A 115343-nucleotide genomic window follows, 5' to 3' on the forward strand; every position below is an offset into this window, starting at 1 on the left:
GGCTGAAAGCTGGGAAAATACACCTGACTTCAAAACCTGGACATTCCATTTACGTAAAGATGCTAAATGGTCAAACGGAGATCCTGTTACTGCACACGATTTCGTGTTTGCGTGGCGTCGTTTAGTGGATCCTGCAACTGCTGCACCTTATGCGAGTTACTTAAGTTATTTACAAGTTGAAAATGCGCAAGACATTATTGACGGTAAGAAAAAACCGGCTGAATTAGGCGTGGAAGCAAAAGATGATTACACCTTTGTGGTTCATGCAACCAATCCTGTGCCTTATGCAGTCAGTTTAACGACTCACCAATCCTTATTGCCATTACCACAAAAAGTAGTCGAAAAATTGGGTGATGCATGGGTGAAAAAAGAAAACTACGTGGGTAACGGTGCGTATAAGCTGGCTAACCACATCATTAACGAAAAAATCGAATTTGAACGTAACCCACTTTATTGGAACGATAAAGAAACCGTAATCAATAGTGCGACATTCCTCGCCATTGAAAACCCAAGTACCGATGTAGCACGTTATCGTGCGGGCGATTTAGACATGACCAGTTATGGTTTACCGCCAGAACAATTCGCTAAATTAAAAAAAGAATTGCTAGGCGAAGTATACGTTACTCGTACCCTAGGAACTTATTCTTATGAATTAAACAATAAGAAAGCACCTTTTGATAACGTGAATATTCGTAAAGCCTTGAACTTATCCCTTGATCGTAATGTGATCACCGATAAAGTATTGGGCCAAGGTCAAACACCAACCTATGTGTTTACCCCAACTTACATCGAAGAAGGTCATCTCATTCAACAACCTGCTTATTCAAAAGAACCGATGGCACAACGTAATGAAGAAGCCATTAAACTCTTAGAAGAAGCTGGTTACAGTAAAGCGAATCCGTTGAAATTCAGCATTCTTTATAATACCAATGAAAACCACAAAAAAGTGGCTATTGCTGCAGCTTCTATGTGGAAAGCTAACACCAAAGGTTTGATTGATGTGAAATTAGAAAACCAAGAGTGGAAAACTTACATTGATAGCCGTCGTGCAGGTCGTTACGATGTGGCGCGTGCTGGATGGCATGCGGATTACAACCAAGCAACAACATTCGGCAACTATTTCTTATCTAATTCTAGTAACAATACCGCGAAATATGCGAATCCAGAATATGATAAAGCGATGGCAGAATCTTACGCAGCAACTGATGCAGAAGGTCGTGCAAAAGCTTATGCGAAAGCCGAAGAAATTCTTGGAAAAGATTACGGTATCGTACCAATCTTTAACTATGTGAATCCACGCTTAGTGAAACCTTACGTAAAAGGTTATTCAGGCAAAGATCCACAAGATCATATTTACTTACGCAATCTTTATATTATTAAACATTAATTCGTTGCTCGTATTTAAGTGCGGTTAAAAATCGTCGTATTTTTTGACCGCACTTTTCGCCCATTTTGGTTGGAGTTGTTATGCTCAAGTTTATTTTTAAACGGCTGTTGGAAGCCTTACCGACGCTGTTTATTTTGATTACTTTTTCTTTCTTTTTGATGCGTCTTGCCCCTGGCAGCCCCTTCACTTCTGAACGCGCTTATCCGCCAGAAGTCATGGCTAATATCGAAGCGAAGTATCATTTAAATGAACCATTATATAAACAATATTTCCTTTATTTAGAAAATCTTTCCAAAGGAGATTTTGGTCCCTCTTTTAAATATAAAGACCAATCAGTCAATGATTTAATCGCGTCAGCTTTCCCTGTTTCCATAAAATTGGGAATGGTGGCCTTCGCCTTTGCAGTCGTGCTAGGAGTAACAGCAGGTACGCTCGCCGCTCTCAATCAAAATAGCCGTTGGGATTATATTTTGATGAGTTTCTCGATGCTTGGGGTCATTATGCCAAGCTTCGTATTTGCACCTGTTTTAGTGCTAATTTTCGCCATTTATCTAGGATGGCTGCCAGCTGGCGGTTGGAACGGCGGTACCGCCATGTACATGATCTTACCTGTAGCCTCCTTAACTATCGCTTATGTTGCAGGGATTGCGCGTATCATGCGTGGTTCGATGATTGAAGTGTTACATTCCAACTTTATTCGAACCGCCAAAGCTAAAGGACTTTCCATGTCGAGAATCATTTTAAAACATGCTTTGCGTCCCGCACTTTTACCCGTGATAACCTATTTAGGACCTGCTTTCGTAGGGATTATTACTGGCTCAATGGTCATCGAAAGCGTATTTGGTTTACCTGGCATGGGGTTATTATTTGTAAACGGCGCATTGAACCGCGATTACTCTTTAGTTTTGAGCCTCACCATTTTAGTGGGGGCATTAACCATTTTATTTAATGCGATTGTGGATATTTTATACGCCATCATCGATCCAAAAATTCGTTATTAAGGATAAGTTATGACAGATTATCGTACTCAGCCGATTAATCAGAAAAATGCGGATTTTGTGGAACAAGTGGCTGACCGTATTGAAGAAATGCAACTGGAAGGCCGCAGCCTATGGCAAGATGCGAAACGCCGTTTTTTCCGCAACAAAGCGGCCGTTGTCAGTCTGATTATTTTGGCGTTTATTATTATATTTATCACCGTAGCGCCTTGGTTCTTCCCATTTACCTATGAAGATACCGATTGGAATATGATGAGCGCCGCACCAACAATGGAAGGCTATCACTTCTTCGGTACCGATGCCTCAGGTCGAGACTTGTTGGTACGTACTGCTATCGGTGGACGTATTTCATTATTGGTCGGTATTGCTGGTGCTTTCATTTCCGTGACTATCGGCACAATTTATGGGGCTATTTCCGGTTATGTAGGCGGTAAAACAGATATGCTGATGATGCGCTTTTTGGAAATTCTTAGCTCATTTCCATTTATGTTTTTCGTGATTTTGTTGGTGACCCTTTTTGGCCAAAACATTTTCTTAATTTTTATCGCTATCGGGGCCATTGCCTGGCTTGGTCTTGCACGTATTGTACGCGGACAAACCCTCAGCCTAAAAAATAAAGAATTCGTCGAAGCCGCCATCGTTTGTGGCGTACCTCGTCGCCAAATCATTTTGAAACACATTATTCCGAATGTATTAGGCTTAGTGGCAGTTTATGCCTCGCTTGAAGTGCCTGGGCTCATTCTATTTGAATCATTCTTAAGCTTCTTAGGATTAGGTACACAAGAGCCGATGAGTAGTTGGGGCGCACTCTTAAGTGATGGTGCTGCACAAATGGAAGTGTCGCCTTGGTTATTAATTTTCCCGGCATTTTTCCTTTGCCTTACCCTATTTTGTTTTAACTTTATCGGTGACGGGTTGCGTGATGCGCTCGATCCGAAAGATAGATAGGAGCGAATAATGAATCCTTTATTAGATGTAAAAAATCTCTACGTTCGCTTCAAAACACCAGATGGCGTCGTTACAGCAGTGAATGACTTAAACTTCACGCTGAATGCAGGAAGCACGCTGGGCATTGTAGGCGAAAGTGGATCAGGCAAGTCACAAACAGCCTTTGCTTTAATGGGTTTATTGGCAGCCAACGGTGAAGTGGAAGGCTCTGCCATTTTTGAAGGGAAAGAATTAGTTAATTTACCGAATGCTGAATTGAATAAAATCCGCGCCGAGCAAATTTCCATGATTTTCCAAGATCCAATGACGTCACTCAACCCATACATGAAAATCGGTGAACAACTCATGGAAGTGCTGCAATTGCACAAGGGCTATGATAAACAAACTGCCTTTGCCGAATCCGTGAAAATGTTAGACGCAGTTAAAATGCCAGAAGCTAAAAAACGCATGGGCATGTATCCGCACGAGTTTTCTGGCGGTATGCGTCAACGGGTGATGATTGCGATGGCCCTATTATGCCGTCCCAAACTACTCATTGCAGATGAACCAACAACCGCTTTGGATGTGACCGTTCAAGCACAAATCATGACCTTGTTAAATGAGTTAAAACACGAATTTAATACTGCGATTATTATGATTACCCATGATCTTGGGGTAGTGGCTGGTATCTGCGATCAAGTCATGGTGATGTATGCTGGACGAACCATGGAATACGGCACAGCGGAACAAATTTTCTATCATCCAACCCATCCCTATTCCATAGGCTTAATGGATGCGATTCCTCGCTTAGACGGCAATGAAGAACACTTGGTCACCATTCCTGGCAATCCACCGAATTTATTGCATTTGCCAAAAGGTTGTCCATTCTCACCTCGTTGCCAATTTGCTACCGAACAATGCCAAATTGCGCCAAAACTGACTACATTTAATCACGGTCAATTACGTAATTGTTGGTTATCAGCGGAGAAATTTAACCTATGACAGTCTCAAACAACAAAGAATTACTCCTTGAAGTCAATCACTTAGGCGTCAGTTTTAAAATTAAAAATGATAAATCCCTTTTCTTCGCCAAACCGCAAACCTTAAAAGCGGTGAAGGATGTGTCTTTTAAACTTTACGCAGGTGAAACTCTCGGCGTAGTAGGTGAATCTGGTTGTGGTAAATCCACACTTGCACGCGCTATTATCGGTTTAGTCGAAGCGAGTGAAGGGGAAATCTTGTGGCTTGGTAAACATTTACGAAAACAATCAGCGAAACAATGGAAAGAAACGCGTAAAGATATTCAAATGATTTTCCAAGATCCGCTCGCCTCTCTCAATCCGCGAATGAATATTGGCGAAATCATTGCTGAGCCATTAAAGATCTACCAACCGCACTTAAGTGCCGCCGAAGTGAAAGAAAAAGTGCAAGCTATGATGTTGAAAGTTGGGCTTTTACCGAACTTGATTAACCGCTACCCACATGAATTTTCTGGTGGTCAATGTCAGCGTATCGGTATTGCTCGTGCGTTAATCATTGAGCCCAAAATGATCATTTGTGATGAGCCCGTTTCAGCGTTAGATGTGTCGATTCAGGCTCAAGTGGTGAATTTATTGAAATCCCTGCAAAAAGAAATGGGGCTTTCCTTAATTTTTATCGCCCATGATTTAGCGGTGGTAAAACATATTTCTGACCGCGTATTAGTGATGTATTTAGGCAATGCAATGGAATTAGGCAGCGATGTGGAAGTATATAACGATACCAAACATCCTTATACCAAAGCCTTAATGTCTGCTGTTCCGATCCCCGATCCAAAATTGGAACGCAATAAATCCATCGAATTACTTGAAGGTGATTTGCCTTCGCCAATTAATCCACCGTCTGGTTGCGTATTTCGTACTCGCTGTCTAAAGGCTGATGAGAATTGTGCGAAACAAAAACCACCTTTCACCAGCCAAAACAACAGCCATTTTGTGGCTTGCTTGAAAGTCTTATAAAACAAAAAGTGCGGTTAAAATTCACCGCACTTTTTACTTTTACAATCCTAACTTTTCTTCAATTACCTTAGCCAAATCATCTAGCATCGCATAACGTTTACGATACATGGAACGTTTTTTACTTGGAATATCATCCAGATTTCTATCCATTTCTAAAGGCAATTCCCAGTAATCTTTTAATTCTCCGCCTGATTCGCCAAAAATTGCATCATAGTCCACTGTGTATTGTTTACTTTGAATGAAGCGAGATTTATTTTGGTATTTTTGCGGAATGCCAAGCAATTTATCGTAGTCTAGTATTTTTGTGAGTGATTTCATGGTTTCAACCATTAAATAGGCAGGGCGTAAACCGTGGCATAATTTGGTTAGTTGTTTCACCATTTCCTTTGAGCCTTCAAAATTTGGCCCTTGTACAACAGCAATAAGCAACGCATCGCCTAATTTGGCAAAAGTAAGCAAATAAACTAATTCATTTCTTGGTTTATGCCATAGCTCCAATACCCAATACCCCTCCATCGGTTGATGGGTTGTCATGCTTAATGTCATTTCAAAATCAGGAATGACTTCGCCAAAACTTAGAGGTTTTTCCCATAACGGCGTAGAAAGTGCGGTAAGTTTTTCGGGTAAAAATAAAAGATTCTCACAAACGGCATGAAAACGTTGTGATGCGTTAAAACGCTTATCTAAAAAACGACAAGCAACAGGATAACTATAATCCAAGTGCGTATTAAAAATATCGACGAGAAAAGGATGTTGATTGATAAATTGTTCAAAGCGACGAATTGAACCACGATTTAAAAAGCTACGTAAGTTATAACGCCAATGTTTTGGTGCATCAAAACGCCCTGGTCGATATGGATAAATATCCTTAGATTGAGGCCATTGGTAAGTTGTTTTTGTTGTCATCTGGATTGCCATTAATTGATTATAATTTCAGAGAGAATTTTGACATAATTTCAGGAAATTTTCCATTTATGCTATTCTAAACACAATTTTTAAAAGGAATACTTATGTCTGAAATTAAACTTAATTACCACAAAACCCACTTTTTAACGAGCGCGCCGAATATTCGTTCCATTCCTGAAGATACGGGCATTGAAATTGCGTTTGCGGGTCGTTCAAATGCAGGAAAATCGACCGCACTTAATGCACTAACCAATCAAAAAAATTTAGCGCGCACCTCAAAAACACCGGGGCGCACGCAATTGATTAACTTATTTGAAGTGGAACCAAATTATAAATTGGTGGATTTACCAGGCTATGGTTATGCTGCCGTGCCAGAGCAAATGAAAATCCAATGGCAAAAATCCTTGGGCGAATATTTGCAAAAACGAGAATGTTTGTCGGGATTGGTTGTGTTGATGGATATTCGCCATCCGCTTAAGGATCTTGACCAACAAATGATTGAATGGGCGGTTTCAGCAGATTTACCGATACTTTTATTGCTTACTAAAGCCGATAAATTGAGCCAAAGTGCACGTAGTAAACAAGTAAAAATGGTGCGTGAAGCAATTCTTCCATTTCAAGGCGATATACAAGTTGAGGCTTTTTCTGCACAAAATAAAATTGGTATTGATAAATTGGCGGCGAAATTAGATTTTTGGTTTTCGCCACTTTTTGCGAAATAAAATATGAATTTTGCGATCTAGATCGCAAAAAAAGCACGGAATGAATGATTTCATTACGTGCTTTTTTTATAGTGCAAAAACTATCTTCATTTTTACCGCACTTTAAGGATTATCATGTCCCTTGCTATTGTTTACAGCCGTGCTTCTATGGGTGTGCAAGCACCGCTAGTCACCATTGAGGTGCATTTAAGCAACGGAAAACCAGGATTTACACTTGTTGGTTTGCCAGAAAAAACCGTGAAAGAGGCACAAGATCGGGTGCGTAGTGCGTTGATGAATGCACAATTTAAATACCCAGCCAAGCGTATCACAGTGAATCTCGCCCCTGCGGATTTACCGAAAGAAGGCGGAAGATTTGATTTGCCTATTGCTATCGGGATTTTAGCTGCATCAGATCAGCTTGATGCAAGCCGTTTAAAGCAATTTGAATTTGTGGCAGAGCTTGCGCTGACGGGCCAATTGCGTGGCGTACATGGTGTGATTCCCGCTATTCTTGCAGCGCAAAAGTCAAAGCGAGAGTTAATTATCGCGAAACAAAATGCTAATGAAGCCTCGCTCGTGTCTGATCAAAATACTTATTTTGCTCAAACGCTTTTAGATGTAGTGCAATTTCTCAATGGTCAGGAAAAATTACCCCTCGCCACTGAAATTGTGAAAGAAAGTGCGGTAAATTTTTCAGGTAAAAATACGTTAGATTTAACGGATATTATCGGACAACAGCACGCTAAACGAGCATTGACCATTGCCGCAGCGGGGCAGCATAATTTGCTCTTTCTTGGCCCACCGGGTACAGGGAAAACCATGTTAGCCAGCCGTTTGACAGGGCTTTTACCTGAAATGACAGATTTAGAAGCGATAGAAACAGCATCTGTAACGAGTTTAGTTCAAAACGAGTTAAATTTTCATAATTGGAAGCAACGTCCTTTTCGCGCACCACACCATAGTGCATCAATGCCGGCTTTAGTTGGTGGCGGAACGATCCCTAAACCTGGCGAAATATCCTTAGCAACAAATGGGGTGCTTTTTCTTGATGAACTTCCAGAATTTGAGCGAAAAGTGTTAGATGCACTACGCCAGCCTTTGGAAAGTGGTGAGATTATTATTTCTCGTGCCAATGCAAAAATTCAATTCCCAGCTCGTTTTCAATTAGTGGCAGCGATGAATCCAAGCCCTACAGGCCATTATACTGGGACACATAACCGCACTTCACCACAGCAAATTATGCGTTATTTGAATCGACTTTCAGGGCCATTTTTAGATCGTTTTGATTTATCTATTGAAGTGCCTTTACTGCCACAAGGTAGCTTGCAAAATACGGGCGATCGTGGCGAAACCAGCGTGCAAGTTCGTGAAAAAGTGTTAAAAGTACGTGAGATTCAAATGGAAAGAGCGGGGAAAATCAACGCTTATTTGAACAGTAAAGAGATTGAGCGTGATTGCAAGTTAAATGATAAAGATGCCTTTTTCCTTGAAAAAGCACTGAATAAACTTGGGCTTTCTGTACGGGCTTATCATCGTATTTTGAAAGTTTCTCGAACCATTGCCGATCTACAAGGAGAACAACAAATTTCTCAACCGCACTTGGCGGAGGCCTTGGGCTATCGAGCAATGGATCGTTTGCTGCAGAAATTGTCGAATATGTAAAAACGCGTGGAAAGAATACCACGCGTGAAAGGATTAGTAAGTGCTTTGAGTGTCTTGCGTACCGCTAATAATTGCAATGCCAGCGCTTGCACCAATGCGAGTCGCACCCGCCTTAATCATTGCAAGTGCAGTTTCAGTATCACGCACACCACCTGATGCTTTAACACCAATATTGCCGACCGTTTGTTTCATCAATGCAACATCTTCTACAGTTGCGCCGCCTTTATTGAAACCCGTTGATGTTTTAACAAAAGCTACACCGATTTCTTTACAAATTTCGCAGGCTTTCACTATTTCATCTTTAGTGAGCAAACAAGTTTCTAAAATTACTTTTAATGGCGTGCCATTACAAGCATTAAATACAGCTTGAATATCTTGTTTTACTGCATCCCATTTTTGCGATTTTATCCAACCTACATTAATTACCATATCAATCTCATTTGCACCCGCTTTAATAGCTTCTTGCGTTTCAAATGCTTTGACAGAGGTTAAATTCGCCCCCAAAGGGAAGCCAACTACGGTACAAATTTTTACATTTGAGCCAGCAAGTTTTTCTTTAGCGAGTGGAATATAACCAGAATTGATACATACAGAATAAAATCCATGTTCAATCGCTTCATTACAGAGTGTCGAAATATCTTGTTCATTTTTTTCTGCGGTAAGTGCGGTGTGGTCGATATATTGAGCAAGTTGATTTGATGTCATTATTTTCCTCCTTTATTTATGTTTTACCTATTGTAGCAAAAATTCTTTATTTTTGACTATGGTTGTACGCTCAATTACAATCATCTCAACAAGATAAGGAATAAATAAAATGAAGATTAAAAAATTACTCAAGAATGGATTATCCCTCTTTTTAACTTTTATTGTGATAACTAGCATACTGGATTTTGTTCGTCGCCCTGTAGTGCCAAAGGAAATAAATAAAATCACGTTACAAGATCTTCAAGGGAGTACGTTCTCTCTTGATAGTCTTGATCAAAACAAACCCACATTACTTTATTTTTGGGGAACTTGGTGTGGTTATTGTCGTTATACTTCGCCAGCAATTAATTCTTTAGCAAACGAAGGCTATCAAGTTGTATCGGTGGCATTACGCTCAGGCAATGAGGCGGACGTAAATGATTATTTAAGTAAGCATGACTACCACTTCACTACGGTTAATGATCCTAAAGGGGAATTTGCAGAACGATGGCAAATTAATGTGACACCCACAATTGTGTTGTTGAGTAAAGGCAAAATGGATCTTGTTACGACAGGCCTTACGAGTTATTGGGGATTAAAAGTGCGGTTGTTTTTCGCAGAGTTTTTTGGCTAAGCGGTAGAAAATCTATTACAATACGCAAACTTATTTTAAAGAGGACAGAATTATGATTATTGTAACAGGCGGCGCTGGTTTTATTGGCAGTAATATTGTCAAAGCATTGAATGATTTAGGGCGCAAAGATATTTTAGTGGTGGATAACTTAAAAGATGGCACGAAATTTGCAAATTTAGTTGATTTAGACATCGCAGATTATTGCGATAAAGAAGATTTCATTGCTTCTATTATTGCGGGCGATGAATTTGGCGATATTGATGCGGTATTCCACGAGGGGGCATGTTCTGCGACTACGGAATGGGATGGTAAATACATTATGCACAACAACTACGAATATTCTAAAGAGTTGTTGCATTATTGCCTTGACCGTGAAATTCCTTTTTTCTATGCCTCAAGCGCAGCAACTTATGGAGACACCAAAGTATTCCGTGAAGAACGTGAATTTGAAGGCCCATTAAATGTGTATGGCTATTCTAAATTCTTGTTCGATCAATATGTGCGTAACATTTTGCCAGAAGCAAAATCGCCAGTATGTGGTTTCCGTTATTTCAATGTTTACGGGCCGCGTGAAAATCATAAAGGTTCAATGGCGAGTGTGGCATTCCACTTGAATAACCAAATCTTAAAAGGCGAAAATCCAAAATTATTTGCAGGCAGCGAAGGATTCCGCCGTGATTTTGTTTATGTAGGCGATGTGGCTGCAGTGAATATTTGGTGTTGGCAAAATGGTATTTCGGGTATTTACAACCTTGGTACAGGAAATGCAGAAAGTTTCCGTGCGGTGGCTGATGCGGTAGTGAAATTCCACGGAAAAGGCGAGATTGAAACCATTCCATTCCCAGAGCATTTGAAATCTCGTTATCAAGAATATACTCAAGCAGATTTAACTAAACTTCGCTCAACAGGCTACGATAAACCATTCAAAACAGTCGCGGAAGGCGTGACTGAATATATGGCGTGGTTGAATAGAAAATAAATTATTAATGTAGTAAATCCCCTATAGCTTATCGGCATAGGGGATTTTATTTAATATAATTGTGATAAATGTATTAAATAACGCTCATAAGCACTTTGATAATTTTTCACCTGTGATAAGTTGGGATAAGCTTTTGAGTTTTCATCTAAGTGAATGAAGGTTTCGCATAAAAATTCCAGTTCTCCTTCTCCATTTGCCCACATAGCTTGAATTGCTCCTCCTAATGCAGCAGCTTCTTCTTCCTGCAAACATACCACTTCAGAATTCATCACATCAGCAATCATTTGCCGCCAAAATGAGCTTTTCGCGCCACCTCCAATTAGGCGAATTTGTGAGGTTTCGAGGCCAGCTTGACGAAATAAATCTAAGCCATAGCGAAGCGTAAAAGTAGCACTTTCCATCATTGCTCGACAAAGATTTTCTCGTGTGAAATTACTTGAATCTAATCCTAAAATGCTCGCTTTTGCATTGGGTAAAGGTGGAACTCTTTCACCATTAAAGAATGGCAAAATAGTGATGCCATTCGCGCCAATAGGTGCTTGTTGAGCAAGTTGATTTAATTCTTCAATATCAATATTGAGCAAATTCATTAGCTGTTTATTTGAGGAGGTTATATTCATTACACAAACCAGTGGTAACCAGCCATTATTACTTGAACAAAAATTTGCGATCATTGGTGGTAAATTAAGCAATGGCTTTTGCGTATAAGCATACAAGGTACCAGAAGTACCGAGACTCATCGTAGCAATCCCTTCTCGAATATTTCCTGTACCAATTGCTCCCATCATATTATCGCCTCCACCTGTGGAGACGATGACATTCTCATTAAAACCAAATAAAGTCGCAATTTCAGGTTTAATCACACCGATTTTTTGTTCAGCAGAAAGTAATTTTGGTAACACTTCATCCATATTTAATTCTGGTGCAAGATATTTGAAGACTTCTCTTTTCCATTCTCTTTTCACAACATCGAAATAACCACTACCAGAAGCATCACCAAATTCAGTGCAGAATTTTCCTGTTAGCCAATAATTTAGATAATCGTGTGGCAGCATGATTTTGCGAATATTGGCAAATTTGTCAGGATAATTTTGACGAAACCAACTTAGTTTTGAAGCTGTGTAACCAGTTTGGCAAATGATGCCTAATTTTTCAAATACGGCTGTTTGTCCGCCTAATTTTTCGATCAGTATATCATTTTCCGTAGCGGTTTCTGTATCACACCAAAGCTTAGCCTTATATAGAGGACGATCGTTTTTATCTAACATTACCAGTCCATGTTGTTGTCCTGAAATGCCTATTCCCTTCACTAAATTAGGTGAAAAGTGCGGTGAATTTTTTGCTTGTTTCAATGCAATTTGTAATGCTTGTTGTAATGCCTCAATCCACCAATTTGGTTGTTGTTCACGTCTTCCATTGGATTGTGTAATTAATTCATGTTTTGCGTAACCAACTCCAATCACTTTTTTTTGGACAGAATCAAGCACTATTGCCTTTGTTCCTTGTGTGCCACAATCAATTCCTATATACATAATGTCTCCTAAAATAAAAAAGTGCGGTGAAATACAACCGCACTTTTGCTTCATTTTTAGCTATAAATAACTTGGTTTACCAAATTTTCCAAATATTCTTGCTGACCTGAAACTGGTTTTGGTGCTAAATCTTTTTGTTGGACAAGTTGCGCAAGTGTTTCAAGTGAAGTTTTACCTTGCAAAATATGCTGACCAAGTTCACTATTCCAACCTGCATAGCGTGCATTAACAATTTTTTGTAAGGTTTTCTCTTGTAACATTTTTGCTGCACGTTTTAAGGATAATGCCAATACATCAATTGCACCGATATGAGCGTAAAATAAATCATAAGGATCAATACTTTGTCGGCGAATTTTCGCATCAAAATTAAAGCCTCCAGTAGTAAAACCGCCATGTTTTAAAATTTCATACATAACTAACGTATTTTCTTCAACACTATTTGGGAATTGGTCGGTATCCCAGCCTAATTGTGGATCGCCACGATTAGCATCAATTGAGCCAAAAATATCTAATGCACAAGCTGTTGCAATTTCATGTTGAAAGGTATGGCCAGCAAGCGTCGCGTGGTTAGCTTCAATATTAACTTTAATTTCTTTTTCTAAACCAAATTGTTTTAGGAAACCATACACTGTTGCCACATCATAATCATATTGATGTTTAGTTGGTTCTTGCGGTTTTGGCTCAATTAATAATGTACCTTTAAACCCAATTTTATGCTTATGTTCTACCACCATTTGCATAAAACGACCAATTTGTTCACGTTCACGTTTCAAATCGGTATTCAATAAAGTTTCATACCCCTCACGTCCACCCCATAATACGTAATTTTCTCCACCTAAACGTTGAGTGGCATTCATCGCATTAAACACTTGTGTTGCAGCCCAAGCAAAAACCTCAGGATTAGGATTGGTTGCTGCACCAGACATATAACGAGGATTAGTAAAACAATTTGCAGTTCCCCATAAGAGTTTTACACCCGTTTCTACTTGTTTGCGTTCTAAAATATCAACAATATGATGAAAATTTTGTACATATTCCCGCACTGAATTACCTTCAGGTGCAATATCAACATCATGAAAACAATAATAAGGCACGCCTAACTTATTCAAAAACTCAAAAGCAATATCGGCTTTTTGTTCTGCGCCAGCAAGCACATTTGGATTTTTCTGCCAACTTCGCTCCAAAGAACCTAGCCCAAACATATCATTCCCATTCCAGCAAAAGGTATGCCAATAACACACAGCTAAGCGTAAATGTTCAGCCATAGTTTTACCTAAAATTACTTGATTAGCATCATAATGTTTGAAAGCAAAAGGATTTGTGGATTTTTCTCCCTCAAAGGAGATTTTTTCAATTTTATCGAAATAGGTTGTCATAACATTTTCCTCTCTAGATGATGAAGTTTTTCCTATTTTTGTGAAAAACTAGCTTTTCATCAATTATGTTATTTAATTTTTCTATGTTGATTATTTACAACTGTGGAGTGGATCACAGTTGTGAAAAAACGTAATAATGGAGAAAGATTTTATAATTGAAAGCCTTTTTTAAAGTGTGAAAACTAACAACTGGAGCAATAACTAGTCCTTCACTTAACTATTGAGGTATCAATATGAAAATCAAATCAGCTTTACTTACCCTTGTTGGTGCATTAACTGTATTTAGTAGTTCTGCCCATTCCAAAGATCTTAAAATCGGTTTATCCATTGATGATTTACGTTTAGAAAGATGGCAAAAAGATCGAGATATTTTCGTAAACAAAGCAGAATCAATGGGTGCAAAAGTATTTGTCCAATCTGCGAATGGTGATGATTCAGCACAAATTTCTCAAATCGAAAATATGATCAATAAAAATATTGATGTATTAGTAATTATTCCTCATAACGGTGAAGTATTAAGTAACGTTATTTCTGAAGCTAAAAAGGAAGGAATAAAAGTATTAGCGTATGACCGTTTAATCAATAATGCAGATTTAGATTTTTATGTTTCCTTTGATAATGAAAAAGTGGGTGAACTACAAGCTAAAAGTATTGTGGCTGTAAAACCAGAAGGTAATTATTTTTTAATGGGGGGATCTCCTGTAGATAATAATGCAAAATTATTTAGAAAAGGGCAAATGAAAGTATTAGATCCTTTAATTGCCAGTGGGAAAATTAAGGTTGTAGGAGATCAATGGGTTGATTCTTGGTTAGCTGAAAAAGCGTTACAAATTATGGAAAACGCATTAACAGCTAATAAAAATAATGTGGATGCTGTTGTTGCATCTAACGATGCTACTGCTGGAGGTGCGATTCAAGCCCTTAGCGCACAAGGCTTATCTGGGAAAGTCGCAATTTCTGGGCAAGATGCAGATTTAGCTGCAATTAAACGTATTGTCAATGGCTCGCAAACTATGACTGTTTATAAACCAATTACGAAACTTGCAGATAAAGCGGCAGAAATTGCGGTTAAATTAAGTAAGAATGAAAAAGTAGAAGCTAATGCAGAACTGAATAATGGCTTAAAAAATGTTCCTGCGTATTTACTTGATCCTATCGCTGTTGATAAACGTAATATTAATGAAACTGTAATTAAAGATGGTTTTCATACTAAGGAAAGTATTTATCACTAACTTTAAGAGGGAAGAGAAAACTCTTCCCTTACCTCTTAGGGAGTTACGATATGGCATTGTTGGAAATGAAACATATCACAAAAAAATTTGGTGATGTGACCGCACTTCATAATATATCTATTGAATTAGAAGCAGGGGAAATTTTATCTTTATGTGGTGAAAATGGATCTGGAAAATCTACATTAATGAAAATACTTTGCGGTATTTATCCTTGTGGAGATTACAGCGGTGATATTTACTTTTCTGAAAGTGAACTAAAAGCAAGGAATATTAGAGATACTGAAGAAAAAGGCATTTCAATTATTCATCAAGAACTTACTCTCGTAAAGAATATGTCTGTATTGGAGAATATTTTTTTGGGTAACGAAATAACTCATAAAGGTTTGACAGCAGATAATGAAATGTACTTACGTTGCAAAAATTTATTACAGCAGGTGCAATTAGATGTCGATCCCAATACACGAGTAGGAGAATTAGGTTTAGGGCAACAGCAATTAGTTGAAATAGCTAAGGCCTTAAATAAACAAGTAAGACTTCTTGTCTTAGATGAACCAACGGCTTCACTTACCGAAAAAGAAACGGAAATTTTATTAAATCTTATTAAGGATCTTAAAGCACACAATATCGCTTGTATCTATATTTCCCATAAACTCAATGAAGTTAAGGCGATATCTGACAAAATTTGCGTCATTCGTGATGGTGAACATGTTGGAACGAAAGACGCTTCAACAATGACAGAAGATGACATTATCACCATGATGGTAGGTCGGGAAATTACCTCACTTTATCCACATGAACCTCATGAAATCAAAGATGAAATTTTACGAGTAGAAAATCTTTCTGCTTGGCATCCAATCAATACACATATTAAGCGTGTTGATAACGTAAGTTTTAGTCTTCATGAGGGGGAAATTTTAGGTGTTGCAGGTTTAGTTGGTTCAGGTCGTACAGACATGGTGCAATGCTTATTTGGGTCTTATGAAGGTAAGTTTGAAGGAAATATTTTTATCAATCAAAAACAAGTAAATATCAAAAATTGTGCCCAAGCGATTGAACATAAAATTGTGATGGTTCCTGAAGATCGGAAGAAACACGGCATTGTTTCTATTATGGGAGTTGGCAAAAACATTACGCTTTCTTCTTTAAAATCTTATTGCTTCGGAAAAATGGTAGTTAATGAAGCAAAAGAAGAACAAATAATTGGCTCAGCCATCAAACGACTAAAGGTGAAAACTTTTTCACCAGATTTGCCAATAGGACAACTTAGTGGCGGTAATCAACAGAAAGCGATCCTAGCAAAATATTTATTGTTAAATCCTAAAATACTGATTTTAGATGAACCAACAAGAGGAATTGATGTTGGTGCGAAATATGAAATTTATAAGTTAATTAACCAATTAGCACAAGAAGGGATTGCGATTATTGTCATTTCATCAGAACTACCAGAAGTTTTAGGCATTAGTGATAGAGTTCTTGTTATGCACCAAGGTAAACTTAAAGCTAGTCTTATCAATACTGCTCTTACTCAAGAACAAGTTATGGAAACAGCACTTAAGGAGTAATCTATGTTTAAGTTAAAATCCGTAAATTTACAAGTTTACATTATGTTAATAGCTATTGCCGTCATTATGGCATTCTTTAGTGTTGCTACTGATGGCGCTTATTTAAGTGCAAGAAATATTTCTAACTTGTTACGCCAAACTTCAATTACTGGCATTCTTGCAATTGGAATGGTTTTTGTCATTATTTCTGCTGAAATTGACTTATCTGTTGGTTCACTTATGGGCCTACTGGGCGGATTTGCAGCTATTGCCGATGTTTGGTGGGGCTTCCCATTACCTGTAACTATTATTGCAACAATTGCTCTTGGTTTAATTTTTGGTATTTGGAATGGTTGGTGGGTGGCTTATCGCAAAGTGCCATCCTTTATTGTTACACTTGCAGGTTATCTCGCATTCCGTGGAATTTTGATTGGTTTGACTAATGGCACAACTGTATCTCCTATTAGTGGAACTATGATAGTTATTGGGCAAGGTTATTTATCAGATATTGCAGGGTTTATCTTAGGTGGTATTGCAGTTATTGGATTTGTTCTTTGGGGAAATTATCAACGTAGAAGTCGCCAGCAGCTTCAGCTGGAAGTGTCTGCATTATCAAAAGATTTTACGAAATATGCTTTGTTTGCAGTAATTGTATTAGGAGCAATTTATTTACTTAATGATTATCGTGGCATTCCATTTCCTGTTTTAGTACTGGCAGTTCTTGCAATCTTAGGGTTATTCCTCTCTCGTAAAACTTCATTCGGCCGCCACGTTTATGCGATTGGTGGCAATATTGATGCGGCAAAATTATCTGGTATCGATGTAGAGAAAACAAAACTGATTATCTTTGCAATGAATGGTGTGTTAGTTGCAATAGCAGGGTTGATTTTAAGTGCTCGTTTAGGTGCAGGCTCACCATCGGCAGGGCAAAATGCAGAACTAGATGCGATTGCAGCTTGTGTAATTGGAGGGGCAAGCTTAGCGGGTGGTGTAGGAAGTGTGTTTGGGGTTGTTATTGGCGCACTTATCATCGCATCGCTTGATAATGGTATGAGTATGCTTGATGTGCCAACTTTTTGGCAATATATTGTCAAAGGTGCCATTTTGTTACTTGCTGTATGGATAGATACTAGTAATAAGAAAAAGATGTAATTATTAATTTTAAACCGTCATTTATAAAATGGCGGTTTTTTAATTTTATAGAAATGGTTACCTAACATACTGCTTTCTAGATGATGAAGTTTTTCATCTTCTTATGAAAAAACAAGTTCTTATCCGTTACATTATTTAATTTTTTATAGTGATTATTTACAATTGTGGACTAGATCACAGTTGTGAAAAAACGTAATAGATAAAGTAGTTTTAGTAATTTTAATTCTTTTCTTCTTTGACTAAAGTAAATTTGCTTTATACATCAGGAGGAATAATGAATAATTTTTATAATTTTGATGTGATTATTGATCGCCTAAATACATTTAGTGCTAAATGGAATGTAGATAATGATATTATTCCAATGTCTGTTGCGGATATGGATATTCCAGCCCCTCAGATAATGATAGATGAATTAGAAAAATTTAATCGTTTAGGAATTTATGGTTATACTGAATTACCAGCCGACTATTACAAGATAATCAGTGATTATATTTTCGAACAATATCATTATTCTGTTCTCTCTGAAAAAATTGTATTTTGCCCAAAAATAATCCAAGCCGTATCTATTTATATACGAGCATTTACAAAAGAAACTGATGGGATATGTATTCTATCACCTTCATATGGTCCAATATTAAACACGATAAAATTAAATGACAGAAAATTATATAAATGTCCTTTGGTTTATGAGAATAGAAAGTATCGTATTGATTTTAATTTATTAGAGGAATGTTTTGAACATTCTAAAGTATTTGTTTTAATTTCTCCTCATAACCCAACTGGAACGATTTGGAATAAAGAAGTCCTTATTAAAATTATAAACTTAGCTAAAAAACATAATGTATTTATCATTTCCGATGATGTCCACGCAGACTTTACACTAACAAATGACTCCCATTATTTAATATCATCATTAGATGAATGGGTAGCAAATCACTCAATGATCTGTTTATCCCCAGCAAAAACTTTTAATATTCCTGGATTAGAAATAGCTAACCTAATTATTGAGAATAAAGATATTCGAGAAAAATTTATAAAAGAAATGATGGCATTAGGTATACATAATCCAAATTATTTCTCTATACCAGCTATTATTTCGTTATATAAATATTGTACTGACTGGGTAATCTATCTAAAAGAATACATAAAGAATAATAAGAAGATAGTAAAAGAATTTTTCAATGAGTATATTCCATTATTAGATATTACTGAAAGTGATGGAACTTATTTACTTTGGATAAACTATAAAAAGCTAAGTATAAATGAAAATGAATTAGCTTATTGGATTAATAATTTATCAAGAGTAAAAGTATCTTTGGGGAGTGAGTTTAGCAAAGAGGGAGACGGTTTCTTTCGTATGAATGTCGCTATGCCTAGAGAAAAATTATTAGAAGCATTGAATCGAATCAAAAATGGGTTTTGTTTATTAAACAATAGGGAGATTTAATATGAAAACCACTCATCGCACAAGAATGCCAACAACATTAGAAGCTTTTTCACCAATCATTGTGATGCTATTACTGTTAGGACTTGGGTATGCTTTATTTGATTTGCCAGCAGAGCCATTAATGATTATTTCAACGGTATTTGCTGGTTTTTTAGTTATTAAATTAGGTCATTGCTATTTAGATATTTTAGACGCCATTTCAGAAAAAATAGCTAAAACAATGCCTGCGCTATTAATTTTAATTACTGTAGGATTATTAATTGGAACTTGGATTAGTGGAGGAACAATTCCTATGATGATCTACTACGGACTAAAAGCGATATCACCAGAATATCTTTATGTGACAGCCTTATTCCTTACTGCTATTGTTTCCATTTGTACTGGAACCTCTTGGGGGGCAGCAGGGACTGTTGGTGTGGCATTTATGGGAGTTGCGATTGGATTAGACGCCAATTTGGCTGCTACGGCAGGTGCTGTGGTCGCTGGTGCGTATTTTGGAGATAAATTATCGCCATTATCTGATACAACCAATATTGCATCCGCAGCTGCTGGCGTAGATTTATATGAGCATATCGCTCACTTACTTTATACAACATTACCATCCTTTATTCTTTCGGCTACTGTCTATGTGGTATATGGTTTAAACTACGATTTTTCTAATGTGGCGACTCCAGAAAAAGTAAATACAATGATTCATGAGTTAGAGCAAGTTTATCATTTTAACTTTCTATTACTTATTCCAGTCGCTATTGTATTATGGGGATCTATTACTAAGAAACCGACTATTCCAGTAATGTTATTATCAGCATTTATCTCAATTATTAATGCTATCTTAATTCAAAAATTCTCTCTATCTGATGTGATTAATAGCGCAGTTAATGGATTTGATACCTCAATGATTCACCATACTTCAGTTAGCTCTGATTTAAGTCGTTTGTTGAATCGTGGTGGAATGAACTCAATGATGGGAACACTATTAATTTGTTTCTGTGCATTATCATTTGCAGGTGTATTACAATTGAGCGGTGCATTAACCGTGATTATTCAAAAATTACTCACCTTTGTTCATTCAACTCTTTCTTTGATTATTACAACGATTCTTTGCGGTTTAACAATGATTGGGGTTACTTGTAATGGGCAAATTTCTATTCTAATTCCAGGAGAAATGCTTAAAGATGCGTATGTAGAAAAAGGATTACATCCAAAAAATCTAAGTCGAACAGCAGAAGATTCCGCAACAATTATTGAACCTATTTTGCCATGGACTGCCGCAGGTGCATATATGGCAGGCACATTAGGTGTTGCAACATTGTCTTATTTACCTTGGGCAATTTTATGTTGGAGCGGTATTATCTTTGCTATTATTTATGGTGCAAGTGGAATAGGTATTGCGAAGCTAAAAAAATAAATGTGGTATTGATATAAAAATGGCCAGTTATTCTGGCTATTTTTATCTTGAAGCTAAATATCTTTTCTATTATAACTTAAATAGCAATTTCCCATAGATAAGGATATAAAATGACGGAACAATACTACAAAATTGCCCTCTTATTTAATGCAAACAAAGTATATGATCGGCAGGTGGTGGAGGGTATTGGACAATATATTCAGGCATCGCAATGTATGTGGGATATTTTTGTAGAAGATGAATTTATCTATCATACTGATACCATTAATCAACTTTCTATTGATGGCATTATTGCAGACTTTGATGATCCAAAAACTGTTGAATTATTGCAACACACCCTTATTCCTACTATAGCAGTTGGTGGATCTTATAAACAAGCTGATTTTTATCCGCACTTTCCTTATGTAGCAACAGATAATATGGCATTGGTTGAAATGGCTTTATCTCATTTACAGGAGAAAGGACTGTCACAGTTTGCATTTTATGGTTTGCAAGTAAATACTCATAAGCATTGGTCTATAGAACGAAGAGATGCTTTTGTGGAGTTGATGGAGAAAAATCATTACCCTATTTACCTATATGAGGGTGTGCAGGTTCATGCTCAAAATTGGTTGGAAGAGCAACAAAAGCTAATTGTCTGGTTAAAATCTCTTCCTTCTCATACTGGTATTATTGCTGTTACGGATGCGCGTGCTCGTCATTTATTGCAGGCTTGTGAGTACAGTAAAATTGCTGTACCTGAAGAGCTTTGTGTGGTTGGTATTGATAATGAAGAATTGATCCAATATTTATCGCGTGTGTCCCTTTCCTCCGTAGAACAAGGCACGAGAGAGATTGGTTATCAAGCTGCGAAATTATTACACAAATTACTCAATGGTCAAAAAGTTTCACATACCCCTATTTTAATTCCACCGATTACCGTTCACTCTCGAAATTCTACAGATTATCGATCATTAACAGATCCGCTTGTCATTCAAGCAATGCATTATATTCGTCATCGTGCCTGTCATCGAATTAAAGTAGAACAAGTTTTAGATCATCTTGAAACCTCACGTTCTAATCTTGAACAACGTTTTAAGAATGAAATGAATAAAACAATTCACCAAGTCATCCACGAAGAAAAAATTTCCCGAGCAAAGAATTTATTACAACAAACAGATATTTCTATTCAAGAAATTGCTGAGATTTGCGGCTATCCATCAATTCAATATTTTTACTCTGTTTTTAAGAAAGAATTTGAAATGACTCCTAAAGAGTTTCGACTAAATTGTTAAAGGAGCATATTTTTATTCAACTCTGTGCCATAATAACAAGTATTTTTGACCGCACTTTTATCTGAAAGACAGAAAATGAATATTCTAATTATTGGCCCATCTTGGGTTGGCGATATGATGATGTCGCACAGTTTGTACCAGCAACTGAAAATTCAATATCCAAACTGCAATATTGATGTGATGGCACCGAATTGGTGTAAGCCTTTGCTTGCGCGTATGCCAGAAGTGCGTAAGGCGATTGAAATGCCATTAGGGCACGGAGCCTTTGAATTGGGAACGCGTTATCGTTTAGGTAAGGCATTGCGCAATCAATATGATATGGCGATCGTATTACCAAACTCCTTGAAGTCAGCTTTTATTCCCGCTTTTGCAAAAATTGCGGTGCGTCGTGGCTGGAAAGGGGAAAGCCGTTATTTCTTGCTTAACGATTTACGCAATAATAAACGTGATTATCCTATGATGGTGCAACGTTATGTCGCGTTAGCTTTTGAGCAAAATGCGGTACCGAAAGCGGCTGATATTCCTGTTCTAAAACCTTATTTAACCGTTGATCCCACTCAACAAGCTGAAACCTTAAAAAACTTTAAAAAACAAACCGCACTTTTAGGCGAGCGTCCAATTATTGGTTTTTGTCCTGGTGCGGAATTTGGCCCGGCAAAACGTTGGCCACATTATCATTATGCAAAATTAGCAGAAATGTTAATTACCCAAGGCTATGCTGTGGCGCTATTTGGTTCAGCTAAAGATGAACCAGTGGGAGAAGAAATTCGTCAAGCACTGCCAGAAGCGTTGCGTGAGTTTTGTGTCAATTTAGCAGGAAAAACCAACTTAAATGAAGCAGTGGATTTAATTGCAAATTGTACGGCGGTCGTGACCAATGACAGTGGTTTAATGCATATTGCGGCAGCAGTAAATCGTCCATTGATTGCACTTTATGGACCAACTAGCCCACAATATACGCCGCCGCTTTCAGATAAAGCAACGATTATTCGTTTAATTGAAGGTGGATTGATTAAAGTCCGTAAAGGCGACAAAGAGGGGGGGTATCATCAAAGTTTGATTGATATTACGCCAGAAATGGCATTAGAAAAATTGAACGAACTGTTGGCAAAATAATGAAAGTTTGCTTAGTGAAAAGAAAACTTATAAAGATATTACTTATAAGATGACTTGTTTCATAAAAAATGCTCGCACTTGGCGAGCATTTTTATCTTTTATATTTTCTTAGTCTAAGGCTTTACCTTTTAATTCAGGGATTAAGAAAATTGTCGCTAACATATCAATTACGTAGATAATCGCAAGTAGAGCGATGGCCGTTTGGAAAGAGTAAGCAAGTACAACTGCGCCCACAACTACAGGTCCAAATCCCCCTACGGCACGACCAATATTGAAAAGTACGTTTTGTGCCGTTGCTCGAGCTTCTGTTGGGTAGGCTTCCGCCATCAATGCACCGTAACCGCCCAGCATTCCGTTCACAAACATACCTAAAAATGCCCCAGCAAGAAGCATGATGTCAGGATCGGTAAGTTGTGAGTAAACCACGATACTTATCACTGCGCCTAATTGGAAAAGTAAGAAACTTGGTTTGCGTCCGATTCGGTCGGCGAGTTGTCCGAAAATCCAAATGCCAGCCATCATGCCGCAGACGGTAACGGCGGTCCAAAGCCCAGATTTAGTTAAACTGAATCCAAGTTGTTTTGATAAGAAATTAGGTAACCAAATCATAATGCCGTAATAACCGAAGTTTTGTACAGAAGTGAGTACGACGATACCAAGACTAATTTTGCTCGTGGCTTTGTCTTTAATCAGAAGCTGGAATGAACGTAATTTATCAGTAAAGCTGGATTGCGTTGAAAGTGCGGTTTGTTTTTGAGTGAAAATTTCAGGTTCGTGCAGATGAGAACGTAAGAACCAAGCGACAAATGCAGGGAAGATACCCACTAAGAACATTCCACGCCAGCCAATATGCGGGAGCAATAATGGTGTAAGCAACGCAGCACCTAACACACCAACTTGCCAACCCAATGCAACATAAGATGCTGCTTTCGCTCGGTGGCGTGCAGGCCATGCTTCTGCTGCTAGAGCCATCCCAATTCCAAATTCACCGCCTAAGCCAATACCAGCAATTGTGCGATAAATCAGTAAATCCCAATAACCTTGTGCAATCGCACATAAACCAGTAAACACCGCAAAAAGAAGAATAGTCCAAGTCAGTACGCGTACACGACCGTATTTATCGCTTAATGCACCAAATAAAATGCCGCCAAATACGGCACCAATCAGAGTCCAAGTTACGAGAGATCCACCTTGGGCAGGTGTTAGATTTAAGTCTGCGGAAATTGCACTAAGCATGAAACCTAAAATGAGAAGATCGAAACCGTCCATTGCATAGCCGACGGCAGAGCCAATTAAGGCTTTCCAGCCATAACTGTTTACTTTGTTTGTCATGATGTGTCCTTTTGTTACTCGCGGGTAACATTTAAAGTGAAAAGAAAGATGATTAAAAATCGGTGGCTAGTTTACTGCATTAATAAAAAAATTCAATGAACAGAATATGAAAAGAAGAAAAAATTGATTTTGAATAAGAAGGAAAGGATAAAATAAGGGGATTAAACAATCTGATGTCATTCAGATTGAACTACTCTAGTCTTAATAAAAGTGCGGTAAAAATTCACCGCACTTTATTCTTTTTTGTTTATCCCTCAATCCCTTCAAACAGTGCTGTGCTTAAGTAGCGTTCAGAAGCTGAAGGCAAAATAACAACAATGAGTTTATCGGCAAATTCTGGTAATTTAGCTAAGCGATCTGCAGCCGCGACAGCTGCACCAGATGAAATACCTGCAAGAATGCCTTCTTCCGCCATTAAGCGACGAGCTGTGGCAAGTGCGGTATCACTATCAACAGTTTCTACGCGATCAATAATAGATAAATCTAAATTTTTGGGAATGAAACCCGCACCGATACCTTGAATTTTGTGTGGACCTGGTTTTACTTCTTCACCCGCTAAAGTTTGACTAATGACCGGAGATTCCACTGGCTCAACGGCAACAGAAGTGATTTGTTTACCAAAATCTAATTTAATCGCGCGAGAAATACCCGTAATCGAACCACCTGTTCCTACGCCAGCAACAACAACATCGACTTTGCCATCCGTATCTTTCCAAATTTCAGGCCCTGTTGTTTCTCGATGAATTTGTGGGTTGGCTGGATTTTCAAATTGTTTAAGCATGACATAGCGGCTTGGATCAGAAGCAACAATTTCTTCTGCTTTCGCAATAGCACCTTTCATTCCTTTTGCACCTTCGGTAAGCACTAAATTTACACCCAATCCGCACAATAAGCGTTTTCTTTCAAGACTCATTGTTTCTGGCATAGTGAGCGTGATTTTATAACCTCTAGCCGCCGCAACATAAGCCAAAGCAATGCCCGTGTTACCACTCGTTGCATCTACAATCTCTTTCCCTTTTGTGAGCGTGCCATCTTTTTCTGCTTGCCACACCATATTCGCCCCAATACGGCATTTTACGCTGTAGCTTGGGTTACGACCTTCAATTTTTACCACCACATTGCCGTTATGGCCAAAGTGTTTTAAACGCACAAGCGGCGTATTTCCGATAGAATAAGAATTGTCTGCATAAATTGTCATAATATTTCCCTTTCGTTGGACTTCGTTAATGTTGGTTTATTTATAGTACCGCACTTTTGATTAAAAAAATAGTTATTTGATCTATTTATAACTGTAGGCTATTTAACAATCCCTGTATTTTCTGAACGAACATCAAGCCCCGTTTGAGAGGAAAAAGATCTATTCATATTAAAACCTAAGTCATTACGATAATTTTCCACCCACATCAGCGTCGCACCACATACTGCAACAGGCATAATTAATAAATTAATCACTGGCACAAATGTGCAACAAGTAACCAATCCACCAAAAGTTAAACTTTGAGTTCGTTGATTGCCAAGTGCATTTTTCATGATATCAAAAGAGACTTTGTGATTATCAAAAGGATAATCACAATATTGAATTGCCATCATCCAACAAGTGAACAAGAAAGTAAGTACTGGCACGATGGTTTGCCCAACCAGAGGAATAAAACTCAGTAAAAATAAGGCGATAATTTTGGGTAGGCTATAACGTAATTTTTGCCACTCTCGAGCAAGCATACGAGGCACATCCCTCATTATATCCACGAGACTATCATCATTAATATTTTCCTCCGTCAGCATTTTTTCTACTTTTTCCGCCAACAAACCATTAAAGGGGGCTGCGATAAAGCCAGAAAACGTGGTAAAAGTAAAATAAAAGAGCAATAAAATCGTTAAAATCGAAAGTGTCAGTAAAATGACACTGAGAAAACTAAGCCAATCTGGAATAAAATTCATCACCCAATCAATAGCACTGCTGATTTGGCTAATAAAAAGCCAAAATAAACCACAAAGCAAAATGGTATTGAGCAAAATTGGAATAATAACAAACCGACGCAAACCTTTTTGTGTGATGAAATGCCAGCCCATCACAAAATAGTGGAAACCAGATTTTAATTCATTAAGATTTAACATTTTTCTTTCCTTTCAATAAAAATATGCTTAAAACAGACCGCACTTTTCCTTTAAAATTCCACACTTTGAAGTATTTTTTCACCTACTGAAATATGGTAGCATTAGCACCATTTATAGCACTCTCGCCGAACTATCGCGCGTAAGGAATAAAAATGGATTTAAATACAATTTTGATTATTGTGGGTATCGTAGCACTTGTCGCCTTAATCGTACACGGATTATGGTCAAATCGTCGTGAGAAATCAAAATATTTTGATAAAGCCAATAAATTTGACCGCACTTCTCCAACATCTAGATCCCATACGCAAGAAGAAATGGTACAGCCAAACAATATTTCGCCGAATACCTATGTGGAAAATGGGCATACACCAATTTCTCAACCGACCACAGAAAAATTACCATCAGAAGCTGAATTGATCGATTATCGCCAAAGCGATAAAAGTGTGGATGACATCAAAATTTCTATTCCTAACACGCAACCTATTTATGATATGGGGAATCATCGTTCCGAGCCAATACAACCAACGCAACCTCAATACGATATGCCAACCGCAAATAATGTCGCAAGTATGACCTTAGAACAACTTGAAGCACAAAGTCAAAATGTTGGTTTTAATGGCATTAATTCATCATCGCCAGAATTAAGAGTGCAGCTTGCAGAATTATCTCACGAAGAACATCAAGTAGACTACAACCTCTCGTTCAATGAACCAAAAGCAGAAACGACAGCTCAGCCAAAACAAACAACTGGCTATATTCAACTTTATCTTATTCCAAAATCTAGCGAAGAATTTAATGGTGCTAAATTGGTGCAGGCTCTTGAAAACTTGGGTTTTATCTTGGGTAAAGATGAAATGTATCATCGTCACTTAGATTTAAGTGTGGCAAGTCCCGTGCTTTTTAGTGTGGCAAATTTAGAACAACCCGGCACATTCAATGCTTATAACTTAGCGGAATTTAACACCATAGGAATTGTATTATTTATGCAATTGCCCTCTCCAGGTAATAATCTTGCTAATTTACGTATGATGATGCGTGCTGCCCATACATTAGCCGAAGATTTACAAGGTGTTATACTGACTGAAGAACAAGAAATTTTTGATGCAAATGCAGAGCAAGCCTATCTTGCTCGAGTGTAAATTCATACCTTAAATTTACCGCACTTTTATATTCATTTAGACAGGCTTTGTACCTGTCTATTTTCACGCTAAATACATAGAAAAGTGCGGTCATTTTTCTCCGAGAATTTTATGACAAATATTCAAACTCAACTAGACAATCTACGCAAAACCTTGCGCCAATATGAATACGAATACCACGTTTTAGATAATCCGAGCGTGCCTGATAGCGAATACGATCGTTTATTTCATCAGCTCAAAGCCCTAGAATTAGAGCATCCTGAATTTCTGACGTCAGATTCGCCCACTCAACGTGTTGGTGCAAAACCACTTTCTGGGTTTAGCCAAATTCGTCACGAAATTCCTATGCTCTCTTTGGATAATGCTTTTTCCGATGCAGAATTTAATGCTTTTGTAAAACGCATTGAAGATCGTTTAATCCTATTACCGAAACCACTTACTTTCTGTTGCGAACCTAAACTTGATGGCTTGGCTGTGAGTATTTTGTATGTTAATGGTGAACTTACACAAGCCGCCACTCGTGGTGATGGCACCACAGGCGAAGATATTACAGCCAATATCCGCACGATTCGTAATGTTCCATTACAACTTTTAACAGATAATCCTCCAGCACGTTTAGAAGTGCGGGGCGAAGTTTTTATGCCGCACGCAGGCTTTGAGCGTTTAAATAAATATGCGTTAGAACATAATGAAAAAACCTTTGCTAATCCTCGCAATGCAGCGGCAGGCTCTTTACGCCAGCTTGATCCTAATATTACCAGCAAACGTCCGCTGGTATTAAATGCTTATGGTATTGGAATTGCTGAGGGGATTGATCTGCCGACTACGCATTATGATCGTTTGCAATGGCTAAAATCTATCGGGATTCCAGTAAATCCTGAAATTCGTTTATGCAATGGTGCAGATGAAGTTTTAGGTTTTTATCGAGATATTCAAAACAAACGTAGCTCGTTAGGTTATGATATTGACGGAACGGTATTAAAAATCAATGATATAGCCTTACAAAATGAACTAGGATTTATTTCTAAAGCACCTCGCTGGGCGATTGCTTATAAATTCCCCGCCCAAGAAGAATTAACCCTGTTGAATGATGTTGAATTCCAAGTGGGTCGAACTGGCGCAATCACACCAGTTGCCAAATTAGAGCCAGTGTTTGTTGCAGGCGTTACAGTAAGTAATGCCACCTTACATAATGGCGATGAAATTGAACGTTTAAATATCGCTATTGGCGATACTGTTGTTATTCGTCGAGCAGGCGATGTAATTCCACAAATTATTGGCGTATTACACGAACGTCGCCCTGATAATGCTAAACCAATCATTTTCCCAACAAATTGCCCTGTGTGCGATTCTCAAATTATTCGTATTGAAGGCGAAGCAGTAGCACGTTGCACGGGAGGATTATTCTGTGCGGCACAGCGTAAAGAGGCGTTAAAACATTTCGTCTCTCGTAAAGCAATGGATATTGATGGTGTAGGCGGAAAATTAATAGAGCAATTAGTCGATCGAGAGCTAATTCATACACCTGCGGACTTATTTAAACTTGATTTAACCACGCTCACACGCTTAGAAAGAATGGGTGCAAAATCTGCAGAAAACGCACTCAATAGTCTTGAAAATGCAAAAAGCACGACGCTTGATCGCTTTATTTTTGCTTTAGGCATTCGTGAAGTGGGCGAAGCCACTGCATTAAATCTTGCTAATCATTTCAAAACTTTAGATGCGCTTAAAGACGCAAATCTTGAAGAACTTCAACAAGTGCCTGATGTAGGGGAAGTTGTAGCGAACCGAATTTTTATATTTTGGCGTGAAGCGCATAATGTTGCAGTCGTGGAGGATTTAATCGCACAAGGTGTGCATTGGGAAACTGTAGAAGTGAAAGAAGCGAGTGAAAACTTGTTCAAAGATAAAACTGTAGTACTGACAGGCACTCTTACACAAATGGGGCGTAATGAAGCAAAAGCCTTATTACAACAGCTTGGTGCAAAAGTAAGTGGTTCGGTATCCAGTAAAACAGATTTCGTTATCGCAGGTGATGGGGCAGGCTCTAAACTTGCAAAAGCTCAAGAACTAAATATTACAGTATTAACAGAAGAAGAATTTTTAGCACAGATAACAAGATAATTTTTTATCTAAAATAGTGATAATTATAATGATACCCGACGCTTGGTGTAACTGGAAGAACAGGCAATACACGTCTTGTTCTCGTTTTAACTTTATTGTCACTTTGGTTTAATTTTAAACTTGTATCAATTTGTTGCGTTATTTTATCCTTTTGAGTTTGTGTAACAGTATTACCACTAATAACTCGAGCATTATATTCTTGCACAGTTTTCATATCGTAAACACCGCCACCAATTTGTTCTGGTTGAGATGAACATGCTGCTAAACCTAAAATTACACAACTAACAAAAACTATTTTTCTCATTAAATACATCCTATTTACAAATTACGTCAGTTAATACAGCCCTACCTTCTGATACATAATTCGCTGCTTTTTCCTTTAATTTTTTATTTTCTTGTGCCTGAATACACTTAGACAAATCTTTGTCTGTAATTGAATAAACAGGCACATAACTTAAATTTTGAGGATCTTTTTGGTTATAAATAGTTGCACCAACCACACTGCCATAGAATTCTCCTCTATTGTCTGGATAAAGATAATGGTAAGTCGAATTTGTGTAATCTACACCTCTTGTAATCTTAAATCCCTGACAAATTCCAGCTGGAGATTCATAAATACTTTCTGATGAAGTGGTTTCATCTATTTTATAAACTTTAAATTCAATACTTTGAGCTAGTTTTTGAGCATCATTATTTGAAACATCGGAATTAAATGCTTTTTTATCTTCAGAATCAACTGCACTAGAATCATTTTCTGCAATCGAAAATTGTGAAGTAAATAAACTTCCAATAATGACGCAGAACAAAGAAAAAAGTGCAATTTTTATTATTCATTTCTCGTTCCTTTAGTACTTTATTAAATGCTAATCTGTTCGACTACGAATAATTTTTTCGCACTATATCAAAAAGTCTTATAACGTACTAGGTTATTTTTCGGGAGTGATACTTTTTGATTTTTCTTCATTTTGCGCTTCTAAAGCATCACGCGCGGTACGAATACTTTTTTCAATTAATGGAACTCGCTCATCATCTTTCGGCATTAAGCGTAGCATCATCGCCCAAGTCACTGCCGCCATTTTATAATCTTCTGTTTCAAAATAACGGAATGCGAGTAAACTCAATGCTTCAATGTTAGTGTGTTCTTGACGAATCACTTCACGCAATAAATTGCCACCTTTAAGTTTATCAGTCGCATCTTCAGAAAACATCAATATACGAGCATAGCCTAATTTATATTGCACATTATCTGGTTCAAGTTTATTAGCCTTTTGATAGCTATCGAATGCCAAACGTGCATCACCTAAATTCATCCCAATTTGACCGAGCATCCACCATTTTTTAGCATCAGTTGGATTTTTTTGCAAATCGATTCGAAGTGCGGTAGAAAATTGCTGCATTTCTGCATCAGAAAATGGATTTTTATCTTCATCTTTCATTCGGTCAAAGAAATAGGGCAATTTCGCATAAGTTTGCTCTAACATTGATTCGGCTTGCCAAGATCCCACCATAAAATAAGAAGAACCTGCGATAATTCCTAACGCTAATACACCAGAGACAAACCAAATTTTTCCATAAGATTTGCCAGAATAATCCACATTCTCTTGAACCTTGCTCGGTACATCATCAAGCAAGGTTTTCTGTAATTCTTGTTTGAGTTGCTCAACATTTTCAACTAAACCTTGGGAATTATCTTGCTCAATTTCTTCCAAGCGTGAGAAATATAACGCCTTATTTAAATCATCACGTTTTTGCCCATGTTTCGCTTTAAATTGACGTAATAAAGGATAAAAACAAATTAACGCCACAACTAAAGTGGTTAAGATAAAAATTAATGTAAAATTCATCTATTTATCCTTGTTTAATAATTCTGCCAAACGCGCATTATCTTCATCCGTTAAAACCTCTTGGGATTTCACCGCACTTTGGGTTTTAGGTTTGCGTCTTAATAAAAACACCACGCCTAACAACACAAGCAATAATGGCGCAATCCATAGCACTAATGTACTCGCTGTTATAGGAGGATCATAGGTTACAAAATTGCCGTAACGTGCCACCATATAATCCACTACGTCATTTTTCGATTTGCCTTCTTGTAAAAGCTCAAATACTTTGCCACGCATATCCACAGCGATAGTCGCATTGGAATCCGCAATATTGTTATTTTGACATTGAGGACAACGCAAAGATTGTGTTAATTGGTGGTAATCACTCTCTTGCTGTGGAGAACTAAAATTTAATGCGTCAATAGCTGAAAACGCCACTGAGCTAAACAAAAATGCGGTCAAAAATAACCATGTTTTTTTCATTATTGTTGCTCCGAAAGTTTGTCATAAATTGGTTTTAAAGTCTGAGTCCAAACTTTTTCGTTTACATCTCCAGCATAACGATAATGAATCACGCCTTTTCCATCTACAATGAACGTTTCTGGCGCACCATATACCCCTAAATCCAAACCGAAAGAACCTTTTTCATCTTTTAAAACAACTTGATAAGGATTGCCAAGATCTTTTAACCACTTCATTGCTTTAGGTGATTCATCTTTATAATCTAAACCGATAATTCTCACACCCTCTTTAGCAAGTTTGTTTAAATATTGATGTTCGGCATAACAAGTTGGACACCAAGTCGCCCATACGTTAAGCAAAACTGGCTCACCTTGTTGAAACAATTCATTCGTGTAAGTTTTATTTTCAAACAACTCCGTCAAATTTTTTGCTGGCACAGGCTTTCCAACCAAAGCAGACTCTAATGCTTTAATATCTTCACCTTGCGCATTGCGTTTTAATTGCACCAAAAATGCTATTGTTATCGATAAAAAGAGAATAAGAGGAACGAGTAATTTTTTTTTCATTTTTTACCGCACTTTTTCATTAACTTTGCTCCACCCATTTATGGGGGAAGCTGTCGCGAAGTGACTGAGGGGGGATATCGTAATCCCCCTTCCGCCCTTCGGGCACCTTCCCCCGCAAGCAGGGGAAGGCAAGAATAAAATTATTTCTTCAACAACACATTAAACCGATAGCGTCGATCGAACATGCACAACAATCCACCTAACGCCATAAATAAGCCACCAATCCAAATCCAGCGAATAAATGGCTTGTAATATAAGCGTAACGCCCAAGAATTGTCCTCAAGTTTTTCACCGAGAGCCACATAGAGGTCACGAGTTAAACCACCAGCAATTGCGGCTTCTGTCATAGACATCCGACTTACTGTGTAAAAACGTTTTTCTGCGAATAAACTTGCCTCTGGTTGCCCATCTTTCGAAATATCAATTTGAGCTTTTCCACCAATATAGTTTGGACCATTTTCATCCGTCACACCAGCGAATTTAAAATCGTAACGACCAATTTGTGCGTTCTCGCCAACTTTCATTCTCACATCACGTTCTACGCTAAAGTTTTGGCTAAATGCGATCCCCCAAACAGTCATAGCTACGCCTAAGTGAGCTAACATCATTCCCCAATGAGAACGAGATAGTTTGCGTACGCCAACAAAGAATGATTCACGATGCGTCGCACGTTGTTGCAATTCATAAAGCACAAGTAACACAATAATCACAGTCATCATTGAACCAAGCACTGAACTCACGGTAATTTTATCTTGCAAGAAATAAGGTAACGCAAAACCTGCAATCAGCATAACAAATACGCAGATAACAACAGGCGTACGAATTGCAGAAAATTGGTCTCTACGCCATTTCACTAAAGGTCCAATACCAAGCAATAATGCAAATGGTGTCATAATAATTAAGAACATTTGATCAAAGAACGGCGCACCAATAGAAATAGAGCCTAAACCAAGTTGTTTGTGAACGAGTGGTAACAACGTTCCTAAGAATACAACGCAAAGTGCGGTCATTAATAAGATATTATTTAATAACAACATACTTTCACGTGAATAGCGTTCTGCATTATCACGAGAACGAATTTGACTGCCTTTATACGCATAGAGCGCAAGCGAACCGCCAATTACCACAACGAGGTAAGCCAAAATATACAAACCACGAGTTGGATCCGATGCAAATGCGTGAACTGAAACTAAGATACCAGAACGAACTAAGAACGTGCCGAGTAAACAAAGTGAAAAGGCTAAAATCGCAAGTAATACCGTCCAAGCTTTAAAAGAACCACGTTTTTCTGTCACAGAAAGAGAGTGAATCAATGCAGTACCAGCAAGCCACGGCATAAACGATGAGTTTTCTACTGGATCCCAGAACCACCAGCCCCCCCAGCCAAGCTCATAATAAGCCCACCAAGAACCGAGTACGATACCTAAAGTTAAAAACACCCAAGCAGCAAGCGTCCAAGGACGTGACCAACGTGCCCAAGCTGAATCTAATTTTCCAGTCATTAAGGATGCTATCGCAAACGCAAATGCCACAGAAAAACCCACATAGCCCATATAAAGTAATGGAGGGTGGAAAATTAAGCCCACATCTTGCAACATTGGGTTAAGTTCTTTTCCATCCACTGGGAAATCAGGGAAAGTACGCGTGAAAGGATTTGAGGTAAACAAGACGAACAATACAAAACCGACGCTAATAATCCCCATAATACCAAGCACGCGAGCAACCGCTTCTTGGGGTAAATGTTTACTCAATAAAGCAACGGCAAATGACCAAACCGCCAGTAACCAAATCCACAGTAACAAAGAGCCTTCATGGGAACCCCATACCGCAGATAAACGATAATAAATGGGTAAAGTAGTATTAGAATTATTTACAATATATTGCACGCTAAAATCATTGACTGCGAATAAATAAAATAGCGCAGCAAAAGCAATGCTTAGACTTGCAAATAAACCATAAGTCATTGGGCGAGCTAATGCCATTAATTGTGCATTGCCCTTTTCCGCCCCCCACAAAGGGAAAATCGCCAACATAAGCGATACAGCTAAACTTAAAGCCAGCGCATAATTTCCTAATTCAGCAATCATTTTGCGCCTTCTTTTTCTTGACGATCACGCGCACTTTCGCCTTTTAAATCTGCTGCCTTAATCCCCATTGGTTTATGTACTTTTTGCATTTTTTCGCCTAATTCTGGCGGCACATAATTTTCATCGTGTTTAGCCAATACTTCTGTCGCGCTTAAAACCGCTGACTGAGTTAATACGCCTTGAGCCACAATCCCCTGCCCTTCACGGAAAAGATCTGGCAAAATGCCTTCATATTCAACAGTAATCGCAGGACCAATATCATTTAAATCAAACCGCACTTTTAAGCTTTTTGGATCACGCACTACCGTGCCTTCAACCACCATACCGCCAACACGAATACGCTGTCCCACTTCAGGTTTTTGATTCGGATTATTATCCTTACCTTGAATCACTTCAGATGGCGTATAAAACAAGTCGATATTTTGACGTAATGCATACAGCATCAATCCACTTGCAATAGAAATGCCGAGCACAACAAAAATGACTAATTTAAATCTGGATTTACGTCTTGGATTCATAGTGTGTTCCCCTTATTTGCTTGTTGTAAACGTTCTTCGCGTTGTTGCTCACGCAATACATTTTGTAACACTGTCTTGCGTTGTTTTACACTTTGAACAATTAAGGCAATAACTGCCACTAAACTTACTGCATAGGATAACCATACGTAAAAACCGTAGCCACCCATATTAAAAAAATCACTCCAAGTTTGGAAAAACATAAAATATTCCTTATAAAAAATCGCTAAAAACTAACCGCACTTTATTTCAGTGTTTGAGCTAATGCTTTAACCCAGGGACGTTTTGCATCTTCTTTCAATAATTCCATGCGATAACGAACTAAAGTAAGCCAAATATACAAGGTTAAAAAACCGAAGATACACAAAATTAATGGAACCAACATTGGAATTGCAATGGATGGTTTTTCCAGTTTAGTGATACTCGCACCTTGATGTAACGTGTTCCACCATTCCACCGAAAAATGAATAATCGGTAAAATCACGACCGTTGTAATACATAAAATCCCTGCCGCTTTTGCCCCTATGTTACGATCTGAAAAAGCAGAATAAAGGGCTAAGATACCAAGATAAAGAAAGAATAAAATCAATTCTGCAGTTAAGCGAGCATCCCACACCCACCAAGTACCCCACATTGGTTTCCCCCAAATTGCCCCCGTAACAAGCGATAAGAAAGTAAACAATGCACCAATTGGTGCCATTGCAATCATTGCGAGATGAGCTTGCTTAATTTGCCACACTAGGGCAACCACAGCGGCAATCGCCATTGAACCGTACACACCCATTGACCAAATCGCTGTCGGCACATGTACATACATAATTCGGAAACTATTACCTTGTTGGTAATCTGCTGGGGCGAATGCTAAACCCCATACAATGCCAACACCGAGTAAGATAAGCGTTAAAAATGCAAATAGCGGACTCAATTTACCGCAAATACGATATTGAGTTTCGGGTTTTGCATAAGGATGTAGCCACTTCCACATAAAAAATCCTTAAAAATTAAAGAGAAAAACCACCGCACTTTTATACGATGAATAAAATTAATTATCTAAACTAATTCGCAACGCTGCCGCGATGGCAAAAGGCGAAAGCGTTACAGCGCCAACCATCATGGCACCTAAAATCGCCAGTTGCCCCCCATAAGGCACATTTAATCCTGCTGCCTCCAATACCGATGAAGCAAAAATTAAAACAGGAATAAACAACGGAACAACAAGCAGACTCAACAACACGCCACCTTTTCGCAACCCCACCGTTAAAGCCACACCAATAGCACCGATACAGCTCAATACAGGGGTGCCCAGTAACAATGTCAAGACTAATGCCCACCAAATATTCACTTCAAGAGAAAGTAACAAAGCCGCAATAGGCGATAATAAAATAAGCGGTAAACCTGTGAGCAACCAATGTGCAACCACTTTAGCTAAAGCTATCATTGGCAAAGGCTGTGCAGTTAGCATTAATTGTTCAAGAGAACCATCAATAAAATCATCACGAAACAAACGTTCAAAAGAAAGCAATGCTGAAAGTAATGCGGCTACCCATGCGATACCCGGTGCGATACGGGAAAGTAATTTAGGCTCTGGCCCAATAACAAGCGGAAACAAAGTAATCACAAGCAAAAAGAACCATAGCGGATTTAAAATTTCCGCATTTTTACGCATCGCAATTTGAAGTTCGCGTTTAATTATTTCTAAAAAAATCATTAAGTTATTCCGCTTTATAAGCCGCTAAATTCAATTTTTGCAGATGAGAACTTGGCACTTCTTGGTGGCTGGTTAACAACACAATACCACCTCGTTGAGCATGCTCATCAAAAAGTGCGGTTAAAATTTCCACGCCTTTTTTATCAATCGCAGTAAAGGGCTCATCTAAAATCCATAAGGGCGTTTGAGACAGCCATAAGCGACCTAACGCGATACGTTTTTGTTGCCCAGCAGAAAGTTGTGCGGCAGGCAAATCTTCACGACCTAGCAATCCCACTTTCTCAAGCAAATCCCACAACATATCGGTGTTTTGTTCAGCTTGACTAATTCGTTGATAAAACTGCAAATTTTCCCACGCGGTTAATTCTGGTTTAACACCTGAAAGATGTCCTAAATAAAGCAAATTCTGATGATATTGTTCACGTTGTTTGGAAATCGCTTCAGAATCCCACCGCACTTCGCCTTCCAAAGGTTGCGCTAAACCCGCAAGAATACGTAACAAACTTGTTTTACCTATGCCGTTATGCCCTTCAATTTGTACAAAATCACCGCTATTAAAATCGCAAGTCAAAGCACGAAAAAGTACGCGCTCACCACGTTGGCAGGATAAATTTTGCAGAGATAACTTGTGTTGCTCAAACATAATTACAGAGGGAAAATAGAAAGTGGCAGTATTCTAATATTTGATGAAATTTTCGCAACTCAAACACATAACTCTTTAGAAGTAGATCGATAGGTTTATTGATTTAAAACAAAATTTAATAAATTCACTTTTTAAAAAAGGAAAAACATTTAATGATCTAAATCAATTTTTTTGCTATTATTTGCTCAATTTTGGTTATAGACCAAAACCTCAACGAAATCTGTTTTTAACAATAGAAGGAATACATTATGTCTTACACTCTCCCTGAATTAGGCTATGCCTACAATGCGTTAGAACCACATTTTGATGCGCAAACAATGGAAATCCATCATAGTAAACACCACCAAGCTTACGTAAACAATGCAAATGCTGCATTAGAAGGTTTACCCGCTGAATTAGTAGAAATGTGTCCGGATCATTTAATTTCTAACCTTGATAAAATTCCTGCAGAAAAACGTAGTGCATTACGTAATAATGCGGGTGGCCACACAAACCACAGTTTATTTTGGAAAAGTTTGAAAAAAGGCACTACTTTACAAGGCGCATTAAAAGATGCGATTGAACGCGATATCGGTTCTGTAGATGCATTTAAAGCAGAATTTGAAAAAGCAGCAGCAACTCGTTTTGGTTCTGGCTGGGCATGGTTAGTATTAACCGCTGAAGGTAAATTAGCCGTAGTATCAACAGCAAACCAAGATAACCCATTAATGGGTAAAGAAGTGGCTGGTTGTGAGGGTTTCCCACTTTTAGGTTTAGATGTTTGGGAACACGCTTACTACTTAAAATTCCAAAACCGTCGTCCAGACTACATTAAAGAATTCTGGAACGTGGTAAACTGGGATTTCGTTGCAGAACGTTTTGAACAAAAAACAGCACACAGCAATTGCGCAAAATAATAAACATAGAAAAGCCTAGCAAAAGCTAGGTTTTTCTACTTTCCTCTCTATAACTTTTCTCTTGCAATCTTTTTTATCAAATCTGTATCTTTTACAGGCTTATTATTTATAAGCATTTATCAATGTTTATTTTCCATAAACAAAGTATTATTAAAATTCAATAAATAATGAAGAAATGTAAAGCTTCTTTAGTGAGGTCAAAAAGAATGTTACTATGACAAAATTTTAAGTTATTAAAAATAGAATTTATCACTATTTTTTATAGCTATTTTTATGACCACATTAAAGTTAAGCCAAAGAAATGTGTTGCTATAAATAACAAAACTTAATCTTTAAATTAAACAAATCTAACTTTTTAAGGTCATATAAAACTGATTGAACTTTTTATTTATAAACGAGATTTTAATGAATCAAAATCTAATTGAAGTTAAGAATCTTACCTTTAAACGCGGTGATCGCGTGATTTACGATAACCTGAATTTGCAAGTAAAAAAGGGAAAAATCACTGCGATCATGGGACCGTCGGGGATTGGTAAAACCACCTTACTTAAATTGATCGGTGGGCAACTAATGCCAGAGCAAGGTGAAATTTTGTTTGATGGACAAGATATTTGTCGTCTATCTAATCGTGAACTGTACGAAGTACGCAAGCGGATGGGGATGTTATTCCAATCAGGTGCGCTTTTTACGGATATTTCTACTTTTGATAATGTCGCCTTTCCAATTCGTGAACATACGCATTTGCCTGAAAGTTTAATTCGTCAAATCGTGTTGATGAAATTGGAGGCGGTTGGGTTGCGAGGTGCTGCCGCATTAATGCCTTCAGAACTTTCCGGTGGTATGGCTCGTCGAGCTGCATTAGCGCGTGCTATTGCGCTTGACCCTGATTTAATTATGTTTGATGAGCCATTTACGGGGCAAGATCCGATTAGTATGGGCGTAATTTTAAGCCTGATTAAACGATTAAATGAAGCGTTAAATTTGACTTCTATCGTAGTGTCACACGATGTGGAGGAAGTATTGAGTATTGCTGATTATGCCTATATTATTGCAGACCAAAAAGTCATCGCAGAAGGAACATCTGAGCAGCTTTTACAAAGCCAAGATCCGCGCGTGGTGCAATTCTTAAAAGGTGAATCTGATGGTCCTGTGCGCTTTAAGTACCCAGCGCAAGATTATGTGAAGGAATTGTTTGAATGATCGTCAATTTTATTTCTGCTTTGGGAAAACAGGTGATTGATTTTTTCCGTGCATTGGGGCGAGCTGGCTTTATGTTATTTGGCGCATTGATCGGCAAGCCACAAATTCGTAAGCATTTTCCTTTGCTTGTGAAGCAAATGCATGTTTTAGGTGTCCAATCGTTACTCATTATTTTGTTGTCCGGTTTATTTATTGGAATGGTATTAGGACTACAAGGTTATGTCGTGTTAGTCGATTTTTCTGCTGAAACAAGTTTAGGTCAGTTGGTGGCACTTTCTCTTTTGCGAGAATTAGGCCCTGTTGTTACCGCACTTTTATTTGCTGGTCGAGCAGGTTCTGCATTGACGGCTGAAATAGGCTTAATGAAAGCCACTGAACAACTTTCTAGTCTTGAAATGATGGCTGTTGATCCTTTACGTCGAGTGATTGCACCTCGTTTTTGGGCAGGGGTTATTTCCATGCCAATTTTGTCAATCTTGTTTATCGCGATTGGTATTTGGGGCGGTTCCTTAGTTGGTGTGGATTGGAAAGGTGTTGATTCAGGCAGCTTTTGGTCTGTTATGCAAAATTCCGTGAGTTGGAGCTATGATATTTTAAATGGCTTTATTAAAGCGGTTTTCTTTGCTGTAGCCGTAACTTGGATTGCGCTTTTTAATGGTTATGATTGTATGCCAACATCAGAAGGTATCAGTCAAGCTACAACACGAACAGTTGTGCACGCTTCACTTGTTGTTCTAGGATTAGATTTTATTTTGACTGCTATTATGTTTGGTGCAGGTTAAGGATTTTTTTATGAGACAAACAATTAAATATGAATTTTGGGTCGGATTATTTTTATTACTTGGTATTGGTGCCTTAGTTTTTTTAGGTTTACGCGTAGCTAATGTACAAGGTTTTGCTGAGACGAAATCTTATACCGTGACGGCAATTTTTAATAATATTGGCGGACTTAAAGTGCGCGCACCACTAAAAATTGGAGGCGTAGTAATTGGACGTGTGAGTGCTATTACTCTTGATGAAAAAAGCTATTTACCGAAAGTAAGCATCGCGATTAATCAAGAATATAATGAAATCCCAGAAAACAGTTCTTTATCAATTAAAACATCAGGTTTATTAGGTGAGCAATATATTGCCTTGACAATAGGTTTTGATGATGGAGATACAGCAATGCTTAAAAATGGTAGCCAAATTCAAGACACTACATCAGCTATGGTATTGGAAGATTTAATTGGGCAATTCTTATATGGAAGTAAAAAATCGGACGGCAATGAAAAATCAGAATCCGCAGAATAATAGGTTAAATTTTATAAATTAGGAGATTGATAATGAACCTTACTCAACTAAAAAAATGGTTTACTATTTTAACTTTCGTATTAACCGCACTTTTGGTTACACGAACAGCTATTGCAGAAACAAGTCCTTATGTTTTAATGCAGCAAGCGGCAGATAAACTATTTTCTGATATACAAGCTAATCAAAGTAAAATTAAACAAGATCCAAATTATTTACGTACTATTGTTCGTAATGATTTATTGCCTTATGTAAACTTAGAATATGCAGGTTCTAAAGTATTAGGTTCATACTACAAATCAACCTCTGCAGAACAACGCAAAAAATTTTTCAAAACTTTTGGCGAATTGATTGAGCAAAAGTATGCACAAGCATTAACAAATTATTCTAATCAAAAAATTCAAATTGAATCAGAAAAAGAATTAGGCGATAACAATTTTGTAAATATTCGCGTAAGTATTATTCAAACTAATGGCGTTGCTCCGATCCTATTAGATTTTAAATGGCGTAAAGGCAATAAAAGTGGGGAATGGAAAGCCTACGATATGGCAGCAGCAGGCGTAAGTATGCTGGAAGATACGATAAAAAATTGGGTTGGTATTTTAAACAAACAAGGTATTGATACATTAATCACAAAGATGCAGCAATCTGCCTCACAACCTATAATTTTCAATCAATAAATGAATAACTATGCTAAATTGGGATTTGCAAAAAAATAATGATAAAATAACGCTCTTTTTGTTTGGGGAACTATCTCGCAGCACGTTGTTACCAATGTGGCAGCAACGTGGCGTTTTTTTGTCAGCCAGTACACTTGATAAAACTATTGTTGAATGGAATTTGTCTGATCTTCAGCATATTGATTCTGCTGGTTTTGCAGCTCTTTGTGATTTTTTACGAGAGTGTCAAAAGCTTAATAAAACAGTGCGATTAGTTTATCCACCAAAACAATTATTAACCCTAGCAGATCTCTTTGGTTTATCTGATTGGATCGCAAATTTTACATAGCTTAACTAAACGGAAATCCGATGGAACTTCAAAAAATTGAACAAATTTTAAAAGACACACTAAATATTGCAGAAGTCTATGCACAAGGTGAAAATGCACATTTTGGTGTGATTGTTGTGAGTGATGAAATCGCTGCACTATCTCGTGTAAAACAACAACAAACGATTTATGCCCCTTTAATGCCTTATTTTAGTACTGGTGAAATTCACGCTCTAACCATCAAAACTTATACCGTAGAAAAATGGAAACGCGATCGTGCATTAAACCAGTTTAATTAAGGACTTAAAAATGGATAAATTTCGTATTTATGGGCAATCTCGTTTAAGTGGAAGTGTGAATATTTCAGGCGCAAAAAACGCCGCACTTCCAATTCTTTTTGCGGCTATTTTAGCGACAGAACCTGTTAAATTGACAAATGTTCCCGAACTTAAAGATATTGAAACTACTTTGAAAATTTTGCGTCAATTAGGCGTGGTTGTAGATCGTGATGCAACTGGTGCAGTTTTATTAGATGCCTCTAATATCAATCATTTCACTGCACCTTATGAATTGGTTAAAACTATGCGAGCTTCAATTTGGGCATTGGCACCTTTAGTCGCTCGTTTCCATCAAGGTCAAGTATCATTACCTGGAGGTTGTTCTATTGGGGCTAGACCTGTTGATCTCCATATTAGCGGTTTAGAAAAATTAGGTGCAGATATTGTTCTTGAAGAAGGATATGTAAAAGCACAAGTATCGGATCGTCTTGTGGGAACTCGTATTGTAATAGAAAAAGTAAGTGTAGGCGCCACTTTATCTATTATGATGGCAGCAACCCTTGCGAAAGGTACGACTGTTATTGAAAACGCCGCTCGTGAGCCTGAAATTGTTGATACCGCCGATTTCCTTAATAAAATGGGTGCGAAAATAACAGGTGCAGGTTCTGCTCACATCACGATTGAAGGTGTTGAACATTTAACTGGTTGTGAACATAGTGTTGTGCCAGATCGTATTGAAACGGGAACATTCTTAATTGCTGCAGCCATTTCAGGCGGTCGTGTTGTTTGTCAAAATACTAAGGCTGATACTTTAGATGCAGTAATTGATAAACTCCGTGAAGCTGGTGCGCAAGTTGATGTAACTGAAAATAGCATTACTTTAGATATGCTTGGTAATCGCCCTAAAGCAGTCAATATTCGTACCGCCCCACATCCGGGGTTCCCAACTGATATGCAAGCTCAGTTTACCTTATTAAATATGGTGGCAGAAGGTACAAGCATTATTACTGAAACGATTTTTGAAAATCGTTTTATGCATATTCCTGAATTAATTCGTATGGGGGGTAAAGCTGAAATTGAAGGGAATACAGCAGTATGTCACGGGGTTGAACAATTGTCTGGCACAGAAGTGATGGCGACAGATTTACGCGCTTCAATCAGTTTAGTGCTTGCAGGCTGTATCGCAACGGGAGAAACCATTGTAGAGCGTATTTATCATATCGATCGTGGTTATGAACATATCGAAGATAAATTACGTGGTCTAGGTGCGAAAATTGAACGTTTTTCTGAAGCATAATTAAGTATAGTTACTCGTTATATTCTTTCTATTTACAGCTATAGTACTTCGTCAAATTTCTATAAATGCCTTTCTTTATAAAGGCATTTTTGCGTTAATTGTAAAAATATAAGTCATTACGTTGTATAGATGCAAAATAATTTTCAAAAAGTGCGGTTAATTATTTTCTAGTTTTTAGAACAAAAGTTTATAAACTATAAATAAATAGTATTTTTTTTTCATAAATTTGGTTTTTATAATCGCATCTATCCAAAACACAACATAAGGAATAAAAAATGAAAAAATTACTTTTTACTACCGCACTTTTAACTGGAGTTATTGCTTTCTCAACTTTTTCTCAGGCAGGCGAAATTGCCGATCGTGTTGAAAAAACTAAAACTTTATTAGTCGGAACAGAAGGGACTTATGCACCATTTACTTTCCATGATAAAAGTGGAAAATTAACAGGTTTTGATGTAGAGGTTATTCGTAAAGTTGCTGAAAAGCTCGGTTTGAAAGTGGAATTTAAAGAAACACAATGGGATGCAATGTATGCGGGGTTAAATGCAAAACGTTTTGATGTGATTGCAAACCAAACTAGCCCAAGCACAGAGCGTTTAAAAAAATACAGTTTCACAACACCTTATAATTATTCTGGTGGAGTGATAGTAACAAAATCATCGGATAACAGTATTAAATCATTTGAAGACTTGAAAGGTCGTAAATCTGCGCAATCTGCAACAAGTAACTGGGGTAAATATGCAAAAGCTGCTGGCGCACAGATTCTTGTAGTGGATGGTTTAGCACAGAGCTTAGAGCTTATTAAACAAGGCCGTGCAGACGCAACAATTAATGATAAATTGGCTGTATTAGATTATTTTAAACAACACCCAAATTCTAATTTAAAAATTGCTTATGATCGTGGGGATAAAACTCCGACTGCCTTTGCTTTTTTACAAGGTGAAGATGCATTGATTACAAAATTTAATCAAGTACTTGAAGCACTTCGCCAAGATGGTACATTAAAACAGATTTCAATTGAATGGTTTGGTTATGATATTACTCAATAATTGGTTGGCGAGTCTTCCATTTATGAGCGAAGAACGAGCTGATTATGTAATCAGCTCGTTTTGGCCTATGTTGGAAGCAGCAATTTTATACACATTGCCATTGGCAGTCATTTCCTTCTTCTGTGGTTTGCTTATTGCAGTGATTGTTGCTGTTATTCGTACTTTACCTAGCCCTAATTTACCCTTAAAATTGTTACAGGCTTTATGTCGAGTGTATATCTCTATAATTCGAGGTACACCGATGTTAGTACAAATTTTTATTATTTTTTATGGATTACCTGAAGTCGGTATTACTTTAGAGCCTTTTCCGACAGCGATTATTGCATTTTCTATTAATATAGGTGCTTATGCAGCAGAGACAGTTCGTGCTTCAATTATTGCTATACCTAAAGGGCAGTGGGAGGCCTCTTATGCGATAGGTATGAATTATCGACAAGCATTTATTCGTACAATTATGCCACAGGCTTTACGTATTTCAGTACCATCGCTTTCTAATACTTTTATTAGTACAGTGAAAGACACTTCATTAGCTTCTCTTGTTTTAGTGACAGAATTATTCCGTGTCGCACAGAATATTACAGCAGCAAACTATGAATTTATTTTGATTTATAGTGAAGCTGCTCTGATTTATTGGGTTTTCTGTTTTGTATTGTCTATTGGTCAAATGCGTTTAGAAAAACGCCTTTCTCGTCACTTGTAAGGATTGTCTATGTTAAAAGTAAGTAATATTCAGAAAAACTTTAATGGCAATCACGTGTTAAAAGGCATTGATTTTGAAATTAATAAAGGTGAAGTGGTAGCAATTTTAGGTCCCTCTGGTTCTGGAAAAACCACCTTTTTACGTTGTTTAAACTTGCTTGAACGACCAGAGCAAGGCATTTTAGAATTTGATGATGGTAGCCTAAAAATTGATTTCAGCCAGAAAATCAGTAAAGTAGATGAATTGAAGTTACGCCGACGTTCGTCAATGGTATTTCAACAATATAATTTATTTCCTCATCGCTCCGCCCTTGAAAATATCATGGAAGGAATGGTTGTCGTGCAAAAACAAGATAAGGCTCAAGCTCGTGAAAAAGCCCTTAGCTTGCTAGAAAAAGTAGGGCTTAAAAATAAAGTGGATTTATTTCCATCTCAACTTTCTGGTGGGCAGCAACAGCGAGTTGGGATTGCTCGAGCCCTTGCGGTAAAACCTGATATTATTTTATTAGATGAACCAACATCGGCTTTAGATCCTGAATTAGTGGGCGAGGTGTTGCAAATTCTTAAAATACTCGCACAAGAAGGCTGGACAATGATTATTGTTACTCACGAAATGCAGTTTGCTAAAGATGTTGCAGATCGTGTGATTTTGATGGCAGATGGGTATATTGTGGAACAAAATAGCGCAGATAAATTCTTTGCTTATCCACAACAGGAACGAACTAAGCAGTTTTTATTACAAGCCAACATACCGCTTGAGTTGGATTATTGTATTTAAAGTGCGGTGAATTTTTAGAGAGTTTCTCAAAATTCATTCAATAATGGATTGCTTGGAATTTGATAGAAATGTGATGAATTTCACAAGTTTAGAATTAAATTGCTCTGAATCTTTACATTACAAAAACACAATGCAATAATGTTTACATTAAAACTTAAGTCAATAGGAGTAAATAATGACTTTGGCAGAACGTTTAAAACAAGAATTTGTTTCTGGTTGGAAACCTTTTGAGGTGGTTTGGCTTGTGCTTTTTATCATCGCGCAAATTTGGGCTTATGTACAAACACCTGATTCTTGGTTAGCAATGATTTCTGGCATTTCGGGTATTTTGTGTGTGGTATTGGTAAGTAAAGGCAAAATCAGTAATTATTTCTTTGGATTAATTTTTGCTTACACTTATTTTTATGTTGCTTGGGGATCGAATTTCTTAGGTGAAATGAACACCGTACTTTACGTATATTTACCATCTCAATTTATTGGTTACTTTATGTGGAAAGCCAACATGCAAAATAGCGATGGTGGAGAAAGTGTAATTGCAAAAGCTTTAACTGTTAAAGGTTGGGTTACATTAATTGTTACAACTACAGTTGGAACTTTACTTTTTGTTCAGGCATTGCAAGCAGCTGGCGGTAGTTCAACTGGTTTAGATGGACTAACTACAATTATTACGGTTGCTGCACAGATTTTAATGATTTTGCGTTATCGTGAACAATGGCTGTTATGGATTGGATTAAATGTTCTTTCTATTTTCCTTTGGGCAGAAACACCAGCCATCTACTTAATGTATTCAGCTTACTTACTTAACTCGTTATATGGTTATTATAACTGGACGAAATTAGTTAAGCGTACTAACTAAAAATATAAAAACAGTAAATAGCTTATAAAAAATCCCCGTTAAATGATGAATTTAACGGGGATTTTTTTACTTCAAAAACATCAAGTTATATCATAACCAAATAAAAATATTTCATTTTTTTACCGCACTTATTGCAGAACCAAGAATTACTTCACAGATTTTTTGTGATTTTCATAGGCTGCTTTTACAAAGCCTGCAAATAACGGATGACCATCACGAGGAGTCGAGGTAAATTCTGGATGGAATTGGCAAGCGACAAACCAAGGATGATTTGGCACTTCTATAATTTCTACCAATTTTTTATTGGCAGATAATCCAGTTACTTTCAATCCTGCTTTTTCAATTTGTGGAAGTAAGGTATTATTTACTTCATAGCGATGACGATGACGTTCTTCAATGGTTTCTTGGCCATAAAGCTCACGAGCGCAGCTGCCTGACACCAAATGACATTGTTGTGCGCCTAAACGCATTGTTCCACCAAGATCTGATTCATCGGTACGCACTTCTGTATTTCCATCCGCATCTTGCCATTCCGTGATTAATGCAACCACGGGTTGTTCACAATCTTTATCAAATTCAGATGAATTGGCTTTAGTTAAACCCGCTACATTGCGTGCATATTCAATCAATGCGATCTGCATACCTAAGCAAATGCCCAAATAAGGAATTTTGTTTTCTCGTGCATATTGTGCGGTACGAATTTTACCTTCCACACCACGATAACCGAATCCACCAGGAACAAGAATACCATCAATGCCTTTTAATACTTCAACACCTTTGGTTTCAACATCTTGGGAATCAATGTATTTAATGTTTACACTTAAACGATTCGTTAAACCTGCGTGTTTCAACGCTTCATTTACAGATTTATAGGCGTCTGGTAACTCAGTATATTTACCTACCATTCCAATGGTCACTTCTCCCACTGGATTTGCTTGTTTATAAAGCACTTGCTCCCATTCAGAAAGATCTGCTTCTGGGCAAGTTAAACGAAAACGGTCACAGACAAAATCATCTAAACCTTGAGATTTTAATAATGCTGGGATTTGATAAATCGAATTTACATCTTTTAACGAAATGACTGCACGCTCTTGTACGTTACAGAATAAAGCAATTTTTGCACGTTCATTTGCTGGAATCATGCGATCTGAACGGCAAATCAACACATCAGGTTGAATACCAATAGAAAGTAATTCTTTTACAGAATGTTGGGTTGGTTTAGTTTTTACTTCACCCGCCGTTGGAATGTAAGGCACTAAGGTTAAGTGCATAAATAACGTATGTTCACGACCAACTTGAACAGCTAATTGACGTAATGCTTCTAAGAATGGAAGTGATTCAATATCCCCAACAGTGCCGCCCACTTCAACAATCACAACGTCGTGACCTTGAGCACCAGCAATAACGCGATCTTTAATTTCATTGGTAATATGAGGAATCACTTGAATTGTTGCACCAAGATAATCGCCGCGACGCTCTTTACGTAATACTTCAGAATAAATTTTACCTGTGGTGAAGTTATTACGTTTAGTCATTTTAGTACGGATAAAACGCTCATAGTGACCTAAGTCTAAATCTGTTTCTGCGCCATCTTGAGTGACGAAAACTTCCCCATGTTGGGTTGGACTCATCGTACCGGGATCCACATTAATATATGGATCTAATTTCATAATGGTTACGTTTAAACCACGCGCTTCTAAAATTGCCGCCAATGATGCTGCCGCAATGCCTTTACCTAACGATGAAACCACACCGCCAGTGACGAAAATATAATTTGTAGCCATAGGGAACCTAATCTGTATTGGGATATAAATGATTATAGCTAATCATCTTACAGACAAAATCGACCAAAAGTGCGGTCAAAAATCGAAGATAATTAGCTATCAAAGACGGGACGGTAGTCTACCTTATTTGGTTAATGAACTCAATGCTAGTTTTAGCTTAATCCTTTTTATCATTGGAAATGATTAACAATCACATTACAAATGTTGAATGATAAATTAAGTACTAAATGCCACTACATACTATTCGAGTCGTTAAAAACATCAAGAAATGATGTTGGTTGAGACAAATATTAAAATATGCTCTTACACAATGAAATTAATCATCTTTAAAACAAAAATTATTGAAAAAATGTCAATTTGATCTAGGTCAATTAAATGAAATATAACAAATAAGCCCTATTTTTGTATTTATATCAAAAATGTGATCTATATAGCATTTTTTACTATTTTTTATCCTTATGTTTAGTAGTAGAATAGCCGCCAATTTGGGTTATCTCTATAATAACTGGTGTTTTTTTAACCTTTAAAAATAATTATGCAGATAAGTCAATTTAAACTTAGCTGATTGGAGTTGAGTAATTAGGGATTATTTAAGGCATCGCCTTGTTAATCATTGTTGGAACTAATGTTGTTTATACAAAGGAGTTGAGAATGTTAGACGTTGTTGATCTTTCTCGCTTGCAGTTTGCTTTAACTGCGTTGTATCACTTCATTTTCGTGCCGCTAACATTGGGTTTATCCTTTATTCTTGTAATTATGGAAACTATTTATGTGGCGACAGGTAAAGAAGTTTATAAAGATATGACAAAATTTTGGGGAAAGTTATTTGGCATTAACTTTGCCCTTGGGGTGACCACCGGTATTATTATGGAATTCCAATTTGGTACTAACTGGTCTTATTATTCTCATTACGTCGGGGATATTTTTGGTGCGCCACTTGCTATTGAAGCGTTACTTGCTTTCTTCTTAGAATCAACTTTTGTGGGATTATTCTTCTTCGGTTGGGATCGTTTATCAAAAGGAAAACACTTATTAGCAACTTATTGTGTGGCTTTCGGTTCTAATTTATCTGCAATGTGGATTTTGGTCGCAAATGGCTGGATGCAAGCACCAACAGGTTCAGAATTTAATTTTGAAACTGTACGTATGGAAATGACTAACTTCTTAGATCTTTGGTTAAATCCTGTTGCGCAAAGTAAATTCTTACACACTCTTTCCGCAGGTTATGTGACAGGCGCATTTTTTGTTTTAGCAATTAGCTCATATTTTTTACTAAAAGGTCGTGATTTTGAATTTGCAAAACGTTCTTTCTCTGTAGCAGCGACTTTTGGATTTATCGCCTCTATTGCAGTACTAATTCTAGGTGATGAATCTGGTTATGATATTGGTAAAGCACAGCCTGTAAAATTAGCCGCAATGGAAGCTGAATTTGAAACTCACGCAGCACCTGCCCCATTCCACCCTATTGCAATTCCAAATACGGCTGAAATGAAAAATGATTTTGCGATTGAAATTCCTTATCTTGGTGGTGTAATAGCAACTCGTTCAATTGATAAAGAAATTACAGGTCTAAAAGATCTTCAAGCATTAAATGAAACTCGTGTGCGTAGTGGTATCCGTGCTTATGAATTATTTACTCAACTACGGGCTGAGAAAAAAGCGAATGGTCAAGTTAATGAAGAAACCAAAGCACAATTTAATGAAGTTAAAAAAGATCTTGGTTTCGGTTTATTATTAAAACGCTATACAAACAATGTTGTTGATGCGACTGAAGAACAAATTAAACAAGCTGCTCGTGATACTATTCCAAATGTAGGTCCTAACTTCTGGGCATTTCGTGCGATGCTTGCAGCTGGTGGTTTAATTGCTTTACTTACATTCGGTGCATTTGTTCAAAATTTACGTAATAAAGTAACTCAAATTCCATTATTGTTAAAAGTTCTTTTATGGGGCTTGCCATTACCTTGGATTGCCATTGAGTGCGGCTGGTTCTTAGCCGAATATGGTCGTCAGCCTTGGGCTATTTACGAGATCTTACCTGTTGGTGTATCTGCTTCTAATTTAAGCACAGGCGATTTATGGTTCTCTATTGGTTTAATTTGTGCGCTTTATCTTGCGTTCATTATTGTTGAGATGTATTTGATGTTTAAATATGCGCGTTTAGGTCCAAGTGCATTAAAAACCGGCAAATACTACTTTGAACAATCAACTAAATAAGCAGGAGATAAATTATGATTGATTATGAATTTCTACGTTTTATTTGGTGGGTGTTAGTTGTTGTATTATTGATTGGTTTCTCTGTAACTGATGGATTTGATATGGGCGTGACCGCACTTTTACCAGTAATAGGTAAAAAAGAAGTGGAACGCCGCATTATGATCAACACTATTGCTCCCCATTGGGATGGTAACCAAGTTTGGTTATTAACTGCAGGCGGTGCGGTATTTGCTGCGTGGCCAATTGTATATGCAGTATCCTTCTCTGGTTTCTACATTGCATTAGTATTAGTCTTGGCAGCGTTATTCTTACGCCCATTGGGTTTTGAATATCGTGCAAAAATTGATAATCCAACTTGGCGTTCTGTTTGGGACTGGGGATTATTCGCAGGTGGTTTTGTACCAGCATTAGTATTTGGCGTGGCTTTTGGTAATTTATTACAAGGCGTTCCATTCCATTTTAACGAATTGACTCAAGTGACTTATACAGGTTCATTTTTTGAGCTATTAAATCCATTCGCATTATTATGTGGTGTTATTAGCTTATCAATGCTTGTCACTCACGGCGCAAACTGGTTACAAATGAAAACCACTGAAGTCTTACGTGATCGGGCTCGTTCAGTAAGTCAAATTGGTTCTATTGTGACTTTAATTGCATTCGTATTAGCTGGCGTATGGTTATATTCTAAAGATGGTTATGTAGTTACTAGCACTATCGATCATTTCGCTCCATCGTCTCCAATGAATAAAGAAGTTGCTGTAGAAACTGGCGCGTGGTTTAGAAATTTCAATGAAATGCCAATTCTTTGGATTTTCCCTGCGTTAGCTGTAGTTGCTGCATTATTAAACGCCGCATTTTCTAAAGCTAATCGTTGTGGTTTTGCATTTTTCTTCTCTGCATTAACAATGGCTGGAGTGATTATTACTGCTGCAGTATCAATGTTCCCATTTGTGATGCCTTCAAGTTCACATCCTGAACAAAGTTTATTAATGTGGGATTCAACTTCAAGTGAATTAACATTAACATTAATGCTGATTTTTGCAGTTGTTTTTGTGGTCATTGCCTTAGCTTATACTATTTGGTCTTACTCAAAAATGTTTGGTCGTTTAGATGCTAATTTCATTGATAAAAATAAACACTCATTATACTAAGGAGAAATAGAATGTTATATGCGATTTGGGTAGTGGGTGTATTGTTTGCAATTTGGGCTAGTGCGAAATGCACCATCAATAAAGAAAAAAAAGGTAAATTTGAAGAATAAATTATTTAAGAATTTTACCGACTAAATAAAAGGGTTCATTATGAACCCTTTTTAACTTCCCTATTCATCTTTTTCTCAACAACAATGGAAAATAATTTTACGAATTTCTATGCTAGAATATTTATCAAAATTTCCATTTTTTTAACCGCACTTTATGACATTACAATTCAATACTATTGCTCTATTACTAGTTATACTTCTTATTCTTGGCGTATTAAGCAACAATAGCACAATTACCATCTCTGCCGCTGTATTACTTATTATGCAGCAAACTTTTTTATCTTCTCACATTCCTTTGCTCGAAAAATATGGCGTTAAAATTGGTATCATTATTTTAACCATTGGGGTTTTAAGCCCCTTAGTTTCAGGGAAAATTCAGTTGCCTGATTTATCAGGTTTTCTTAGTTGGAAAATGGCTCTTTCTATTGCAGTTGGAGTGCTTGTGGCATGGCTTGCTGGCAAAGGTGTGCCTTTAATGGGCGAACAACCGATTTTAGTCACTGGCTTGCTTATCGGCACAATTATTGGTGTAGCATTTTTGGGTGGAATTCCTGTTGGTCCCCTTATTGCTGCAGGGATATTAGCTTTATTTTTAGGGAAAATTTAAATGAAAAACAAATGGTTATTTATCGCGGGATTAAGCGGTTTTTTATGTGTGACAATTGGTGCTTTTGCGGCACATGGATTAAGTAAAGTTTTAGAACCTAAAGAATTAGCGTGGGTTGAAACTGGTGTGAAATATCAAATGTTCCACACCATTGCGATTTTAGCGATTGGCATTTTGCAATTATGCCGTGAAGCATTGGTTACAAACAAAATGGCTAATTTTGCTGCAGGGGCTTGGACGTACGGCATCCTTCTTTTTAGTGGCAGCCTTTATGTACTTACGCTTGGTGCAGGCAAGTTCCTAGTTTGGGTAACACCAATTGGCGGAACGTTATTTTTAATTGGTTGGCTTTGCTTGGCTTACGGTGGTTTTAAAAGTAAATCAGTATGAAGAACAAATCAGTCAAACGTGAATTAAATCCGATACAACAATCTCTCTTTTCAAAACTCAACGATATTATGCTGGTGGATCAACGCCGTTTATCTGCCCGCATCCATGGCATCGGTAAGATTAAAAACCTAGAGGCACAACAAGCCGTTGCAGATGAAATCCAACAGCAAATTGAACAAGCAAGATTACGTGTAGAACAACGGAAAAGTGCGGTAGAAAATCCTATCGTTTTTCCAGAAAGCCTGCCCGTTAGCCAACGCAAAGCAGAAATTCAAAAACTGCTTTCTGAGCATCAAGTCATCGTAGTTGCAGGGGAAACAGGTTCAGGTAAAACCACTCAATTACCGAAAATGTGTTTGGAATTAGGTTTCGGCAATCTGGGTATGATTGGTCATACTCAGCCTCGCCGTATTGCCGCTCGTTCGGTGGCGGCACGTATTGCGGAAGAACTGAAAACGGAGCTTGGCGGTTTAGTCGGTTATAAGGTTCGTTTTAACGATCAAATCAGTGATGATACGCAAATCAAATTGATGACGGACGGGATTCTGCTTGCAGAAATTCAAAACGATCGTTTTCTCAATCAATATTCTTGTTTGATTATCGATGAAGCCCATGAACGTAGCCTAAACAACGATTTTATTCTCGGTTATCTGAAACAGCTTTTACCACGTCGTCGTGATTTAAAACTTATCATCACGTCTGCGACCATTGATGTGGAACGTTTTTCCAAACATTTCAATAATGCCCCGATCATTGAAGTTTCGGGCAGAACCTATCCTGTGGAAGTGCGTTATCGTCCTATTGCAGAGGAAGATGATCAAGATCAGCTACAAGGCATTCTTAATGCGGTGGATGAACTGCAAGCGGAAGGTCGGGGCGATATTTTGATTTTTATGAACGGTGAGCGTGAAATTCGCGATACCGCCGAAGCTTTACAAAAACAAAATCTAAAACACACGGAAATTCTACCGCTCTTTGCTCGATTGTCTGCGCAAGAACAAAATAAAATTTTCCATCCAAGCGGTTTAAATCGCATTGTATTAGCCACCAATGTCGCAGAAACCTCATTGACTGTGCCTGGCATTAAGTATGTGATTGACCCAGGTATTGCGCGAATTTCTCGTTATAGCTATCGCACCAAAGTACAACGTTTACCGATTGAACCCATTTCACAGGCATCTGCTAATCAGCGTAAAGGTCGTTGTGGTCGTGTGAGTGAAGGGATTTGTATTCGTTTATATTCGGAAGAGGATTTTAATTCTCGTCCGGAGTTTACCGATCCTGAAATTTTACGCACCAATTTAGCCTCCGTTATTTTGCAAATGACAGCATTGGGTTTGGATGATATTGAAGCGTTCCCATTTGTTGATGCGCCAGATAAACGCCATATTCAAGATGGGATAAAACTGTTGGAAGAATTAGGTGCGTTTGAAATGGTTCGCACCAAAGCAGGCGAAAAACGTCAATTAACGGCTGCTGGTCGTCAATTATCGCAACTCCCTGTGGATCCACGTTTGGCGAAGATGTTGCTGACTGCTGTCTCACAAGGTGCGTTGCATGAAGTGATGATCATCGTTTCTGCGTTATCCATTCAAGATCCTCGCGAGCGTCCACAAGAAACACAACAAGCTTCCGATGAAAAACATCGCCGTTTTGCCGATAAAAAATCAGATTTCTTGGCGTTTTTAAATCTTTGGCGTTATGTACAAGAACAACAAAAAGAATTGAGTAAAAACCAATTCCGACGCCAATGCCAAAAAGATTTCTTAAATTATTTACGTATTCGTGAATGGCAGGATATTTATCATCAAATTCGTTTAACCGTGCGTGAAATGGGCTTACCGATTAATTCCGAAAAAGCAGAATATCAGCAAATTCATACCGCACTTTTAAGCGGTTTGCTTTCTCATATCGGTTTAAAAGAAGAGGAAAAACAACAATATCTTGGCACACGTAATGCCCATTTTGCGATTTTCCCTAATTCCGTGCTTTTCAAAAAACAACCGAAATGGGTAATGGCAACAGAATTAGTGGAAACTTCCAAACTTTGGGGGCGTATGGTGGCAGAAATTGAGCCAGAATGGATTGAGCCGCTCGCCGAGCATTTAACAAAAAAATCCTATTCCGAACCGCGTTGGTCGAAATCTCGTAGTGCCGTGATCGCAGATGAAAAAGTGACGCTTTACGGTGTGCCGATTGTGGCTGCGCGACCAGTGAATTACGGTGCTATTGACCCAACGGTGAGCCGTGAGATCTTTATTCAATCTGCTTTGGTGGAAGGGGATTGGAATACCAAACATAAATTCTTCAAAGAAAATCAACGACTCCTTCGAGAAGTGGAGGAGTTGGAACACAAAAGTCGCCGCCGTGATATTTTAGTGGACGACCGCACACTTTTTGAATTTTACGATCAGCGTATTGGCACGGAAGTAGTTTCCCAAAAACATTTTGATACGTGGTGGAAAAAGGCACAGCAAAAAGATCCAGAATTGCTTAATTTTAAACGCTCATTCTTGATTAATGATGATGCGGAACAAGTAAGCAAGTTGGATTTCCCGAATTTCTGGCATCAAGATAATTTGAAACTCAAACTGACGTATCAATTTGAACCAGGTACTGATGCGGACGGCGTGACGGTTCATATTCCGTTGCCGTTGCTCAATCAAGTGGAAATGACCGGCTTTGATTGGCAAATTCCAGGCTTGCGTGAAGAATTGGTGATTGCGTTGATTAAATCTCTGCCGAAATCTTATCGCCGTAACTTTGTGCCTGCACCTAATTATGCTCAAGCTTTTTTAAGTCGAGCCGTGCCGTTGGAAAAACCACTATTGGATACGCTAATTTATGAATTGCGTCGTATGACAGGCGTTACCGTTGAGGCGGAACAGTGGAATTGGGAACAAATTCCAAGCCATTTAAAAATGACATTTCGCGTGGTGGATGAAAACGACAAGAAAATTGCCGAATCCATGAATTTGGACGAGCTGAAATTTAGTTTAAAAGATCGTGTGCAAGAAAGCATTTCTGCTGTGGCAGATGATGGCATTGAACAAAGCGGACTACATATTTGGAGCTTTGCAGATTTACCACAATGTTACGAACAAAAACAACGTGGTTTTAGCGTCAAAGCATTCCCAGCTATCGTAGATGAAAAAGATGCTGTAGGTATAAAACTGTTTGAAACAGAGTTTGAGCAAGCTGTAGCAATGCAACAAGGTTTACGTCGTTTGTTGTTACTCAATGTGCCATCACCAATTAAATATCTGCACGAGAAACTGCCGAATAAAGCCAAATTGGGACTGTATTTTACCCCGTTCGGTCGTGTGTTGGATTTGATTGATGACTGCATCGCTTGTGCGGTGGATAAACTGATTGCCGATTTTGGCGGTTTTGTTTGGGATGAAGCAGGCTTTGAAAAATTGCGTGATTTTGTTCGAGAGAATCTTAACGAAGTGACCGTGGATATTGCACAGAAAGTGGAGCAAATCTTATCTCTTAATCACGCCTTAAACCAACGCCTTAAAGGCAAAATGGATTTCACGATGGCATTTGCATTATCCGACATCAAATCGCAACTTGCAGGTTTGGTGTATCAAGGTTTTGTGCAAAAGAGCAGTTATGATCGCCTACCAGATTTACAACGTTATCTGCAAGCCGTTGATAAACGTATTGATAAGTTGGCTCAAGATGTAAACCGTGATCGTGCTGCGATGTTACGCGTAGAGCAAGTACAACAGGCTTACCAACAATTACTGGCTAAACTGCCAAAATCTAAACCTATTTCCGATGAAGTAGCAGAAATTCGCTATATGATCGAGGAATTGCGCGTAAGTTTATTTGCACAACAATTAGGTACGAAATATCAAATATCAGATAAAAGAATAGCAAATATTATTAGTCAATACTAATGATAATAATACTCAAAATTAAGGCGGTTTTATACCGCCTTAATTTATTCAAAACAACAATATACCTCTTTTTTGGTATTTTAAAAGATAAGCTTGATCAAGCTCAAACTTTAGCATTCTGCGAGTAGAAAAACTTTTTTCTTTTGGTATCTTACGCTTGAATGAAAATATATATCTACGTTTTGTGTGGATATTAATAATAATTCTCAACTTTCTACTTAACCTTTTTATTACAACAAATGGAGTAATTATCGTGAACGCATTCAAAAAAAGCCTTATTGTGGCAGCGTCTTTCGCGAGTTTAAGCTTATTTAACTCAGCTACTGCTGAGCTTGTATATAAGCCATTAGAACAACCTGTTGAACCCGCAAAACCTGATTTGAAAATTGAATCTGTAAATGAAAAATTTGCAGAAAAATATCCAAATCAATATAACAGCTGGCGTTCTACAGCAAACGGCGATGGCGAAAACATTATTTATGCTGATGAAGAAAATCCGCGCCTAATCGTACTTTGGGGTGGTTATGCATTTGCAAAAGAATATAACGCACCACGCGGTCACTTTTATGCGGTAACAGATGTGCGTAATATTTTACGTACAGGTGCGCCAAAAACTGCAAATGATGGCCCTCAAGCTATGGCATGTTGGACATGTAAAGGTCCTGATGTTCCACGTTTAATCGCGGAATGGGGTGAGAAAGATTATTTCAATGCGAAATGGGCAAAGGGAGGGCCTGAAATCGTGAACTCAATTGGCTGTGCTGACTGTCACGACACAACCTCTAAAGATTTTGCAGAAGGCAAACCAGCATTACGTATTGCTCGTCCACACGTATTACGCGCCCTTGATGCTTTAGAAAAAGCCACTGCTGAAAAAGATAAAGCAGAAGGTCGCCCACACAACAATTTAAGCTTCAACACGGCGGCGCGTACTGAAAAACGTGCAGAAATTTGCGCAAACTGCCACGTTGAATACTATTTTGCAGGGGACATCAAGCAAGTAACTTTCCCTTGGGATAATGGTCAAACCGTAGATGATATTGAAAAATATTATGATGATATTGGTTTCACTGACTGGACTCACTCACTTTCTAAAGCACCAATGTTAAAAGCACAACACCCTGACTTTGAAATTTGGTCTTTAGGTATGCACGGTAAAAATGGGGTAACTTGTGTAGATTGCCATATGCCAAAAGTACAAGGTGCGGACGGTAAAGTTTACACCGATCACCAAATTCAAAATCCATTTGAGGCATTTGACAGCACTTGTGCAAATTGTCACGATCAAAGCAAAGAAAAATTACGCGATATTGTTACTTCACGTAAAAAAGAAGTGAAAGATGTAATGGGTCGTTTAGAAGACCAAGTTGTCAAAGCTCACTTTGAAGCAAAAGAGGCTTGGGACGCAGGTGCAACTAAAGAAGAAATGGAAGCAGCATTAATGGATATTCGTCATGCTCAATGGCGTTGGGATTACACTGCTGCAAGCCATGGTGGTCATATGCATGCGCCTGAAGTAGTACTTCGTGTATTAGCTTCTGGCTTAGATAAAGTAGCAGACGCACGTACTAAACTTGCTGTAATCTTAACTAAACGCGGTGTGAAAACTCCAGTTCAAATCCCAGATATTTCAACTGCTGATAAAGCGTGGAAAGTAATGGGTATTGATATTGAAAAAGAACGTAAAGCGAAAGAAGAATTCTTAAAAACTGTGGTACCACAATGGGAACAACAAGCTAGAGAAAAAGGCTTATTAGTTGATCCACCAGCACAAAAATAAATGAAAAATGCACCGCACTTTTTAGTGCAAACTGGAAAGTGCGGTGATTTTCAAGGTCAAATTTGAGGTAACCCAAATGAATTTAACTTCTTTAATCAACAAATCTGCAAAAGCGTTAGCGTTAAGTGCGGCATTTGTAGCATTGCCATTTTTGGCTTATGCCGATGATGCACAAAAACCTGCGGATCATGTTACTTATGAACCGCAATTAGATAACCTACGCAATCCAAATCAATATTGTGCTAAATGCCATAAATTCGACAAGGTAGATAAGAACCAAACGCTAGAACAGTCTGGTGGCGAACTCCACTTTGGTAAATTTCACGGCGCACATTTAGATAAGAAAAATCCAAATAACGGTAAAGCAATTACTTGTGTAAGCTGTCACGGTAACATTTCTGAAAATCACCGTCGTGGTGCTAAAGATGTTATGCGTTTTGAAGGGGATATTTTCGGTAATAAAAAACCGATGTATTCAGTTCAAGAACAAAACCAAGTTTGTTTTGCTTGCCATCAACCTGACAAACTTCGTGAAAAATTATGGGCTCATGATGTACACGCAATGAAATTGCCTTGCGCAAGTTGCCATACTCTTCATCCTAAAGAAGACGCAATGAAAGGTATTCAACCAAAACAACGCGTTAAACTTTGCGTAGATTGCCATGGCAAACAACAAAAACGTAAAGCTGAACAAGATAAACTAACCGAACAAAAGGATAAACAATGACAGTCTGCTCACGCCGAAACTTTGTTTCTGGCATGGGGGCAATGATCCTTATGACAGGGACATCTTTACCTGCTTTTGCAAAAGAAAACAAGGCAGATAAACCTAAACGTTACGCAATGATACATGATGAAAATGCGTGTATCGGCTGTACAGCCTGTATGGACGCCTGTCGTGATGTAAACCAAGTGCCAGAAGGCGTTTCTCGCTTAGAGATTCTACGTAGTGAACCTTATGGGGAATTTCCAAATCAAGAATACGAGTTCTTCCGTCAATCTTGCCAACATTGTACAAATGCACCTTGCGTAGCAGTTTGTCCAACTGGCGCATCTTTTATTGATAAAGAGACTGGCATTGTAGATGTACATAAAGATTTATGCGTAGGCTGCCAATACTGTATAGCAGTTTGCCCATATCGTGTACGTTTTATTCATCCAGTACATCGTACCGCAGATAAATGTAACTTCTGCCGAGATACAAATTTAGCCAATGGTAAACAACCGGCTTGTGTGGAAGCTTGCCCAACCAAAGCATTAACCTTTGGGGATATGAATGATCCAACAAGTGCAGTTTCACGTAAAGTGAAAGAAAAATCAGTTTATCGCACTAAAGTGGAATTAGGTACACAACCAAACTTATATCACATTCCATTCCAACATGGGGAGCCTAGAAGATGACGTTAGATTATCCAGTTCCATTTCATACGCCTAATCTAGTGTGGGATTATACCATTGCGATCTACTTGTTTTTATTGGGGATCTCATCTGGTGCAGTACAGTTAGCAATTGCCTATAAACGCAGTAATAAACTAGAAAATCTAAGCCAAAACTGGATTATTCGATCTGGGGTAATTTTAGGATCTGTGCCAACATTAATTGGTTTAACGCTATTAATTTTCCACTTGACTCGACCTTGGACATTCTGGAAATTGATGTTTAACTATCAATTCAACTCCGTAATGTCGATGGGGGTCATGCTATTCCAAATCTATATGTTATTTTTAGTAATTTGGGGTGTAGTGATTTTCAAAAAAGAAATCGAAGCATTAATTAATCGCTTTATACCAAAACTGCAATTTGTGATGAAACTCATCGGTATTGCAGAACGTATTGCAAGTCCAGTCGAAGTTATTCTTTTCATATTGGCTGCAGTGCTTGGTGCATACACAGGGTTCTTACTTTCTGCATTGATTAGCTATCCAATGTTGAATAACCCAGTATTACCCGCATTATTCTTAGCCTCTGGCACATCATCTGGTATTGCTGCAACCTTCTTAATTATCTTAATTGCAGGAAAACTAAAAGGTGATTCTCACGAATCGCACTTCATCCACAAATTTGAAGTGCCAATTATGGTGACAGAACTTGGTTTGCTTGTGTGTTTCTTCGTTGGCTTACATTTTGGTGGCGGACAAAAAACAGTTGCCTTACATAATGCCTTATCTGGTTTTTGGGGAGCGATATTCTGGGTTGGAGTATTGATTATCGGTATCTTGATCCCATTAATCGCCAATATGTTTGTTAATGACCGTTTAAAATACAATCGTAACTTTATTATCTTGGTGTCAATTTTTGACTTAATTGGGGTATTCTGTTTACGTTTCTTTGTTTTATATGCGGGACAACTCACTGTAGCCTAAACTGACTTTTTATAAAAATTAATCTGCATTCTAAAAGTTTGATTAACTTTCTCACTTATTAGAGTGCAGATTTTTATATCTAAATAATCCAACTATGAAGACTAAACAGAATTTACGAAAACTTTCATTCCTGCCGTAATGCTTTATTTAAATTAAAAAGACTAAACTCAATGAATTAAAAGTTTAGTCCTTAATTTAATTATGTATTTTCTTTAATATTATTCTTTTCAACATTCACTAACAAATAGTGGTACCTTCTTCAGTACCTGTCACTACTTGACGTAATGCCCCAGGTTTACCCATATTGAACACTCTAATCGGCATGCCATGATCGCGAGCTAAAGTAAACGCCGATAAGTCCATCACTTTTAATTCTTTATCGATCACTTCTGCATAAGTTAAATTTTTATAAAGTTTTGCATCAGGATTTTTCGCTGGATCACAATCATACACACCATCAACTTTAGTCGCTTTCAACACAACATCAGCTTCAATTTCAATACCACGCAAACAAGCGGTAGAATCAGTGGTAAAGAATGGATTTCCCGTTCCCGCAGAGAAAATGACTATGCGTTTTTCGCGTAACATTTTGATTGCTTCAGACCAGTTATAAGTATCGCAAATACCATTTAATTGGAAAGCGGACATTAATTTTGCGTTCACATCAGCACGGAATAAAGAATCACGCATTGCCAAACCATTCATCACCGTAGCAAGCATTCCCATATGATCGCCCACCACGCGATTCATTCCCGCTTTTGCTAGTTTTGCACCACGGAATAAGTTGCCGCCACCAAGAACGACGCCAACTTCCACACCCATCTCCACTAATTCTTTAATTTCAACAGCCATACGATCGAGAATCGCAGGATCTATACCAAAACCATCTTCTCCTTGTAATGCTTCACCGCTTAATTTCAATAAAATACGTTTATAAATTGGTTGGCTCATTGTTTTTTCCTTCTGGCTTAAAAAAATTGGCTTATTCTATAAAATAACCGCTCAAGAGTGAAGAAGTTAAATATGGAAATTCTGAGTGAAAGGTGGATAATAGCGATATTTTCTTTTCAGGGAAGACAATGATGAACACGAAAAAAACAAGCCAAATTTTGCCCGCACTTTTTGCGGTGATTTGTGCCGCATTCGCGGGTTATTTTATTTTAATCGGTTCTGGGATGTTTACAGAACCAACTGTAGATCTTATTCTGCTTGCGACAATAACTATTCTCTTATTAAGCAGCAGTAAAAAATCCTTCTATTTTATTTTGCTACCTCTTACGTTACTGCATGCTTTTTATACACCTACGGGGCTAAATTTTGGTCCTCCAAGCTATCAATATATCGCCTCGCTTTTCGCGACAGATATATTGGAAACGAAGGAATTTCTATTGCAAATTCCAGTGAGTAGTTACTTAATTGCTTTCGCCATTCCTATTTTGATTTTTCTTCAGTACAAAAGTGCGGTGAAATTTGGCATAAAATTTTATCGTAATAAAACATTTATTGCCTTGGCGACATTGCTTTTTGCTTACAACATGCCGCTTGCTGAACCGATTAAAGAAACGGTAAGTTCCACATTAAAAATTGTAGATGAAGTACAAAAACTAAAACAAATCTCTCAATCTGATAACTGGGGAAAATCAACATTAGAAAATTCACGCTATGATGATTATGTAATTGTACTCGGAGAAAGTGCGCGGAAAGATTACCACCATGCCTACGGTTATCCAATAGAAAACACCCCCTTTATGTCTAACGCTAAAGGCACGTTGATTGATGGTTTTCGTTCAGCAGGAACAAATACCGTCGCCTCACTTCGTTTAATGCTAACCTTTCCAGACAAAGAAAAATGGGAACCCAATTACAGTTTGAGTTTAGTAGATCTCATCAAATCTGCAGGCGTGAAAACTTATTGGCTTTCTAATCAAGGTATGCTCGGTAAATTCGATACGCCCGTTTCATCCCTCGCTTCAAAATCTGATGAAACCTTTTTCTTGAAAAAAGGCGGAAGCTTTAATTCGACTAACTTTAGTGACTTTGATTTATTACCCAAATTCGCCCAAGTATTAGAAAATTCTGTTCAAGGAAAACGTTTTATTGTGTTGCATATTTATGGTTCACACCCAATGGCTTGCGATCGTATCGAAGATTATCCAAAAATCTTTGATGATAAAGATCTTAATCCGAGATATGGTTATTTAAATTGCTATGTTTCATCTATTAAGAAAACTGACGAATTTTTAAAACGTGTATATGATCAGCTTGAAGAAAACGTGAAGAAAAATCACCGCACTTTTTCAATGATTTATTTCTCAGATCACGGTTTGTGCCACCAACAAGATGAAAAAAACAATATACTTTTGTTCAATCAAAACTGTTTCAGCCGAGAGCACCATAATATTCCGCTATTCAAAATTTCATCAGATGATATGGAACGCAAAGAATATAAGGTGTTTAAATCAGGTTTAAATTTCTTAGAAGGGATTGCAAATTGGATAGGAATTCAAAATCCTCAATTAACGCAAACAGAAGATTTATTTTCTAACGAATCGGATAAAAATGACTTTGGATTGCAAAAACGAATTGATGAAAAATATCGTAAAGATGACGATCCTGCCATTGATATTCGTCCTAAACACTAGGCTATATTGAGTACATTTTATTTTTAGCTATAAATATCGTATAATCCGACAGATTTTATTTGTTTATTTTTTGTAAGGTATCAACGTGTCAGAACAACAACCAAGAGTGATCGAATCAAAAGAAATTATGACTTTATTGCCACATCGCTACCCATTTTTGTTAGTGGATCGCGTATTGGATTTTAAAGAAGGCGAATGGTTAAAAGCGATTAAAAATATCAGCGTCAATGAACCTTGTTTCACAGGTCACTTCCCGGGCGAACCTATTTTACCGGGCGTTTTAATTTTAGAAGCTTTGGCACAAGCAATGGGCATTTTAGCCTTTAAAACTCACGAATTCAAAGGCGGTGAATTATTCTATTTCGCAGGTATTGATGAAGCGCGCTTTAAACGCCCGGTGTTACCTGGAGATCAAATGGAATTAAACGTTCAAGTGATTAAAGAACGCCGTGGTATCACTTCATTTACTGGCGTTGCCACCGTAAACGGCGAAATCGCTTGTGAAGCAAAACTAATGTGCGCTCGTCGTTAATTAAGGGGTAAATATGATCCACCCAAGTGCAAAAATTCATCCAACTGCCCTCGTTGAAGAAGGTGCGGTAATTGGCGAAGATGTTTTTATTGGACCTTTCTGTATTATTGAAGGCAGTGTTGAAATTAAAGCTCGCACTGTATTGAAATCTCACGTTGTGGTACGTGGAGATACCGTGATTGGCGAAGATAACGAAATTTATCAATTCACTAGTATTGGCGAAGTAAACCAAGATTTGAAATATAAAGGCGAAGCTACAAAAACCATTATTGGTAATAGCAACCGAATTCGTGAACACGTGACAATTCATCGTGGCACGATTCAAGGCTGTGGCGTAACCTCTATTGGCAATAACAATTTATTAATGGTTAATGTTCACGTTGCACACGATTGCCAAATTAAAAATAACTGTATTCTGGCAAACAATGCAACGCTTGCAGGTCACGTAGAATTAGATGATTTCGTGATTGTTGGCGGTATGTCAGCGATTCATCAATTTGTGATTGTTGGTGCACACGTTATGTTAGGCGGTGGTTCTATGGTAAGCCAAGATGTACCGCCTTATGTTATGGCGCAAGGCAACCACGCCCGTCCATTTGGCGTAAACTTAGAGGGTTTGAAACGTCGTGGTTTTGATAAACCAACCATGCACACAATCCGTAACATTTATAAAATGCTCTATCGTGGCGGTAAAACACTTGAAGAAGTGTTACCAGAAATTGAGCAAATTGCGGAAACCGATTCAGCGATCAGTTTTTTTGTTGAATTTTTCAAACGTTCAACTCGCGGAATTATTCGTTAATAAAACTTCTTCATTTTCAACCGCACTTTGCATACCAAAGTGCGGTTATTTTTTAGGATAAATTTGATGAACAAAACAAATCCAACCATTGCTCTTGTTGCAGGAGAAGTATCTGGTGATATTCTCGGTGCTGGTTTAATTCGCCAGCTCAAAGCACATTATCCTAATGCGCGCTTTATTGGTATTGCAGGCACAAGAATGTTGGCTGAAGGCTGTAAAACGCTCGTCGATATGGAAGAGCTTTCAGTCATGGGATTGGCTGAAATATTAAAACATCTTCCTCGTTTGCTGAAAATTCGTAAAAATGTCATTCAAACTATGTTGCAAGAAAAACCTGATGTTTACATCGGCATTGATGCGCCTGATTTTAATTTGGATGTAGAACTCAAGCTCAAAGCTAACGGAATTAAAACCATTCATTACGTGAGCCCCTCTGTATGGGCATGGCGTCAAAATCGTATCCATAAAATTGCCAAAGCGACCCATCAAGTTCTTGCCTTTTTGCCTTTTGAGAAAGCCTTTTACGATAAATTTAATGTCCCTTGCCGTTTTATTGGACACACAATGGCAGATGCTATTCCGCTCAAACCAAACCGTGCCGAAGCCTGCCAAATGCTACAGATTGATCCCGCACAACGCTATTTAGCTATCCTAGTTGGAAGTCGTGGTTCAGAAGTGGAATTTCTGGCTGAGCCTTTCTTGAAAACCGCTTTATTATTAAAAGAACAATTCCCAGATTTGCAATTGCTCGTTCCTTTGGTAAACGAAAAACGACGAATTCAATTTGAATCCATTAAAGCTAAAATTGCGCCAAATCTAGACCTGCATTTAATTGACGGCAATGCACGACAAGCAATGATCGCCGCTGATGCAACACTGCTTGCTTCAGGAACAGCAGCGCTTGAAGCAATGCTTTGTAAATCCCCAATGGTGGTAGGCTATCGAATGAAACCACTGACCTATTTCTTAGCAAAACGTTTAGTGAAAACTGATTATATTTCTTTACCAAACTTGCTTGCGAATGAAATGCTCGTGCCTGAAATGATTCAAGAAGAATGCACGCCAGAATTGCTCGCTGAAAAACTATCTGCTTATCTTTCTGATGATGAAAGTGCGGTAAAAAATCGCCTTGTTTTAATTCAGCACTTCACGGATTTACACCAAAAAATTCAATGCAATGCCGATAAGCAAGCGGCTCAAGCGGTCATTGATTTATTAGAAGGAAAAGAAAATGTTTGAATATCCACAAGGCTATGAATTGATCGCTGGCGTTGATGAAGTTGGGCGAGGCCCTTTAGTTGGGGCGGTTGTCACGGCTGCCGTTATTTTGGATCCGAATAATCCAATTGAAGGACTCGCTGATTCTAAAAAACTTTCTGAGAAAAAACGTTTAGCCCTTGCTGAAGAAATCAAAGAAAAAGCCCTTGCTTGGGCATTAGGACGAGCTGAAGCTAACGAAATTGACGAGATAAATATCCTGCAAGCCTCCTTGCTGGCAATGACTCGAGCAATAAAATCTTTAAAAATTCAACCGCACTTTGTGTTGGTTGATGGCAATAAGATCCCAAAAGATTTAACTATTCCAGCGCAAGCCGTCGTCAAAGGCGATAGCCTTGTAGCGGAAATCAGTGCAGCCTCTATTTTGGCGAAAGTGGCACGAGACCAAGAAATGGAAGAATTAGACAAGCAATATCCAGAATACGCTTTTGCCCAGCATAAAGGCTATCCGACCAAATTACATTTGGAAAAATTAGCTGAACTTGGCGCGTTACCGCAACACCGTCGTAGCTTTGCCCCAGTGAAAAAAGCACTAGAACAGTTTTAAAATGCTAATTTGGTTTAACAAAGGCTGTGTTTTAATACTGTGTTGATGCTTTCACTAAAATTTGATAAAACCCTTATAGTTCAATTGACTATAAGGATTTCATTATGTCAGGCATTACAAAAGATTTAGACATTTTAAAACAACTTTTTGAGAATTTATCTGATACAGATAAACAAATTTTTTGACTTCTGTTAGTCAAAGAAAACAGGTTAAGAGAGTAATTGAACCTGTACGGTCAATAAATATACCTAAACACCCTGCTATTCCTGTGTAATAGCATATTAAGATAATGACTGATGAGGATTTATAACGATGAAGGCAAACATTCAAACCGAATTAACCCAAGCCCTGCTATCACACGAAAAAGTATGGGCGAACGAAGAAAAAACCATTTTAGCCAAAAACATCCTGTTGGATTTGGTGGAAAAAACCGACCCGACCATTATCGGTTTGTTATTGAGTAATGATGAGTTAAAACGCCATTTCTTTGTGGAAGTGAATGGTGTTTTGGTGTTTAAATTGCAGGATTTTCGTTTTTTCTTGGACAAACACAGCGTCAATAATTCCTACACAAAATACGCCAACCGCATTGGTTTGACGGACGGCAACCGCTTTTTGAAAGACAGCAGTGATATTGTGTTGGATTTTCCGTTTAAAGATTGTGTGTTAAATGGTGGACAAAGCACCGAAGAAGGCGAAGAGATTTATTTTAAACGTAATAATGACCAGTCAGATAGTCAGTTATACACCAAATTAACCCGAAAAAGACAAGAAATCTTTTTTAATCAAACGCTTGCTTTTGATGAAATTGACCGACTTTTTGACGCAAAAGCATTCTCAAAATTCTCTCGCCACACCGCAGACGGCAAACAAGCCGTTGGCAAAATCAAACACCGTTCAGACGGCACACCGGCCGAAAATCTCATCATCAAAGGCAATAATCTGATTGCCCTGCATTCGCTTGCCAAGCAGTTTAAAGGCAAAATCAAACTAATTTATATTGACCCACCGTATAACACGGAAAACGATAGTTTTAAATATAACGATAAATTTTCACATTCCACGTGGCTCACTTTTATGAAAAATCGCTTAGAAATTGCGAAAACTTTATTAGCTGATGATGGTGTGATTTTTATCCAATGTGATAACAATGAATATTCATACTTAAATGTTTTACTTAATGATATTTACAGTAGAAACAATCATATGAATACAATTATTTGGAAAAAAGTTAAAAGTGCTAAAAAACAAAGCTCATTTTTATCTAATGTGGTTGAATATATATTAGTTTATTCTAAAAATGGTAAATCAAAAATTAACAAACTTTTCCTTAAAAAGGTTGAAGAGGCAGATTTTAAAAATTACCCATATATTGAAGAAAATACAAATAGAAGGTATGGTTCGTTTGACTTTACTCAAAAAGGTCAAGGTCAGGCAAGATATTTTAATGGTAAATTACTAGAGCCACCAAAAGGAAAACATTGGATTTGGGGACAAGAAGAAATTGATAAAGGTATTAAAGCAGGAAGAATTATTTTCACAAAAAATGGAACACCTAGGGTTAAACGGTATCTTGACGATAAAGAAGGCAATCCATTATCTGATTTATGGAATGATGATGAAGTCCAAATTATCTCGGCTAACGATGCCCAAAGAGTTGAAGATTTTGATGGACAAAAACCAGAAGCACTAATCAAGCGAATTATTGAACTAACAACCAACGAATCCGACATCGTCCTAGACTACCATCTAGGCTCTGGCACAACCGCTGCCGTTGCCCACAAAATGAACCGCCAATATATCGGTATTGAACAAATGGATTATATTGAAACGCTTGCCGTTGAACGCATGAAAAAAGTAATTGATGGCGAGCAAGGCGGTATTTCCAAAGCCGTGAATTGGCAAGGTGGCGGCGAGTTTGTTTATGCCGAACTTGCTCCATTTAACGAAACCGCAAAACAACAAATTTTGGCTTGCGAAGATTCAGACGGCATCAAAACACTGTTTGAAGGTTTATGCGAACGCTATTTCTTGAAATACAACGTCAGCATAAATGAATTTAGTCAAATCATTGAAGAGCCTGAATTTCAATCCTTGGCATTAGACGAACAAAAACAAATGGTGCTTGAAATGTTGGATTTAAATCAAATGTATGTTTCATTATCCGAAATGGACGATGAACAATTTGCAGGTTGCTTAAATGATGACGATAAAGCGTTAAGCCGTGCGTTCTATCAAGCGGAGAAAAAAGATGGCGAATGATAAAACGTTGTTTGATTGGGTGGAAGACCGCAAATCAATGCTGGAAGAAATGGAACAGACGGATTTTTTCGCGCTGCCTGAATTTGTTTCCAATAATTTAAAATATCCGTTTTTTGAATGGCAAAAATCGGCTTTAGAAAATTTTGTGATTTTTGACCGCACTTCAAAATTAAAGGATTTCCCCGGCATCAAAAACCGTCCTACCCATTTGCTGTTCAATATGGCAACGGGAGCCGGCAAAACAATGATGATGGCGGCGTTGATTTTGTATTATTTTGAAAAAGGGTATCGGCATTTTTTGTTTTTCGTCAATCAAAATAATATCGTGGATAAAACGGAAAATAATTTTATTGACCCGGCGCACGCAAAATTTTTATTTACCGAAAAGATTTTGCAAGGCGATACGGTTATTCCCATTCGCAAAGTAGAGACATTTAGCCCACATTCAGACGGCATTGAAATTAAATTTACCAGTATTCAAAAACTGTATAACGATATCCACACCGAGCGAGAAAACCAAACCACATTGGCAGATTTGCACAAATTGAACCTTGTGATGCTGGGCGATGAAGCACACCATTTAAACGCACAAACCAAAGGCAAAAAACAAGACGAGTTGGATTTAGAAAAGGAAATGAACGACCGCACTAGCAATGCCGAAATTGAACGTAAAGGCTGGGAGCATATGGTTTTGGAGTTGTTGCTCAATAAAAATGGCAATCCTAGCCAAAATGTGCTATTGGAATTTACCGCCACGTTGCCTGAAAATGCTGACGTGCAACAAAAATACGCGGATAAAATCATCACAAAATTTGGGTTAAAAGAATTTTTGCAAAAAGGTTATACCAAAGAAATCAGTTTGGTATCCAGTACGTTGGGTAAGAAAGAGCGAGTATTGCACGCTTTATTATTTGCTTGGTATCGCCATCAAATCGCGTTGAAATACGGCATTGCCAATTTCAAACCTGTGATGTTGTTTAGAAGTAAGACGATTGATGAATCAAAAGCGGATTATTCGGCATTTTTAAATTGGGTAGAAAATGTGCAAGCGGATGATTTTTCGTTTTTAACGACATTTTCAACAAGCTTAAACGATAGCGATAACGCCAACGAACAAGGCAAAACCCGCACCGAACAAGCCCTAAAATTTATGCAGGAAAATAAATTTGAGTTTGTGCATTTGGCAAATTGGGTACAACAAAATTATCAAAAACACAATGTCATTATTACCAACTCCGAAACCAACAAAACCAAAACTGAAAAAACCGACAGCGAAACCGAAAAATTGCTAAACAATTTGGAAGCGGCTGATAATCCGATTCGTGCTATTTTTACGGTGGATAGATTAACCGAAGGTTGGGACGTTTTAAATTTGTTTGATATTGTGCGTTTGTATGAAGGGCAAAACGGTGGCGGTTCAAATAAAAAATCGGGCAAAACGGCTGCCGCTACCGTATCGGAAAAACAGTTGATTGGTCGTGGTGTGCGTTATTTTCCATTTTCGTTTGAAGATAAACAGCCGAATAAACGCAAATTTGACAACGATATGCAACACGAATTGCGTATTTTGGAAGAATTGTTTTATTACACGCACGATGAGCAATCTCGCTATATTACAGAACTGAAAAACGAGTTACGAAAAGACGGTTATTTGCCTGAAAAAGACGATGATAAGGTATTGGCAACATTTAAACTCAAATCTGAATTTGCCGATAATAAGGATTTTAGAGAATTGTTAATTTGGGCGAATAAAAAAATCCCCAACCCAAACGCCAAAAGCAATAATGCAGACAGCCTGCAAGCCAATCCGCAAACACTTTCATTCCAAATTCACGGCAACCAATTGTTGCAGGAAACGCAATTTACAGCCGATGAAAATGATGAAACAGCCCGACAAATCGGCACACAAAATAATTTTACTCAAACCATAAAAATGAGTGAAATAGAACGGCACATTTTCAATAAAGCCTTGCATATCAAAGGAAAAAATAGTCAATCTCTATTCCATTTTGACCGCCTGCAAAGCAAACTCAACATTCAAAATCGCAATGAATTGCAAAATAACTTGTTGAAAGACTGGCAAATTGAATTTTTAGGATTAGAGCAAGATAAACAGGTTCGCCCGGATGATAAACTTGCAGGCTGCCTGAAAATCTTGGAAATGGTTGAAAAACATCTGAATGAAAGTGATATACCGTTTATCGGTACAAAAGAATTTACACCTAAAAAATTGTGGGAAATTTTCGGCACGCCAAAACAAAAATGGGTCAAAAAAGATGATGTAAAAACGACTATTGCCACACAAAATGATTGGTATGTGATGGATAATTTTGCTGGAACGAGTTTGGAAGAAGCGTTAATTCAATTTATTTCAGCGCGTTTGGGCGATTTGAAATCTCAATATGACGTTCATTTAATCCGCAATGAAGAAGTATTTAAATTGAATAACTTTGCCGATGGTGAAGGATTTATGCCCGACTTTATTTTATTACTGAAAGATAAACAAAAATCTTCTTCCAATGGTGTGAACGACTTTTTGCATTACCAAATTTTCATTGAGCCCAAAGGTGAGCATTTAGTGGAAACTGATAGGTGGAAAGAAGAATTTTTAGAAGCAATCACAGCAGAATATGGCAAGGATAAGATTCTGCAAAAAGATACACCGCATTATCGCTTGATCGGTTTGCCGTTTTTTACCGATCATCAGAAAAATGGACAATTTACGAAGTTATTCCCTTTAGGAGAGACATTGCTTGAAAAATAGAGTGGTGTATTATTAAAACACAGCCTTAACAAAACAAGGGAGCATTTTTTAATGCTCCCTTTCTCTTAATCAACTTAACTTTATGGAATGACGAGTAATTAAGCTTTCTGTACGCTATATGCTTCTAATGCACGTAAAGAATAAGTATAAGCTGCACCTGCATTTAATGCGATAGCTGTTGCTAATGCAGCAGCAACTTCAGCTTCACTTGCACCAGCTTTTACTGCTTCTTCTGCGTGTACGCTAATGCAGCTTTCACAACGAGTTGTTACAGCAACTGCTAATGCGATAAGTTCGCGAGTTTTAGCGTCAAGCACATTGCCCTCTTCCGCGGCTGAGTCTAATGCTTGGTAAGCTTGTAACATTTTAGGGTGTTGTTTACCCAATGCGCCAAATGATTTTTTAACGTGAGATGTGTGTTCTTTCCAATCTGCAAACATAATGTTCTCCTAAATATATTGAATTAATAACCAACTGGTGTGGCAAATTATAGGCGGATTAGATTATGATACTTGCTTATTTATCTCAATTTTTATCGCTAACATCTCATTATGGACTATTTAGATAAACTTACCCATTTAGCACAAGTGCGTGGAGAAATTAATATTCGCTGTGAATTTCAAGGCGAATGGCAAATATCTCATCAAGAAAAGGATGCAGGAAAAGGCATATTCCATCTTATTGAACAAGGCGAGTGCCAGCTTACACTAAATGAAAAACAATTTCATTTAAAAGAGGGGGATATTTTTTTTCTTCCTCAAAATCAACCGCACTTTATGCATTATTCAGTAAATAAAAGGGCAGATATTCCTACAAAAAAAAGTCATCAAGGATTATTTGAGTTACATCAGATTGGACGAGGTACACCAGATTTAAAAATGTTCTGCGGTAATTTTTATTATCAACAAGATGCACTTCTTACGGCATCAATGCCTGAATATTTACATATAAATTTATGCGACACGCCCATTCATCCTTTAGTGCAGCTTTTTTTGCAAGAAGCACAAAAAAATGATGCGGGTACGAAATCGGTCGTTGATGCACTTTCAAATGTACTTTTAATTTATATTTTACGTCACGCCATTCAACAAAATTTAATTGAACGAGGCATCTTATTCGCCTTACAAGATAAACGATTAAATACTGCACTGATAGCAATATTACAACAACCTCAAAATGATTGGCATATTGAACAATTAGCCGATCTTTCTGCAATGTCTCGTGCAAACTTTATTCGTGTTTTTCAACAACAACTTGGTATGTCGCCAGGACGTTTTCTCACGAAAGTGCGGTTACAATCTGCGGCGTTTTTATTAAAACAATCACAGCAATCTGTGCTTGCCATTGCTTTAGAAGTGGGGTATCAATCAGAAGCGCATTTTTGTAAAGTTTTTAAAAATTACTATCAACTTTCGCCAAGCCAATACAGAAAATCTGTCAGCCTATAAATTGATGTGTTTTTACGCTATAATAATATGCACTTCTAAAAGGCAACCCGCGTTGCCTTTTCTTTTTAAGGAAAAGATATGTTTAACAAAATTTTTTCGTGGTTTGAAAACCGTTTAAATCCCTATCCAGAAAGCAATCCAACAACACCTAAAAAAGGTTTGTTCCGTTTTATTTGGTCTAGTATTACAGGAATGAAAGGCTGGATTCTTTTGCTCGCAATTTTAACCGTCGGTACAGGTGTAATGGAAGCAGTATTATTCCAATTTATGGGGACGCTTGTAGATTGGTTAGGCACATTTACACCTGAAAAATTATGGCAAGAAAAAGGTCATTTATTAATTGGAATGGCTACCCTATTACTTATTAGTATTGTGTGGGGATTTTTAGCTTCCACCGTGCATTTACAAACCTTACAAGGCGTATTTCCAATGCGGTTACGTTGGAATTTCCATCGTTTAATGCTTGGACAAAGTTTAAGTTTTTATCAAGACGAATTTGCAGGTAGAGTATCCGCAAAAGTGATGCAAACTGCCCTTGCAGTACGTGACACAGTACTTACACTTGCAGATATGTTCGTTTATGTATTGGTATATTTTATTACCTCTGGCGTAGTTCTAGTGGCATTAGATTCTTGGTTCTTATTACCATTCATTACTTGGATTATACTCTTCGGTTTGATCCTACGAACCCTCATTCCTAAACTATCAAAAACTGCACAACGACAAGCTGATGCTCGTTCTTTAATGACGGGACGTATTACAGATGCTTATTCCAATATTGCTACAGTAAAATTATTTTCTCACGGCTCGCGTGAAGCCACTTATGCCAAGCGTTCGATGCAAGATTTTATGGTAACAGTACACGCTCAAATGCGTTTAGCAACATCACTAGACACGCTCACTTACGCTACAAATATTCTACTTACATTAAGCACCGCAATACTTGGCATTATTTTATGGAAAAATGGTCAAGTTGGTGTGGGTGCAATAGCAACGGCAACTGCAATGGCATTACGCGTAAACGGGCTTTCTCGTTGGATTATGTGGGAATCAGCCCGATTGTTTGAGAATATCGGTACCGTAAACGACGGAATGAATACTTTAACTAAACCTCATACCATTGTAGATAAACCACAAGCATCGCCGTTACAAGTGAAACAAGGGGAAATTAAGTTTAACGATATTACCTTTGCTTATGATCCAACAAAACCATTGCTCAATCGATTTAATCTCACTATCAAACCAGGGGAGAAAGTCGGACTGATCGGTCGTTCTGGCGCAGGAAAATCAACGATCGTGAACTTGTTGCTGCGTTTCTATGAAGCACAACAAGGCGAAATTACCATTGATGGACAAAATGTACTCAATGTGCAACAAGAAAGCTTACGTCGCCAAATCGGTTTAGTCACTCAAGACACTTCGTTGCTGCATCGTTCTGTACGTGACAATATTATTTATGGTCGCCCGAATGCTACTGATGAAGAAATGGTTTTAGCTGCTGAACGAGCGGAAGCCGCTGATTTCATTCCATTCCTCACTGATGCTCAAGGCAGAAAAGGCTATGATGCCCATGTGGGAGAACGCGGGGTAAAACTTTCTGGTGGTCAGCGTCAGCGTATTGCTATTGCTCGTGTCATGTTAAAAGATGCGCCAATTCTATTGTTAGATGAAGCCACAAGTGCGCTGGATTCAGAAGTGGAAGTGGCGATACAAGAAAGTCTCGATAAGATGATGGAAAATAAAACTGTGATTGCCATTGCCCATCGTTTATCCACCATCGCAGCGATGGATCGCCTGATCGTACTTGATAAAGGACAAATTGTTGAACAAGGTACGCACGCTGAATTACTAGAGCTCAATGGCTTATATGCTAAACTTTGGAATCATCAAAGTGGCGGATTTTTAAGCGGAAGTGCTGAATAATATTGCGTTTATCATATTTAATAGCTAAAGCAAAGTGCGGTGAGTTTTCACCGCACTTTTTGCTAGATATTTAACGTTTAATTCACGACTTCAGCTGTATATTTCAGCTTGTGAATCGCATCGAATAATTGCTGATTTGTGACTTTTGGATCTTCCACAACCGTCACTAAACCATCTTTAATAGATGCTTTTGTTGAAATAACGCCATCGATATTACGCAGTTCTTTATTGACTAAGTAAGCACAAAGCTGGCAATTCATTTCTTTTACTTTTAGCACAATTTGTTTGGTTTCATTCGCATGAGCGAAAGAAATTGCAAACAGCGAAAGCAAAAGTGCGGTACATAATTTCTTCATTTTTATTCCTAATTAGCTAATTCTAAAATCCAAGGCAAAATTGTTGGATAGGTTAAGAAAAAAATCATCACGATAAATACAATCCAATATAAAACGATGAGTTTTTTACGGGAAATATATTTGCTACAAATGATTTTTTTGGAAAACATCAACAGCCAAAATCCATAGGTAAAGGCGCATAATGAAATTATGAGCATGGGAATACGCAAATAATCATATTCGCCCAAGCCAATAAACCTGAGCTGATTAATAAGTTTGCGGACTTATTGGAAGGGTTTGGGGAGTTGTTGAATAAGGAATTTAAGGCGTGATAGTCACCGTGGGTAGGTATACCCACGGCTAATTATAGCCATAGTGGTTCCCCTTTGGGGAACGCTAACCTACCCCATCGGAGTAGCATTATGCGTAACCCAGGGTATACCTACCCTGGGTAAACAGCGGAGATATATGAAAAATAAAGAATTATTAGCAGAATTAAAAGCCTATTCGGACAGCTTGCGACAAAAGGTCGAGGCAAAGTTTGAGGGGTGGGATGATTCTCTTGCTGCCATTAGTGAGCGACGCAAAAAGGTGCTAGATCCTGTTTCGGGCTATGACTTTTTTGTGTCGAATTACTTTCTGCATTATGTGCGTTCTCGCTCTCGTTCGCAGTTGCATAACTATCTTTTTGAGCAGTTGCCACAAGTATTACAACAGCCATCATCAGTGCATTTAGCCATTGCTGCGCCACGTGGTGAAGCTAAATCGACCTTGGTCTCCCAGCTCTTTACACTTTACTGTCTTGTGACACAGAAAAAACGCTATGCGTTGATTGTGATGGATAGTATCGACCAAGCCTATCCAATGTTGGAAGCCATTAAAGTAGAGTTGGAATTTAACCAACGTTTGCGCATTGATTTCCCTGAAATAGCAGGACAAGGGCGTGTGTGGCAAGCGGCAACCATTATCACAAAAGCCAATCAAAAAGTGCAAGTAGCAGGCTCTGGCAAGAAATTGCGTGGTTTACGCCACGGTGCTTATCGTCCTGATTTGGTGGTACTGGATAATATTGAAAATGACGAACAAGTGCGTAGCCCTGAACAGCGTGACAAATTGCACGATTGGTTGAAGAAAACTGTCCTTCCGTTGGGCGCGGCTGGGGATAAGTTAGATGTAGTGTATATCGGGACTATTCTCCATTACGACAGTGTTTTAAACCGCACTTTATCGAGTAAAGCGTGGAAGACAGCCAAGTTTAAAGCCTTAATTCGTCAGCCTGATGATATGAGCCTATGGGATAAGTGGGAGGACTTCTACTTAAACGAAGGCGAAGCGGTAGCTGATGCTTTCTATACGCAAAATCAAGCGGCAATGGATAAAGGTGCGGTAGTAAGCTGGGCTGCTCGCCCGATTTTAACCTTGATGAAAATTCGCGCTCGTGATGGGCATGCCACCTTTGATTCTGAATATCAAAATGACCCGTTAAGCAGTGATGATGCGATGTTTGCTAATAGTTTGACTTATTGGACGGAATTGCCAGCGAATTTAATTTATTTCGGTGCACTTGACCCATCCTTAGGAAAAGCAGGGGCAAGCAGAGACCCCTCTGCCATTTTAGTGGGCGGATATCATCGAGAAACAGGCAAGTTATATGTGGTGGAAGCGCAAGTGAAAAAACGTCTGCCTGATTTAATTATTGAAGATGTGATCCGTATGCAGAAGCAATACCACTGTCAGCGTTGGTTTGTTAAAACGGTGCAATTCCAAGAGTTTTTAAAAGATGAATTAGTGAAACGCTCGGCACAACGTGGCATTCCTGTTCCAGCGACGGCGACTAAACCAAATACAGACAAAATGTTGCGTATTGAGAGCCTACAACCCCACATGGCAAATAGTTTAATTTTGTTGCATAGCTCGCAAGCTACACTGATTTCCCAGTTACGCCATTTCCCGAAAGCAGACCATGATGATGGCCCGGATGCGCTGGAAATGTTGTGGCGTAATGCAGTGGGTAGTTCGGCAGCGATTGAGTGGATTGGGTTGGATCAGTTGGATACGTTTGATGTGGAAGATGAAGACGATGATCTTTATTCGTTTTGGCGAGATTAATTGAAATCGGGTTTCGCCGATGGCGACCTACTTTTATGAAAGTGCGGTTGGTTTTTTTAGGGAGTTTTAAGGTGGGTTAAATGGGATTTTTAGATAAGGTTAAAGGGCTTTTAAAAGGTGACAATACTGAGCCGACGCAAACTGATGAAGCGCAAGTAACGGCATCAGGTCGTGTATTAGATGATCACCCCTCTGCAAAAATTACGCCTTCAAAATTAAAGCAGATTTTAGAGGATGCCGAAAACGGTGATATTCAGGCGCAGCATCAACTTTTCATGGATATTGAAGAGCAAGATAGCAGCATTGCCGCCAATATGATGACACGTAAGCGTTCAGTGCTTACGCTAGATTGGCGTATTGTTGAACCACGTAATGCGACACCAGCGGAAGAAAAATTGCAAGCCGAGATTGATGAGTTATTTTATCAATATCCCAATCTTGAAGACTTGTTTATCGATTTAATGGATGCTGTGGGACACGGTTTTTCCGCGTTGGAAATTCAATGGGCTCAGGTGGATGGCAAATGGGTTCCAAAAGGCTTTAAACCTTGTCCGCAGTCTTGGTTTAAATTGGATAAAGACGATAGTTTATTATTACGCACGCCAGCCAATCAAATGGGTGAGCCATTACGTCCTTTTGGGTGGGTGGTGCATCGCCATAAATCTCGTTCGACACAGTTGGCTCGTGATGGCTTATATCGCACTTTAGCGTGGCTTTATATGTATAAGCATTATTCTGTGCGTGATTTTGCCGAGTTTTTAGAGCTTTATGGTATGCCGATTCGCATTGGTAAATATGGTGCCGGTGCCACTAATGCGGAGAAACGCACATTATTGCGTGCGTTGGCTGAAATTGGGCATAACGCAGCAGGCATTATGCCTGAATCGATGCAGATTGAACTGCATAATGTCGCTAATGCGGGTGCTACATCGGGTAATAATCCATTTTTACAAATGGTTGATTGGTGTGAGAAATCTATTGCTCGGTTGATTTTGGGGCAAACTTTAACATCAGGGGCGGATGGTAAAAGCTCCACCAATGCGTTAGGTAATGTGCATAATGAAGTGCGTCGTGATTTGATGATTAGCGATGCGAAACAGATTGCACAAACCATCACTCAACAAATCATTTTGCCGTATTTGCAAATTAATGTTGATCCGAATATTGCGCCACATCGTATCCCTTATTTTGAGTTTGACACAAAAGAATATGAAGATTTATCGGTCTTTGCAGAAGCCATCCCTAAACTTACGGGCATTGGCGTGCAGATTTCTGAAAGTTGGGTGCGGGATAAATTAGGAATTCCTGAACCGCAGGAAGGCGAACTGATTTTAAGCACACCGCAAGGCGAGAAAACGGACGAAAAAACGACCGCACTTTCTGCCGTATTTAATCACGGCAAAGGCTGTACTTGCGGTTGTCGTGCTGCTGTGTTGTCGGCGCAGAATGGTAAAAAGGACGAACAAGATGAATTAGACGGTTTGATTGATGATGCACTGGCAAATGCGGATTTTAATCAACAGCTTGATCCTATGATGAAACAAATTGTAGGCGTGGTCATGGCAAGTGAAAGCTATGATGAAGCACAGGAAAAACTGATCGCACTTTATCCTGATTTAACCAGTGAAAGCCATCAAGCCTATTTGGCAAGTGCGGTATTTTTAGCTGATTTATTAGGAGCAGCCAATGCCGAGCGCACCTAAGTTTGCCATTGGTGTAGAACCCAAACAAGCCATTGAGTTTTTGCGCCAAAAGAAAATGCTTGCCAGCAAGGTGTTAGTAAAAGAAATGCAGGATAGCGCATTGGCACGTGCCACGACGATTGCGCGCTTAACTAGCCTTGATATGACAAAGGATATTTACCAATCTTTAGAAACCGCTATGCGTGAGGGCAAAGGCTTTCACGCTTGGAAAAAAGAACTGGTGAGTGAATTTGAACGCAAAGGCTGGATTTTTGGGAAAGATCCGTCTATTCGTGGTATTGATGGGCATTTACTGGCAGATCCAAAAACAGGGGAATATTTTGGCACGCCGCGTCGGTTAAATACGATTTATCGTGTCAATATGCAGTCAGCTTATTCGGCTGCGCGTTATCAACGCTTGCGTGATAACGTGGATAATCGCCCTTATTGGCAATATTCCGCCGTGGGTGATGCGCGTACTCGCCCTGCCCATTTAGCATTGAGCGGTAAGGTGTATCGTTATGATGATCCGTTTTGGGCGACATTCTATCCGCCTAATGGGTTTAATTGTCGCTGTACGGTGATTGCGTTAGGCGATAGAGATTTGAAACGCCGTGGGATTGATAAGCCTGACGATAGTTCTGAATTTTTGGTGGAAGTAGAACGCCCTGCGGATAAGCAAGGTAATCGTGAAAAGACGGTAGGGTTTAAATTACCTGATGGCACGGTACGTGTGACGGATAAAGGCTTTGATTACAATGTAGGGCGATTAAACTACAAGCCTAATTTGGATCTTTATCCTGAAAAACTGGCGCATGCGTTTGCGAAGGTTGAGATGAAAGGTGGGGAGTTTAAGCACGATTTTGAATTTTTGGCAAAGCATGTGGCGGAGATGAAACAAACGCTCAGCCCAGATGGAAAAAAACTCACTGCTGATCAAATGTTACAGGTGCGTGATAGCCTTACCAAAAATTTTAAATTTGCAGCAGGTGTCTTGAGTGCGGAAAGTAAGGATTTATTGAAAAGCAAAACTGGCACAGTGTGGCTTTCTGATGATACTTTAATTAAGCAATTTAATAGTCGTGATGGGCAAGATTTTGGGATTGATGAGTATGAGGCGTTGCCAGATATCATCAATTCTCCCGAGCATTTACTACAAGTGAAAGATTTTGCAGATCGTTACACCTTTATTCGACAAGGGAAAATGCTTGTAGTGAAAATATTACCAAAAGAAATCTTTGTGCTGTCGTTTAGACGAATAAAAGACAAAGAGCTTAAAAAGCTATTAGAAAAGGATTACGCACCTAGGTAGGGCTCCCCACACCTACACACAGTCCCGAGTCTATTTCACCTCTTCGCTTGCGATCTGGGAGATTCATCGCTTTTCTAAGTGCGTAGCAAAATATACCCCTGTTTATAGGTAAAAGCAACATTATGATCGAAATTGAAATCAATAATGCGCAAGAAGTTGCCGTACTGCTTGAACGATTAGCGCAAGTCACGGCTCATCGTACTCCTTTAATGCGTAAAATTGCTGGTAAGATGGAATCGGCTGTCGCGCAGAACTTTGAAGTGGGTGGTCGCCCAAAATGGTTGGGGCTTAAATATCGCCAAGGCACACCTTTAGTGAATTCGGAACGGTTGATGGAGAGCATCACTTCCGAATATAACAACGATGAAGTCATTGTGGGGACGAATGAGCCTTACGCGGCTATTCATCAATTCGGGGGGAAAGCAGGACGAGGTCGTAAAGTAGAGATTCCAGCACGCCCTTTCTTGATTTTAACACCTCAAGATGAAGCGGATATTTTGGAAGATATACAAGACTACCTCCAACGCTTAATTAAATAAATCAGAAAATCGCTCTAAATCGCACGTAGGGCGATTTTTTTACTTTTAGGGTATAAGATTTCATCTTTAAATTTTTAAAACAATTTAAAACGGTTTTAAAGCGTTTTAAAATGGGTTTAGGTTGTTTTCAATCATTCAATCTTTCACGTCTTTAATCTGAGGCTTGTTCCTCATTGTCTAACATTTCAAATGATTTGGTTGCGCTGAAGCCAGTCATCTCTTGTTATCTCGTTCAATTCGATATTCTGCCATCCTAAATTGAGTTTTTAAGGATGGTTTCAGATGAAATTAACCGTTGCCGCTTGTAGTTTTGAAATTGATAAGGCGAAGTATGGTCGTATCCAACTTTTACCTTATGGCAAATTTCGCGCCACAGACGGCAGACCAACCGATGTGGAGGCATGGTATGTAACAGATACAAATGGCGCGGATGTGGTGGCGTTGGCAAATAATCAACGCAATCCCCTCCCTATTGACTACGAACACCAAATTATTCACTCCCTAAAAAATGGCAAAGAAGCACCGAGTGCGGGCTGGATGGAATATTTCTATTTTACCCCACAAGGGATTTTTGCTGATGTGCGTTGGACTGATAAAGCCGCAGACTATATCAAAAATGGCGAATATCGTTATATCTCGGCTGTGTTTGCTTACGACACAGAGGGCTATGTTCGCAAGATCTTTCATGCTGCATTAACCAATACGCCTGCTTTAGATGGCATGGAGGAAGCAATGGTGGCAGCCAGCGTGAATTTGTTACAAGAGGACAATCCAATGGATAAAAAATTATTAGCAGCATTATGCACACTGTTTGTTTTAAAAGCAGATGCAAGTGAGGCTGACATTACGGAGAAAGTGACCGCACTTTCGGCAGCTAAAGGCGATAGCTCTGTGGACGTGTTAGATGTTTACGCAAAATTAGCTGAAAAAGAACAATCGGTAGCAGCGTTATCCACACAAGTGGGCAATCCTGATCCTGCTAAATTTGTGCCAGTCGAACAGATAGCCGCATTACAGGCTGATTTTAATGCGCTTAAAACATCTGTAGAAGCGGACAAGAAAGCGGCATTGATCACAGCGGCATTATCGCAAGGCAAACTGGCTCCTGCATTAAAAGATTGGGCGCAAAGTTTATCTGTTGAGGCATTAAGTGCTTACTTAGAAAAAGCACCTGCAATGGCCGCATTAAGTGGTGAGCCACAAGCAAAAGGCGATCCAGAGCAGAAAGTGGCAGCGTTAAGTGCTGCAGAGAGTGCCGCAGCAAAAGCGTTAGGCTTAAGCGAAAAAGATTATATGGCAACCTATAAGGAGCAAAAATAATGGATAAATTCAAAAAATCGGAACTTTTAAAAGCCCTTGATGAAGCCTTTAAAAAAGACTTTACAAGCGGTTTAAACGTGATTAATCCTCAATGGTCAGAAATTGCGATGAAGATTGCAAGTTCTACCGAAACCAATACTTACGGTTGGTTAGGGCATTTCCCAAAATTGCAAGAATGGGTGGGTAAACGTCGTTTACGCAAAATGCAAGCGCAAGGTATGCAAGTATCGAATAAGTTGTTTGAAAGCACTGTTGCTATCCCTCGCACCAATATTGAAGACGACCAGGTCGGCTTATTTAGTCCGATGGTAAAACAAATGGGACAAAGTGCGGCGGAATTACCTGATGATTTAGTCTTTGGCTTAATTAAACAAGGTAAAAGCACCCTTTGCTATGACGGGCAGAATTTCTTTGATGATGATCATCCTGTGTTTGCGGAAGTCGATGGCACAGGCAATCAAACCACGCAAAGTAATATTACCAAAGGCAGTGCAGCAGGAAAACCAGCGTTTTATTTGTTGGATACGACGAATGCCGTGAAGCCATTTATTTGGCAAGAACGCTTAACCCCTGAAATTGAGACGAAATTTGATCCGTCTAAATCCGATACGGTATTTATGGAAGATACCTATATTTGGGGCGTGCGTGCGCGTGGTAATGCAGGTTTTGCATTCTGGCAACTTGCTCATCGTGTAGAAGACAGCGAATTAACTGAAGAGGTCTTAATGGGCGTGTTGGCAAAAATGAAATCCTTAAAAGGCGATGGCGGCAAGTTATTGAACATTCGCCCAAATGTGATTTTAGTGCCACCTACACTTGAATATACAGCAAAACGTTTAGTGGAAGCCGATATTATCAACGGTACCAGCAATGTGTTGAAAGGGACGCTTAAAGTGATGGTGTCTTCACAGATTGTGGAGTAATCCGTCTCTTTTCTTGCCTTCCCCCACTTACGAGGGAAGGCAAGAAATGACTAGGAGGAAACTATGGCAAAGAAACAGCAAAACAAGACAGACGATGAAGTGAAAACCGATTCTGCGGAAAACACCACAGAAACCGACCGCACTTTAGACGAGTTGGATGACACGCCCAAAGGTAGTGATGCGATTCATCCTATTGCCTATGCGGTAAGGTTACGTGCAATTCATCCGCAAGCCTCTTATGGTCGCTGCGGCTATCGTTTTAACAAAGAAAGTTCGGTGGAAATTCCAGTTGAAAACTTGACAGGTGAGCAAGTCATTATGCTTGCTGAAGACCCATGGTTAGAACTTATTCCCATCTGCGATAAATAAGGATGAGTGATGCATTACGCCAGTGCAGAAGATTTTGTGTTACGTGTAGGGGAAGTGCAAGCCATTGAGCTGACCGACCTCGATTTGACTGGGCAAGTTAATGACAATTTGCTTGATGTCGCATTGTCTGACAGCTCAAGCCAAATTGATGGTTATTTGGCAGCACGTTATACCCTCCCTCTTGTGAGTGTGCCACAAAACTTAGTGCGACTTTGTTGTGATTTGGCTCGTTATCGTTTAGCGAGTATGTCTCATGTGACGATTACAGAAGAAATTATTACCCGATATAAATTAAGTTTAAAAGAACTTGAGGATATTAGTGTGGGTAAGATTTCGCTTGGGTTGCCGCCTACAGAGAATAATGATGCCAACGAACACGACAATGGCGTGATTTTTACTAATCCGAAAAACAGGATTTTTGCGCGTGATCACTCAAATTGAAAATGCTCTTGTAGAACGCCTACAGCGTGGCTTAGGGCGTTTAGTCAATACCGTTAAAAGCTACGGTGGCGAGCTCGATGATGAAAGTCTTGGGACATCACGTTTGCCGATGTGTTTAGTCACTTTTGGGGGCGCACGTATCGAACGTATGGGCACTAATTTGAAGCGTCATCAATCCACAGCAAACTTTGTCATTATCGTGGCAGTAAATAGCTTGCGTAGCAATATTGCTGCACGACAAGGCGGAGCTGATAAACGAGAGGTGGGCGTTAATCAGTTGATTACAGCAGTACGCCGTTTGTTAGATGCGCAAACCTTGGGGCAATTAGTCAAGCCATTGAAACCGACAAGGGTGCGTACGCTCTTTAATAATGCCACTTTTAAAGGTGGGGCGATAACGGCTTATGCGATTGAGTATGACGCAGTCTATGACGATTTGAGCCCATTAGAAGATGGCCGTTATCCTGAAATGACGCAGGATAGCAAAAATCCTGATTATTTGTTTACGCATTATCATGGCGAGCTATCGCCACCAGATCCGATGTTAGAACGTATTGGTAACAACATTTATGACCCAATAAGCGGTGCCAAAGTGCCGTTTGAGGTGGAGACACAAAATGAAAGTGAAAGCAGCAATAGGCATTAAGGTGCCGATGGAACATCAGCCTTATACCTATATTGAACAAGTACCGGTAGAGGTAGAGCCGTCGATTTATTATCAACGTCGTATTAATGATGGCGATTTGATTGTAATCACAGCAACACGTTCTCGTAAAGAAAAGGAGAAAGACAATGGCTGAAATGAATATTGATTTTGATAATATCCCGACGAGTCTTCGTAAACCGGGTGTTTATACAGAATACAACTCACGCAATGCAGTGAGTACTTTGCCAACAAATGAGCAAAACGTCTTAATTGTGGCACCAATGTTAAATGCAACAAAAGCATTTAGCGCACCGACACCGATTTATTCGGATGTAGATGCAAAAAATACATTTGGTGCTGGGTCTTGGGCTCACTTAATGGCGCGTATTGCTATCCAAAATAATGCCATGATTCGTTTAACGGTGATTGGTTTAAAAGAGAGTGATTCAGGTGTGGCGGCAACTGGCACCATTACGCTAACAGGCACAGCAAGCAATGCAGGTGTGCTTAAAGTTGTCATTGGTGGTCTTGATTATGCGGTAGCAATCGCTAAATCGGAAACCGCCGCCAACATTGCCGCCCGTTTAAATGCTGTGATTAATGCCGGGGAATATTGTCCTGTCAGTGCAACAGTCAATGAAGGTACCGTGACGCTTACCGCAAAATGTAAAGGCGAAATTGGCAATGAGATTAGTGTCAATGCCACATTAAGCGTAAATGATATGGCAGTGAATGTTTCTGCCCTTGCAAATGGTGCCGAAAATGCCGATTTAGCAGCGGCATTAGCATCTGTAGCTGGTCAGCATTATCACGTGATTATCTCCCCTTTTGCGGATGATAAAAATGCGAAAGCTTTGCGCGAACATTTAGAGTCGGTAGCAAGTCCTGTTGAGAAAAAACCAGGTGTTGGCGTATTAGGTTTTAATGGTACGTTGGCAAGCGGTACCACTTATACCGAGAAAATTAATGCTAACCGTATTACAGTGGGTTGGTATAAAGGGGCGGTGGAATCTAATGCCTTAATCGCTGCGGGATATGGGGCGGTTATTGCAGGCGAAGAAGACCCAGCTAAACCGTTAAATACACTTGAGATTAAAGGTTTAACCCCTGTTGATGCCACTCAAACACCGTTAAAAACCGAAGTCAATCAGGCGTTATTCCACGGTTTAACCCCTATTACAGTGGTAAATAATCGTGTGCAAATTATGCGTGCAATTACGACTTATACCAAGTCACCTGCGAATGTAGATGATCCTGCGTGGTTAGATTTAACCACAATTCGCACACTTGATTATACGCGTAAAGCCATTGAACAGCGTATTGAGTTACGTTTCCCTCGTGCGAAATTATCTAATCGCACCCCACCAAAAGTGCGGTCGGAAATCCTTGATGTGCTCTATCGTTTAGAGCAACAAGAGATTTTAGAAAATGTGGATGCGAACAAGGGTAAATTGCTTGTTGTTCGCAATGGCAAAGATCCAAATCGTTTAGATACGGCAATCCCAGCCGATGTGGTAAATGGCTTGCACGTTGTCGCTAACCGAATTGATTTAATTTTATAGGGGGCGTAAATGGAAAAATATGCTGGAATGGCGGTGTTAGAAGTAAATGGCGTTGAATTTGAAATTACCGATTTAAATGTCACAAAACAAACTGGGCGTAAATTAGTCAAAACTATGAACTCTGAAGGTCGTGCACGTGGCTTTGCTAAAGGCATTACGACCTGGGAGCTGTCAGTGACTGCTGCTCTGCCGATTGATGGTTCAGAGATTGATTGGGCTGGTATCAGTGATGCGAAAATCACGGTATATCCGCTTAATCAAGAAGATAAGCGTACGTCTTACCTTGGTTGCTTTACTACCCAAGTAGGCGAGAAATACACGGTGGATAACGAAGCCGTTATTGATATCCAGATGAATGCGCTTAAAGAGGTAAAAGAATAATGCGTTTACTTCTTGGTATCTCTTATGAAGACAAGCGTTATTTTGACTTTGACGTGCGATTACTAACCTTGGGTGGCGAATGTGCTGCCCTTGAGAAAGTCGCCGAGCTTGGTTTAGATGAGAAAGAAAACCTCACGAAAGCGGAGCAAATGCTCGTGGACTTGGCTTATTTATCTGAACAGCTTGATATTATCGGTATTGCGCAAGATAAGCTCACGCCACAGTTTTTACTGGATAACCTTGCCACGGATGATTATGTGCTGATTACGCAAGCTATCGCTGAACTACGAAAAAAGCACATCGACGCTGGGGAAAACCCGAGCAAAGCCGAAACCGAATAAAACAACATTACGGTGTGTTTGATGCCGAGAAGAATTACCGAAGTGCGGTTATTTTATTGGCTAAATTTGGGTTTACTGCTGAAGAAGTACGAGCAATGTGTCACGCTGAAGTTGCTGCGTGGGTGGCAAGTTGGCAATATTCGCAAGGTATTAAAACTCAGTCAGAAAAAGGCAACACGGTGCATTACAACCTTATGCGTCGTAAAACTAAGGGGGCGTAAGCCCCTTTTTTTGTGGATTTAAAATGAGTTTAAAGAGGGTTTAAAAATGGCTGAGTTGAATTTAGCGTTGAAGCTGAAAGCGCAAGACCAAGCAAGTCGTGTGTTTCGACGAGCGCAATCGCAGATTACGCAAAGCACACGTGCTATGGCTCAAGCGCGTGAAAGGTTAGGTGTGCGAAGTTAACATAAAATCCAACAAGAAATTAATCATACCATTGCCGCTTATAACCGATTAAAACGTAGTGGCACAGCCACTAGTCGCGAATTAGCGCGTGAGGCTGAAGCGACGCGCTCAAAAATTGCTGGGCTTAATGCGGAAATGGGGAAAACCACGTGGGGGCAACGATTAGGCAATGTTGGAACTGCCATTGCTAGTGTGGGCGCAGGCATGGCGGCTGGAGCTATGGTGATGGCACAACCTATGAAAAAGGAAATGGACTATGACCGACGCTTAGCGATGGTATCCAATACTGCCTTCTCCGACCGAGACGTAGCTGGGCGAATTGCAGGAAAGAAAGAATTACATGATGCGGTGAAAAGTGCGGTAGAAACTGGAGGGGGACGAAAGAAGAAGCCTTGGGCGCATTAGATAAGTTATTAGCCTCCGGTACTGTGAAAGCTGAAACCGCAATGAAGTTATTGCCTACTTTACAAAAAGGTGCGGTGGCAACAGGTGCAAGTACAGAAGATTTATCGGCGATTGCAATTTCCGCTATGCAGCAATTTGGCATCAGCGAAGATCAAATTGGTGCGGTATTAGATAAGGCTGTGGCTGCTGGGCAAGCGGGTAACTTTGAACTTGCCGATATGGCACGTTGGCTTCCACAACAAATGGCGGCAGCTAAATCGGCTGGGCTTTCGGGCATGGATGGCTTTGAAGCATTATTAGTCGCAAACCAACAAGCGCGTGTTACCGCAGGGACAAGTGATGAAGCAGGTAATAACCTGGTTAATTTACTCGCCAAACTTACGTCTAAAGAGACTGCAGATCGTTTTTCTAAATTAGAAATTAAAGGCAAAGATGGGAAAACCCACGGCATTGATTTTATTAAATCCATGGAGAATGAGAAGAAACAAGGTAAGAATTCTATTGAGGCCTTTGGTTCTATTATGGATATGGTCGTAGGAGAAGACAAACGTTATCAAGCCTTAAAAGCGAAATTGAAAACAGCCAAAAAAGAAGAACAGCAAGCCTTAATAGAACAAATGACAAACTTAGTAGAAGGTACGGCCATTGGGCAGATTATTTCTGACCGTCAAGCCTTAATGGCACTTCTTGGGATTCGCAACAATGTTGAACTAGGCAAGCAAGTAAAAGAAGAAGTCACGAATTCTGAAGGCGCTACAGATAAGTCCCATAAAGTTGTGATGTCAACTAACAGTGCAAAAGTAGAACAAGCTAAAAATGCAGTTGAATTTGCACAAATGGAAGGCATGAAAAGTTTTAATGATGCTCTTGGTGATGCGGCTACAAAACTGGCTGAATATGCGAAAGCCTATCCTGATTTAACCTCTACACTGACTACAGCTGGCACCGTTATTACAGCATTAAGTACGGCTGCGATTGCGGCTAGTGGTGCATTAGCATTATTGGGCGTTAAACGAGGCGGAATTGGGCTTAGTGATGTAGCAGATGTCGCTGGCAATCTAGGGAAAGGGAAAAACGGTTTAAAAATTAAAGGGGGCGGTAAGTTAGGCAGTATTCTTAGTGCAGGGGCACTTTTTACCAGTGGTTTAATGATTGCTGGAGAACAACGTACAACGGAAGAAGCGAAGGCTGAAGAAAAAGCTGAGGCGAAAACTGCTCAAGAAAAACAGCTTGAAAACCAATTTTATCCCAATGCTTACGGTGGCAATAAACCGACCACAACCCATTACGCACCGCAAGGTTTCGGTTATAACAAAAATTCTGTATGGGGGACGGCTTCTCGCTCGGGCGAAGTGGCTGAAATTGCACGTAAAGATGAAGTTGCCGCTTTACGCCTTGAGCTAGGCACTCTCACTCAAGCCCAATATGATGAGCGCACGCGCCAAAGTGCGGTAAAAATTGCGGAAATTCGCAATCAGGGGAAAGGCTATTCAGGTTTATCTGTAGCGGCTAATGACACCGACTCCGCTTTAAGTCGCACACTGGGTGATTTATCTAGCTTGGCTAACTATCAAGCGGATTTTTAGCATTTTGGGCAAACCATTAGTGATGGATTAAAAACCGCCATTGAAAGCCAAAATTTTACAATTCAAAATCAAATTAAGATTGATATGGATGGGCGACCTGTTTATGAAGGGGTTGCTGAAAATATCTATCAATCAATGAAACGGGGGTAACTATGGGTTGGACAATGCCTGTGCAACGTGCAAGTTTTCGCGGCGTGCGTTTCGATGTGCTTTCGGTGGATGATGATGTCTATCGCTCGACCATTGAGCATGCTTATCCTTTCGTCAATGGCGCAGACGTGGAAGATTTGGGATTAAATCCATTAACCGTGCGTATGCAAGCCGTATTTTATGGGACAGGCTATTATACGGACTTTAAGAAGTTTTTAAGCGTGTTACAAAAATCAGGGGCAGCAACATTAGTGCATCCGATTCGTGGGCGTTTGCAAAATATGATTTGCACTGGGGCGAGTTTTCACCACGAAGCAGAAATGATTGATTATGTGGCGTTAGATTTGACTTTTATTGAATCTACGCCAGCTAAACCGATTTTTGTCTTTAATTATTCCCTATTGGCAAAAATAGATGCCTTACTGACTGAATTAGAAAATTTTGTTGATGATGTGATGGCATTGTATGGCGAATTTATGGAGATTGTTGCCTTTGCCGCTAATACAAAATCACGTTTGTTGGGTGTTTATGGCGCATTATTTGGCTGTTTTGAGCAAGTGCGCGGGTTATTTGATTTTGACAAAACCAAGTATGGTGTGTCGCCTGTCGTGACACAAGATAACTTTAAAGCAAAATCTAGCCGTGCTGTGCGTGATTTGGTAACCATGATTGATTCTGGATTGCGCCAAATTGCTTCGTGCAAGGACTTAACCCTGCGTGCAAAATTTGATGAGGTACTCCGCACAATACGTCAAATCAAGCATATTCCTGCTGATTTAGTGAGTGGTAAGAATATTAAATCTGCCAAAGAACAAGCGGCGTTGAAATCATTAACGACCTCTTTTAGTAAGGACGATACTGAATCTGTGCATTTAATGATGCAGTTAGCCTCTAGTGTTGCTTTGTTGCGTATTGCCACTGAATTGGTAGAGGACGATGATTTATTGCCACAGGATATTGAGTACATCACGACTCAAGTGCGGTCACAAATTATGGATAATTTACAATTGTTACGCAAACAAGCAGACGATGAACATCGTGGGGAAAATATCACGGTATTAAGCACACCTAATACGAGTTTTTATACGGCTGCGCACAATACGGCAGAGCAATTACGCAATAAAGCGCATAAGTTTACTCAACTTGCCCTTGCGGCAATTAATCGTAAACCGCCTTTAATGGTGCGTGAGGTGCCATTTAGCGGTACTGTGCAACAAATTGCACATGCATTTTATCAGGATTACAAACGTGCAGATGAATTATTAAGATTGAATCCGCAGATCCGTTATCCGAATTTTGTTGAGCGTGGGGAGTGGTTAAACAGCTATGTCAAATAATTACCCTTATGAAAATGATGTTACGCTGGAAGTGGACGGTAAAGCCCACAATAGCTGGAAAAGTTATGATATTGATAGTGACTTTTTAATCCCTGCCGACGCCTTTAAATTTGATTTGGGCGTGCCTTCAAACAGTACGGTTTTACCTGATTTTTCGGGGGCTGAAGTGAAAGTGCGCATTAATGGCGAATTGGTGATGACAGGCATCGTGGATACGACACAGCACACTATTAGTAAAACTAACCGCACTTATAGCCTCAATGGGCGTGACCGTGCGAGTATCCTTGTGGATTGCTCTGCCCCCATTACCAATGTAAAAGGCTTGACTGTGTTAGATGCGGTAAAAAAAATTGTTGAACCACTTGGTATTAAAAAAGTGGCATTGCGTGCGGAAAATAATCCAACATTAGATAAAGTCGATATTGACGTAGGCGAAACAGCTTGGAATGCGGCAATGCGTTGTGCGAACTCGGCAGGCTTGCACTTGTGGTTTGAGCCAAATGGAGAGCTGATTGTGGGCGGTGCGGATTACAGCACACCACCTGTGGCGACCTTGTGTTGTATGAAAGACGGCAAACGAAACAACTTTGAGCAGTCGGATTTAACGTTTGATGTGTCGAATCGGTTTAGCGAAGTCACTTTTCTTGCACAAAGCCACGGCAAGCAAGGGCAAGACAATAAAAACGATCTGAAATGGGTTTATCACGATCCTGAAATGACTATCTACAAGCCGAAAACCGTGGTGGTATCTGATGTAGATAACTTGGAAGCCTTGCAAAAATGGGCGAAAAAATACATTGCGGACAGTATGCTAGAAGGTTTTACCCTTACTATCGTTGTTCCCGATCACAAAATGCAAGACGGCACATTATGGCAACCAGGGCAACGTGTGCATGTAATTTGCGAGGAATATGAGATTGATGCCATTTTCTTTTTAATGGGGCGACGTTTTATGCTGAGCCGAAACGCTGGCACACAAACGGAACTACGCTTTAAACAAGACGGCATTTGGACACCAGACGCTTACAACGCAAAAGCAGAAAAAGCACGTAAGCGTAAGGGCAAGAAATTAATGGCTACTAACGGACATGGCAGCTGGGTGGCTGCGAATTAAGGGGACAAAATGAGACGATTAAGCCAAGTCATTCAACAAAAGGCGCAAGGTGCGGCAGAGGAAATCCGTCAAGCCTTTCGCGGTGTGCTGCACTTAGTGAAAAGTGCGGACAATATTCAGAAAGTTCAGGCTTCGGGGCTTGCCGATGAAACCTTGCAAGATGTAGAGTTGATGCAGCAGTTTGGCTTTACTTCTGTGCCTCCAGCAAACACGCAAGCGGTGATTTTACCCATTGGCGGACAAACTACCCACGGTATTGTGATTGCAACCGAGAACGGTTCTTTCCGCGTAAAAAATCTGCAAGGTGGCGAAGTGACCATTTATGATGAAAGTGGCTCTAGCATTGTATTAAAAAAGGGGCGGTTAATTGAGATTGATTGTGATGTATTAAAGATTAACGCTGCAACAAAAGTGGATATATCAAGTCCACTGGTTGAAACCGATCAGGTCTTTACTGCCCAAGGGCAAATCAATGGTAATGGTGGTATGGCTGTGCAAGGTGGCAGTGGTGCGAGCTTTACTGGTAATGTACAGCAAAGTGGCGGTAGCTTTACGACCGACGGCGACGTGGAGGCTGGTACAATTTCGTTAAGGAACCACAAACATACTGGCGATAGCGGAGGCAAAACCAGTAAACCTGAATAATCTAACCTTAAAGGAGATGCTGAAACCCTGCATCTCCTTTCTTTTTACCTCTTATCTTATCCTGTCAATATGGACAGAGAGATCAGCCCGTTTACCGGGGACTATACAAGTAAACAAATCAGTACGCTTGCCAATGCAGCGTATATCAGATTGACCACACCATTAGGCTCTTGGTGGGCAGATGGGCGTGTAGGCTCTCTGCTCCATCTTATTCCGCGCGAAAAAGATTTGTCGCACATAGGTTTAATTGCACAACAATATGCCGAAGAAGCCTTGCAACCCTTGATTGATGATGGACGTGCGGACGAAATTATTGTCAATCATACCCAACCACATAACGGTGTATTGATTTTAGATATATCCATCCGAGATAACCGGGGCGAAACCTATCATTTTAAACACCCGGTAAAAGTCATTTAAAAAGGGTTTAAACCATGTTTATTGTGCCGAGTTTAGAAGATATTCGCCAAGCGATTTTGCGCGATGTGCAGTCATTAGAGCCGAGTGCTGATGTGAGCATAGATAGTGACTATTATGCACGTGCCAGTAGCCTTGCTGCTGTAGCGGAAGGTATTTATGCTCATCAAAAATGGATTATTAAACAATTCTTTCCCGATACTGCCGACACAGATTTTCTTGAAAAACATGCTGGCTTGCGTGGTATTCGCCGTCGTAATGCGACTTATGCTAGTGGGCGTGGCGCAACAGTGACAGGTACCCCTGATGCGGTGATTAAAGTTGGATTACAAATTAAAACAGACGATAACCGATTTTACGAAACCACCGAAAGTGCGGTGATTTCTGCAAGCGGTTCTGCCGTTGTTACCGTGCGAAGTCTTGCGACAGGTGCCAGCCAAAATATTAAAACTGCGACAAAAGCAAACTTTATGGCAGCACCTTTAGGCGTGCAATCCGATGTGGTGCTAAATGATGTAATTGGTGCAACGGACGCGGAAAGCGATGCGTCTTTGCTCGAACGTTTGCTTGAGATTATTCGCCGACCACCTGCTGGGGGCAATCGTTATGACTATCGTACATGGGCATTATCGGTGGATGGCGTGGATGCTGCTTATGTTTACCCATTGCGTCGTGGGCTTGGTACGGTAGATATTGCGATCACATCAAATAACGATGTGCCAAGCGATGAAACAATACGTCGCTGCCAAGAATATATTGACGATGTGCGCCCTGTGACCGCGCGAGAAAGCAAAGTGGTGAAACCTGATGTAACAAAAGTCAATTTTAATATTCAGGTAAAAATCAGTGGCGTGACCTTACCCGAAATTAAGGCAGCGATTTCCACCGCACTTGCGGATTATTTTAATACGTTAATCCCAGGCGATGATTTGATTGTGTCGCAATGTGAAGCGGTGGTAAATAACTTGGTCGGTGTGGTTGACCGTAAGTTTACGGCACCTATCACTAATCTAAAAGCAGATGTGCGTACAAAAATTGAGTGGTTTCGGTTAGGTCAAATCACCGTTACGGAGATGGCATAATGCAAACTGACCACAAAAAGGTGTTAGCAAAACTTTATCCGCCTGTTTCATACGACGTAAATGGAGAGCGTTTTTTAGCACAGTGTGAGGTGGATGGTAATGCCTTTGACCGATTACAAAAAAGTGCGGTGGATTTATTGCAAATTATTGAACCTGCCACCTCCAATACGATGTTGTCCGATTGGGAACATTTATGCGGCATAAAAACAGATTATACCAATAACTATCAAGCACGAGTAAAACGTGTTATTGCCAAGTTAAATGCAATTGGGGGCTTATCCATTCCCTATTTTAAACGGATTGCGGAAAGTATTGGATATCGTATCGAAATTAAAGAGTTTTCTCCCCTTGCGAATGATTTACCAACAACGGGGGATTTAGCACAATTTCGTAATGAAGCGCGCGATAACTTGATTTTTATGTGGCGAGTATCGGTGCTTAATGGGGATGACAATATTGTGTATTTTCGCGCAGGTAGTTCCTTTGCAGGTAATCATTTAGTGGAATTTGGCGACCCAATTATTGAGGAATTCTTCCGAGATTTAAAACCTGCACATACTTACTGTTATTTTGCTTATCAAACAGGATCTTAATATATGAAAAGTTTAATGCCTCAAATTGATTCAAATGATGGCCTTTTTCACAATGGTAATCCAGCAACAGGTGAACAAGGCACACGAGTAACCGATACGTGGCTTAATAATTTGCAAGACCGAGTACGCGATGTACAAGCGGAAGTGCATTATGTGTTGCAAAAAGCGGGGTTCAAGCCCGTAGAAAATAAGCAAACTCAGCTTTATGAGGCGATTGTTAAGATTATTGATGACAACCGAAAGACGGCAAGTTTAACTCAAAAAGGCGAAACCAAACTTTACACAGGCTACGATAGCCAAAGTGAAGATTTAGCATTGACGCCTAAAACCGGTTATCAGTTAAAACAGCTTATTGACTCCAACACACGCTCGCTTGGCAATGTTATCCCCAACAGCAAAAAATCCAGTGTAGTCAACAGTAACAGCAACGATACCGTGGCAACCTCTGCAGCAGTCAAGACAGCTTACGATAAAGCAGTCTCTGCCGAAGAAAACAACCTCTATCAGAAAATCTATGTTGGTAAAGATAATTTGCAATTAGATCTAACAGATCGCCAGCAACTCATTAATCTTTTTGGCTATAGCTACCGCATTAACGGGCATTTATCATTCACCGCACATAACAATGCGCAAAGTAATATCACCGGCTTACCGTTAACCACAAAAAGCCCGATTGCTGTCACATTTTATATTATTGGTGGTTATTCGTCTGTTTATTGTCATTATCCACTTTTAGGTCGCTCATTTTTTAGTCGCATCAATTTTAATAACACGGCACTTACATATAAATGGATTGAGTTGCTTACCAACACTGGGGAACAAACCATCAATAATCAACTGGTTTTAGCAACAAGAGGTTGGAGTAAAATCAAGTTTCCAATTGATAGCGGGGGGGGTATGGCGTGTTGAAATGAATCCAAACAGCGAAACTGACCCACGTTTTAATTTTGTGTACAAAATGAAAGATAACACGTCACGTTATTGCTCTTTCCCAGTATTAAGAAAAAATGAAGTCGTTGCGTATCAAGACTGGGTTAATGCACAAATAGCCGAAAATTTCACGCGTGGTAAACTGACCACACAAAATCTTAATGACATTAAAGCCTACGGTATTTACGCGCAAGAGGCGAATAGAGATGCTACACCTGAGCGAAATTATCCGACCAATTTTGCCGGGACGTTGATTGTCTATCCATCGGCTTATAACGTCATGCAGAAATACATCAATTTCCGCTCGGGCGAAACCTATCAACGGAATGTCAATATTGACTTGCGCACATGGAGCGAGTGGCGACGGATTGATGGGCTTAATAGCGTATCTCGTTCAGGTGATAAGATGACTGGCTCATTAATGATTGAGGGCAGTGCACCAGGGGGATTTGCCAATGGACTTATGCTTAAAAATAAAGCTGGGGGTCAAAATACAGGCGTATTTGTTGATTTTTATCAAACCGATAACATCCCTCGCGCATCAATGTTAATGAGGGATGCTGGTAATAATTCAACCCAAATTGAATTTCTGAACACTCCGGAAGGAGCGGATTGGTATAGAGATAGCCGACAAGGAGTGCTTACAATTTCATCGACTGGGGGGTTGTGGAGTAAATCTTACGGCTGGCTGCATGATCACTTTTCCAAACAAGATGATATTCGCAATGTTTGGAACGAATTAAACAACACCTACCGAAAAAATAGATACCGACACCAGTATTATCCGCACCATTACAACAGTGCAGAAGTGTTTGATATACCAATGGCAGATAATGGTGTAATGCGAGTAATTATTATGAATGTAACTATTAATGGCTACGCTAAAGTCAATCTACCTGAAGCATTTAATGGGAGCTGTGTGGTGCAAGCAACCGATGTTGGTGGCGGTCAAAAGCGTGTTGGTGCAAATATCCAAAATGGGAATGTTGTTGAAATCCACAATAGTGGACAAACAGACTTTCAAATTTTAGCTATAGGCTGGTATGGATGGTAAAAAATATGATGTTATTTAATATAGAAACAAGCATGTTCGCACCTGATTATCTAGTAACAGATAATCAAAATTGGATTGAAGTGAGCGATGAAGAAATTGATGGTATTTCTGCCAGTATAACCGGCGGTGGTGCGGTTTGGGCTGAAAATGGCAAAATCAAATGCTCGGGCAAGGCACCGAGTTTCAACATGGCGACTAAATCCTTTGAGCTATCGGAGGAAAAACAAACCGCACTTTTAGCCGAAACCCAAACTCGCCTTATCGCCAACATCGATGAGCACGCAGCAAAAATCTACAGTACATGGACACGCTTTGAGAGTGAGTATCGTGAGCGTCAAGCCGCAGCAGAAGCCTTTAAAGCGGCAAATTATGAAGGTGATTGCAGTCGATATATCTCAGATTTTGCGCAACGTGCCAGACTGGATAATAAGACCGCTGCAAACCTGATTTTGACACAGGCAGCAGGCTTGGAAAAGTTGCAAGTTGAGTTGGCTAACCAACGTATGCGCAAGTATGAAGTCAAAGCCCCTAATCTTACGCTTGAGCAACTGCAATCAATCCATGATGACATTATCAAACAAATGGATAACTTGATGGAGGCATATCAAAATGGCTAAGGTGTATTTGGCGATGTACAAACACAAACGCGACTGGCGCAAAGAGCCATTCAAAGAGCCATTCAAAGAGCCATTCAAAGAGCCGACCGCATTACTCGATTTTTTACCAAAGGCAACTATTCTCACTGCGAGATTGCCATTGAGCGCATTGAGTTTGGCAATGGGCATCATTATGAGCATGCGACAGTGTATGACTGCTACTCATCATCGGTACAAGACGGTGGCGTGCGTTGCAAACAGATTGATGTGTCCGATAACACCAAATGGGATTTAATCCCACATCAACGATGTCACCGAGGCGCAAATCAAAGCCTGTTTTAACCGCACTTCTGGCAAAAAATATGACTGGTGGGGAGCATTAGGCATCGTGCTTGGGACCAAACAAAAACGCTCAAAGTATTTTTGTAGTGAGTGGTGCTTCAATGCGATTTTGGGCAGTGAAGAAGGCTGGCGGTTTAGTCCAAATCAACTGGCCGTAATGTTCAATAAAAGAAGAATTTAAAAGGGGGGTTACCCTGCACAAAGTTTAATTCAGTAAAGAAAAGACGGCGATAACAACGGCACTAGGAATGCTCGTTGTTACCAGCTACGCAGAACGAACCTGCATATAGCCATATGCCGCCTACCTTGCGCAAGGCGGGCGGATTGTAACAAATCTTTTAACTAGGAGAAATATATGCAGTCAATTAAAGCAATCCGTTGCACATTTTGTAACAAATTATTGGCGAAAGTGGGGATAGTTGGTTATTTAGAAATCAAATGCCCTCGTTGCAAAACCGTTAATACTACACGTTAATTTGATTTGAGTGTCAGAATGCCTTGAGCATCGGAACGCCATAGAATAGAAAGGAAAAACTATGGCAAATCAAAACACCTTTAAACAAGCTCCATTACCGTTTATCGGACAAAAACGAATGTTTCTTAAACATTTTGAAACAGTTTTAAATAAGAATATTAAAGGTGATGGCGAAGGCTGGACGATTATTGATACATTCGGCGGCTCGGGCTTATTAAGCCACGCAGCCAAAGTAATTAAAACCAAAACACACGTAATTTACAATGATTTTGATGGATATGCGGAGCGATTGGCGCACATTGATGACATTAACAAGTTGCGTGCCGAGCTTTACTCTGTAGTTGGTAACGCTACGCAAAAAAATAAACGTATGACGAAGGATTGCAAAGCAGAATGCATCAGAATCATTCAAAACTTCAAAGGGTATAAAGATTTAAATTGCTTAGCGAGTTGGTTATTGTTCAGTGGGCAACAAGTAGCAACGCTTGATGACTTATTCCAACATGATTTCTGGCATTGTATTCGTCAGTCTGATTATCCAAAGGCAGACGGTTATTTGGACGGCGTAGAGATTGTACGTGAATCATTCCACACGTTACTACCGAAATTTGCTGATAATCCCAAAGCATTATTTGTGTTAGATCCTCCGTATCTATGCACACGCCAAGAGAGCTACAAGCAAGCAAGTAACTTACTTTGATTTAATCGACTTTCTACGTTTGATTAACATCACACGACCGCCTTATGTATTCTTTAGTTCTACTAAGAGCGAGTTTGTGCGGTTTATTGAATATATGGTCGAGGACAAAGTGGATAATTGGCAGACTTTTGACAACGCACAGCGCATTGTAGTCAATGCTTCGGCTAGTTATACAGGCAAGTATGAAGATAACATAGTTTATAAATTTTGAGTATGCTTTAGCCATTGAAAAGGCGTAAAATGATTGCGGAGTAGTGCGGAGGAGGTAACTATGAATAAGCTCAAAATTGATAACGGCGATGAGTATATCGAAAAATTAGTAGCATTTGTATCTCAGTTTTACGCCGACAACCCAATATTTACCGAACTAAACTTAACAGATGAACAACAAAATCTTCTTATGGATAAGCTAATCATGCCAAAATTCAAAGATATTTATGATGTTTCTTATCAAGCATTAAGGCAAAGCTATTTTAAGTTGAATGGCTAATAACAGGATTTAAACGCCCTTTAAATAGTAATTAAAGGGCGTTTTTATTTGCTTTAAAGTTGTGATTCATTTTGCATAAATATTTTTTGGTTTATGCAAAATAAAAGCCTATTTTATGCAAAAAGATTCGCAAAATTATACAATTAGCTTATTTTTCATTTTTGATATTGGAGAAAATATTTGCCAAAATTGGACCCGATACATTGTGCCAGAAACTAAATAAAGCACTTGGTACCGTTGCAATTGGGTTGAAATGTGTGGCAGCCAGTGCGGCGCCTAAACCTGAGTTTTTGTTAAAAAGAATGAAAAGAGCGGTCAATTTAAAGACGTTTTTTGAGATGTCTATCCCTAACTTGTATTTATAGGTGGCTAGGAAGTGTTTATTTGCCAAGCATTTTCATCAAGCAATTGACCAAAATGACTTTCTACAAGAAGGCGAGTGATGTTATTTTGAGGATTAGTGAAGCTCTCTCTTGGTGTACCCGATTCGATAATTTCACCTTGATCCATCACCAAGACTTGATCAGCAATGTGTTTGATAATGCCTAAGTTTTGCCCTACATAAATATAGGAAAGCCCCAAATGTTCTTGTAAATCTAAAATTAAGTTAAGTAATTGAACACGTACAGAAGCATCTAATGCGCTAAGAACATCATCATTGACATCCTCCCCGCCCTAAAGGACGGGGATTCCTACTAGCTCCCACGCTTTGCGTGGGTTACTCTCGGTGGGTTCTTGTTGCTGACCTCTATTGAGATTCACTTCACAAGCTCTACGGCTGTGTCCCAGCCTATATTTTACGCTTGGACGATAGCTCGCCCACGCTCCAAAACGTTTAACGCCCCGACCACATCCGCATTTTCTGTGTAGTCACATTCTAAGCATTCAAAATCAGCCTGAGTTTGGCGATTTTCCTTTGCGGTATAACCGCAACAAGGGCAAGTTCGACTGGTGTTCTGAGGCGGGACAGCCACTAAAAAACCACCTAGCCATTGCGTTTTATAGTCCAATTGACGGCGGAACTCGAACCAAGATTGGTCTAATATCGCTCGGTTCAAACCTGATTTCTGTTTCACATTTTTACCATGATCTTCCGCTGTGCCTTTGGCTGATTTGGACATATTCAACACCTGTAAATCTTCAACGTAGATCATTGCGTGGTTTTTGCTGATTTTGCTTGAAGTTTGGTGCAAGAAGTCTTTACGACAGTTAGCGATTTTGTGGTGCAATTTAGCGATTTTCGCCTTTAATTTCTGCCAGTTTTGGCTAAATTTAATCTTGTTTTTAAGTTGGCGTTGTAGTTTTGCTAGTTTGCCTTTGTGGGTTTTAAAGGCATTCAACGGCTTAAAATATTCACCGCTTGAAAGCGTTGCAAAACGGGCAACGCCCATATCTATCCCAATTTCTCCGCCTTGATGTGTTGGGATTTCATATTCAAATTCCGTTTGAATACTGGCAAAAAAACGACCGCACTTTTGGCTAACTGTGACGTTTTTAATTTCGCCGACGACATCACGGCTGTTGCGATAACGAACCCAACCGATTTTCGGGAGATACAAGCGGTTGTTTTGTTGTTCCAGTTTGCAACCTTGCGGAAAACGAAAGCTCTCTTTCAAGCCTTTTTTCTTGAACTTCGGGAAGTCAGCACGCTTTTGAAAGAAGTTTTTGAACGCACTTTCAAGATCTTTCAGACTTTGCTGTAAAACTTGACTGTGGCAGTCTTTGAGCCAAATCAGTTCTTTTTTCCATTGCGGAAGCAGATTGGCTATTTTCGTATAACTGAATTTGACGCTGCGATCTTGCTCATATTGCTCATTCTGCCAAGCCAACGCCCGATTGAAGACAAAACGAGAGCAACCACAGAACTGCTTAATTCTGCGGATTTGTTCGCCGTTTGGCATTATTTCGAACTTAAAGGCTTTGCGTAGTTGCATTGGCAAGGTTTAGAATATGATTTTCCCACATTCTACACTTGGTCTATGAAAAAAGAAACTGAAATCAGACACGGCAGGCATTGTGTTTTTAATATGCACGTTCACTTAGTCTTTGTTACAAAATACCGCCGTGATGTTTTTACGAAAGCGATTTTAGATGATCTCAATTTGATTTTCGAAAGCGTCTGCAATGATTTTGAAGCAAAATTAGTCGAGTTTGACGGCGAAGACGATCACGTTCATTTACTCATTGAATATCCGCCGAAAGTGGCAGTTTCTACGCTAGTAAACAGCCTAAAAGGTGTATCAAGTCGAATGATTAGAAAGAAAAATTACCCAAGTATCCGAAAAAAACTTTGGGGCAATCAGCTTTGGTCGCCCTCTTATTTTGCCGGTAGTTGCGGTGGTGCACCTATTTCAATTATTCGCCAATACATCGAGCAACAACAAACACCCGATTAGTTAGCTTTGAAACGGCTACGCCGTTTGTGCCTTATATCTCCGCCCTGAAGGACGGAGTTTTACTGCACAGGGCTGATAATAATAATTTCAGGCTGAAGAATCAGTGCGCGAGCTAAGGCGATCCGCTGTTTTTGGCTCATTGAGAGATGTTTAATTTTAAGATTAGTATAATCGGGATAAAGTCCCACTAATGAAAGCGTTTCAAAGATCTTTTGATTGCGTGTTTCTTCATCCCAATCGGTAATTAATTTCAATGGTGCGTCTAAGGCTTGTCCTATATTTAAGCGAGGGTTAAATGCTGAATTCGCATCTTGGAAAACCATTCGGATATGCTGTGCTCGATTATGAAAATCTTCAAATTGTAACGGTAAATCATTGAATAATATTTTTCCTGAAGTTGGGGGGGAATCCCTGCGATCATTTTAACTAAGGTTGATTTACCCGAACCATTTTTACCAATGATCGCAAGCGTTTCTTTGCGATTAAGTGAAAAGCTTATCTCTTTTACTGCATAAAACTGCTCTGTACCAAAAAATTTAGCCGGACCTTCAAAGGTTTTGCTAAGATTTTCCACTTGTAGTAAAGGCATTATTCACTTCCTTTTGATTCTGTATTGAGCGTAAGTGGTGACGTTGTCATTTTATCTTTAAACTGCCTTTCTCGGATATTTATTGGATGATGGCAGGAAAACTCGTGCTGTTTAATGCGATATCGGCTTGGCTTTTGAATACATTCACGTTGTGCGAAAGGACAGCGAGGCCCTAATCGACACCCCATCGGCATTTGTTCCAGAATGGGGACAATGCCTTCCAATGTTCCCAATCGGCTTTTAAAACTTAAGGGGCGACTAAAGTCGGGAACTGAGTAGAGTAATGCTTGTGTATAAGGATGATGAGGCATTTCTAATAATTGCTCGGTTGGGCCAGACTCTGTATTTTGACCACAATAAAGCACAGAAATGCTATCACACCATTCACTAATACTTTTCAGATCATTACTCGCTAATAAAATCGTTGTGCCTTGGTTTTGATTCATGCTTGAAAGTAAGCGGAAAATTTGTAATGCTGTAATTGACTCCAAAGAATTGGTGGGCTCATCCGCAATTAATAAGCGAGGCTGATTTGCAATCGCTACTGCGATCATGACTTTTTGACCTTCACCTTCTGTGAGATCGTCAGGATAATGCCATAATGTCCAGGTGATCTTTAATACCTACACGGTGTAGTAATTCAATTGCTCGACGTTTTTTCCAGCCGAACCATTGCCACCAATGACCTTTAAATGTCCAGTTCGGAATACTCTGAATAAGCTGTTTGCCGATTCTTCGGCTTGAATCTAGGTAGCTTAATGGATTTTGGAAAATCATTGAAATTTCTTTACCAACGATTTTTCGACGTTGATTCGGTGTTAGTTTAAGTAATTCAACATCATTAAAACGAAAACGGTCAGCCGTAACAATCCAGTTATCTTTAATGGAATTACTGATTATTTTAGCGATTAAACTTTTACCGGAACCGGATTCACCAACAAGTCCTAGAATTTCCCCTTCATTGACTGAAAGATTGACGCCGTCCACAATTTTTATACGGCCGTTTGGTGTTTGAATTTCAATATTAAGATTGCGAATATCTAACAGCGCCATGGGTTACTCGTAATATTTATTGATTGCTTTACACAATCCGTTAGTAAAAATAATGCTCAATAAAATGGTAAAAATAATAGCAAAACCGGGTAATAACACTGTCCATGGTGCAAGATAAATTAATTCTAATGAATCTTTAATCATTGCGCCCCATTCAGGCATTGGACGTTGTGCACCTAGAGAAATAAAGCTTAATGCTGCAATATCTAAAATAGCAACCACAAATGCACGGGCGATTTCTTGCGTATAGGCAACACTAATATTCGGCAAAATGGTGCTTTTTAATAGCTCCCAGTTTGAAATCCCATCTAATCTTAGTAAGAGAACATAGTCTTTCTTCAGCTCTTGTTGAATGGCTTGATAAATGGCATGTACAAAATACGGCAAAATAGCTAATAGGGTAGCAAATATGGCATTCATCAAGCTCGGTTCCATTAATGTTGAAATGATAATGGCAATCAACAAAATAGGAATGGATAAAAACGCATCAAAAATATGGCCTAAGACACGAAATTTAATCCCTTCTGACATGCCCGCAAGAATACCTAATGCACCACCAATAATCGCTACAGCAATGACGACTAAAAGAGATGAACCAAGGGTATAGTGCGTTCCCATGATGAGTCGACTGAATACATCACGACCGAGATCATCGGTTCCAAAGAAAAAGGCAATACGGCCTTTTTCGACCCAAGATGGCGGCATCAATTCTTCTCCCACAAATTCCATGCTTTCGTTATAAGGCATGATTAGCTTGGGAAAAAGTGCGATAAAAATAAGAAAAACAAATAAATAGAAACTAAATAACGCTACACGATTTTGACGAAAAAGCAACCAAATCTGAAAAAAGGAGGTACTTTCACGAAATTCATCAGGTTCTCTATCTTGCATACCATCCCTTCTTATTAAATGGATCTAATATAAACATGAGTAATTTGGCTAAGGTATCAATAATGATTATACAAATACCAATTACCACTACACCGGCAGAAATGCTATTGTAATCTTGTTGGGTTACAGCATTTATGAGCCAAAGTCCAATACCAGGCCAGCCTAAGACTGTCTCTACTAGCATACATTGTGTTAACACTAAGGTAAATACACGAGTAAACTGTGGAATTAATAATGGAAATGTATTTCGAAAAACATAACGTCTTAAGATCATCCATTTTGACCATCCACGAGTTACTGCTGCTTTAGCATATTCTTGCTGAAGTAGATAATTTGCTCGTTGTTGAATAATACGGATAAATTCCATTGTTGGTAGAATGCAAAGCACCAATGTGGGCAAGGCTAAATGTTGTAAAACGTTCTGTACTATTTTTGTTTGGTAAGTCACATCTAAAAACCACATATCAATGATGGGAAAACCTGTTATTGGTTTGATTTCATAGAGTAAATTATATTGTCCAATTGCTGCAATTTCCCAATTTTGAATTGCTGCAACATAAAGCAAAATAGGGGCTAACCAGAAACTAGGAATCGATAAACCAACATTCGAGATACTTTGCAATGTTCGTGAAAAAGCACCTTGATTATAGACCGCACTTAATACACCCAAAGGAATACTTAAAAGACAAGCTAATAAGAGCGCAGTAAAGCAGAGTTCTAATGTGGGTGGTAAGACGGTGAAAATTAAATCTTTTAAGGATTTTCCGCCGTTATAAGTAATGCCCAAATCGCCTTGTAATAATGATGTTAAATAGTGATAGTAAGTACTATAAATATTATTGGTAATAAGAGCAGCATTAAGCGGATCACGCATTAAAATGACAAAGCTTAGCAAAGAGAGAATCAATAATAAGATAATCACCCAAACTATATGTCTAATTGCTGAAAGGAGCATTATTTTTTCTCCTTAGTTTTCATAAAATATAAAGTAGAAAAATTGATGCTACCAAATGGTGTCATTTCTATGCCTTTTACGTGCCACTTGCGACTAAAAGTCGTTGAACGTTTGCAATTGGCACAATAGGTAATTCATTTAAAATAAGTTCTTGTGCGCTATTATAAGCTTTAGAACGCTCATATAAATGATTAGTCGACAGTGCACGATCCATCATCTTATCAAATTCAGGGTTACACCAATTTGATAAATTTGTGATTTCATTTTGAGTATCACAACTTAAAATCGGGCGCATAAAACCATCAGGATCAAGGTTTCCTGCAAGCCACCCCGTTAAAATCAAATCGTAATCTTCAGTGTGATTGCGTAATTGTTCGGTTAAAAATGTACGTGTGACTGACCGCACTTTAACATCCACTCCAACCTTTGCTAAATCCCATTTGATAAGTTCAGCCATTTTAATGGGGGCAGGATTATATACTTGCTCTTCGTTTATTACCCACATTTTCAATGCTAATTTCTTATCTCGTAAGATTTTTTCCGCTTTTGAAGGCTGATAATCATAAGTAAAATCAGGTGTGTTAATCGCCGAAGCCCAAGAAATATCAGGAATAATATTATTCGCTACAGTTGCCGTGTTATGATAAATGTTTCGTACAATTCTAAAACGGTTTAAGCTTTGCGAAATGGCTTGACGAATAGTTTTATCCTGCATTAACGATTTTTGAAAATTGAAAGCTAAATAAGCTAAATTCATCCCTTCTGTTGATTGTAAATAATAAGAGGCATTTTTTTCACTTAACAAACCAAGTTGGCTGATTTCTGGAGAAGAAGCAATCTGACATTCATTATTAAAGAATTTTATTAAACGACCACTGCGCTCAGCTGAAAGATCTACAATAATATTTTTAATTTTGGCTTCTTTTTTCCAATACTCCTCATTACGTATTAAGCGAACATATTGATTATAAACGTAGTCTTTTACTTGGTACGGCCCCGTGCCGACAGGATGAGTATCCAATTGGGAGAGGTTATCATCAGCACTTAATTGGTATGCATATTCTTGCGAGAAAATAATAGAGTATTGACTGGCAAGATGCGACAGAATTGAGGCATCAGGTTCAAACAGTTCAATTTTGACCTGATAAGGATTCGTTGCTGTGATACTTTTAATTTTTTGATTCAGCTTAATACTTTCAAAATAGGGAAAGTGAACCTTCTTGGCTTGCTCGTGAAAGATTCTATATTGTGGATTTTTATAGGTTACTACATCGTCTGAAAGTGTCGGTAGATAAGTATCATGCCCTAAAACACGATTAATCGAAAAGACCACATCTTCTGCATTAAACTCACGTGTTGAGGTAAACCAAGGCGTACGATGGAATTTCACCCCTTGACGAAGATTAATGAGAATTTGTTTGCCATCAGATGAAATTGAATAGGATTGTGCTAACACAGGAACAAGTGCTGCACTGTGGTCTTTCATATCAAACAATTTGTTATAAATTTGCTCCGTCACCACATTCATACTGGTACCTGCGTCTGCAGTTTGCGGGTTAAAGGAAAAACCCGATGCATTTGTGCAGTATGTTAAGCCATTTTCTGTCAGCATTTTAGGTATGCGCGGGGCAGCTTGTGCCAGATTAATTAGGCTCAACCCACACAATAAAAAACAAAAAGTGACATTTCGATGTAACATAGCTTTATTATTAAAGACCGTTTTGTGATAAATTGAGTGAATTGTAAAATAATCAATCGTGGATTTGACCGCACTTTGCGCTTGGCTGTAACCGGGTTAAGTCGAAGCGGTAAAACGGCTTTTATTACGAGTTTGATTAATCAACTGTTACATATTAATCAAGAGGAAAATGCTCATCTTCCTTTATTTGAGGCTGCCCGAAATCAGTCTATTTTGGCGGTAAAACGAGTGCCTCAACAGGATTTAAGTATTCCACGTTTTGATTATGAAGCGAATCTCAATGATTTAGTGAATAATCCACCACAATGGTGCCAATCTACTCGAGGGGTGAGTGAAACACGCCTTGCTATTCGTTTTGAACGTCAATCGGGCTTACTTCGTCATTTTAAAGAACGTGGCACATTATACTTGGATATTTTCGATTATCCTGGTGAATGGCTATTGGATTTACCTTTGCTGAATCTAGATTTTCAACAATGGTCACTTGAACAAGCTAAAATTACATCGGGTATTCGCCAACAGTTTGCCCAAGAGTGGTTGGATAAACTGAAAAAGCTCGACCTAAGTGCGGTCGTCAATGAAGATGTTTTAGCAGAGATTGCAAAATCTTATACCGACTATTTGCTCACTTGCAAAGCAGAAGGAATGCAATTTATTCAACCAGGCCGATTTGTCTTGCCTGGCTGGCGAATTAGAAGGTGCACCTGCATTGCAATTTTTCCCGTTATTGCATTTGTCCGAGGAGCAATGGCAAAAGCTGAAAAGAGAGGCGAAATCCAATAGCTATTTTGCGGTGTTGAATAAGCGATACGATTATTATCGTAATAAGGTAGTGAAGGGCTTTTATGAAAATTATTTTTTGACTTTTGATCGCCAAGTAATTTTAGCTGATTGCTTAACACCACTGAATCATAGCCAACAAGCCTTTATTGATATGCAAACAGGTCTTAATGAGCTTTTCAAAAATTTCCATTATGGGAAACGTAATTTACTTAATCGCTTGTTTTCTCCGAATATTGATAAACTCATGTTTGTCGCAACAAAAGCCGATCATATTACAACAGATCAAATTCAAAATTTAATTAGCCTAATGCGCCAATTGGTGCAAGAAGGCGGCCGTCATGTAGAATTTGAAGGCATCGATACAGAATATACGGCAATTGCTGCGATTCGAGCGATAAAACAGGTTTTGGTTAATCAAAACGGTAAACAAATCAAAGCTATTCAAGGAGTACGTTCTTTAGATAAGCAACTTATTACAGTTTATCCAGGATCTGTACCAAGTAAATTACCTAATGCGGAGTTCTGGTCAAAACAATCTTTTGACTTTGATTCCTTTGAACCTCAAGTTTTACAACAAGGTGAAAGCATCCCACATTTAAGAATGGATGCTGTCTTGCAGTTTTTATTGGCGGATAGGTTTGATTAATTTTCATCCTGATGTAAGGGAAGGATGACTCGAGTATAAAAACTGCCGTTAATCATGGTTTTATTGAGATGATATTTGCGGTAAGCCTCAAATACTGACATATCAGGCTTGGTTGGATTTTGCCAGAATGAAGCTAAATCACCTTGGTGTGTGAGACCTTCAAAATGATAATTTGCACGCCCAAGCGTAATAACGGGCATTCCATGTAATAAGGCTGAAATACCACTCGTACTGTTTAATGTTACCATGCCTTTTCCACGGCGAAGTAGAACGGGCAATGGCACATCATGTACATAAAATAATCTTCCTTTTAAATGAGGATAGCAGCTTTCAAACTCTAGAATAACAGACTCATAATGAACAAAACCTCTATCCATTGGATGGTGCTTAATGACCAAGTTTAAATGATTAGGCGCAGATGTAGCAAAAGACCGTAGTACTTCAGCTAAGAATTCACCGACACTATTGAAGTCGCAATGTATTTTCACTTGACTATCATCATAAACTTGCAGCGGTACAATAAAAAAATGACCGAGTTCTCCTTTTGTTACTTTTTTTGCAAACGTGCGATCACGCAAATAATAACAAGTCCGTTTAATGCCCGAAATGATCCAATGTTTGATGTAATATTTAAGGTTAATAATACGATGGTGTTGATATTTAGGATAATTATCTCTAGCTAGATATGCACTAACGTAATATGCTATTGCTACTTTTGCCATCGTTAAAAAACCTTTGGCTAATTTAAGTGGTACGGTTGGCTCAGGTAAATTTTCGGCTTGTTCAAGATAGAAGTCTGCCTGGCGAGGAAGAGGAGAGAACGCATTTACCCCTAGTTTTTCGAGTGTTACATAATCAGGACGGAAATAGCCTTCTTCCAACACCCAAAATAGAATCTGTCTATCTTGTGAGATTTTTTTTGCGATTTTGTGGTATTTACGGTTATCACCAAAGCAAACCATCGCATCGATATTATGTTGTTTGCAAAATAGTTGCAGGTAAGGGTAGAACTCACTCACTGAGCCACGATAAGCAATCGTATTTTCAATCGATAATGGATAAAAATGCTCATCGCCACCGTTAAAATTGATTTTATAAACGGTTTTTCCTTGCCCCACTAACCAATCAGAAAGATCAGCAAAAAAGTGACCTATCGGCCCTTGCAAAAGCAAGATCCGCTGTGAACTTTGGACTAATTCATCTAAATAGTGGTTCATACGAAAACGATTATTTATTATATGATTAAGATATGTTGCTATAACTGGCGTTGTTAAGTACGCAATGCGCACACTAAATGCTGCAATTTGCCATATTGTTTAGCTAGCCAATGGCGATGAATACCGCTGTGATTAAGCGCTAAACGCTGTGCTTTCAAAATTTCAATCGCTGTTTGAGCATTGGTTAGCTCACCCGTATTCGGATTAACATATTGTGGATAATAGACCAATGTGCCAGAAATAAGTTCTAACAATGAAAGTTTTCGATTGCGGCGGTTAAAAGAGCAGTGATCAACGGTCAATCCCCAGTGGCTATAAAATGGCAAACCATAACAATGCACCGTTTTGTTTCTTAGCAAGGCTTCAAAACCTGCAAGAGATGTCATGGTGTGTAGTTCATCCACGGCATTGATGCAGTCAAGCACGTTTTCTGTTTTTGCAATTTGATCCGCTAATTTGACCGCTTGCGATTCTGCAATATGACCAATGCGGTTACCACTTACAACATCCGGGTGTGGCTTATAAACGATATAAGCTTGAGGATTTGCGGCGCATACTGTTTTTAATAAATCTAAATTAGTGCGAATATTCGGTGAGGCAGTTCGAATAGAGGCATCGTCTTCGACCTGTCCTACCACTAAAATTTTCTTTTTGACTGTATTCGGTAAAGAAAATGTTCCTTCACCGACATTATATTTACCGATATGTTGCGATACCAACGCATGTTGTAGTTGACTGGCTTCGATTAAATCTGCTTCGGTAAATTGTTGATGCTGCAAAATCTCTTCTAAGCGAGAAGGACTTTCTGCATTGAAATAGATACCTAAATCGTCACACACTAAAGAAAGTGGCGCAACCAAGTTTGAGCCAAGCCCAACTGAACGAATAAACCCATCTTCCATTCTGAGCATGTTAATATTATGCGCTTTAGCATAATTTAGCGCAGCTTCTTTACCGGTTCCCCATAGTAACAAGCGGTCATTTTTTGTGAATGTTTTACCATTGAGTTTACTCACATCTTTAACAAAATGTAGCTTGCAGCTTGGTAAACGGAAAAACGGTTTAATAACCGCACGTTTCCACAACGACATTCCAACGCAATAGAGATTACCTTGTAAGCACAAGTTAAGTGCTTTGGTGTGAATGATGTGGTTAATGACATCAAAAATTGTTCCAGCTGTGCCGGTGTTTGGATTCAAATAACGAGTATATTGAAAATATGCCGCATAAAACAGTTGTAAAACTGACCGCACTTTACGACGCTCACTTTGTGCCAATGCTTTAGCATTCTGATGACGATCATCCGTCACGCCCCAGCCAGCAAACCATGGTACGCCAAACGTCACCACCGGTTTACCCGCCAGTAATGCTTCAAACCCCATTTGAGAGGTAACACAATAAACTTTCTCTACGGCTTTAATCAGCGAAATCGGATTGACGGGATCACTAAAAAAATGCACGTTGCTTGGATAATTTTCATTTGGCGAAAAATAGCCCTGTTTTTTACCACTTAATACATCAGGATGGGTTTTCACTAAAATTTTGGCTTTGGGATTTTCTGTAATGGCAGCTTGTAACATCTGTGCAAAATGCTCAGCATCGGCTTGACCATATTTCACCGCCATATCGCCAAAGGTTTGGTCGATAACAAGCACTAATGGCTCGTCACCTTCTTTCTCATAATCCACTAATGTTTGGTTATATTTTGAAAGTTGATGCGTCATAATCTGTGATCGAACCTTTTCCGCTAAAACCTCATCACATTCTCCCGCCAGAACAAGCTGTTCCAATGTTGAGGGACGAGTCGTGTCGTAATAAATACCTAATTTATCCACGATCATAGAAAGTGGTGGATAACCATCAACGCCCAAGCCTAGCGAACGTAAAAAACCGTCTTCTAAGGCGATAAACGGTAAGTTATGCTTTTGTGCATATGCACGTGATTTTTTCGTGGAAGGACGTAACCCCCAACCCAACACAGAATCAGCCTTCGGCACAGAAAAAATGCGCGCGAAAGCCAATTTTTGATTAGGGAAAAATGAGGCTAAATGCGGAATTTTTTTGATTCCGTGCGAGAAAATCAGAGCAGTTGGCATGGTTCTAATTTGAATTTTTATATGATTGATTGTGTTTTTAATGCCTAAAAAAACATATCATACTTTTAGCTAACATAATAAAGTAATAGTATATTTTATGATTTCTATTTCAATATTTTTTGATATAGAAATTGGTTCTATAAGTACTTTAGTCTGATGTAGTTCTTCTATAAAATATGAGCATTCTATACTATGCAATGGTAACAATAATATTTTTTTTACATCATTCTTTATTATTTCTCCTTCATTGAAATATGTTATTTTTATTTCAAAATCTTGATTTTGTTTTTCATTGTTTTTTATTTTTAACAAAATAGAGTTGCTCTCTTTTTCTAAGTTGTTTGAGGTTATTTCAAAGACGCCATTTATTTTTTGTATATGATGTTTTTGTATTGTTTTTTTTGGCATGTCATCTGAAAAATTTCTAACGTTATATAGATAAATATTAGCAACTAAATTACTACCATATTCATTTAAGTGTTGTTTATCATAAAAATAGGCCTCTGTTTTTGGTACTATCAAGTCCAAATCAATAACCTTATACCCAAGATAAGAATTCTCTCTAATAATATCATTCATCATTTTAAGTTGGCGTTTAGATGAATTTGAACAGCAAGTTGATATAAAGAGATCGATACTGTATAACTCACATAGTTTAGATAGCATAATAATATTATTCTGTATCTGAATTAAATTATCTTGAATAGTTTTGAATCTAAAAACATCACTTTCTACTGATGGAATAATATTAGAAAAATATTTACTATTGTTATAATATCCATTTTCATATAGTAAAGCAGAAAAATCACAGGAAGGTTGAGAGTATATAATAACGTCAGGCTTTAAAATAATAATTTTATTAAGTATAAGGTTAAATAAGTTTAACCCTGTAGAACCAGATACTCCAGCATTATATACTTTTACTTCTTTTCCTTCTTGAAATAGAAAGCTTTCTTCCATAATTGCGTTTATTCTCTTTGATTCATCGATAAAAATACTTTCTATGAATGAATCACCAACTAAAAAAATTTTTTTATCTTCTTGGATATTTAAATGAGATTGCATAAATCCATTATTGTCAACTTTCTGAAAATAAGATCTATTTTTTTGTAGTAAGGGGGATTTTTTTATATAACTTTCTGATGGTGTATGAACTCTATGGATTCCCGGAAAAAATTCTTTTAGTCTAATGTGTCTCTTATTATTCATTTTTCAATACCTCATTTAATAATCTTTCACAGTTTTTATTATCATTATATTTATACATATTTCTAATTCTATATAGATATTCATTTTTAATAGAAAAATTAGAAATTATACTTTTAATAATTTCAGATATTAAATCATCTGTGTTATAAGTTACTTTTCCTGGCGCCATGCTAGTAAAGTCAAAGAATCCTTTTTTATAGTGTTTTGAATAGAATTCATCTTCATCAAATTGGAAAAATATAGATGGTTTTTCTTTGTAAGAGAAATCAAAAAACACACTAGAATAATCCGTTATTAATAATGATGCTTCATTAAAAAGATCCTTGTAAGATAGAGATAATTCATCGATAATAAGAATTTCATTTGATTCTAACTGTTTAAAGTATTTAGCATACTGTTTAAATCCAGGATGTAAAACAAATTTAATAATAACATTATTTTCTTTTAATGTATTAATTAGTAATTTATTTGATAATAAATCGACAAAATTTTTATAGTAGTCAGATTCTTTAAAGATTTCTAATTCAGCATGCAATCCATTTTTTAGAATATTTCCACTTAGATAGGATCTCCATGTGGGCATAATGAGTACAATCTTATCTTCATCTTTTTTCTTAATTAATTTATCATATCTTGGAAAACCCACATTAAATAAGTCTTCTTTATTAAAAAAGAAATTCTTATTTTTAAATATTGAATTTTCAAAGTTTGCTGCCGTTACAATTTTATAAATATGCTTGTTAAATTTATTTGCAGCTATTTCTATGTTATTCATAGTTATACCATGCTGTAACCATATAATTTTTGTTTCTATCAAATCATTATAATATTTTAAATGCTTAAATGATATTGGTTTAAAAAATGATGTTGCTAAATGCGATGTAAATATATACTTAGAATTTAAATAAAGTAACTTATGTTTTAGGCTATTTTGAATGATAACTTTACCTATTTTCTTGATTCTACTTATATCTGGGGAATTTTTATCTAGAACAAAATAAGAGTTCTTAGCGATATGAGGAACCGATTTATTAATATACGTAAAGAATGCTTCTGCATTATCATTAGCATTAATTGGTCGGTCATTAAATAGCCAGTACTTAGGTTTATTAAGTTTTAATAATCTTAACCATTTCCATGTTTTATGTCTTTTTCTTATTAAAAATAATGATTTTATCCTATTTGATATTTTATTAATTACAGTAGAGCTTTTTATATAAAAAGCTTTTTTATATAAAGATATACTAGTATTCTGTTCAGAATAAAGCTTAAATAAATTTGAATTAAATACGCCATTGCCAAGGAATGGACTTTCGCTATATGTTCTAAGTCTATTTACTATATGTAAGAAGCCATTGCTTTTTCTCTTAAAATAAAGTCGATATTCACCTTTTCTAAATACTGGTATTTCGAATCTAGAATATAATATGTTATTACTTGATTTTATATCACAGCATTTATGAATATAGAGGCTGTCGCAATAATATTCTTTAATTGGTTTTATAATATTTTTACCTTTGTCCATTATAACAATGCTAAGATCTTCGATGTTAAAATTATTAAATAATGTTTCAATTATAAGAACATTTTTTTCAATACTAATATTTTTTATATCCAATGGTAAATCATTGCATTTAAATATTTTACAATCATCTATGTTAATATAAGCATCTTCATCTATTGTTAGATTCTTTCTATATATTTCTGAAATAAAGTCAATTTTTTGTTCTTGTGTTTCTAAATACTTTGTTTTATGTAAAATAAAATCTTTAGGAATTAGAGACATAAAATCTCTATATCTATTAATTATATGATTATAATCATTCTTATTCTGGAATATTTCAGGTTTTATATTTTTTATTCTTGATCTAAGCTGGTAAGCTATTAGTTCATAGAATAAAACTTGATCTTTTGCATTAACATTTTCTAATATTTGGATTGGGGTAATAAAAGCTTGTGGTTTTACTCTACTTAGGTCTACTTGTGATCCTCCTTCTTGTCTTCTTCTATAGTTGTATTGAACGCCATTTTCGCACACATAGCCAAATTTATTAATATTACTGTAGATATTAAAATTAAATAGGGTGTCTTCTTCTCCAAATAATGAGGTATCAAATTTATTTTTCTTAATATTATCTCTTGGATAGAATGAACTTGCAGATGAAAGTATAAAGTTATGTTGTTCTTTATCTAAATCAATAATTCTGTTTTTATTTCCAA

Annotated in this window: 103 protein-coding genes and 11 pseudogenes (2 of these 114 only partly in view); 79 read left to right on the forward strand and 35 right to left on the reverse strand. The window is 38.5% G+C overall.

The window, feature by feature from the left end; genetic code table 11:
• The 5 genes from ACPT8O_RS08180 to oppF all read left to right on the forward strand — a co-directional run.
• On the forward strand, positions 1–1387 hold the 3' portion of the coding sequence (locus tag ACPT8O_RS08180; RefSeq protein ID WP_011272394.1) for an ABC transporter substrate-binding protein. The gene continues 239 nt to the left of window position 1, outside the view; the window shows 1387 of its 1626 coding nt (coding positions 240–1626); its start codon lies off the left edge, out of view; its stop codon occupies positions 1385–1387.
• Positions 1388–1467: 80 nt separating this feature from the next.
• Positions 1468–2388, forward strand: coding sequence for an oligopeptide ABC transporter permease OppB (oppB, locus tag ACPT8O_RS08185; RefSeq protein WP_005690699.1), 921 nt, complete (start codon positions 1468–1470; stop codon positions 2386–2388).
• Positions 2389–2397: 9 nt separating this feature from the next.
• Positions 2398–3333 carry an oligopeptide ABC transporter permease OppC gene (oppC, locus tag ACPT8O_RS08190; RefSeq protein ID WP_005661282.1) on the forward strand — a complete coding sequence of 312 codons (936 nt, stop codon included), beginning with the start codon at positions 2398–2400 and terminating at the stop codon, positions 3331–3333.
• Between the two features lie 9 nt (positions 3334–3342).
• Entirely contained in the window at positions 3343–4314 is a 972-nt protein-coding gene (locus ACPT8O_RS08195) for an ABC transporter ATP-binding protein (protein ID WP_005647625.1), read from the forward strand.
• Positions 4311–5309, forward strand: coding sequence for a murein tripeptide/oligopeptide ABC transporter ATP binding protein OppF (gene oppF / locus ACPT8O_RS08200; protein ID WP_005657282.1), 999 nt, complete (start codon positions 4311–4313; stop codon positions 5307–5309). Before ACPT8O_RS08195 ends, oppF begins: the two co-directional genes overlap by 4 nt.
• Positions 5310–5348: 39 nt before the next feature.
• Here the strand turns inward: oppF and ACPT8O_RS08205 are convergent, their stop codons facing one another.
• On the reverse strand, positions 5349–6215 hold the full coding sequence (locus ACPT8O_RS08205; RefSeq protein WP_021034921.1) for a VirK/YbjX family protein: 867 nt from the start codon (positions 6213–6215) through the stop codon (positions 5349–5351).
• 104 nt (positions 6216–6319) lie between these two features.
• On the opposite strand from ACPT8O_RS08205, the gene yihA reads away from it, so the two are divergent.
• Together yihA and ACPT8O_RS08215 are read left to right on the forward strand one after the other, a co-directional pair.
• Positions 6320–6937, forward strand: a complete 618-nt coding sequence (gene yihA / locus ACPT8O_RS08210) for a ribosome biogenesis GTP-binding protein YihA/YsxC (RefSeq protein ID WP_005690705.1) — start codon at positions 6320–6322, stop codon at positions 6935–6937.
• A gap of 114 nt (positions 6938–7051) precedes the next feature.
• A complete protein-coding gene (locus ACPT8O_RS08215) occupies positions 7052–8581 on the forward strand; it encodes a YifB family Mg chelatase-like AAA ATPase (RefSeq protein WP_005647634.1) in 1530 nt (509 codons plus the stop codon).
• A gap of 33 nt (positions 8582–8614) precedes the next feature.
• Here ACPT8O_RS08215 and deoC read toward each other — a convergent pair whose 3' ends face one another.
• The gene (gene deoC, locus ACPT8O_RS08220) at positions 8615–9286 is read right to left on the reverse strand and encodes a deoxyribose-phosphate aldolase (protein ID WP_005690707.1); all 672 of its coding nucleotides are present in this window, start codon (positions 9284–9286) and stop codon (positions 8615–8617) included.
• A 109-nt stretch (positions 9287–9395) separates the two neighbouring features.
• On the opposite strand from deoC, the gene ACPT8O_RS08225 reads away from it, so the two are divergent.
• Both ACPT8O_RS08225 and rfaD read left to right on the forward strand, forming a co-directional pair.
• Positions 9396–9899 (forward strand): protein disulfide oxidoreductase, encoded by a 504-nt coding sequence (locus ACPT8O_RS08225; RefSeq protein ID WP_005686413.1) that lies wholly within the window; start codon positions 9396–9398, stop codon positions 9897–9899.
• Between the two features lie 52 nt (positions 9900–9951).
• Positions 9952–10878, forward strand: a complete 927-nt coding sequence (gene rfaD, locus ACPT8O_RS08230; RefSeq protein ID WP_005690709.1) for an ADP-glyceromanno-heptose 6-epimerase — start codon at positions 9952–9954, stop codon at positions 10876–10878.
• A gap of 50 nt (positions 10879–10928) precedes the next feature.
• Here the strand turns inward: rfaD and xylB are convergent, their stop codons facing one another.
• Positions 10929–12410: a xylulokinase gene (xylB, locus tag ACPT8O_RS08235; protein ID WP_032826718.1), complete on the reverse strand. Its 1482-nt coding sequence runs from the start codon at positions 12408–12410 to the stop codon at positions 10929–10931.
• Positions 12411–12466: 56 nt separating this feature from the next.
• Entirely contained in the window at positions 12467–13786 is a 1320-nt protein-coding gene (gene xylA / locus ACPT8O_RS08240; RefSeq protein ID WP_005690713.1) for a xylose isomerase, read from the reverse strand.
• Between the two features lie 233 nt (positions 13787–14019).
• On the opposite strand from xylA, the gene xylF reads away from it, so the two are divergent.
• From xylF to waaF, 7 genes are all read left to right on the forward strand, one after another.
• Positions 14020–15018, forward strand: coding sequence for a D-xylose ABC transporter substrate-binding protein (gene xylF / locus ACPT8O_RS08245; RefSeq protein WP_021034920.1), 999 nt, complete (start codon positions 14020–14022; stop codon positions 15016–15018).
• 50 nt (positions 15019–15068) lie between these two features.
• Positions 15069–16580, forward strand: a complete 1512-nt coding sequence (xylG, locus tag ACPT8O_RS08250; RefSeq protein WP_021034919.1) for a D-xylose ABC transporter ATP-binding protein — start codon at positions 15069–15071, stop codon at positions 16578–16580.
• Positions 16581–16583: 3 nt separating this feature from the next.
• Entirely contained in the window at positions 16584–17711 is a 1128-nt protein-coding gene (locus tag ACPT8O_RS08255; protein WP_041175296.1) for a sugar ABC transporter permease, read from the forward strand.
• A 274-nt stretch (positions 17712–17985) separates the two neighbouring features.
• Positions 17986–19158: a MalY/PatB family protein gene (locus tag ACPT8O_RS08260; protein WP_021034917.1), complete on the forward strand. Its 1173-nt coding sequence runs from the start codon at positions 17986–17988 to the stop codon at positions 19156–19158.
• A 1-nt stretch (position 19159) separates the two neighbouring features.
• Positions 19160–20566 (forward strand): Na+/H+ antiporter NhaC, encoded by a 1407-nt coding sequence (nhaC, locus tag ACPT8O_RS08265; protein ID WP_021034916.1) that lies wholly within the window; start codon positions 19160–19162, stop codon positions 20564–20566.
• 110 nt (positions 20567–20676) lie between these two features.
• Positions 20677–21840 carry a XylR family transcriptional regulator gene (locus ACPT8O_RS08270; RefSeq protein WP_012054498.1) on the forward strand — a complete coding sequence of 388 codons (1164 nt, stop codon included), beginning with the start codon at positions 20677–20679 and terminating at the stop codon, positions 21838–21840.
• A gap of 75 nt (positions 21841–21915) precedes the next feature.
• Positions 21916–22956: a lipopolysaccharide heptosyltransferase II gene (gene waaF / locus ACPT8O_RS08275; protein ID WP_011272387.1), complete on the forward strand. Its 1041-nt coding sequence runs from the start codon at positions 21916–21918 to the stop codon at positions 22954–22956.
• Between the two features lie 108 nt (positions 22957–23064).
• Here waaF and ACPT8O_RS08280 read toward each other — a convergent pair whose 3' ends face one another.
• The 3 genes from ACPT8O_RS08280 to cysZ all read right to left on the reverse strand — a co-directional run bounded on the left by ACPT8O_RS08280 (position 23065) and on the right by cysZ (position 26403).
• Positions 23065–24288: an MFS transporter gene (locus ACPT8O_RS08280; protein ID WP_005632805.1), complete on the reverse strand. Its 1224-nt coding sequence runs from the start codon at positions 24286–24288 to the stop codon at positions 23065–23067.
• A 247-nt stretch (positions 24289–24535) separates the two neighbouring features.
• Entirely contained in the window at positions 24536–25486 is a 951-nt protein-coding gene (gene cysK / locus ACPT8O_RS08285) for a cysteine synthase A (protein WP_005690723.1), read from the reverse strand.
• A 98-nt stretch (positions 25487–25584) separates the two neighbouring features.
• Positions 25585–26403 (reverse strand): sulfate transporter CysZ, encoded by an 819-nt coding sequence (gene cysZ / locus ACPT8O_RS08290; RefSeq protein WP_005690724.1) that lies wholly within the window; start codon positions 26401–26403, stop codon positions 25585–25587.
• A gap of 152 nt (positions 26404–26555) precedes the next feature.
• Here cysZ and zipA point away from each other — a divergent pair, with 152 nt between their 5' ends.
• Together zipA and ligA are read left to right on the forward strand one after the other, a co-directional pair.
• A complete protein-coding gene (gene zipA / locus ACPT8O_RS08295; RefSeq protein ID WP_005690727.1) occupies positions 26556–27542 on the forward strand; it encodes a cell division protein ZipA in 987 nt (328 codons plus the stop codon).
• A gap of 111 nt (positions 27543–27653) precedes the next feature.
• Positions 27654–29666 (forward strand): NAD-dependent DNA ligase LigA, encoded by a 2013-nt coding sequence (gene ligA / locus ACPT8O_RS08300; protein WP_011272385.1) that lies wholly within the window; start codon positions 27654–27656, stop codon positions 29664–29666.
• 4 nt (positions 29667–29670) lie between these two features.
• Here ligA and ACPT8O_RS08305 read toward each other — a convergent pair whose 3' ends face one another.
• The 11 genes from ACPT8O_RS08305 to ccmA all read right to left on the reverse strand — a co-directional run bounded on the left by ACPT8O_RS08305 (position 29671) and on the right by ccmA (position 37470).
• On the reverse strand, positions 29671–29970 hold the full coding sequence (locus tag ACPT8O_RS08305) for a hypothetical protein (protein ID WP_005647674.1): 300 nt from the start codon (positions 29968–29970) through the stop codon (positions 29671–29673).
• A 10-nt stretch (positions 29971–29980) separates the two neighbouring features.
• Complete coding sequence (locus tag ACPT8O_RS08310) at positions 29981–30472, reverse strand: hypothetical protein (protein ID WP_011272384.1); 492 nt, start codon at positions 30470–30472, stop codon at positions 29981–29983.
• Between the two features lie 120 nt (positions 30473–30592).
• Complete coding sequence (ccmI, locus tag ACPT8O_RS08315; RefSeq protein ID WP_014550933.1) at positions 30593–31510, reverse strand: c-type cytochrome biogenesis protein CcmI; 918 nt, start codon at positions 31508–31510, stop codon at positions 30593–30595.
• Entirely contained in the window at positions 31511–31972 is a 462-nt protein-coding gene (locus ACPT8O_RS08320) for a cytochrome c-type biogenesis protein (RefSeq protein ID WP_014550934.1), read from the reverse strand.
• On the reverse strand, positions 31972–32517 hold the full coding sequence (locus tag ACPT8O_RS08325) for a DsbE family thiol:disulfide interchange protein (protein WP_005657352.1): 546 nt from the start codon (positions 32515–32517) through the stop codon (positions 31972–31974). The genes ACPT8O_RS08320 and ACPT8O_RS08325 overlap by 1 nt, the downstream gene beginning before the upstream one ends.
• A gap of 140 nt (positions 32518–32657) precedes the next feature.
• Positions 32658–34604 (reverse strand): heme lyase CcmF/NrfE family subunit, encoded by a 1947-nt coding sequence (locus tag ACPT8O_RS08330; RefSeq protein WP_005647685.1) that lies wholly within the window; start codon positions 34602–34604, stop codon positions 32658–32660.
• Entirely contained in the window at positions 34601–35122 is a 522-nt protein-coding gene (gene ccmE / locus ACPT8O_RS08335; protein ID WP_005665890.1) for a cytochrome c maturation protein CcmE, read from the reverse strand. Before ccmE ends, ACPT8O_RS08330 begins: the two co-directional genes overlap by 4 nt.
• The gene (gene ccmD, locus ACPT8O_RS08340; protein ID WP_005634314.1) at positions 35119–35322 is read right to left on the reverse strand and encodes a heme exporter protein CcmD; all 204 of its coding nucleotides are present in this window, start codon (positions 35320–35322) and stop codon (positions 35119–35121) included. Before ccmD ends, ccmE begins: the two co-directional genes overlap by 4 nt.
• Before the next feature lie 41 nt (positions 35323–35363).
• Positions 35364–36104, reverse strand: coding sequence for a heme ABC transporter permease (locus ACPT8O_RS08345; RefSeq protein ID WP_005665892.1), 741 nt, complete (start codon positions 36102–36104; stop codon positions 35364–35366).
• A gap of 57 nt (positions 36105–36161) precedes the next feature.
• Positions 36162–36827: a heme exporter protein CcmB gene (gene ccmB, locus ACPT8O_RS08350; protein WP_005665894.1), complete on the reverse strand. Its 666-nt coding sequence runs from the start codon at positions 36825–36827 to the stop codon at positions 36162–36164.
• Between the two features lie 4 nt (positions 36828–36831).
• The gene (gene ccmA / locus ACPT8O_RS08355) at positions 36832–37470 is read right to left on the reverse strand and encodes a cytochrome c biogenesis heme-transporting ATPase CcmA (RefSeq protein ID WP_425613309.1); all 639 of its coding nucleotides are present in this window, start codon (positions 37468–37470) and stop codon (positions 36832–36834) included.
• A gap of 248 nt (positions 37471–37718) precedes the next feature.
• Here ccmA and sodA point away from each other — a divergent pair, with 248 nt between their 5' ends.
• The 12 genes from sodA to pnuC all read left to right on the forward strand — a co-directional run bounded on the left by sodA (position 37719) and on the right by pnuC (position 46800).
• Positions 37719–38366 (forward strand): superoxide dismutase [Mn], encoded by a 648-nt coding sequence (sodA, locus tag ACPT8O_RS08360; protein WP_021034911.1) that lies wholly within the window; start codon positions 37719–37721, stop codon positions 38364–38366.
• Between the two features lie 405 nt (positions 38367–38771).
• Positions 38772–39566: a phospholipid ABC transporter ATP-binding protein MlaF gene (mlaF, locus tag ACPT8O_RS08365; RefSeq protein WP_005656079.1), complete on the forward strand. Its 795-nt coding sequence runs from the start codon at positions 38772–38774 to the stop codon at positions 39564–39566.
• On the forward strand, positions 39563–40348 hold the full coding sequence (gene mlaE, locus ACPT8O_RS08370) for a lipid asymmetry maintenance ABC transporter permease subunit MlaE (RefSeq protein ID WP_005628334.1): 786 nt from the start codon (positions 39563–39565) through the stop codon (positions 40346–40348). The genes mlaF and mlaE overlap by 4 nt, the downstream gene beginning before the upstream one ends.
• Before the next feature lie 10 nt (positions 40349–40358).
• On the forward strand, positions 40359–40859 hold the full coding sequence (gene mlaD / locus ACPT8O_RS08375) for an outer membrane lipid asymmetry maintenance protein MlaD (protein ID WP_005656074.1): 501 nt from the start codon (positions 40359–40361) through the stop codon (positions 40857–40859).
• A gap of 32 nt (positions 40860–40891) precedes the next feature.
• A complete protein-coding gene (gene mlaC, locus ACPT8O_RS08380) occupies positions 40892–41536 on the forward strand; it encodes a phospholipid-binding protein MlaC (RefSeq protein ID WP_021034910.1) in 645 nt (214 codons plus the stop codon).
• 10 nt (positions 41537–41546) lie between these two features.
• Positions 41547–41864, forward strand: coding sequence for an STAS domain-containing protein (locus ACPT8O_RS08385; protein ID WP_005686374.1), 318 nt, complete (start codon positions 41547–41549; stop codon positions 41862–41864).
• A gap of 20 nt (positions 41865–41884) precedes the next feature.
• Positions 41885–42142, forward strand: coding sequence for a BolA family protein (locus ACPT8O_RS08390; protein ID WP_005686372.1), 258 nt, complete (start codon positions 41885–41887; stop codon positions 42140–42142).
• Between the two features lie 10 nt (positions 42143–42152).
• Positions 42153–43418 carry a UDP-N-acetylglucosamine 1-carboxyvinyltransferase gene (murA, locus tag ACPT8O_RS08395; RefSeq protein WP_425623322.1) on the forward strand — a complete coding sequence of 422 codons (1266 nt, stop codon included), beginning with the start codon at positions 42153–42155 and terminating at the stop codon, positions 43416–43418.
• Between the two features lie 275 nt (positions 43419–43693).
• Positions 43694–44467 carry an amino acid ABC transporter substrate-binding protein gene (locus ACPT8O_RS08400; RefSeq protein ID WP_021034908.1) on the forward strand — a complete coding sequence of 258 codons (774 nt, stop codon included), beginning with the start codon at positions 43694–43696 and terminating at the stop codon, positions 44465–44467.
• Positions 44451–45167, forward strand: a complete 717-nt coding sequence (locus tag ACPT8O_RS08405) for an amino acid ABC transporter permease (RefSeq protein WP_041175295.1) — start codon at positions 44451–44453, stop codon at positions 45165–45167. The genes ACPT8O_RS08400 and ACPT8O_RS08405 overlap by 17 nt, the downstream gene beginning before the upstream one ends.
• 9 nt (positions 45168–45176) lie before the next feature.
• Complete coding sequence (locus tag ACPT8O_RS08410) at positions 45177–45944, forward strand: amino acid ABC transporter ATP-binding protein (protein WP_021034906.1); 768 nt, start codon at positions 45177–45179, stop codon at positions 45942–45944.
• Positions 45945–46119: 175 nt separating this feature from the next.
• Entirely contained in the window at positions 46120–46800 is a 681-nt protein-coding gene (gene pnuC / locus ACPT8O_RS08415; protein WP_005656058.1) for a nicotinamide riboside transporter PnuC, read from the forward strand.
• 146 nt (positions 46801–46946) lie between these two features.
• Here the strand turns inward: pnuC and pyrG are convergent, their stop codons facing one another.
• A complete protein-coding gene (gene pyrG / locus ACPT8O_RS08420; protein ID WP_021034905.1) occupies positions 46947–48584 on the reverse strand; it encodes a glutamine hydrolyzing CTP synthase in 1638 nt (545 codons plus the stop codon).
• Between the two features lie 651 nt (positions 48585–49235).
• Here pyrG and ACPT8O_RS08425 point away from each other — a divergent pair.
• From ACPT8O_RS08425 to nrfD, 9 genes are all read left to right on the forward strand, one after another.
• Positions 49236–50801, forward strand: coding sequence for a cytochrome ubiquinol oxidase subunit I (locus tag ACPT8O_RS08425; protein ID WP_021034904.1), 1566 nt, complete (start codon positions 49236–49238; stop codon positions 50799–50801).
• Positions 50802–50815: 14 nt separating this feature from the next.
• Positions 50816–51952, forward strand: coding sequence for a cytochrome d ubiquinol oxidase subunit II (gene cydB, locus ACPT8O_RS08430; protein WP_021034903.1), 1137 nt, complete (start codon positions 50816–50818; stop codon positions 51950–51952).
• A gap of 264 nt (positions 51953–52216) precedes the next feature.
• Entirely contained in the window at positions 52217–52669 is a 453-nt protein-coding gene (locus ACPT8O_RS08435; RefSeq protein WP_005690764.1) for a DUF441 domain-containing protein, read from the forward strand.
• A complete protein-coding gene (locus ACPT8O_RS08440) occupies positions 52670–53059 on the forward strand; it encodes a DUF423 domain-containing protein (protein ID WP_021034900.1) in 390 nt (129 codons plus the stop codon). It begins immediately after the preceding gene.
• The gene (hrpA, locus tag ACPT8O_RS08445) at positions 53056–56967 is read left to right on the forward strand and encodes an ATP-dependent RNA helicase HrpA (RefSeq protein WP_021034899.1); all 3912 of its coding nucleotides are present in this window, start codon (positions 53056–53058) and stop codon (positions 56965–56967) included. Before ACPT8O_RS08440 ends, hrpA begins: the two co-directional genes overlap by 4 nt.
• 253 nt (positions 56968–57220) lie before the next feature.
• Positions 57221–58747, forward strand: coding sequence for an ammonia-forming nitrite reductase cytochrome c552 subunit (nrfA, locus tag ACPT8O_RS08450; protein ID WP_005662840.1), 1527 nt, complete (start codon positions 57221–57223; stop codon positions 58745–58747).
• 76 nt (positions 58748–58823) lie between these two features.
• Complete coding sequence (nrfB, locus tag ACPT8O_RS08455) at positions 58824–59474, forward strand: cytochrome c nitrite reductase pentaheme subunit (RefSeq protein ID WP_021034897.1); 651 nt, start codon at positions 58824–58826, stop codon at positions 59472–59474.
• Positions 59471–60148, forward strand: a complete 678-nt coding sequence (gene nrfC / locus ACPT8O_RS08460; protein ID WP_021034896.1) for a cytochrome c nitrite reductase Fe-S protein — start codon at positions 59471–59473, stop codon at positions 60146–60148. Before nrfB ends, nrfC begins: the two co-directional genes overlap by 4 nt.
• Positions 60145–61110 carry a cytochrome c nitrite reductase subunit NrfD gene (gene nrfD, locus ACPT8O_RS08465; protein ID WP_005669842.1) on the forward strand — a complete coding sequence of 322 codons (966 nt, stop codon included), beginning with the start codon at positions 60145–60147 and terminating at the stop codon, positions 61108–61110. Before nrfC ends, nrfD begins: the two co-directional genes overlap by 4 nt.
• 237 nt (positions 61111–61347) lie before the next feature.
• Here the strand turns inward: nrfD and pyrH are convergent, their stop codons facing one another.
• Entirely contained in the window at positions 61348–62061 is a 714-nt protein-coding gene (gene pyrH / locus ACPT8O_RS08470; RefSeq protein WP_005662848.1) for a UMP kinase, read from the reverse strand.
• 131 nt (positions 62062–62192) lie between these two features.
• Here pyrH and ACPT8O_RS08475 point away from each other — a divergent pair, with 131 nt between their 5' ends.
• The 8 genes and pseudogenes from ACPT8O_RS08475 (at position 62193) to ACPT8O_RS08510 (ending at position 71937) form a co-directional block, all read left to right on the forward strand.
• On the forward strand, positions 62193–63752 hold the full coding sequence (locus tag ACPT8O_RS08475) for a phosphoethanolamine transferase (RefSeq protein WP_041175403.1): 1560 nt from the start codon (positions 62193–62195) through the stop codon (positions 63750–63752).
• A gap of 127 nt (positions 63753–63879) precedes the next feature.
• On the forward strand, positions 63880–64284 hold the full coding sequence (fabZ, locus tag ACPT8O_RS08480; RefSeq protein WP_050838232.1) for a 3-hydroxyacyl-ACP dehydratase FabZ: 405 nt from the start codon (positions 63880–63882) through the stop codon (positions 64282–64284).
• A 13-nt stretch (positions 64285–64297) separates the two neighbouring features.
• Positions 64298–65086 (forward strand): acyl-ACP--UDP-N-acetylglucosamine O-acyltransferase, encoded by a 789-nt coding sequence (gene lpxA, locus ACPT8O_RS08485; RefSeq protein ID WP_021034894.1) that lies wholly within the window; start codon positions 64298–64300, stop codon positions 65084–65086.
• A gap of 66 nt (positions 65087–65152) precedes the next feature.
• Positions 65153–66325 (forward strand): lipid-A-disaccharide synthase, encoded by a 1173-nt coding sequence (lpxB, locus tag ACPT8O_RS08490; RefSeq protein WP_012055378.1) that lies wholly within the window; start codon positions 65153–65155, stop codon positions 66323–66325.
• Positions 66318–66911, forward strand: coding sequence for a ribonuclease HII (gene rnhB / locus ACPT8O_RS08495; RefSeq protein ID WP_021034892.1), 594 nt, complete (start codon positions 66318–66320; stop codon positions 66909–66911). The genes lpxB and rnhB overlap by 8 nt, the downstream gene beginning before the upstream one ends.
• A gap of 104 nt (positions 66912–67015) precedes the next feature.
• Positions 67016–67161 (forward strand): annotated as a pseudogene (locus tag ACPT8O_RS08500) (IS1595 family transposase); the annotation flags it as partial.
• A gap of 62 nt (positions 67162–67223) precedes the next feature.
• Entirely contained in the window at positions 67224–69173 is a 1950-nt protein-coding gene (locus tag ACPT8O_RS08505) for a DNA methyltransferase (protein WP_021034891.1), read from the forward strand.
• On the forward strand, positions 69163–71937 hold the full coding sequence (locus ACPT8O_RS08510; protein WP_021034890.1) for a DEAD/DEAH box helicase family protein: 2775 nt from the start codon (positions 69163–69165) through the stop codon (positions 71935–71937). The genes ACPT8O_RS08505 and ACPT8O_RS08510 overlap by 11 nt, the downstream gene beginning before the upstream one ends.
• Positions 71938–72035: 98 nt before the next feature.
• Here ACPT8O_RS08510 and ACPT8O_RS08515 read toward each other — a convergent pair whose 3' ends face one another.
• Complete coding sequence (locus ACPT8O_RS08515; protein WP_005659324.1) at positions 72036–72377, reverse strand: carboxymuconolactone decarboxylase family protein; 342 nt, start codon at positions 72375–72377, stop codon at positions 72036–72038.
• 111 nt (positions 72378–72488) lie between these two features.
• Here ACPT8O_RS08515 and ACPT8O_RS08520 point away from each other — a divergent pair, with 111 nt between their 5' ends.
• Together ACPT8O_RS08520 and ACPT8O_RS08525 are read left to right on the forward strand one after the other, a co-directional pair.
• Positions 72489–73385 (forward strand): cupin domain-containing protein, encoded by an 897-nt coding sequence (locus ACPT8O_RS08520; RefSeq protein ID WP_021034889.1) that lies wholly within the window; start codon positions 72489–72491, stop codon positions 73383–73385.
• A 78-nt stretch (positions 73386–73463) separates the two neighbouring features.
• Positions 73464–75308: an ABC transporter ATP-binding protein gene (locus ACPT8O_RS08525; protein WP_021034888.1), complete on the forward strand. Its 1845-nt coding sequence runs from the start codon at positions 73464–73466 to the stop codon at positions 75306–75308.
• A gap of 77 nt (positions 75309–75385) precedes the next feature.
• Here the strand turns inward: ACPT8O_RS08525 and ACPT8O_RS08530 are convergent, their stop codons facing one another.
• Together ACPT8O_RS08530 and ACPT8O_RS08535 are read right to left on the reverse strand one after the other, a co-directional pair.
• A complete protein-coding gene (locus ACPT8O_RS08530) occupies positions 75386–75664 on the reverse strand; it encodes a heavy-metal-associated domain-containing protein (RefSeq protein WP_005651690.1) in 279 nt (92 codons plus the stop codon).
• An 8-nt stretch (positions 75665–75672) separates the two neighbouring features.
• Positions 75673–75897: pseudogene (locus ACPT8O_RS08535) on the reverse strand (hypothetical protein); the annotation flags it as partial.
• A gap of 214 nt (positions 75898–76111) precedes the next feature.
• Between ACPT8O_RS08535 and terL the strand changes: the two are divergent.
• The 28 genes and pseudogenes from terL (at position 76112) to ACPT8O_RS08675 (ending at position 99589) form a co-directional block, all read left to right on the forward strand.
• Complete coding sequence (terL, locus tag ACPT8O_RS08540) at positions 76112–77752, forward strand: phage terminase large subunit (RefSeq protein WP_021034886.1); 1641 nt, start codon at positions 76112–76114, stop codon at positions 77750–77752.
• An 80-nt stretch (positions 77753–77832) separates the two neighbouring features.
• On the forward strand, positions 77833–79455 hold the full coding sequence (locus ACPT8O_RS08545; RefSeq protein WP_021034885.1) for a DUF935 domain-containing protein: 1623 nt from the start codon (positions 77833–77835) through the stop codon (positions 79453–79455).
• Positions 79439–80746 carry a phage minor head protein gene (locus ACPT8O_RS08550; protein WP_021034884.1) on the forward strand — a complete coding sequence of 436 codons (1308 nt, stop codon included), beginning with the start codon at positions 79439–79441 and terminating at the stop codon, positions 80744–80746. Before ACPT8O_RS08545 ends, ACPT8O_RS08550 begins: the two co-directional genes overlap by 17 nt.
• A 122-nt stretch (positions 80747–80868) precedes the next feature.
• Positions 80869–81285 carry a phage virion morphogenesis protein gene (locus ACPT8O_RS08555; protein ID WP_021034883.1) on the forward strand — a complete coding sequence of 139 codons (417 nt, stop codon included), beginning with the start codon at positions 80869–80871 and terminating at the stop codon, positions 81283–81285.
• A 282-nt stretch (positions 81286–81567) separates the two neighbouring features.
• On the forward strand, positions 81568–82605 hold the full coding sequence (locus ACPT8O_RS08560; protein WP_021034882.1) for a phage protease: 1038 nt from the start codon (positions 81568–81570) through the stop codon (positions 82603–82605).
• Positions 82605–83528, forward strand: coding sequence for a Mu-like prophage major head subunit gpT family protein (locus ACPT8O_RS08565; protein WP_021034881.1), 924 nt, complete (start codon positions 82605–82607; stop codon positions 83526–83528). The genes ACPT8O_RS08560 and ACPT8O_RS08565 overlap by 1 nt, the downstream gene beginning before the upstream one ends.
• Before the next feature lie 63 nt (positions 83529–83591).
• A complete protein-coding gene (locus tag ACPT8O_RS08570; protein ID WP_021034880.1) occupies positions 83592–83897 on the forward strand; it encodes a hypothetical protein in 306 nt (101 codons plus the stop codon).
• Positions 83898–83906: 9 nt separating this feature from the next.
• Positions 83907–84338 carry a gp436 family protein gene (locus tag ACPT8O_RS08575; protein ID WP_021034879.1) on the forward strand — a complete coding sequence of 144 codons (432 nt, stop codon included), beginning with the start codon at positions 83907–83909 and terminating at the stop codon, positions 84336–84338.
• Positions 84322–84984 carry a DUF1834 family protein gene (locus tag ACPT8O_RS08580; protein ID WP_021034878.1) on the forward strand — a complete coding sequence of 221 codons (663 nt, stop codon included), beginning with the start codon at positions 84322–84324 and terminating at the stop codon, positions 84982–84984. Before ACPT8O_RS08575 ends, ACPT8O_RS08580 begins: the two co-directional genes overlap by 17 nt.
• On the forward strand, positions 84956–85138 hold the full coding sequence (locus ACPT8O_RS08585) for a DUF2635 domain-containing protein (protein ID WP_041175294.1): 183 nt from the start codon (positions 84956–84958) through the stop codon (positions 85136–85138). The genes ACPT8O_RS08580 and ACPT8O_RS08585 overlap by 29 nt, the downstream gene beginning before the upstream one ends.
• Positions 85131–86546 (forward strand): phage tail sheath subtilisin-like domain-containing protein, encoded by a 1416-nt coding sequence (locus tag ACPT8O_RS08590; protein ID WP_021034876.1) that lies wholly within the window; start codon positions 85131–85133, stop codon positions 86544–86546. The genes ACPT8O_RS08585 and ACPT8O_RS08590 overlap by 8 nt, the downstream gene beginning before the upstream one ends.
• Before the next feature lie 9 nt (positions 86547–86555).
• Positions 86556–86927: a hypothetical protein gene (locus tag ACPT8O_RS08595; protein ID WP_021034875.1), complete on the forward strand. Its 372-nt coding sequence runs from the start codon at positions 86556–86558 to the stop codon at positions 86925–86927.
• Complete coding sequence (locus tag ACPT8O_RS08600; RefSeq protein ID WP_021034874.1) at positions 86927–87268, forward strand: hypothetical protein; 342 nt, start codon at positions 86927–86929, stop codon at positions 87266–87268. The genes ACPT8O_RS08595 and ACPT8O_RS08600 overlap by 1 nt, the downstream gene beginning before the upstream one ends.
• Before the next feature lie 56 nt (positions 87269–87324).
• Positions 87325–87489: a hypothetical protein gene (locus ACPT8O_RS08605; RefSeq protein ID WP_218834128.1), complete on the forward strand. Its 165-nt coding sequence runs from the start codon at positions 87325–87327 to the stop codon at positions 87487–87489.
• Positions 87490–87535: 46 nt separating this feature from the next.
• A pseudogene (locus tag ACPT8O_RS08610) lies at positions 87536–89814 on the forward strand (phage tail tape measure protein).
• Positions 89815–89816: 2 nt separating this feature from the next.
• Complete coding sequence (locus tag ACPT8O_RS08615) at positions 89817–91151, forward strand: DNA circularization protein (protein ID WP_021034870.1); 1335 nt, start codon at positions 89817–89819, stop codon at positions 91149–91151.
• A complete protein-coding gene (locus ACPT8O_RS08620) occupies positions 91141–92265 on the forward strand; it encodes a phage baseplate assembly protein (RefSeq protein WP_021034869.1) in 1125 nt (374 codons plus the stop codon). Before ACPT8O_RS08615 ends, ACPT8O_RS08620 begins: the two co-directional genes overlap by 11 nt.
• Before the next feature lie 9 nt (positions 92266–92274).
• Positions 92275–92910 carry a phage baseplate assembly protein V gene (locus ACPT8O_RS08625; RefSeq protein ID WP_021034868.1) on the forward strand — a complete coding sequence of 212 codons (636 nt, stop codon included), beginning with the start codon at positions 92275–92277 and terminating at the stop codon, positions 92908–92910.
• 69 nt (positions 92911–92979) lie between these two features.
• Positions 92980–93330 carry a phage GP46 family protein gene (locus ACPT8O_RS08630; protein WP_041175293.1) on the forward strand — a complete coding sequence of 117 codons (351 nt, stop codon included), beginning with the start codon at positions 92980–92982 and terminating at the stop codon, positions 93328–93330.
• A gap of 14 nt (positions 93331–93344) precedes the next feature.
• The gene (locus tag ACPT8O_RS08635; RefSeq protein WP_021034866.1) at positions 93345–94409 is read left to right on the forward strand and encodes a baseplate J/gp47 family protein; all 1065 of its coding nucleotides are present in this window, start codon (positions 93345–93347) and stop codon (positions 94407–94409) included.
• On the forward strand, positions 94406–95002 hold the full coding sequence (locus ACPT8O_RS08640) for a YmfQ family protein (RefSeq protein WP_172454002.1): 597 nt from the start codon (positions 94406–94408) through the stop codon (positions 95000–95002). The genes ACPT8O_RS08635 and ACPT8O_RS08640 overlap by 4 nt, the downstream gene beginning before the upstream one ends.
• 3 nt (positions 95003–95005) lie before the next feature.
• Positions 95006–95911, forward strand: coding sequence for a phage tail protein (locus tag ACPT8O_RS08645; RefSeq protein WP_265468873.1), 906 nt, complete (start codon positions 95006–95008; stop codon positions 95909–95911).
• 1 nt (position 95912) lies between these two features.
• Complete coding sequence (locus ACPT8O_RS08650; protein ID WP_021034863.1) at positions 95913–96986, forward strand: pyocin knob domain-containing protein; 1074 nt, start codon at positions 95913–95915, stop codon at positions 96984–96986.
• 32 nt (positions 96987–97018) lie between these two features.
• The gene (locus ACPT8O_RS08655; RefSeq protein WP_021034862.1) at positions 97019–97603 is read left to right on the forward strand and encodes a hypothetical protein; all 585 of its coding nucleotides are present in this window, start codon (positions 97019–97021) and stop codon (positions 97601–97603) included.
• Positions 97596–98105, forward strand: a pseudogene (locus ACPT8O_RS08660) (enoyl-CoA hydratase). The gene ACPT8O_RS08655 and the pseudogene ACPT8O_RS08660 overlap by 8 nt, the downstream one beginning before the upstream one ends.
• A 174-nt stretch (positions 98106–98279) precedes the next feature.
• Entirely contained in the window at positions 98280–98399 is a 120-nt protein-coding gene (locus ACPT8O_RS08665) for a Com family DNA-binding transcriptional regulator (protein ID WP_005641687.1), read from the forward strand.
• Positions 98400–98460: 61 nt separating this feature from the next.
• Positions 98461–99310 (forward strand): annotated as a pseudogene (locus ACPT8O_RS08670) (hypothetical protein).
• A 60-nt stretch (positions 99311–99370) separates the two neighbouring features.
• Positions 99371–99589 (forward strand): hypothetical protein, encoded by a 219-nt coding sequence (locus ACPT8O_RS08675; RefSeq protein WP_021034860.1) that lies wholly within the window; start codon positions 99371–99373, stop codon positions 99587–99589.
• A gap of 148 nt (positions 99590–99737) precedes the next feature.
• On the opposite strand, the pseudogene ACPT8O_RS08680 reads toward ACPT8O_RS08675, so the two are convergent.
• From ACPT8O_RS08680 to ACPT8O_RS08690, 3 genes and pseudogenes are all read right to left on the reverse strand, one after another.
• A pseudogene (locus tag ACPT8O_RS08680) lies at positions 99738–99881 on the reverse strand (bile acid:sodium symporter family protein); the annotation flags it as partial.
• A gap of 77 nt (positions 99882–99958) precedes the next feature.
• Positions 99959–100246 (reverse strand): annotated as a pseudogene (locus ACPT8O_RS08685) (peptide ABC transporter ATP-binding protein); the annotation flags it as partial.
• Between the two features lie 140 nt (positions 100247–100386).
• A complete protein-coding gene (locus tag ACPT8O_RS08690) occupies positions 100387–101523 on the reverse strand; it encodes an RNA-guided endonuclease InsQ/TnpB family protein (protein ID WP_041175292.1) in 1137 nt (378 codons plus the stop codon).
• 45 nt (positions 101524–101568) lie between these two features.
• Here ACPT8O_RS08690 and tnpA point away from each other — a divergent pair, with 45 nt between their 5' ends.
• Positions 101569–101985, forward strand: a complete 417-nt coding sequence (tnpA, locus tag ACPT8O_RS08695) for an IS200/IS605 family transposase (RefSeq protein ID WP_041175397.1) — start codon at positions 101569–101571, stop codon at positions 101983–101985.
• A gap of 74 nt (positions 101986–102059) precedes the next feature.
• Here the strand turns inward: tnpA and ACPT8O_RS08700 are convergent.
• The 5 genes and pseudogenes from ACPT8O_RS08700 to ACPT8O_RS08720 all read right to left on the reverse strand — a co-directional run.
• A pseudogene (locus ACPT8O_RS08700) lies at positions 102060–102574 on the reverse strand (ATP-binding cassette domain-containing protein); the annotation flags it as partial.
• Positions 102574–103627 (reverse strand): annotated as a pseudogene (locus ACPT8O_RS08705) (oligopeptide/dipeptide ABC transporter ATP-binding protein). The pseudogenes ACPT8O_RS08700 and ACPT8O_RS08705, both read right to left, overlap by 1 nt.
• Before the next feature lie 3 nt (positions 103628–103630).
• The gene (locus tag ACPT8O_RS08710) at positions 103631–104518 is read right to left on the reverse strand and encodes an ABC transporter permease subunit (RefSeq protein WP_021034856.1); all 888 of its coding nucleotides are present in this window, start codon (positions 104516–104518) and stop codon (positions 103631–103633) included.
• Entirely contained in the window at positions 104508–105473 is a 966-nt protein-coding gene (locus ACPT8O_RS08715) for an ABC transporter permease (protein WP_021034855.1), read from the reverse strand. The genes ACPT8O_RS08710 and ACPT8O_RS08715 overlap by 11 nt, the downstream gene beginning before the upstream one ends.
• Positions 105473–107172: pseudogene (locus tag ACPT8O_RS08720) on the reverse strand (ABC transporter substrate-binding protein). The gene ACPT8O_RS08715 and the pseudogene ACPT8O_RS08720 overlap by 1 nt, the downstream one beginning before the upstream one ends.
• 36 nt (positions 107173–107208) lie before the next feature.
• Here ACPT8O_RS08720 and ACPT8O_RS08725 point away from each other — a divergent pair.
• Positions 107209–108601 (forward strand): annotated as a pseudogene (locus ACPT8O_RS08725) (YcjX family protein).
• On the opposite strand, the gene ACPT8O_RS08730 reads toward ACPT8O_RS08725, so the two are convergent.
• The 4 genes from ACPT8O_RS08730 to ACPT8O_RS08745 all read right to left on the reverse strand — a co-directional run.
• The gene (locus ACPT8O_RS08730) at positions 108598–109818 is read right to left on the reverse strand and encodes a capsule biosynthesis protein (RefSeq protein ID WP_021034853.1); all 1221 of its coding nucleotides are present in this window, start codon (positions 109816–109818) and stop codon (positions 108598–108600) included. The pseudogene ACPT8O_RS08725 and the gene ACPT8O_RS08730 overlap by 4 nt on opposite strands.
• Positions 109819–109871: 53 nt before the next feature.
• Positions 109872–111914, reverse strand: a complete 2043-nt coding sequence (locus ACPT8O_RS08735; protein WP_021034852.1) for a capsular polysaccharide biosynthesis protein — start codon at positions 111912–111914, stop codon at positions 109872–109874.
• A gap of 69 nt (positions 111915–111983) precedes the next feature.
• Positions 111984–113123 carry an SGNH/GDSL hydrolase family protein gene (locus tag ACPT8O_RS08740; protein WP_021034851.1) on the reverse strand — a complete coding sequence of 380 codons (1140 nt, stop codon included), beginning with the start codon at positions 113121–113123 and terminating at the stop codon, positions 111984–111986.
• Positions 113116–115343, reverse strand: the 3' portion of a protein-coding gene (locus ACPT8O_RS08745; protein WP_021034850.1) for a bifunctional glycosyltransferase/CDP-glycerol:glycerophosphate glycerophosphotransferase. The gene runs 436 nt beyond the window's last position; 2228 of the gene's 2664 nt are visible here — the last part of the coding sequence; the start codon falls outside the window, past its right edge; its stop codon occupies positions 113116–113118. Before ACPT8O_RS08745 ends, ACPT8O_RS08740 begins: the two co-directional genes overlap by 8 nt.

The organism is Haemophilus sp. HN_Hi08 (assembly GCF_049824455.1).
GTDB classification, from domain to species: Bacteria; Pseudomonadota; Gammaproteobacteria; order Enterobacterales; family Pasteurellaceae; genus Haemophilus; species Haemophilus influenzae_D.

Excerpts from the sequence above, each read along its gene's own strand:
- ACPT8O_RS08325 (WP_005657352.1), bottom strand. The coding sequence starts at position 32,517 with ATGAAAAAAAAATTACTCGTTCCTCTTATTCTCTTTTTATCGATAACA.
- ACPT8O_RS08665 (WP_005641687.1), top strand. The coding sequence starts at position 98,280 with ATGCAGTCAATTAAAGCAATCCGTTGCACATTTTGTAACAAATTATTG.
- mlaC (WP_021034910.1), top strand. The coding sequence starts at position 40,892 with ATGAACCTTACTCAACTAAAAAAATGGTTTACTATTTTAACTTTCGTA.
- xylF (WP_021034920.1), top strand. The coding sequence starts at position 14,020 with ATGAAAATCAAATCAGCTTTACTTACCCTTGTTGGTGCATTAACTGTA.
- ACPT8O_RS08475 (WP_041175403.1), top strand. The coding sequence starts at position 62,193 with ATGAACACGAAAAAAACAAGCCAAATTTTGCCCGCACTTTTTGCGGTG.
- ACPT8O_RS08630 (WP_041175293.1), top strand. The coding sequence starts at position 92,980 with ATGGACAGAGAGATCAGCCCGTTTACCGGGGACTATACAAGTAAACAA.
- ACPT8O_RS08435 (WP_005690764.1), top strand. The coding sequence starts at position 52,217 with ATGACATTACAATTCAATACTATTGCTCTATTACTAGTTATACTTCTT.
- ACPT8O_RS08510 (WP_021034890.1), top strand. The coding sequence starts at position 69,163 with ATGGCGAATGATAAAACGTTGTTTGATTGGGTGGAAGACCGCAAATCA.
- ACPT8O_RS08690 (WP_041175292.1), bottom strand. The coding sequence starts at position 101,523 with ATGCAACTACGCAAAGCCTTTAAGTTCGAAATAATGCCAAACGGCGAA.
- ACPT8O_RS08575 (WP_021034879.1), top strand. The coding sequence starts at position 83,907 with ATGCATTACGCCAGTGCAGAAGATTTTGTGTTACGTGTAGGGGAAGTG.
- ACPT8O_RS08585 (WP_041175294.1), top strand. The coding sequence starts at position 84,956 with ATGAAAGTGAAAGCAGCAATAGGCATTAAGGTGCCGATGGAACATCAG.
- lpxB (WP_012055378.1), top strand. The coding sequence starts at position 65,153 with ATGAACAAAACAAATCCAACCATTGCTCTTGTTGCAGGAGAAGTATCT.
- murA (WP_425623322.1), top strand. The coding sequence starts at position 42,153 with ATGGATAAATTTCGTATTTATGGGCAATCTCGTTTAAGTGGAAGTGTG.
- ACPT8O_RS08520 (WP_021034889.1), top strand. The coding sequence starts at position 72,489 with ATGGACTATTTAGATAAACTTACCCATTTAGCACAAGTGCGTGGAGAA.
- deoC (WP_005690707.1), bottom strand. The coding sequence starts at position 9,286 with ATGACATCAAATCAACTTGCTCAATATATCGACCACACCGCACTTACC.
- hrpA (WP_021034899.1), top strand. The coding sequence starts at position 53,056 with ATGAAGAACAAATCAGTCAAACGTGAATTAAATCCGATACAACAATCT.
- mlaD (WP_005656074.1), top strand. The coding sequence starts at position 40,359 with ATGAGACAAACAATTAAATATGAATTTTGGGTCGGATTATTTTTATTA.
- nrfC (WP_021034896.1), top strand. The coding sequence starts at position 59,471 with ATGACAGTCTGCTCACGCCGAAACTTTGTTTCTGGCATGGGGGCAATG.
- ACPT8O_RS08715 (WP_021034855.1), bottom strand. The coding sequence starts at position 105,473 with ATGCTCCTTTCAGCAATTAGACATATAGTTTGGGTGATTATCTTATTA.
- mlaE (WP_005628334.1), top strand. The coding sequence starts at position 39,563 with ATGATCGTCAATTTTATTTCTGCTTTGGGAAAACAGGTGATTGATTTT.
- mlaF (WP_005656079.1), top strand. The coding sequence starts at position 38,772 with ATGAATCAAAATCTAATTGAAGTTAAGAATCTTACCTTTAAACGCGGT.
- ligA (WP_011272385.1), top strand. The coding sequence starts at position 27,654 with ATGACAAATATTCAAACTCAACTAGACAATCTACGCAAAACCTTGCGC.
- ACPT8O_RS08410 (WP_021034906.1), top strand. The coding sequence starts at position 45,177 with ATGTTAAAAGTAAGTAATATTCAGAAAAACTTTAATGGCAATCACGTG.
- ccmI (WP_014550933.1), bottom strand. The coding sequence starts at position 31,510 with ATGAATTTTACATTAATTTTTATCTTAACCACTTTAGTTGTGGCGTTA.
- ACPT8O_RS08625 (WP_021034868.1), top strand. The coding sequence starts at position 92,275 with ATGAGACGATTAAGCCAAGTCATTCAACAAAAGGCGCAAGGTGCGGCA.
- xylG (WP_021034919.1), top strand. The coding sequence starts at position 15,069 with ATGGCATTGTTGGAAATGAAACATATCACAAAAAAATTTGGTGATGTG.
- ccmE (WP_005665890.1), bottom strand. The coding sequence starts at position 35,122 with ATGAATCCAAGACGTAAATCCAGATTTAAATTAGTCATTTTTGTTGTG.
- pyrH (WP_005662848.1), bottom strand. The coding sequence starts at position 62,061 with ATGAGCCAACCAATTTATAAACGTATTTTATTGAAATTAAGCGGTGAA.
- cysK (WP_005690723.1), bottom strand. The coding sequence starts at position 25,486 with ATGACAATTTATGCAGACAATTCTTATTCTATCGGAAATACGCCGCTT.
- ACPT8O_RS08650 (WP_021034863.1), top strand. The coding sequence starts at position 95,913 with ATGAATCCAAACAGCGAAACTGACCCACGTTTTAATTTTGTGTACAAA.
- nhaC (WP_021034916.1), top strand. The coding sequence starts at position 19,160 with ATGAAAACCACTCATCGCACAAGAATGCCAACAACATTAGAAGCTTTT.
- ACPT8O_RS08400 (WP_021034908.1), top strand. The coding sequence starts at position 43,694 with ATGAAAAAATTACTTTTTACTACCGCACTTTTAACTGGAGTTATTGCT.
- ACPT8O_RS08260 (WP_021034917.1), top strand. The coding sequence starts at position 17,986 with ATGAATAATTTTTATAATTTTGATGTGATTATTGATCGCCTAAATACA.
- ACPT8O_RS08345 (WP_005665892.1), bottom strand. The coding sequence starts at position 36,104 with ATGTGGAAGTGGCTACATCCTTATGCAAAACCCGAAACTCAATATCGT.
- ACPT8O_RS08550 (WP_021034884.1), top strand. The coding sequence starts at position 79,439 with ATGCCGAGCGCACCTAAGTTTGCCATTGGTGTAGAACCCAAACAAGCC.
- ACPT8O_RS08635 (WP_021034866.1), top strand. The coding sequence starts at position 93,345 with ATGTTTATTGTGCCGAGTTTAGAAGATATTCGCCAAGCGATTTTGCGC.
- ACPT8O_RS08620 (WP_021034869.1), top strand. The coding sequence starts at position 91,141 with ATGTCAAATAATTACCCTTATGAAAATGATGTTACGCTGGAAGTGGAC.
- ccmD (WP_005634314.1), bottom strand. The coding sequence starts at position 35,322 with ATGTTTTTCCAAACTTGGAGTGATTTTTTTAATATGGGTGGCTACGGT.
- ACPT8O_RS08735 (WP_021034852.1), bottom strand. The coding sequence starts at position 111,914 with ATGCCAACTGCTCTGATTTTCTCGCACGGAATCAAAAAAATTCCGCAT.
- ACPT8O_RS08195 (WP_005647625.1), top strand. The coding sequence starts at position 3,343 with ATGAATCCTTTATTAGATGTAAAAAATCTCTACGTTCGCTTCAAAACA.
- ACPT8O_RS08730 (WP_021034853.1), bottom strand. The coding sequence starts at position 109,818 with ATGAACCACTATTTAGATGAATTAGTCCAAAGTTCACAGCGGATCTTG.
- ACPT8O_RS08570 (WP_021034880.1), top strand. The coding sequence starts at position 83,592 with ATGGCAAAGAAACAGCAAAACAAGACAGACGATGAAGTGAAAACCGAT.
- ACPT8O_RS08405 (WP_041175295.1), top strand. The coding sequence starts at position 44,451 with ATGATATTACTCAATAATTGGTTGGCGAGTCTTCCATTTATGAGCGAA.
- waaF (WP_011272387.1), top strand. The coding sequence starts at position 21,916 with ATGAATATTCTAATTATTGGCCCATCTTGGGTTGGCGATATGATGATG.
- ACPT8O_RS08330 (WP_005647685.1), bottom strand. The coding sequence starts at position 34,604 with ATGATTGCTGAATTAGGAAATTATGCGCTGGCTTTAAGTTTAGCTGTA.
- xylB (WP_032826718.1), bottom strand. The coding sequence starts at position 12,410 with ATGTATATAGGAATTGATTGTGGCACACAAGGAACAAAGGCAATAGTG.
- ACPT8O_RS08525 (WP_021034888.1), top strand. The coding sequence starts at position 73,464 with ATGTTTAACAAAATTTTTTCGTGGTTTGAAAACCGTTTAAATCCCTAT.
- ccmB (WP_005665894.1), bottom strand. The coding sequence starts at position 36,827 with ATGATTTTTTTAGAAATAATTAAACGCGAACTTCAAATTGCGATGCGT.
- ACPT8O_RS08440 (WP_021034900.1), top strand. The coding sequence starts at position 52,670 with ATGAAAAACAAATGGTTATTTATCGCGGGATTAAGCGGTTTTTTATGT.
- ACPT8O_RS08215 (WP_005647634.1), top strand. The coding sequence starts at position 7,052 with ATGTCCCTTGCTATTGTTTACAGCCGTGCTTCTATGGGTGTGCAAGCA.
- terL (WP_021034886.1), top strand. The coding sequence starts at position 76,112 with ATGAAAAATAAAGAATTATTAGCAGAATTAAAAGCCTATTCGGACAGC.
- oppC (WP_005661282.1), top strand. The coding sequence starts at position 2,398 with ATGACAGATTATCGTACTCAGCCGATTAATCAGAAAAATGCGGATTTT.
- cydB (WP_021034903.1), top strand. The coding sequence starts at position 50,816 with ATGATTGATTATGAATTTCTACGTTTTATTTGGTGGGTGTTAGTTGTT.
- ACPT8O_RS08515 (WP_005659324.1), bottom strand. The coding sequence starts at position 72,377 with ATGTTTGCAGATTGGAAAGAACACACATCTCACGTTAAAAAATCATTT.
- ACPT8O_RS08305 (WP_005647674.1), bottom strand. The coding sequence starts at position 29,970 with ATGAGAAAAATAGTTTTTGTTAGTTGTGTAATTTTAGGTTTAGCAGCA.
- ACPT8O_RS08205 (WP_021034921.1), bottom strand. The coding sequence starts at position 6,215 with ATGACAACAAAAACAACTTACCAATGGCCTCAATCTAAGGATATTTAT.
- ACPT8O_RS08645 (WP_265468873.1), top strand. The coding sequence starts at position 95,006 with ATGAAAAGTTTAATGCCTCAAATTGATTCAAATGATGGCCTTTTTCAC.
- ACPT8O_RS08320 (WP_014550934.1), bottom strand. The coding sequence starts at position 31,972 with ATGAAAAAAACATGGTTATTTTTGACCGCATTTTTGTTTAGCTCAGTG.
- sodA (WP_021034911.1), top strand. The coding sequence starts at position 37,719 with ATGTCTTACACTCTCCCTGAATTAGGCTATGCCTACAATGCGTTAGAA.
- ACPT8O_RS08560 (WP_021034882.1), top strand. The coding sequence starts at position 81,568 with ATGAAATTAACCGTTGCCGCTTGTAGTTTTGAAATTGATAAGGCGAAG.
- ACPT8O_RS08590 (WP_021034876.1), top strand. The coding sequence starts at position 85,131 with ATGGCTGAAATGAATATTGATTTTGATAATATCCCGACGAGTCTTCGT.
- ACPT8O_RS08280 (WP_005632805.1), bottom strand. The coding sequence starts at position 24,288 with ATGACAAACAAAGTAAACAGTTATGGCTGGAAAGCCTTAATTGGCTCT.
- fabZ (WP_050838232.1), top strand. The coding sequence starts at position 63,880 with ATGACTTTATTGCCACATCGCTACCCATTTTTGTTAGTGGATCGCGTA.
- ACPT8O_RS08710 (WP_021034856.1), bottom strand. The coding sequence starts at position 104,518 with ATGCAAGATAGAGAACCTGATGAATTTCGTGAAAGTACCTCCTTTTTT.
- ACPT8O_RS08545 (WP_021034885.1), top strand. The coding sequence starts at position 77,833 with ATGGGATTTTTAGATAAGGTTAAAGGGCTTTTAAAAGGTGACAATACT.
- ACPT8O_RS08555 (WP_021034883.1), top strand. The coding sequence starts at position 80,869 with ATGATCGAAATTGAAATCAATAATGCGCAAGAAGTTGCCGTACTGCTT.
- pyrG (WP_021034905.1), bottom strand. The coding sequence starts at position 48,584 with ATGGCTACAAATTATATTTTCGTCACTGGCGGTGTGGTTTCATCGTTA.
- lpxA (WP_021034894.1), top strand. The coding sequence starts at position 64,298 with ATGATCCACCCAAGTGCAAAAATTCATCCAACTGCCCTCGTTGAAGAA.
- nrfD (WP_005669842.1), top strand. The coding sequence starts at position 60,145 with ATGACGTTAGATTATCCAGTTCCATTTCATACGCCTAATCTAGTGTGG.
- ACPT8O_RS08530 (WP_005651690.1), bottom strand. The coding sequence starts at position 75,664 with ATGAAGAAATTATGTACCGCACTTTTGCTTTCGCTGTTTGCAATTTCT.
- rfaD (WP_005690709.1), top strand. The coding sequence starts at position 9,952 with ATGATTATTGTAACAGGCGGCGCTGGTTTTATTGGCAGTAATATTGTC.
- ACPT8O_RS08505 (WP_021034891.1), top strand. The coding sequence starts at position 67,224 with ATGAAGGCAAACATTCAAACCGAATTAACCCAAGCCCTGCTATCACAC.
- cysZ (WP_005690724.1), bottom strand. The coding sequence starts at position 26,403 with ATGTTAAATCTTAATGAATTAAAATCTGGTTTCCACTATTTTGTGATG.
- oppF (WP_005657282.1), top strand. The coding sequence starts at position 4,311 with ATGACAGTCTCAAACAACAAAGAATTACTCCTTGAAGTCAATCACTTA.
- yihA (WP_005690705.1), top strand. The coding sequence starts at position 6,320 with ATGTCTGAAATTAAACTTAATTACCACAAAACCCACTTTTTAACGAGC.
- ACPT8O_RS08600 (WP_021034874.1), top strand. The coding sequence starts at position 86,927 with ATGCGTTTACTTCTTGGTATCTCTTATGAAGACAAGCGTTATTTTGAC.
- rnhB (WP_021034892.1), top strand. The coding sequence starts at position 66,318 with ATGTTTGAATATCCACAAGGCTATGAATTGATCGCTGGCGTTGATGAA.
- nrfB (WP_021034897.1), top strand. The coding sequence starts at position 58,824 with ATGAATTTAACTTCTTTAATCAACAAATCTGCAAAAGCGTTAGCGTTA.
- ACPT8O_RS08425 (WP_021034904.1), top strand. The coding sequence starts at position 49,236 with ATGTTAGACGTTGTTGATCTTTCTCGCTTGCAGTTTGCTTTAACTGCG.
- xylA (WP_005690713.1), bottom strand. The coding sequence starts at position 13,786 with ATGACAACCTATTTCGATAAAATTGAAAAAATCTCCTTTGAGGGAGAA.
- ACPT8O_RS08595 (WP_021034875.1), top strand. The coding sequence starts at position 86,556 with ATGGAAAAATATGCTGGAATGGCGGTGTTAGAAGTAAATGGCGTTGAA.
- oppB (WP_005690699.1), top strand. The coding sequence starts at position 1,468 with ATGCTCAAGTTTATTTTTAAACGGCTGTTGGAAGCCTTACCGACGCTG.
- ACPT8O_RS08740 (WP_021034851.1), bottom strand. The coding sequence starts at position 113,123 with ATGAATAATAAGAGACACATTAGACTAAAAGAATTTTTTCCGGGAATC.
- ACPT8O_RS08675 (WP_021034860.1), top strand. The coding sequence starts at position 99,371 with ATGAATAAGCTCAAAATTGATAACGGCGATGAGTATATCGAAAAATTA.
- ACPT8O_RS08565 (WP_021034881.1), top strand. The coding sequence starts at position 82,605 with ATGGATAAATTCAAAAAATCGGAACTTTTAAAAGCCCTTGATGAAGCC.
- ACPT8O_RS08385 (WP_005686374.1), top strand. The coding sequence starts at position 41,547 with ATGCTAAATTGGGATTTGCAAAAAAATAATGATAAAATAACGCTCTTT.
- ACPT8O_RS08390 (WP_005686372.1), top strand. The coding sequence starts at position 41,885 with ATGGAACTTCAAAAAATTGAACAAATTTTAAAAGACACACTAAATATT.
- ACPT8O_RS08255 (WP_041175296.1), top strand. The coding sequence starts at position 16,584 with ATGTTTAAGTTAAAATCCGTAAATTTACAAGTTTACATTATGTTAATA.
- ACPT8O_RS08615 (WP_021034870.1), top strand. The coding sequence starts at position 89,817 with ATGGGTTGGACAATGCCTGTGCAACGTGCAAGTTTTCGCGGCGTGCGT.
- ccmA (WP_425613309.1), bottom strand. The coding sequence starts at position 37,470 with ATGTTTGAGCAACACAAGTTATCTCTGCAAAATTTATCCTGCCAACGT.
- ACPT8O_RS08270 (WP_012054498.1), top strand. The coding sequence starts at position 20,677 with ATGACGGAACAATACTACAAAATTGCCCTCTTATTTAATGCAAACAAA.
- tnpA (WP_041175397.1), top strand. The coding sequence starts at position 101,569 with ATGAAAAAAGAAACTGAAATCAGACACGGCAGGCATTGTGTTTTTAAT.
- ACPT8O_RS08225 (WP_005686413.1), top strand. The coding sequence starts at position 9,396 with ATGAAGATTAAAAAATTACTCAAGAATGGATTATCCCTCTTTTTAACT.
- ACPT8O_RS08655 (WP_021034862.1), top strand. The coding sequence starts at position 97,019 with ATGTTCGCACCTGATTATCTAGTAACAGATAATCAAAATTGGATTGAA.
- pnuC (WP_005656058.1), top strand. The coding sequence starts at position 46,120 with ATGACTTTGGCAGAACGTTTAAAACAAGAATTTGTTTCTGGTTGGAAA.
- zipA (WP_005690727.1), top strand. The coding sequence starts at position 26,556 with ATGGATTTAAATACAATTTTGATTATTGTGGGTATCGTAGCACTTGTC.